This is a genomic window from Pseudomonas sp. Snoq117.2, assembly GCF_900110545.1.
GTDB classification, from domain to species: Bacteria; Pseudomonadota; Gammaproteobacteria; order Pseudomonadales; family Pseudomonadaceae; genus Chryseomonas; species Chryseomonas benzopyrenica.
On sequence record NZ_FOED01000005.1, the window covers coordinates 222586 to 335963 of the forward strand.

Genomic DNA, 113378 nt, shown 5'->3' on the forward strand with positions numbered 1-113378 from the left:
CAGGTAGGGGTTGATGACGGTGAATTCGCCCGAGAGGTTCGACTTCACATAGAGGTTCTGGTAGGTCGGCTCGATCGACTGGGACACGCCGGTGATGTTGGCGATGGTCGCGGTCGGGGCGATGGCCATGATGTTGGAGTTGCGGATGCCTTTCTTGGCACGCTCGCGCAGCGGGGCCCAGTCCAGGGTCTCGGACAGGTCGACCTCGATGTACTTGGCGCCGCGCTCTTCGATCAGGCGCTTCTCGGAATCGATCGGCAGGATGCCCTGGGACCACAGCGAACCCTGGAAGCTGGAGTAGCTGCCACGCTCTTCGGCCAGGTCACAGGAGGCCTGGATGGCGTAGTAGCTGATCACTTCCATGGAGGTGTCGGCGAACTGCACGGCGGCATCCGAGCCGTAGGCGATGTGCTGCAGGTACAGCGCATCCTGGAAGCCCATGATGCCCATGCCGACCGGACGGTGCTTGAGGTTGGAATTCTCCGCCTGGGGCACCGAGTAGTAGTTGATGTCGATGACGTTGTCGAGCATGCGCACGGCGGTCTTGACGGTGCGGGCGACCTTGGCCACGTCCAGCTTACCGTCGACGATGTGGTTCACCAGGTTCACCGAACCCAGGTTGCACACGGCGATCTCGTCCTTGTTGGTGTTCAGGGTGATCTCGGTGCAGAGGTTGGAGCTGTGCACCACACCTACGTGCTGCTGCGGGCTGCGCAGGTTGCACGGGTCCTTGAAGGTCAGCCACGGGTGGCCGGTCTCGAACAGCATGGACAGCATCTTGCGCCAGAGGTCCTTGGCCTTGATGGTCTTGTGCAGCTTGAGCTTGCCGTACTCGGTCAGGGCTTCGTAGTACTCGTAGCGCTCTTCGAAGGCCTTGCCGTAGAGGTCGTGCAGATCAGGCACGTCGGCGGGGGAGAACAGGGTCCAGTTGCCGTCCTCGAAGACGCGCTTCATGAACAGGTCGGGGATCCAGTTGGCGGTGTTCATGTCGTGGGTACGACGACGGTCGTCACCGGTGTTCTTGCGCAGTTCGAGGAATTCCTCGATGTCCAGGTGCCAGGTTTCCAGGTAGGCGCAGACCGCGCCCTTGCGCTTGCCGCCCTGGTTGACCGCCACGGCGGTGTCGTTGACCACCTTGAGGAAGGGCACGACGCCCTGGCTCTTGCCGTTGGTGCCCTTGATGTAGGAGCCCAGGGCACGTACTGGGGTCCAGTCGTTGCCCAGGCCACCGGCGAACTTCGACAGCATGGCGTTATCGTGGATGGCGCCATAGATGCCGGACAGGTCGTCGGGTACGGTGGTCAGGTAGCAGCTGGACAGCTGCGGACGCAGGGTGCCGGCGTTGAACAGGGTCGGGGTGGACGCCATGTAGTCGAAGCTGGCCAGCAGGTTGTAGAACTCGATGGCGCGGGCTTCCTTGTCCTTCTCCATGTGCGCCAGGCCCATGGCCACGCGCATGAAGAACAGCTGCGGCAGCTCGAAGCGGGTGCCGTGGCTGTGCAGGAAGTAGCGGTCGTACAGGGTCTGCAGACCCAGGTAGGTGAACTGCTGGTCGCGCTCGTGATCGATGGCGGCGCCCAGGCGTTCCAGATCGAAGCTGGCCAGTTTCGGGTCCAGCAGCTCCAGCTCCACGCCCTTGGCGACGTAGGCGGGCAGGGCCTTGGCGTAGAGGTCGGCCATCTCGTGGTGGGTGGCGGACTCGGCGACGCCGAGGAAGCTCAGGCCTTCGGCGCGCAGGCTGTCCAGCAGCAGGCGAGCGGTGACGTAGGAGTAGTTGGGCTCACGCTCGACCAGGGTACGGGAGGTCATCACCAGGGCGGTGTTGACGTCCTTCTCGGCCACGCCGTCGTACAGGTTCTTCAGGGTTTCCTTCTGGATCAGCTCGCCGTTCACCTCTTCGAGACCTTCGCAGGCTTCGCTGATGATGGTGTTCAGGCGACCCATGTCGAGCGGCTGGGTGGTGCCGTCGGCCTTGGTCACGCGGATGCTCGGGTGCGGCTCGGCGATGTCGCTGGCGGCGCCCTGCTTGCGCTCCTGGCTGCGGGCCTCACGGTAGATCACATAGCTGCGGGCGACCTTCTGCTCGCCGGCGCGCATCAGCGCCAGTTCGACCTGGTCCTGGATCTCTTCGATGTGGATGGTGCCACCGGAGGGCATACGGCGCTTGAAGGTGCTGCTGACCTGGTCGGTGAGCTGCTTGACGGTGGTGTGGATGCGCGAGGAGGCTGCAGCGGTACCGCCTTCCACGGCGAGGAAAGCCTTGCTGATGGCCACGGTGATCTTGTCGTCGGTATAGGGGACGACGGTACCGTTGCGCTTGATGACGCGCAGTTGACCGGGGGCAGTGGCGCCCAGGTCCTGGCTGTCATCTTGCGCCGGGCGGCCCTGCTGGGCTTGCTCGCGGGTCAGGTCGGTGTGCATGCGGAACTCCCTTGATCGGAAAGAGGGGATCGTCGGCGAGCCGGCGATCCGGAAGAGTGTTGGCCCTGGGCCTGCGCGACGACTGCCTGTCGCGCCATTAGCAATGAAGATTCCAACGAAAAGCCGTATCGGCACCGATTCCCGAGGGAGCCGGCGTTCGGGGTCAGGGACCCTGGAAATTCATGATTCGGGCGACAGGATAAGCCCTCCTCGCTAGGGAAGACAGTCTTGACAGAGGGGTGTTTCGCCGTCCCAGGCTATACCGACGAACTGCTATATATGGTGGTGCGGGGGTGCAAAGGCCACTAGATGTCGCGTTTGTCACGTTTTCAGCTGTGGATAAGACGTGGATAAGCTGTTCGGGACTGGGGGGTATCCTGGGGGTGGTACCCGGTCAGTGCGCGTGAAGGCTGGGATCAGAGCGAGGTGGTCAAATAACGTACAACGTGGCGGAACCGGCATGACAAAAGCGTCGAGGGATATACCGGTTCGCTATGAGCACTTTCTCCACCATAAGAAAACGTTCGATGGCCGCTGCGACGTTCTGCCCCGGCCAACCTCCGCGGACCTCATCGACCAGAGAACCCTTCCTCTATAGGCATCCCTCAGTGCCGAGGCGCGACCAGCGTCAGCAACCGCTGTTGCTCGTCCAGGCGGAAGTGACCGCGCAGGGATGTCCCGGCGGACCAGCGCGGCGAGAGATCGAGCAGCAGACGGATGTCGAAGGTACCGCCGGGATCGGTGCCAAGGATCTCGGCATCCTGGAAGAAGAACATCTGCTCGACCTGGGGGTGCAGCGCCTTGAACAGACTTTCCTTGGCGGAAAACGCCAGGGTGATGGCAAAGGCCTGCCGATCTTCGTCCAAAGCCTGCACGCTTTCCCGTTCGGCCGGAGTGAGGATCTGGTCGGCCAGACGTAGCGCCTTGGCCGGTTCGAGCAGAGTCTCCACATCCAGACCGAGACCCAGGTAGTCCCGGGCGCTGCCCACCACCGCGGCTGCCCAGCCATGGCTATGGGTGATGGCGCCGACCCAGCCGGTTGGCCAAGCGGGTCCGCGGTCCGTGGTGCGATGGCCGGGCACGACTGCAGTACCGCTCAGCTGGCGCAGCGCCTCGCGAGCGCAGAGGCGCCCGGCCAGGTATTCGGCCTGGCGCTTGGCCACGGCGCGGCGGATGTTGTCTGGGGGCAGGGCGCCCAGGCGCAGGGCGTCGCGCTCGAAGCTCATCTGGGCGGGATCGAAACGGCAGTGCAGCAGGCTCAGGGAGGCAAGTTCCGCCGCCAGGGGCGGTAGCGGCTCGGGCGCTGTGCAGCAGCCGGGCAGGTCGGCGGGGGGCAAGGCAGGCATCTCAGCCGACTACTCGTGGAGGGTAGCTACGGATCACGACAGGCTCCGAGGGAAGGGCGCGCAAAGGATAGCCGACTACCGGCTCTGGCTGGCGGAAAACCGCCTCGGACGGTGGGGGATTTCCGCCCCTTTTCGTCGGGTGGCGAGGTTCCGCCCGCCGCGGGCTACTAGACTTTTGGCTGAAAGGTGCATGAAAGCTGGCCTTTTGATTGCGCAGCCAAAAGTGGAACGACGATTGCTTAGGTTTAGCCAGATATTGGCGTCACCGTCGCGCGGCCGCCAGATCCACAACAAAAAGCTCTCAGGATGAGAGAGCCAACATCAGTCAGGTGCCCACTCAGACAGGACGTCAGGCAGTGGCCACAAGGGAAAGAGCCATGACAGCAACCGTCGACACAACAACTACTACAGCTCCCGCGCCCAAGCGACCCGTCAAGCAGCCGATCTACAAGAGCCTGTACTTCCAGGTAATCGTGGCGATCGTCCTGGGTATCCTGCTCGGCCACTTCTATCCCCAGACCGGCGCAGCCATGAAGCCGTTGGGCGACGGTTTCATCAAGCTGATCAAGATGGTCATCGCGCCCATCATCTTCTGCACCGTGGTGACCGGCATCGCCGGCATGCAGAACATGAAGGCCGTGGGCAAGACCGGCGGCATGGCGCTGCTGTACTTCGAGATCTTCTCCACCATCGCACTGCTGATCGGCCTGATCGTGGTCAACGTCGTCCAGCCGGGCGCCGGCATGAACGTCGACGTCAGCACCCTGGACACCAAGGGCGTCGCGGCCTACGCGGCAGCTGGCGAGAAGCAGAGCACCATCGACTTCCTGATGAACATCATCCCGTCGACGGTCGTCAACGCCTTCGCCACCGGTGAGATCCTACAGGTCCTGTTCTTCGCCGTGCTGTTCGGCTACGCCCTGCATCGCCTGGGCGAGACCGGTCAACTGGTGTTCAACTTCATCGACCGCATCTCCCACGTCTTCTTCAACATCATCAACGTCATCATGAAGCTCGCCCCCATCGGCGCCTTCGGTGCCATGGCGTTCACCATCGGCAAGTACGGCGTCGGCACCCTGGTGCAGCTGGGCTACCTGATGGCCTGCTTCTATATCACCTGCCTGCTGTTCGTGCTGGTGGTGCTGGGCGCCGTGGCGCGCATGCACGGCTTCAGCATCCTCAAGTTCATCAAGTACATCCGTGAAGAACTGCTGATCGTGCTGGGTACCTCGTCCTCCGAGTCCGCCCTGCCGCGCATGCTGACCAAGATGCAGAAGCTGGGCGCCGAGAAGTCGGTGGTTGGCCTGGTGATCCCCACCGGCTACTCCTTCAACCTCGACGGTACCTCCATCTACCTGACCATGGCTGCGGTGTTCATCGCCCAGGCCACCAACACCCAGATGGACATCACCCACCAGATCACCCTGCTGCTGGTGCTGCTGATCTCCTCCAAGGGCGCCGCAGGCGTCACCGGTAGCGGCTTCATCGTGCTGGCCGCCACCCTGTCCGCTGTCGGTCACGTACCGGTCGCTGGCCTGGCGCTGATCCTGGGTATCGACCGCTTCATGTCCGAAGCCCGCGCCCTGACCAACCTGGTCGGCAACGGCGTGGCCTCCATCGTGGTCGCCAAGTGGTGTGGCCAGCTGGACGAGCAGACCCTGAAGACCGAACTCGCTCGCGGCCCGAACGCCGTCGAAGTCGAGGAAGCTCGCCAGACTGCCTGAGCCTAGCGCGAGGACCGCTCCTGGAGCGGTCCCTCCGGCAAGTGCGAAACGCCCGTATCGAAAGATGCGGGCGTTTTCTTTTGCCTTGGATTTGCTGAGGGAGGGACGCAGACACTGTGCCCTGGCGGAAACGCCGAGCGATCAATTGGCTGGGGTTGCCTCAACCGCCGGCCAGGGTGCCTGAGCTGCGGCTCCATCACGCTCTTGGGTGGCAGCCAGGATGCAGTGGAAAGCAGGGGGGCGCTGTATGCGGGCCTTGCGAGCGTCGTCTTGCCGGAGGACGAGCAGGCGCAGGGAAGGTGACCAGGCTGCGTGGTCGCAGGCAGGTTGCCGAAGCAGAGGGGGAAGGGGCCGGGTAATAGCAGGAGGAGGGGTGAAGCGCTGGCAGACCGCCAGCGCTTCGGGGTGGATCAGCGACGCAGGCTGGGACGGTAGCCCATCACGCCGTAGAACAGGATGTAGAGGTAGCAGACCAGGGGGATAAGGAAGGAGGGCAGCAGGCCGATGGTATCAGCGAAGTAGCCCTGGATGGCCGGCACCAAGGCGCCGCCGACGATACCCATGCACAGCAGACCCGAACCCTTGGAGGTGAACTTGCCCAGGCCCTTGAGCGCCAGGGAGAAGATGGTCGGGAACATGATGGAGTTGAAGAAGCCGATGGCCAGGAGGGCCCACATGGCGACCTTGCCGCCTTGCAGCACGGCCACGGCCAGCAGCACGCCGATGGCGATGGCGTTGAAGCTCAGCACCAGGTTCGGCCGCACCTTGGTCATGATCACGCCGCCGATGAAGCGACCGACCATGGCGCCACCCCAGTACAGCGACAGGTACTTGGCGGCGGTAGCGGCGTTCAGGCCGGCCACGTCCGGGCTTTCCATCAGACTCACCAGGTAGCTGCCGATGGACACTTCGGCGCCCACGTACATGAAGATGCCGACCACGCCGAGCAGCAGGTGACGATAGGCCCAGACGCTGTTGGCGGCCAGGGCGTTCTCGTCGGTGGTGTTGTCCTGTTCGGTGTCCTTGATCTGCGGCAGGCGGAAGAGGCCGATGATCACCGCCAGGGCGACCAGCATGCCGGCCAGGATCAGGTAGGGCAGCTGCACCGAATGGGCGGCGGAGTCTTCACCGACCAGCGCCAGGATGGTCACCGCGCCCACCAGTGGGCCGACGGTGGTGCCCAGGGAGTTGAAGGCCTGGGTCAGGTTGAGGCGCGAGGCCGCGGTTTCCGGCTTGCCGAGGATGGTGACATAGGGATTCGCCGCTACCTGCAACACGGTGATGCCGGCCGCCAGTACGAACAGGGCGGTCAGGAAGAAGCCGTAGGAGTGGGCTCCGGCCGCCGGGTAGAAGAGCACGCAACCAACGCCGGCAGTGAGCAGGCCGACGATGATGCCCTTCTTGTAGCCCAGGCTTTCCACCAGGCGACCCGCCGGGAAGGAGACGATGAAGTAGGCGGTGAAGAAGCAGAACTGGATCAGCGAGGCCTGCAGGTAGCTGAGGGTGAAGACCGCCTTGAGGTGGGGGATGAGGATGTCGTTCAGCGAGGTGATCAGGCCCCACATGAAGAACAGCATGGTGAGGACGATCAAGGGTCCGCGGTAGCTCTGGTTTTGATTGTGCATTGGGGCTCCATGGGTACAACAGTTTCTTGTTTCTGCCCGCGATTCTCGGACAGCGCTGTCTAGGGCGGCTGCGCAGACACAGCGAAGCGGCGCGAGATTAAGCTATTCGCGCTGCTGAATCCATTCTTCCTGGAGGTTCGCAGGCGAAGTGCCGGCGCCTTCGACCGCGGGGCCAGTGACCGGTTCAGCGGGGCACGGCGCAGAAATGAAAAACGGCGCCAGAGGCGCCGTTTGGGTCACACAAGTGAGGGCTATCAGCCCTGCCAGCGCTTGAGTACCAGGGTGGCGTTGGTGCCGCCGAAGCCGAAGCTGTTGCTCATGACGAGGTCCAGCTTAGCGTCTTCCTTGGTCTCGCGCAGGATCGGCAGGTCAGCGACTTCCGGATCCAGTTCGTCGATGTTGGCCGAGCCGGCGATGAAGTTGCCTTCCATCATCAGCATGCAGTAGATGGCCTCATGGACACCGGCGGCGCCCAGGGAGTGGCCGGACAGGCTCTTGGTGGAGCTGATGGCCGGCGCCTTGTCACCGAACACGGCGCGTACGCCCTTGATCTCGGCCACGTCGCCCACCGGGGTGGAGGTGCCGTGGGTGTTCAGGTAGTCGATCTCGCCGTCGACGGTGGACAGCGCCTGCTGCATGCAGCGGATGGCGCCTTCGCCGCTCGGGGCGACCATGTCGTAGCCGTCGGAGGTCGCGCCGTAGCCGACGATCTCGGCATAGATCTTGGCGCCACGGGCCAGGGCGTGTTCGAGTTCTTCGACCACCACCATGCCGCCGCCGCCAGCGATGACGAAACCGTCACGCTTGCTGTCGTAGGCACGGGAAGCCTTTTCCGGCGTCTCGTTGTAGTCGCTGGAGAGCGCGCCCATGGCATCGAACAGCATGCTCTGGGTCCAGTGCTCTTCCTCGCCGCCGCCGGCGAAGACCACGTCCTGCTTGCCGAGCTGGATCTGCTCCATGGCCAGGCCGATGCAGTGAGCGCTGGTGGCGCAGGCCGAGGCTACGGAGTAGTTCAGGCCCTTGATCTTGAAGGGGGTGGCCAGGCAGGCGGAGACCGTGCTGCTCATGGTCCGGGTCACGCGGTAGGGACCGACGCGCTTGACGCCCTTCTCGCGCAGGATGTCCAGGGCTTCCATCTGGTTGAAGGTGGAAGCGCCACCCGAGCCGGCGATCAGGCCGGTGCGAGGGTTGGAGACCTGGTCTTCGGCCAGACCGGAGTCCTTGATCGCCTGCTCCATCGCCAGATAGGCGTAGGCAGCGGCATCGCCGACGAAGCGCTTGACCTTGCGGTCGATCAGTTCTTCGAGGTTCAGGTCGATGGAACCGGAAACCTGGCTGCGCAGACCCATTTCGGCATATTCCGGATTGTGACGGATGCCGGCACGGCCTGCGCGCAGGTTGGCGGAAACGGTGTCTTTATCATTGCCCAGGCACGAAACGATACCCAGACCGGTAATGACGACGCGACGCATGCGAAAAGCCCTTAGAAGCTATCGGTGGAAGTGAACAGGCCGACGCGCAGACCTTCGGCGGAGTAGATCTCGCGGCCGTCCACGCTAACGGTGCCATCGGCGATGGCCAGAATCAGCGACCTGTTGATGGTGCGTTTGATATGAATATTGTAGGTGACCTTCTTGGCAGTCGGCAGTACCTGGCCGAAGAACTTCACTTCGCCAGAGCCCAGGGCGCGACCGCGACCCGGATTGCCCTGCCAGCCAAGGTAGAAACCGACCAGCTGCCACATGGCATCCAGGCCCAGGCAGCCCGGCATCACCGGATCACCTTCGAAATGGCAACCGAAGAACCAGAGGTCGGGACGGATATCGAGTTCCGCCACCAGTTCGCCCTTGCCGTATTTCCCGCCTACCTCACTGATATGCGTGATCCGATCGATCATCAGCATGTTCGGTGCGGGCAATTGGGCATTGCCCGGACCGAAGAGCTCGCCACGGCTGCAGCGCAGCAAGTCTTCGTAGGTAAAGGCGTGTTGTTTGGTCATGCAAGCTCCTGTAGCTGGCCTAGGTCCAGGCTCTGGCGACTCCGAAGGTCGCTCTGGGTATGGCTTCGTGTAGCAGTAGACTGCCGGGGCATCGGGAAAGTCACAGGCCAGCGCCCCGCTCGTTAACGGACCATTGTGCACTTTCCGCAGTCAATTCTCCATCCTGGGCCGCGCGAGCGGCTACCGTATACTGGCGAGGAGGCCGCGCGATCGCGGTGATGACGAGAGTTTCGATGACAGTCCAATCCCCCATCGCCGTCCTGGGTGGCGGCAGTTTCGGTACCGCCCTGGCCAATCTGGTCGCCGAGAACGGGCTGCCGGTGCGTCTGTGGATGCGCGATCCGCAACAGGCCGAGACCATCCGCCGCGAGCGCGAGAACCCCCGCTACCTGAAGGGTATCAAAGTGCACGCCGCGGTCGAGGCCACCAGTGATCTGCCGGGCGCCATCCAAGGCTGCGAGCTGATCCTGGTCGCGTTGCCATCGAGCGCGCTGCGCCAGGCGCTGGCGCCCATCGCCCAGCAACTGGAGGGACGTTTCCTCGTCAGCACCACCAAGGGCATCGAGGCGCATTCCTTTATGCTGATGAGCGAGATCCTCGCGGAAATCGTGCCGCGCGCGCGCATCGGCATCATCTCCGGTCCTAATCTGGCCCGCGAGATCGCCGAGCATCAGCTCACCGCCACCGTGGTGGCCAGCGAGGACGAAGCCGTGTGCCGGCAGGTCCAGGCGGCACTGCACGGCCGTACCTTCCGCGTCTATGCTAGCGCCGATCGCCTCGGCGTCGAACTGGCCGGCGCCCTGAAGAACGTTTACGCCATCATCGCCGGCATGGCCGCGGCCCTGGCGATGGGCGAGAACACCCGCAGCATGCTGATCACCCGGGCCCTGGCCGAGATGACCCGCTTCGCCGTGCAGCGCGGCGCCAATCCCATCACCTACCTCGGCCTGGCCGGGGTCGGGGACCTGATCGTGACCTGCTCGTCGGAGAAGAGCCGCAACTACCGGGTGGGTCACGCCCTCGGGCGGGGACTGACCCTGGACGAGGCGGTGGCGCAGATCGGCGAGACCGCCGAAGGCGTCAACACCCTGCGCGTGCTCAAGGAAAAAGCGGATGAGCTGGGCGTCTACATGCCCCTGGTCAACGGCCTCTATGCGATCCTGTTCGAGGGTCGCAGTTTGGGGCAGGTGATCGAGGCCCTGATGGGCGGTGAGCCCAAGACCGATGTCGATGTGGCGGACGCCGCCCTCGTTTGAGCCGCTACACTGTCTGAAAAGAGGAATTCCCATGTCCCAACCCGAGCATTCCCGCGAGCTGCTAGGCCTGCGCCTGATCTGGATGCTGCTGTTCCTGTTCGTCTGGCTGGGTGCGCAGTACGTGCTGGCGGTGGTGGTGCTGGTTCAACTGGTGGTGCGCCTGATCAAGGGCGAGGCCAACCCCGGGCTGATCGCCTTTGGCGCGGCCCTGGGTGCCTATCTGGCGCAGATCGTCCGCTTCGGCACCTTCGCCAGCGAAGTGAAGCCCTGGCCCTTCGCCGACTGGCCGGCCACCGAGCCCGCCGACGATCGCTCCGCCACCGCGCCATGAAGCTCTGGCTGCTGCGGCATGGCGAAGCCGAGGCGCGGGCGTCCAGCGACGAGCTGCGCGAGCTGACCATGGCCGGGCGCGCCGAGGTGTTGCGCAGCGCCCTGCAACTGCAGGGTGCCCAACTGCAGCTCATCCTCGCCAGTCCCTACGTACGGGCGCAGCAGACGGCGGCTCTGGTTCAGCAGCAACTGGGCTGGCCAGGCAAGGTGCGCAGTGCCTCCTGGGCCACGCCCGACGGCGAGCCGGAACGCGCCCTGGACGAGCTGGAGCGCCTGGGCGTGGAGGAGCTGCTGCTGGTGACCCACAATCCCTTCGTCGCTGAACTGGCCGGCTGGTTGCTGCACGGGCATCGGCAGGCACCGGTAGCCATGGGCACCGCGTCCCTGCTGTGCCTGGAGGCGCCGCTGTCCCTGGCCGGCGGTTTCGAGCTGGTCAGTCACTTCCATGGCTGACGCCCTTGCAAGGAAAGTACATGAGCATCTGGCAGACCCTTCCGGATCCTGAGGACCTCGGGCGTGCGCTCGAAAATACCCTCGCAGAACACCTGGACATGCGCATCGAAGCCTGGGACGACAGCAGCCTGACCGCCAGCATGGTGGTCGACCGGCGTACTCACCAGCCCATGGGGTTGCTGCATGGCGGCGCCTCGGTGGCCCTGGCGGAAACCGTGGGCTCGATCGCCAGCATGCTCTGCGTGGATCGTTCGCGCTTCTATTGCGTGGGTCAGGAAATCAACGCCAACCACGTGCGCGGCGTGCGTTCCGGGCGGGTAACGGCGGTCGCGCGGCCCCTGCACCTGGGGCGCAGCAGCCATGTCTGGGACATCCGCCTGAGCGATGAGGAAGGACGCCTGACCTGCGTATCGCGGCTGACCGTGGCGGTGGTCCCGCTGCAACGGGACGCCTCCTAGACATGGCCAGCGTCTGGCTGGCAGGGGAGGCAAGCACATGACGGCCCAGGTGCAGGAGCTGCGCCTGGAGCTGCCTCATATCGAGCTGAGCGCCCGGGTGTTCGGCCCGGAAGACGGCTATCCGGTGCTGGCGCTGCATGGCTGGCTGGACAATGCCATGACTTTCGCCCAGCTCGCCCCACGGCTGCAGGGTCTGCGCATCGTCGCGCTGGACCTGCCCGGGCACGGGCTGTCGGCGCATCGTCCCGCTGGCGTCGGATATGCCATCCAGGACTATGGACTGGATGTGCTCGCTGCCGCGCGGCAACTGGGCTGGGACCGCTTCGGCCTGCTCGGGCACTCCATGGGCGCCATCGTCGGCGTCATCGCTGCCGCGGCCCTGCCGGAGCAGGTCGAGTGCCTGGCGTTGATCGATGGTCTGCTGCCCTACACCACGCCGGCGGAGGAGACGTCGGAGAAGCTCGGCAAGGCGCTGCTCGCCGAGCTGGAACTGCCCAATCGACGCAAGCCGGTCTATGCCACGGTGGAAGGCGCCGTGGCGGCGCGGCTGAAGGGGGCGCTGACGGTCAGTCGCGAAGCCGCCGAGTTGCTCGCCGAGCGCGGCTTGATGGCGGTGCCGGGTGGCTATACCTGGCGCTCCGATCCGCGCCTGCGGCTGCCCAGTCGGATGCGTTTCACGCCGGAGCAGGCGGCTGCCTGCCTGGACGCCGTGCGCTGCCCGACGGCGCTGGTGGTGGCCGCGGGCGGCCTCGTGGCGCCCCATGCCGAGGCCATGCGCCTGGCACGGCAGCAGCCACACTTCAGCCTCCATGAGCTGCCGGGCGGGCACCATCTGCACCTGGACGATGCCGCGGGCGCCCAGGCCGTCGCAGATTGTTTCAATGCCTTCTTTGCCGCCAGCACCGGGCGCAACGAATAATGCGGCATGCCTAGCCGTCCGTTCTGCCTCAGCACCACTCTCGTCCGCCGATCCCTACTGATCGGCCTGCTGTTTTCCACCTGTGGTGTGCAGGCAGCCGTGCTGCCCGAAATCGCGCCCATGGATCATGCCCAGCTCGTTCGCGAAACCGGACCGGCAACCGCCGAGCGCCTCTATCCGCTGGGGCCGGCCAGTCGCATCGGCGGTCGCCTGCGCCTGGAGGATTCCTTGCAGGTGGAAGGCGAACTCCAGACCCAGACGTTCGAGCTGGCCCCTGGGCATCCGCCACTGGCACGGCTGGACAGCGAACGCCAGCGCCTGCAGCAGCAGGGCGCGACGCTGCTCTATTGGTGCGAGGGGCGTGACTGCGGCGCCAGCAGCGTCATCGCCAACAGCCTGCTGGGCGAGGCCATGCTGTTCGGGCCCGACGACCAGCAGGGTCTGCTGGTATTGCAGCTGGCGGAGCCACAGACGGTGCTGACGCTCTATGGCATCACCCGGGGCAACCGCCGCGGCTACCTGCATGCCGAGCGGCTGCAGGCCGGCCAACCCCTGCCCGAGTTGTTGCCGAGCGCTGCCACCCTGCTCAAGGAATTGCAGCGCGACGGTCAGCTGCTGCTGCCCGCCCTGGAGCGGACGCCGGAGCAACCCTGGATCGCCCGCCTGGCGGCGGCCCTGGCGCTCAATGGCGATGTCGCCGTGACCCTGGGCGGCGACCAGGCCATGGCCTGGCAGAGCGTCCTGCGCGAGGCGGGAATCCGCGCGCCGCGACTGCAGACCGAGGCCAGCCGCGCTGCCGGGCTCTATCGCCGCTAGACGTCGTTGACGTAGCGGGTCCGCCCCGCGCCCAGACCAAAGAGCGTGGCCAGCACGGCGATCAGGGTGAAGAGCACGCCCATGGGTGCCCAGTCGTGGGTGGCGTCATGGAGGATGCCCACCAGCAGCGGGCCGAGCGAAGCCAGGCTGTAGCCCGCGCCCTGGGCCATGCCCGACAGCCGCCCGGCGGTTTCCGCATCCCGCGAGCGCAGCACCAGCAGGGCGAGCGCCAGGCTGAAGGTGCCGCCCTGGCCCAGGCCGAGCACGACGGCCCACAGCCAGAGACTACCCAGCGGCGCATAGAGGCAGCCCAGCAAGCCGGCGAGGGTCAGGCTCATGGCCACCACGATGGCCAGGCGCTGGTCTCGGCCGCGGGTCGCCAGCCAGGGGGCGGTGAGGGCGCTGACCAGCTGGGTCATCACCGAACCCGACAGCATCAGACCCGCCTGCACCATGCCCAGGCCGCGATCCATCAGCAGGGTCGGCAGCCAGCCAAAGACGATATAGGCCAGCGACGACTGCAAGCCCATGTACAGGGTGATCTGCCAGGCCAGTCGGTTGCGCCACAGCGAACCGCCGGCACCCCGGCGCGGTGCGATGGTGGGCGGCTGGCGCAATTGCGGCAGCCAGACCAGCAGGGCCACCACGGCGACCAGGGCCCAGGTGGCGAGAGCAGGTTGCCAGCGGCCGTCGAAGGCCGTGGCGAGGGGCGCGGTGGCGCCTGCGGCCACGGCGGCGCCAATGCACAGCATCATGGTGTAGAGCCCCATCAACTGGCCGGCCTGGGCGGGAAAGTCGCGCTTGACCAGGGCTGGCAGCAGCACGCCGAGGATGCCGATGCAGGCGCCGGCGATCAGGCTGCCAAGAAACAGCCCCAGGGGTGGCAGCAGACTGCGCAGGACGATGCCGCCGGCGAGCAGCGCCAGGATGGCGCCCAGGGTACGTTCGCTGCCCCAGCGGCGCGCCAGGCGCGGGGCCAAGGGCGCGAATAGCCCCAGGCAGAGTACCGGCAGGGTGGTGAGCAGGCCGATGGCGCTGCTGGAAAGGCCCGTGCTGGCTTCGATCTGCCGCAGCAGGGGTGCCAGGCTGGAGAGGGCCGGGCGCAGGTTGAGGGCGATGAGCATGAGGCTGGCGAGCAGCAGACCGCGTTGCCAGGGCGTGAGGTGGGACGTCGCTGAAGAAGACATGAGCACTGCTATGACCGGGGAAACCGGCAATGCTAGCGCACCCTGGCCATAACGCACGGCGCTTCCGTTCGCTACCCTTCAGCGGGAAAAAATAGTTGGCGGACCGGCTAAAAAATCGCCAGTTCGTCCATCGCCGCACCGCCGCTCGCTTGTCCGGGGTCGGCCGGAGGTTTTCCACGAGGTTATCCACAGCAACTGTGGATTACCGCCAGAAAACAGTCCTTTTGCTTTGGCTGGCGATCTGTTAGGCGCGGTCGTTCCCCGCCGGCTGACAGGCATTTGCTACTATTACGCCCCTTCGCGCTGGCTGTCGAACCAGCGCCACCGCTGAACCGGAGTAACGATGACCGATCCCATTCGCCTCACCCAATACAGCCACGGTGCCGGTTGTGGTTGCAAGATCGCCCCCAAGACCCTGGAGACCATCCTGGCCGGCAGCGGGGCCCAGCATCTGGATCCGCGGCTGTGGGTGGGCAATGCGTCGCGCGACGATGCGGCGGTCTATGGTCTGGATGACGAGCGTGGGGTGGTCTCCACCACCGACTTCTTCATGCCCATCGTCGATGACCCCTTCGATTTCGGTCGCATCGCCGCCACCAATGCCATCAGCGACATCTATGCCATGGGTGGTGACCCCTTGCTGGCCATCGCCATCCTCGGTTGGCCGGTCAATGTGCTGCCGCCGGAAGTGGCGCGCGAGGTCATCGCCGGCGGTCGGCGGGTCTGCGACGAGGCCGGCATTCCCCTGGCCGGCGGCCATTCCATCGACGCGCCCGAGCCGATCTTCGGCCTGGCCGTGACCGGGATCGTGGAGAAGCGCCACCTCAAGCGTAACGACACCGCGACCTTGGGCAGTCGTCTCTATCTGACCAAGCCGCTGGGCATCGGCATCCTCACCACCGCCGAGAAGCGCGCCCTGTTGCGGCCGGAGGATCGCCATCTGGCGCGTGACACCATGTGCCAGCTCAATCGTCCCGGCAGCCGTTTCGGCCGCCTGGCCGGGGTGACGGCGATGACCGACGTCACTGGCTTCGGGCTGCTCGGCCACCTGGTGGAGATGGCCGACGGCAGTGGCCTGACCGCCGAACTCGACTTCGCCGCCATTCCCCGTCTCGACGGGGTGGATTTCTATCTGCAGCAGGGCTGCGTGCCCGGCGGCACCGAGCGCAACTTCGACAGCTACGGCAGCCGCATCGCCCCGCTGGACGAGGCCCGCCGCCAGCTGCTGTGCGATCCCCAGACCAGTGGCGGCCTGTTGGTGGCCGTGGCCCCCGAGGGCGAGGCGGAATTCCTTGGCGTGGCCGCGGAGCTGGGTCTGGCCCTGCAACCCATAGGGCAACTGGTGGCTCGGCGCGCCCATGCGGTCGAGGTGGCTTGATGAACCAGCGTGAGGATGCCCGCGACCTGCGAGCGCTGTTCCTGAGCGATGTACCCCTGATCGATGTCCGCGCCCCGGTGGAGTTCGGCAAGGGTGCCTTTCCCCAGGCGACCAACCTGCCATTGATGAACGACCTGGAGCGCCAGCGCGTGGGCACCCGCTATAAGCAGCAGGGCCAGCAGGCGGCGTTGCAACTGGGTCATCAACTGGTGTCCGGTGCGGTCAAGGAGGCGCGCATCCAGGCCTGGGCCGATTTTGCCCGGGCCCATCCGGAGGGCTATCTCTATTGCTTCCGCGGCGGCTTGCGCTCGCAGATCAGCCAGGAATGGCTGCGCAGCGAGGCCGGCATCGCCTATCCGCGGGTGGTGGGTGGCTACAAGGCCATGCGCACCTTCCTTATCGACACGCTGCAGCAGGCCCTGGCCGAGTGCCGCTTCGTGGTGGTGGGCGGCATGACCGGTACCGGCAAGACCGAGGTGGTGGCCCAACTCGACAACGCCGTCGACCTCGAAGGGCATGCCAACCACCGCGGTTCCAGTTTCGGCAAGCGCGCCACGCCGCAGCCGGGCCAGATCGATTTCGAGAATCGCCTGGCCGTCGATCTGTTGCGCCGCCGCCAGGCGGGGCAGGGGCAGTTCGTGCTGGAAGACGAGTCACGGCTGGTCGGTCGCTGCTCCTTGCCGTTGGAATTGCACCAGGGCATGCAGCAGTACCCGCTGGTTTGGCTGGAAGACAGCCGGGAAAATCGCATTGAGCGCATCCTGCGCGACTACGTCATCGACCTGGCGGCGGAATTCCTTGCCCTGCACGGGCCGGAGCAGGGCTTCGCGTTGTTCGCCGAGCAGCTGCGCAAGAGTCTCTCCGGCATCGCCAAGCGCCTGGGTGGCGAACGCTTCCAGCGCCTATCGACCATTCTCGAAGACGCCCTGGCCGAGCAGGAGCGCTCAGGCGACGTTGCCGCGCATCGTGGCTGGATCGAGGGCCTGCTGGCCGAATACTACGATCCCATGTATGCCTATCAGCGCGAGAGCAAGGCGTCGCGGGTGATCTTCAGCGGCGACCAGGCTGCGGTGGTCGAGTTTCTGCGCAATCGAGGCTGAACAGCGGCCACGGTTAGCGGTCTACGCTGCGGTTATCCGGCCGTTCCGGCCGGTCACAGGTCGCAAGGAGAAAAAGAGATGAAAGCGAAACTGGTTCCCGTCCTGGTCGCTACGTTGGCTACCGTGGTGCTCGCGGGATGCTCGGGCAAGGTGGTCAATCGCGACAGCTGCGCCAGCCAGACCCGCTCCGCCTGGCAGGAACTCGACCTGGCCAAGGCCGAAGGCTTTTCCGGCACCGTGAGCTATTCCAAGGCGCTGGCGCTGCTGTCCACCGCCAAGACCCAGCAGCAGGTCGAGGCCTACACCGGTTGCGTGAAGAATGCGGAAAAGGCGCGCTTCTATATTCGCGAGTCTCGCGCCGGTCGTTGATCGTTCGTGCGACTGGCAAACGGCCGCCATCCAAAGCGACGTCGGCATAACCGAGTGCGACGGATAGCGGCTCGTTAGCCCCCCAGCCCCTCAAGAATCGGCTTCTGCGGACGACAGCGTTGGTAGAACTCATTCCGTTGGGGTGCCGTATGAAAGGGATTGCCCGCTATCGCCTGGCCAATTGGCGAACCGCGACCAAGCTGGCGGTGGGCTTTGCTCTGGTGCTGCTGCTGACACTGGTGGTGGCCCTCCAGGGCGGCCTTGCGCTCAAGGATGTCGAGCATCGTTTCGGTTCCCTGCGCGACATGGCGGCGATCAACCGGCAGGTGATGCAGGTGCGCGCCCTGGAGCAGGGCTTTCGCCTGAGTGGCGAGGCCGCCCAGGCCGAGCACCTGCGGCAGGCCCTGCCGGTGGTACTCGAGCGGTTGGGGCAGTTGCAGGCGGAGGTGGGCAATGCCAACGCTGCCGATATCGATGCCGCCCGCGAGGCCACCAAGGCCTATGGTGCCGCCTTCGCCGACTTCGAGCGCCTCAATACCTCGCGCCGTCTGGCCATGGAAGGGGCGGCCTTCCTGGTGGAGGGCGCGGCCAACAGCCTGGATATCCTCCAGTCCGGTCTGCTGGATGACGGCGCCTATGCGCTCAAGGATTCCGCTGGCAAGCAGGGCGCCGAACTCCTGACCCTGTCGCAGCAGGTCGGCGAACTCTATCGCCTGATGCTCAAGAGCCTCGACGAAGCTCAGGCACGGGCAGGCAAGAACACGGTGGACGACCAGCCCTTGCCCTCGGCCAGTGCCGCCCTCGAGCTACTGGCCAAGGTGGAGCCGCAGCTGAGCGATCCGGCCTATTCCTCGGTCATCCAGGACGTCTCCACCAATATCAAGGAATTCATCCGCCGCCTGGGCGACTATGCCGCCGCCCTGGCCCAGGAGCAGACCGCCGGTGCGCGGATGACCAGCCTGGCCGAGGCCGCCGTGGAGCGGGTCGATGCCCTTTATGGGCAACAGGAAGCCGAGTTGCAGGCGATGATGACCAAGCGCCTGCTGACCATCGGCGGCGTCGCGCTGCTGGCGCTGATCGTCGGTGCCCTGGCCGCGCTGATCATCACCCTGGCCATTGTCCGCCCGCTGCGCAAGGTGATCGCTGCCGCCGAACGCATCGCCCAGGGCCAGCTGGATGTCGAGTTGACCGTGGATCGCGGTGACGAGATCGGCCAGCTGCAACGTTCCAGCGCCAGCATGGTGGCGGCGCTGCGCGGCATGGTTCTGCAACTGCAGAATGGCATCGGCCGACTAGGCCAGTCTGCCGCGGCCCTGGCCGAGCAGGCCCGGGATGCGCAACTGGGCGTGACCCGCCAGCGCGAGGAAACCGATCAGGTGGCGGCGGCCATGGCTGAATTGGCCGCCACCGCCCAGGGCGTCGCCGCGGACGCCGAGGCCGCCGCCGGTGCCGGCGACCAAGCCGAGCGCCAGGTCAACGACGGCCAGGCGGTGATCGGCCGCAGTCTGGCCGGTATCGAGACCCTAGGGGTGGACGTCCGGGCAGCTGCCGAGCGCCTCGAAGGCGTGTCCCACGACAGCCAGGCGATCAGCAGTGTGCTGGACGTGATCAAGGCAGTGGCCGAGCAGACCAACCTGCTGGCGCTCAACGCGGCCATCGAAGCGGCCCGCGCCGGTGAGCAGGGGCGAGGGTTTGCTGTGGTCGCCGACGAAGTCCGCGCCCTGGCGCGCCGTACCCAGCAGTCGAGTGTCGAGATCGAGCAGCTCATCGTGGTGTTGCAGAAGGGCAGTGGCGAGGCGGTCGCGCGGATGCAGCAGAGCGAGACCCTGCTGGCCGGTACCCTGGGCAGTGCCAGCGATACCCGGCGGGCCTTCGCCGGTATCGCCACGGCGGTGGCCAGCATCCAGCAGAAGAATCAGCAGATCGCCGCGGCGGCCTTGCAGCAGCGGGGCGTGGCCGAAGAGGTGGCGGTCAATGTCACCCGGATTCGCGACGGCGCCGATCAGTCCAGCCAGGCGATGGCGGCGACGGCGTCAGCCAGTCGGGAGCTGGCCGAGCTGGGCGACGAGCTCTCGCGACTGGTGCAGCGCTTCCACGTCTGACCGAACCCGCTACTGGGCGTTGAGCGCCTGCCCGGTGGTGCCTCGACTGTCGGGGCCGAGCAAGTAGAGATAGACCGGCAGGATGGCCTCCGGCGCGGGCACCCGGGCAGGATCTTCCTCGGGATAGGCCGCCGCGCGCATGGCGGTGCGGGTGCCGCCCGGGTTGACGCTGTTGACCCGGATGCCGGCTTCTCCAAGCTCCTCGGCCCACACCTGCATCAGGCCTTCGGTGGCGAACTTGGACACCGAATAGGCGCCCCAGCTGGCCCGTCCCTTGCGACCGACGCTGCTGGAGGTGAAGATCACCGAGGCCGCATCGGCGGCCCTGAGCAGCGGCAACAACGCCTGGGTCAGGGCGAAGCCTGCCTGGACGTTCACCTGCAGCACCTGCGCCAGGGCCGTGGCGGAGGTTTCTTCCAACGGCATCCGCGGTCCCAGCAGGCCGGCGTTGTGCACCAGGCCGTCCAGGCGGCCATGACTTCGCTGCAGGCGCTCCGCCACGACGGCATAGGCCGCCGCGTCAGCCTGTTCCAGATCCAGTACCAAGGCCTCGACCTGGCCACCGCTGGCCTGGATATCCTGGCACGCCGCATCCAGCGCCGCGGCATCGCGACCCTGGAGGATGACCTTGGCACCCAGGGCCGCACAGCCCTTGGCCAGGGCGGCGCCGATGCCGCGGTTGGCGCCGGTGACGAGGATGACGCGGTCTTTCAATAGCTCGGCGGGAGCCTGGTAGTCGAACATCTGAACCTCTAGCAGCCGCACAGCGCGCGATCGAGCAGGGCGCGCAATTCCAGCGGGTGGTCGATGATGGCGTCGGCACCCCAGTGCTCGGGGTGGTCGTCCGGATGGATGTAGCCGTAGCGTGCCGCCACCGTCTTGCTGCCGGCGGCGCGGCCCGACTCGATGTCGCGCAGGTCGTCACCGATGAACAGGGCGGTCTGGGGATCGACATCCAGTTGCCGACAGGCCAGCACCACCATCTCCGGGTCCGGCTTGCTGTGCGTGACGTGATCCGGGCAGACCAGGCAGGCCGAGCGTTCGGCCAGGCCCAGGCGCTGCATGATCGGCTCGGCGAAGCGCACCGGCTTGTTGGTCACCACGCCCCAGCGCAGCCGGGCGGCGTCGAGATCGCGCAGGATCTCGTCCATGCCCTCGAACAGCCGGGTGTGGTCCGCACAATGCTCCTGGTAGCGTTCGAGAAACTCCAGGCGCAGGGGCTCGAGCTCGGCGCCCAGGGGGTCGACCTCGAAGCCGGCCAGGATCATGGCCTTGGCGCCACCGGAGATGACGCCACGCAGGCGGGGCTCTTCAGCGGGCGCAAGGCCTCTGTCCTGGCGCATGGCCTGGAGGATGGCGATGAAGTCCGGCGCCGTGTCCAGCAGGGTACCGTCCATGTCGAAGAGGACCGCTTGCAGACGCATGGCCTAGTCCTCGCGCTGGGTGCGCACCATATAGTTCACCGTCACATCGCCTTCCAGTTTGTATCTCTTGGTCAGCGGGTTGTAGGTGAGGCCGATGACGTCGCGCAGGTTGAGGCCGGCGGCGCGCGCCCAGGCACCCAGTTCCGAGGGGCGGATGAACTTGCGGAAATCGTGGGTACCGCGTGGCAGCAGGCGCAGCACGTACTCGGCGCCGACGATGGCGAAGAGATAGGCCTTGGGATTGCGGTTGATGGTGGAGAAGAACACCTGGCCACCCGGCTTGACCAGGTCGTGGCAGGCCTTGATCACCGAGGAGGGATCCGGCACGTGTTCGAGCATTTCCAGGCAGGTCACGATGTCATAGGTGCCAGCATGCTTGCGCGCGTGGTCCTCGGTGGTCTCTTGGATGTAATCGACCGGCACACCGGATTCCAGCTGGTGCAAACGCGCCACCGCCAGGGGCGCCTCGGCCATGTCGATGCCGGTCACCTGGGCGCCGCGCTGGGCCATGGCCTCGCTGAGGATGCCGCCACCGCAACCCACGTCCAGCACCTTCTTACCGGCCAGGCCGGCGTGTTGATCGATCCAGTTGACGCGCAGCGGGTTCATGTCGTGCAGCGGCTTGAATTCGCTTTCGCGATCCCACCAGCGGTAGGCGAGGGCCTCGAACTTGGCGATCTCGGCGTTATCGACGTTGGACATGGGGTTCTCCAGAGGCAAGGGAGCAGGGCGCGTCAGGCGCCCTGCTGGATACGGGTGGCCCACTGCTGCGCATTGGCTATGAGTTCGGCCTCGTCCAGGCGCACGAGTTCGCTCTGGCGCAGCAGCGGCACGCCGCCGACCCAGACGTCGCTGACGCGGTCCCGGCCGGTGGCATAGATGAGTTGCGAGACGGGGTCATAGAGCGGCTGCTGGGCGAGACCGCCGAGGTCGACGGCAGTCAGGTCGGCGGCCTTGCCGACTTCCAGCGAACCCAGGCAGCGCTCCAGGCCCAGGGCGCGGGCACCGTTCAGGGTCGCCATGCGCAGCGCGCGATGGGCGTCCAGGGCAGTGGCCGAGCCGGCGACGGCCTTGGCCAGCAGAGCGGCGGTGCGGGTTTCGCCGAGCAGGTCGAGATCGTTGTTGCTGGCCGCACCATCGGTGCCGATGGCCACGTTGACGCCGGCCTGCCAGAGGCGCTCCACCGGGCAGAAGCCGCTGGCCAGCTTGAGGTTGGACTCGGGGCTGTGGATGACGTGGCTGTTGGTTTCGACCAGGTTTTCCAGATCCTCGTCGTCCACCTGGGTCATGTGCACGGCCTGGAAACGCGGACCGAGCAGGCCCAGGCGCCGCAGCCGGCTGAGCGGCCGCTCGCCGGTCTGCTCCAGCGCCTGTTCCACCTCGAAGGCGGTCTCGTGCACGTGCATCTGGATCGGTGCCTGCAGCTGCTCGGCCAGCACCAGGATCTCTTCGAGCTTGGCGTCGGCCACGGTATAGGGCGCATGGGGACCGAAGGCCACGCTGATGCGCTCGTGCAGCTTCATGTCGTCGAACAGCTCCAGGCCACGACGGATCATGTCGTCCGCCGTGCGGGCGCCGGGAATCGGGAAGTCGAGGATCGGCAGGCAGACCTGGGCACGCACCCCGGTGCGATGGATCGCCTCGCAGGCCACCTGGGGATAGAAGTACATGTCCGAGAAGCAGGTGATGCCGCCACGGATCTGCTCGGCGATGGCGAGGGTGGTGCCGTCGCGGACGAAATCCTCGTCGACCCAGCGGCCTTCGGCCGGCCAGATGTGATCCTGCAGCCAGGTCTGCAGCGGCAGGTCGTCGGCCATGCCGCGAAACAGCGTCATGGCGGCGTGACCATGGGCATTGATCAGCCCGGGGATCAGCACCTTGCCCGGCAGCTCCAGGGTTTCCTTCGCCGGCTGGCGCAGGGCCTCGGCGCGCGGGGCGAGCAGGGCGATGCAGCCATCGCGCACCCCCAGGGCGTAATCGCGCAGGACCACCCCGGCAGGCTCCACCGGCACGATCCAGCTGGGGAGCAACAAGAGGTCCAGGGGCGCGGGGGTGGGCATCGGCGACGATTCCAAGAGGGGCGAGCCGGCAGTATAGCGGTCCTTGTGGCGCTACCGCTAAATCCGCGCGCCGATGCCGGTATACTGGCGGGCTACAGATTCAGGTCGAGGAGAGATCATGCGAGAGCGTCTGCTGGCGGCGGAAAAGATCAAGGCGATCGACTGGCGAGACGGTGCCCTGCACCTGCTCGACCAGCGCCTGTTGCCGCTGCGCGAACACTGGGTCGCCTGTCACAGCGCCGCCGAGGTGGCCCAGGCCATCCGCGACATGCTGGTGCGTGGTGCGCCCGCCATCGGCATCAGCGCCGCCTACGGCGTGGTGCTGGGCGCCCGGCAGCGCGCCGCGGCGGGTGAGGACTGGGAGGAGACCGTCAGCGCCGACTTCGAGCTGCTGGCGGCGTCGCGGCCCACCGCGGTCAACCTGTTCTGGGCGCTCAACCGGATGCGCGAGCGCCTGACGCGCGCGACCGGGGAAGGCGCCCTGGCGGCGCTGGAAGCCGAGGCGGTGGCCATCCACCTGAGCGATCGCGAAGCCAACCTGACCATGGCCCAGCTGGGCGTCGAACTGATCCGCAAGCACGACGCCAGCAAGCAGACCTTCCTCACCCATTGCAATACCGGCGCCCTGGCCACCGGCGGCTTCGGCACCGCCCTGGGCGTGCTGCGCGCGGCGCACCTGGACGGCCTGGTGGAATGCGTCCACGCCGACGAGACCCGTCCCTGGCTGCAGGGCTCGCGGCTCACCGCCTGGGAGCTGGCCGGGGAGGGCATTCCGGTCAGCCTCAACGCCGATGCCGCGGCGGCGCACCTGATGAAGACGCGCAACGTCGCCTGGGTGATCGTCGGCGCCGATCGCATCACCGCCAATGGCGACGTGGCCAACAAGATCGGCACCTACAACCTGGCGGTCATCGCCATGCACCACGGGGTGCGCTTCATGGTGGTGGCGCCCAGTTCGACCATCGACATGAATCTAGCGTCCGGTGACGACATCCCCATCGAGGAACGCGCCGGTCGCGAATTGCTCGAAGCCGGTGGCCAGCGCATCGCCGCGGATGTGGACGCCTTCAATCCGGTGTTCGACGTCACCCCGGCCGATCTCATCGACGCCATCGTCACCGAGCGCGGCGTGGTGGAGCGTCCGGCCGCCAAGAAGATGGCCGAGTTGATGAATCGCCGACGCCTGCATTGAGGTGATCGCCAGGGGCGGATACTTCCCTGAATGTGTTAGAATTTCGCTCTTTGCACAGGCTTTGTTCGAAAGCCCTCGGCAGGCGGTGATGCAGTGCTGAAAACCGGTCGGGGCGCCCTTTGCGCCGCCGGTGACGGGCGCCGCCAGACGGGCTTTCGCCTCTCCTATATCAGGCTCGGCCGACGTGCGGACGAGCCCTAGCGCTTTTCAGATCAGAAGGAACCAGGCTTCTCATGGGTGAACTGGCCAAAGAAATCCTCCCGGTCAATATCGAAGACGAGTTGCGGCAGTCGTATCTCGACTACGCGATGAGCGTCATCGTTGGCCGGGCCTTGCCGGATGTGCGTGACGGCCTTAAGCCGGTGCACCGGCGCGTGCTCTACGCCATGAGCGAGCTGGGCAACGACTGGAACAAGCCGTACAAGAAGTCCGCCCGTGTGGTGGGTGACGTCATCGGTAAGTACCACCCCCACGGCGACACCGCCGTCTACGACACCATCGTGCGGATGGCCCAGCCCTTCTCGCTGCGCTACATGCTGGTGGACGGCCAGGGCAACTTCGGTTCGGTGGACGGCGACAACGCCGCGGCCATGCGTTACACCGAAGTGCGGATGTCCAAGCTCGCCCACGAACTCTTGGCCGACCTGGACAAGGAAACCGTCGACTGGGTGCCCAACTACGACGGCACCGAGCAGATCCCGGCGGTGATGCCCACGCGCATCCCCAACCTGCTGGTCAACGGTTCCAGCGGCATCGCGGTCGGCATGGCCACCAACATTCCGCCGCACAACCTCGGCGAAGTGATCGATGGCTGCCTGGCGCTGATCGAGAACAGCGAGCTGACCGTCGACGACCTGATGCAGTACATCCCCGGTCCGGACTTCCCGACCGCGGGTATCATCAACGGTCGTGCCGGCATCATCGAGGCCTATCGCACCGGTCGTGGGCGCATCTATGTGCGGGCCCGCGCCGAGGTCGAGGACATCGACAAGAGCGCCAATCGCCAGCAGATCGTCATCACCGAGCTGCCCTACCAGCTCAACAAGGCACGGCTGATCGAGAAGATCGCCGAGCTGGTGAAAGAGAAGAAGATCGAAGGCATCACCGAGCTGCGCGACGAGTCCGACAAGGACGGCATGCGCGTGGTCATCGAACTGCGGCGCGGCGAAACCCCCGAGGTGGTGCTCAACAACCTCTACGCCCAGACTCAGCTGCAGACGGTGTTCGGCATCAACGTGGTGGCCCTGCTCGACGGCCAGCCGCGCACCCTGAACCTCAAGGAACTGCTGGAAGCCTTCATTCGCCACCGTCGCGAAGTCGTCACCCGGCGGACCGTCTACGAACTGCGCAAGGCGCGCGAGCGTGGCCACATCCTCGAAGGCCAGGCGGTCGCCCTGTCCAACATCGATCCGGTCATCGAGCTGATCAAGAGCTCGCCGACCCCGGCCGAAGCCAAGGAACGCCTGATCGCCACGCCCTGGGAATCCAGCGCGGTACGCGAGATGGTCGAGCGCGCCGGCGCCGATTCCTGCCGTCCGGACGAATTGCCCGAGCAGTATGGTCTGCACGAGGGCAAGTACCACCTTTCGCCGGAACAGGCCCAGGCCATCCTGGATCTGCGTTTGCACCGCCTGACCGGCCTGGAGCACGAGAAGCTCATCGCCGAGTACCAGGAGATCCTGCTGCAGATCGGCGAGCTGATCCGCATCCTGACCAACCCCGAGCGGCTGATGGAAGTCATCCGCGAGGAGCTGGAAAAGGTCAAGGCCGAGTTCGGCGACAAGCGTCGCACCGAGATCATCGCCTCCCAGGTGGACCTGACCATCGCCGACCTCATCACCGAGGAAGACCGCGTCGTCACCATCTCCCACGGCGGCTATGCCAAGTCCCAGCCGCTGCACGCCTACCAGGCCCAGCGCCGGGGCGGTCGCGGCCGTTCGGCCTCGGCGGTCAAGGAAGAGGACTACATCGAGCACCTGCTGGTCGCCAACAGCCATACCACCCTGTTGCTGTTCTCCAGCCTGGGCAAGGTCTACTGGAAGCGTACCTACGAGATCCCCGAGGCCTCCCGCGCCGCCCGCGGCCGGCCGCTGGTCAACCTACTGCCGCTGGCCGAAGGCGAGCGCATCACTGCCATGCTGCCGGTCGATCTGGAAGCCGTGCGCCAGCAGGCGCCCATCGGTGAAGAGGACCTGGGCGAGCAGGACGACAACCTGGACATCGAAGACGCCGTGCTGGTGGAAGACGAGGTCGAGGTCGAAGGCGAAGAGGGCGAGCTCCTCGACGCCGAGCAGGACGAGCCCACCGGTGCCTACATCTTCATGGCCACCCGCAACGGCACCGTGAAGAAGACCCCGCTGGTGCAGTTCAGCCGTCCGCGCAGCAACGGCCTGATCGCGCTGAAGCTGGAGGAGGGCGACAGCCTGATCGCCGCCGCCATCACCGACGGTGCCCGCGAAGTCATGCTGTTCTCCGACGGTGGCAAGGTCATCCGCTTCAAGGAGCGCCATGTGCGCACCATGGGCCGTACCGCCCGCGGCGTGCGCGGCATGCGTCTGGCCGAGAACCAGCGGTTGATTTCCATGCTGATCCCCGAGCCGGGCGCCGAGATCCTGACCGCCAGCCTCAATGGCTTCGGCAAGCGCACCGCCATGGCCGAATACCCGCAGCGTGGTCGCGGTGGCCAGGGCGTGATCGCCATGGTCATCAACGAACGCAACGGTCCCCTGATCGGTGCCATCCAGGTACTGGACGGCGAAGAGATCATGCTGATCTCCGACCAGGGCACCCTGGTGCGTACCCCGGTCGAGGGCATCTCCCGTACCGGCCGTAACACCCAGGGCGTGACCCTGATCAAGCTCGGCAAGGGCGAGAAACTGGTGGGCCTGGAGCGGGTGCAGGAGCCTTCGGTGGACGAAGAGCTGCTGGACCACGAAGCCGAGCTAGACGACGAACTGCTCGACAAGGAATTGCCGGTCGACAGCCACGAGCCGGACCAGGACGATGTGCTGCCCGGTGCCAGCGACGTGCCGAGCGATGACCTTCCCAACGAGGATGACGAGCGATGAGCAAGCGTGCTTACAACTTCTGCGCCGGCCCGGCGGCCCTGCCTGAAGCTGTGCTACGCCAGGCCCAGGCCGATCTGCTGGATTGGCAGGGCCGTGGCCTGTCGGTAATGGAGATGAGCCACCGCGGTGAAGACTTCACCGCCATTTCGAGCCAGGCCGAGGCCGACTTGCGCGAGTTGCTGGCCATCCCCAGCAACTACAGGGTGCTGTTCCTGCAGGGTGGCGCCAGCCTGCAGTTCGCCCAGCTGGCGATGAACCTGCTGCCCGAGGGCGGCACCGCCGACTACATCGACACCGGCATCTGGTCGCGCAAGGCCATCGAGCAGGCGCAGCACTATGGCACCGTCAATGTCGCTGCCAGCGCCAAGGGCTACGACTACTTCGCCATTCCGGCGCAGAGCGAATGGCAGCTGTCCAAGGACGCCGCCTACGTTCACTACACCCCCAACGAGACTATCGGCGGCCTGGAATTCGACTGGATTCCGGACGTGGGCGACGTGCCCTTGGTGGCGGATGCCTCTTCCGACATCCTCTCGCGGCCGCTGGACGTCTCACGCTTCGGGCTGATCTACGCCGGCGCCCAGAAGAACATCGGGCCGAGTGGTCTGGTGGTGGTGATCGTCCGCGAAGACCTGCTGGGTCGCGCCCGCGCCGGCTGCCCGACGCTGCTGGACTACAAGGTCGAGGCCGACAACGGTTCCATGTACAACACCCCGGCCACCTTCTCCTGGTACCTGTCGGGGCTGGTGTTCAAGTGGCTCAAGGAGCAGGGCGGCCTGCCCGCCATGGAGCGCCTGAATCGCCAGAAGAAGGAGCTGCTGTACGGCTTCATCGACGCCAGCGACTTCTACAGCAACCCCATCGCCAAGAATGACCGTTCCTGGATGAACGTGCCCTTCCGCCTGGCCGACGAGCGCCTGGACAAGGCCTTCCTGGCAGGCGCCGAGGAACGTGGCCTGCTGTATCTGCAGGGCCACCGTTCGGTGGGCGGTATGCGCGCCTCCATCTACAACGCCGTCACCCTGGAAGCCGTCCAGGCGCTGGTGACCTATCTGGCCGAATTCGAGAAGGAGCACGGCTGATCATGTCGGAACACGAGCTCAAGGCTCTGCGCCTGCGAATCGACAGTCTGGACGAACGCATCCAGGAGCTGATCAGCGAACGTGCCCGCTGCGCCCAGGACGTGGCACGGGTCAAGATGGGGACGCTGGCGGAGGGCGAAAAGCCCGTGTTCTACCGACCCGAGCGCGAAGCCCAGGTACTCAAGCGGGTGATGGAGCGCAATGGCGGTCCGGTCCGCGACGAAGACATGGCGCGGCTGTTCCGCGAGATCATGTCCTGCTGCCTGGCCCTGGAAGAGCCGCTGCACGTGGCCTACCTCGGCCCGGAAGGCACCTTCTCCCAGGCCGCGGCGCTCAAGCACTTCGGCAAGGCCGTGGTGACGCGGCCCATGGCGGCCATCGACGAGGTCTTTCGCGAGGTCGCCGCCGGCGCCTCAAACTTCGGCGTGGTGCCGGTGGAGAACTCCACCGAGGGTGCGGTCAACCACACCCTGGACAGCTTCCTCGAGCACAACCTGTCGATCTGCGGCGAGGTGGAGCTGCGCATCCACCACCACCTGTTGATCGGCGAGAACACCAAGGCCGACAGCATCACCCGCATCTATTCCCATGCCCAGTCGCTGGCCCAGTGCCGCAAGTGGCTGGACTCCTACTACCCGAGCGTCGAGCGGGTGGCGGTGGCCAGCAACGCCGAGGCGGCGCGGCGGGTGAAGGGGGAGTGGAACAGTGCGGCCATCGCCGGCGACATGGCGGCTTCGCTCTATGGTCTGACCCCGGTGCAGCAGAAGATCGAGGATCGCCCGGACAACTCCACGCGCTTCCTCATCATCGGCAATCAGGACGTGCCGCCCAGTGGCGACGACAAGACCTCCATCATCGTCTCCATGCAGAACAAGCCGGGTGCCCTGCACGAGCTGTTGCTGCCGTTCCATACCAACAATATCGACCTCAGCCGGATCGAGACGCGGCCATCGCGCAGCGGCAAGTGGACCTACGTCTTCTTCATAGATTTCCTCGGCCACCAGGCCGATCCGCTGATCCGCGACGTGCTGGAGCGCCTGTCCACCGGCGCCGTGGCGCTCAAGGTCCTTGGCTCCTATCCCCGCGCCGTGCTCTGACGGCGTCCTCGATCGGTTGCGTGCGTCAGCGTCGGCGCACGCAACCGTGCTCGTCAAAGGTCACCAGGCGCGAGCGTTCCTTGTGCTGGCGCCCGTCGTAGTGATAGCGGGTCAGGGTATCCAGCTGGGAAATCCGCCGCGGTTGTCCTAGGGCGTTCTCCACGTCCGCTCGGCTCATGCCGACCCTGACCTGTCCGCGGATGATCGCCTGCCGCCTCTCGCTGGCGCTGAGCCGATCACCGCACCCATCCGTCTTGGCGGCCACCACCGTTGGCGCACGCGAGACCTCCTTGCGGGGTGCGGCTTTGGGTTTCGCCATCAGGGTGGGCCTGGCGCCACCCGGACGTGGGTTGTCCGCGCGTTGCAGGCTGCTGTCGCTGTCCGAAGCGCAGCCGCTGGCGGAAAAGGTGAGGTGGCCGCTGGCATCTTCGCAGCGATAGACCGTGGCCGAGTGGGCCGGGTCGCAGCCCAGCAACAGGCCGAGCACGAGCAGCTTCTTCATGGGACGTCCTCCTTGACGTAGGCCTCCAGCTTAGCGAAGTAAAGGTCGCTGCACGAGAACCAAAATCGCCGTCTCGATACCCTGGCAAAGCCCTTGCAAATAGCTGTTTTGAAACCCTTTTGCCTTCGCACCGGCAACCGGTCCGGTGTATCATCCCCGCCGTCAGCCCCGCCGGGGCAGTGGTCATCCCCCCTTATGGACTTACCCAGTCAACACTCAATCGCCTTTTTCGTCCCGTTGTTGAGATAGGGTTCGTCGGTGCGCTCCGCCGGCGGGCCGGAGTGCGCTATGACCGTAGTGAAAGAAGCAGACATCAGAAAGCCCCACGAGACGCTGCAGGAGCGGCTCGCTCAGGTCGTCGAGTTGCTGGAGCGCTACGACCTCGCTGTCGAGGCGCGTGAAGACCAGGACCGCGCCCCCGTAGCCCCCGCCGATATTCCCGAAGAAGGCCTCGAAGAGCTGCGTGCCCGCCTGGACGAGCTGCACCCGGCCGACGTCGCCTTCATTCTCGAAGCCCTGCCGCAGGAAGATCGTCTGACCGTCTGGGGGCTGGTCAAGACCGAGCGTGATGGCGAGATCCTGCTGGAAGTCTCGGACGCCGTCCGCGAGACGTTGATCGCCGACATGGACGATCAGGAAATCCTCGCGGTGGCCGGCCAGCTCGACGCCGACGAACTCGCCGATCTGGCCGCGGACCTGCCGCGCGATGTCGTCCATGAGCTCATGGACGCCCTGGACGCCCAGCAGCGCGAGCGGGTGCGCTCCGCGCTGTCCTACGAAGAGGATCAGGTCGGTGCCCTGATGGACTTCGAGATGGTCACCATCCGCGACGACGTCGCTCTGGAAGTGGTGCTGCGCTACCTGCGCCGGCTCAAGGAGCTGCCCGACCACACCGACAAGCTGTTCGTCGTCGATAACGACAGCATCCTCAAGGGTGTGCTGCCGATCAAGCGATTGCTGGTCAACGATCCGGACAAGCTGGTGGTCGAGGTCATGGCCAAGGAAGCGGTGGCCTTCCATCCGGATGGCGACGCCTATGACGCGGCCCAGGCCTTCGAACGTTATGACCTGGTCTCGGCCCCGGTAGTGGACAAGAACGGCAAGCTGATCGGTCGTCTCACCATCGACGAGATGGTCGATCTGATCCGCGAGGAAAGCGAAAGCGAAGTCCTCAACATGGCCGGTCTGCGCGAAGACGAAGACGTCTTCGCCTCGGTGTGGAAGTCTGTGGGCAATCGCTGGACCTGGCTGGCCACCAACCTCATCACCGCCTTCATCGCTTCGCGCGTCATCGGGCTCTTCGAGGGTTCGATCGAGAAGCTGGTGGCTCTTGCCGCGCTCATGCCCATCGTGGCCGGCATCGGCGGCAACTCGGGCAACCAGGCCATCACCATGATCGTCCGCGCCATGGCGCTGGGGCAGATCAGCGTCACCAGCACCACGCGGCTGCTGCGCAAGGAAATGGGCGTCGCCCTGTGCAATGGGGTCATCTGGGGTGGGGTGATAGGGCTGGTGGCCTTCTATCTCTACAGCAGCTGGTCATTGGGCTTGGTGATGATGGGCGCCATGACCCTCAATCTGCTGCTGGCGGCCTTCATGGGGGTCCTGATTCCCATGACCCTGCAGCGCTTCGGTCGCGACCCGGCCATGGGCTCGAGCGTACTGATCACCGCCGTGACCGACAGCGGCGGCTTCTTCATCTTCTTGGGACTCGCCACCCTGTTCCTGATGTAGGGCAGGGTGGACCGCAACGGGCTGCCCAGGTGCGGGGCAGCCCGGACGCCGTCAGGAGGCGGCGTCGATGTCGTGGGCGATCAGCGAGATCAGGGCATTCTGCTGTCGACCCGAGAGTTGCCGAAAGCGCTGCAGCAGTTCCCGCTCACTGGCGGTGATCTCCGGACTGTCCAGGCGAAGCCCGGGTTCGTCGCCTAGGGCGCCCTCTTGCTGCAAGCTCTGCTCGAGGCGCGCGATGATCTCGGAGTTCATGCTGCGATGATGGTTGCGGGCCACATCCGCGATGCGCTCTCGCATGCCCTCGGGCAGACGCACGACGAATTTGTCAGCGGTACGGCTTGAGTAGGATCTAATGGCCTGGGTCATTGAGGTACTTCATCTGGAGTCAAAAATCAGTGAAGGCGTAAGCCCTCGTCTCGTTCCGCTAGCACTCACGGCACCTTGGACTCTGTAACGACCTGTCCCTAGGCGTCTGTTTTTATTGACGTCAATTTACCGACGTACTGGGCAAATTGCAAAGCTAACGAAGAACTTCCTTCCTCTGCCAGCCTTGCATGCCCGCCTGGTTCAACCGAGCTGGAACATGACAAACGGTTCGCTGCTCGTTAACATGAGTGCCCTTTCCTGTCCCAGTAGCTCAATTGGATAGAGCATCCCCCTCCTAAGGGGAAGGTTGGTGGTTCGACCCCACTCTGGGACACCAGATTCCTTTCCAGTACCTCTCCTCGCGGCCCGACGCCGTCAAGCGCCCTTGCCGAACCGTTACAGCAGTTCGGAGGATAGGGCAAAAACAGCGACCTTGTCCGACTTCCAGGCTCTTCCAGCAGCGATTTGTGGTTGTGATCACAGCGTAGAGCAGCAGAAGAAAACCTGTCGAATTTATCTGTACTCTCCGTTGGCTAACCGTCTGCATTGCATGAATCTGGAGCGCCTCTGGAGGTTCGCGTCATGGCCTTTTATCCCGTCCTACTTTCAGTCGTCTTCGTCGTTCGTAATCAGGCAACCGAGTTGCAAAACGTGCTTGAGCGCGCCGCAACTGTCATCGGTCCCTTGGTAAGTGACTACGAACTTATCATCGTCGACAACGCCTCCTCTGATGACAGCGTAGCTCGATTAAAGCAACTCACCAGTATCAATGGCCTGCCCAATCTGCAGGTATATGCCCTGACCAAGGAAGTGGATTCGGATACCGCCGCCTGGGTGGGGTTGGAAAATGCCCTGGGCGACTTCGCAGTCGTCATAGATCCGGAAACCGATGACATCGCCTTCCTGCCCGACATGTTGCAACAGGCAGCCGGTGGGGTAGACGTGGTCTTTGCCAACAATCAGCAGAAAGTTCGGCAGACTCTTTCTTACAGCCTTTGCTCCAATGGCTTCAACAGTCTCTACAAGAGATTCAATGGGGTGGATCTGGCCAAGGACGCGCCCCAATTCCGAATGCTCAGCAAGAAGGTCATCAACTACATCCTGCGCCATCCTGCGCCAGCGTTGACCTACCGGCATTTACCCGCCACCGCAGGGTTCTCGCGCATCAACCTCGAATACAGCATGCCGCCGCGCAGCACCAAGCCCAAGCGGCTGTCCGGCAGTTTCGATCGGGGTGCTCGACTGCTGGTGTCCTCCACCCGCAAGCCCATGCGCATGGTCAGTTTCCTGTCCATCGTGGGGGCCCTGTCCAATCTGCTCTATTCCATCTACGTCATCGCCATCGGTGTGTTCAAGGATGACGTGGCACCCGGTTGGGTGACGATTTCATTACAGCAGTCCGGCATGTTCTTTCTCATTTCGCTGGCCCTGCTGGTGCTTGGCGAATATGTCCTGCAGTTGACCCACAGAGTCAACGAAGGGCCGCTCTATCATGTCGCCCAGGAGTTCACCAGTGCGGTCATGACGCGGCGCGACAAGCTCAATGTCGAAGTGGTGCAGGGCGGTAATGCCGCAAGGCCGGCTACTCAATCCGGCATGGCCTGACGATCATGAGAGATGCGATCGTCATAGGTGGCGGATTCTACGGGGCCATGACGGCCCTATATCTCATGCGGGTGAGAGGCTTTGCGAAAGTCACGCTGATCGAAAGGGAAGAGGGGCTGTTGAAGCGCGCCTCTTATCATAATCAGGCACGGGTTCATAACGGCTATCACTATCCCCGCAGTTTCGTCACGGCCTTTCGCAGTCGGGTCAACTTGCCGCGCTTCCTGCGCGACTATCCCGATGTGGTGGTGCGGGACTTCACCAAGTTGTATGCCATCGCCCGCAACAACTCCAAGGTGACGGCCAAACAGTTCGAGCGTTTCTGCCAGGGTATCGAGGCGTCCTTACAGCCCGCACCCGAGGAATTAAGTCGACTGTTCGACGACCGATTGATCGAGTCGGTGTATCTCACCGAGGAATATGCCTTCAACTCCGCGGTGCTCGCCGCGGAAGTCGGTCGTGAACTCGATGCCGTTGGCGTGGAGTTGCGCTTCAAGAGTCGGGTAACGGCGATCCGTGGTGAAACCGGTGGTCTGGGCGTCGAGGTGGTCGACGAAGCGGGCGGGCAGGAGGAGATGCACTGCCGCTATCTCTTCAACTGCACCTACAGCGGTCTCAACCAGTACGGCGGTGATTTCCCCGGTACCACCACGCGTCTGCGTCACGAGATCACCGAGATGGCCCTGGTGGAGATGCCTCCGGAGCTGCGCAATCTCGGCGTGACGGTCATGGATGGTCCGTTCTTTTCCATGATGCCCTTCCCGGCGCGCGGTCTGCACACCCTGTCCCATGTGCGCTACACCCCGCACCTCAACTGGGAAGACGCCAATGGCACCGATCCCTATGCGCTGCTCGACGACTACGATCGTGCCTCGCGGGCGGACTGGATGGTGCGGGACGTGGCCCGCTACATGTCGGCGGCGGCACGGGTGGAATACCGGGATTCGCTGTTCGAGGTGAAGACCATCCTGATGAAGAACGAAGGGGACGACGGCCGTCCCATCCTCTTCGAACAACACCCCCAGTTGCCCGGCTGCTATTCGATGCTGGGCGGCAAGATCGACAACATTTTCGATGCCTTGGAGCGCCTCGATGCCGAACCCTTCCACTGAAGCGACACCCAGGGGGGTGTCCGGCGTCGCCGGTTTCATCAGCGTTCTGGCCTTTTCCATCATCAACTTCTTTCTGTTCGGCAAGGGCGTCATTCTCGACCCCTTCCACCAAGGGGAATACTTCGCCACGCTGCCGACGCTGCTGCACAGTCAGCCGGGCGCCCATGCCTTCACCATCCATGGTGGGCTGGATTTCATCCCGGTATGGCTGGCGCAGACCTGGTTCGGTGCCCAGCACACCTTCCTGGTGACCCAGATCCTCTATGGCCTGTGCAACACCGGCGCGGCCTTGCTGCTGTGGGGCACGGCGGTATTGCTATGCCCCGTGCCCAAGGGCCGCGCGCGCCTGATCCTACTGGTCGCCGTGGGTGCCCTGGCGACCCAGGTGGTGGGCTATCGCGATCTCTTCCTGCTGTTGTCGCTGTTCCTGTTCTGCCTGCATCGCAAGGTGGAGACCACGCCGCGACGCCTGGTGTGCGAGGTGTTGCTGGGGCTGGCGGCGGGCTTCAATCTGTTCTGGTCCTATGACCGCGGCATCGCCGGGGTGCTGGCCATCGGCTCGGCGGTAGTACTCGCCTTGTTGCTGCAACGGCGGCATCTGCTATCGATCCTGAGTTTCGCGGCGACCATTGCCTGGCTTGGCTTTGGTACCGATTTCTTCGCCCTGACCGACTACGTCAAGAACCTGACCTTCCTGCTGGAAACCTCTTCCCAGTGGGGCTATGGCCTGAGCGCCCGTCCTCTGGCGCTGAGCTTGCTCCTGGTAGTGCCCACGGCCCTGGCAGGTTTCGCCCTGATCCGCTGCCTGCCCTGGCCGTGGCGTTGGAGCGAAGACCTGCCGCTGATTGGCGCCCTGGCGGTGCTGCTCGCGATCTTCTTCAAGATCGGGGTCAATCGCGCGGACTTTCAGCATATCCAGATGGGTTTCTGGGTGCCCTTGCTGAGCCTGCTCTATGCCGCCCGCCGGCAGCGCCTCGCGCGCAATGGCGGCTGGGATCTCTCGGCCCATCCACGAGCGGCAGCAGTCGCCATTGTGGCTGCCGTGCTGCTCGGGCTGGTCGGGCTTAATCCCTCACCGTTCTTCGCGGTGTTGCTGGCGGGTGCCCTGCTGGCCTTCAGCCGGCGGCTGCTGGTGCCGGCATTGGCGGCGCTGCTGGTGCTGCTCGCTGCCTTCAATCTGTACAAGTCGCCGGTGGAGCGGGTGTGGGCCCAGGGGCTCGCCTGGGTGCCAGCGCTGACCGCCTTGCCGGATGACGCGGCGCTGGCGACACCAGGGGTGCAATGGGCTTCGCGCCGTCTGCAGGAAAGTGGCGCCCAGTGCGTGTTCGACCTGGCCAACAACGGGGTCATCAACGGGGTGACCGATCTGCCGGCCTGCACCAAGTACATCTATCCGGTCTATGCCACGCCACCCTACGAGGCCGACCTGCTCAGCGATCTGCAGCACGCCGATCCGCCAGCGGTGGTGTATTCGACGACCTTCTGGTCGTTCAACCTGAACAACATTTCCATGCACGACAAGTTTCCACGACTCAAGGCCTACCTGGACGCGCGATATCCCGTCGAGGAGTGCCAAGTGGACTATTGCCTGAGATTCAAGACCAAGGGGTGAGCAACATGAAGACCGACGCATTGATAGGGTACAGCGGCTTCGTAGGGTCGACGCTGCTCAAGCAGAAGGCCTTCGGCGCGCTGTTTCGCTCCACCAATATCGACCAGATCGGCGACCAGCCCTATGGCCAGGTCATCTGCGCCGGTGCCCCCGCGCAGAAATGGATCGCCAACCGCGATCCTGTGGCCGATCGCCAGAAGATCGATGGCCTGATCGGTCATCTGTCGCGGATCCAGTGCGATTCCTTCGTGCTGATCAGTACCGTGGATGTCTTCAAGCAGCCGCTCGGCGTGGATGAAACCACCGCGGTGGACGAAGAGGGGCTGCACGCCTATGGCGCCAATCGCTATCGACTGGAACAGTTCGTCCGTGAGCATTTCGCCAAGGCGCTGATCGTTCGCCTGCCAGGCCTGGTCGGGCCGGGGCTGCGCAAGAACGTGATCTACGACCTGCTCAACGACAACAACCTGCACGCGGTGGAAAGCCGCGGCGTCTTCCAGTTCTATCCGATGGTCAACCTGGGCTATGACATCCAGACCGCCCAGGCGGCCGGGCTGGAGCTGGTGCACCTGACGGCCGCGCCCATCAGCGTGGCGGACATCGCCCGTCAGGGCTTTGGACGCGAATTCGGCAACACCCTGGACGGTACGCCCGCGCGCTACGATTTCCGCAGCGTGCATGCCGAGGTCTTTGGCGGCCGTGACGGCTACCAGTACAGCGCGCGCGACACCCTGCTCGCGGTACGGGCTTACGCCCAGTCGGAACCCCCGGTCATCAAGGCGGAGGGTCAGTGATGCGCATCGCCATTTCCAATATCGCCTGGGACGTGGCCGACGACGCCATGGTCGCCGAGATCCTGCAACAGCATCGAGTGGATGCCATCGACATCGCCCCCGGCAAGTATTTCGCCGATCCCAAGACGGCCACCGCCCAGGAGATCCAGGCAGTGCGGCAGCAGTGGCAGGCCCGGGGTATCGAGATCACCGGCATGCAGGCGCTGCTGTTCGGCACCACCGGACTCAATGTCTTTGGCGCCGATGACATCCAGCGCGCGCTGCTGGCGCAGCTGGAGGGCGTCTGCCGGGTCGCCGAGGGACTGGGCGCGACGCGCCTGGTGTTCGGCTCGCCGCGCAATCGCGATCGCGCCGGGCTGAGCGACGAAGAAGCCCTGGTGCAGGCACGCGACTTCTTCCGCCGCCTGGGGGATGTGGCCGCGGCGCACCAGGTGCAGATCTGCCTGGAGCCGAATCCGCCGCGCTATGGCGCCAACTTCATGATCGACAGCGATTCCACCGCCGCTGTGGTGCGCGCCGTGGAGCATCCGGCGATCCGCATGCAACTCGACACCGGCGCCCTGACCATCAACGAGGAAGATGCCGCACGAGTGCTCGAAGAGCATGCCGAACTGATCGGCCATGTCCATGCCAGCGAGCCGGATCTGGTGACCCTGGGGGAGGGTGGTACCAACCACGACGGAATCGCCTTCGCCCTGACCCGGCGACTGCCGGAGCAGGTGGTCAGCATCGAGATGCTGCCGGCCAAGCAGGGCTCCAACCTGGCCGCGCTGGAGCGTGGCGTCCAGGTCGCGGTCAAGGCCTATCGTGAGCTGCCGGAGGCCGCGGCATGAAGTGGCTGATCCTGATCCTGGGCATCGCTTCCAACGCCTCGGCGAGCGTGCTGGTGAAGCTGGCCATGTTGCCGCCGCGCCGCTTTCCCAGTCTGAGCGATCCCATGGGCGCCCTGGCCAACTGGCCGTTCTGGCTGGGGTTGTTCATGTATGGCCTGGCCTTTCTGCTGTACGCCGCCGCCCTCGCCAAGCTGCCGCTGAACGTGGCGCATCCGGTGCTGACGGCCGGCGCCATCGCCAGCGTCGCCCTGCTGTCGGTGGTGATCTTTCGCGAAGCCTTTCCCTGGACCACGGCGGCGGGCATCGTCCTGATCATCGCCGGCGTCGCCCTCATCACGGCCCGTGTCGGTTGAACCTGGAGGACCTATGACTACTGCAATTCCCGCCACCGAGCGCGCCCTCTGGCAGGTGCCCAGCTATTCGACGACCTTCTGGAACGGTCGTAGCCGTCCGCACTGCGTGGTGATTCCGGTCATCAACGAAGGCGAGCGGATCCTCAACCTCCTGCGGCGCATGGCGGCGGTCAAGATCGCCGACATCGCCGATGTCATCATCGTCGACGGTGGCAGCACCGATGGCTCGCTGGAGCCGCAGCGGCTGCAGGAACTGGGCGTCCGCGGGCTGCTGGTCAAGACCGCACCGGGCAAGCTCAGCTCCCAGTTGCGCTGCGCCTATGCCTTCGTGCTCGACGAGGGTTATACCGGCATCGTGACCATCGATGGCAACGACAAGGACGATCCGGACGCCATCCCGCGCTTCATCGACGCCATCGAGCAGGGCTACGATTTCGTCCAGGCCTCGCGCTTTCTGGCCGGCGGTGTGGCGGAGAACACGCCCAAGTCCCGCGACTTCGCCATTCGCTTCATCCATGCGCCCATGCTGAGCCTGGCCTCGGGTTTCCACTGGACCGACACCACCCAGGGTTTCCGCGCCTACAGCCGGGCCATGCTGCTGGATCCGCGGGTGGCGCCGTTCCGCGACGAGTTCACCACCTATGAGTTGTTGGCCTATCTTTCCTATCGGGTACCGAAATTGGGCTATCGCTGCGTGGAACTCCCCACCGTGCGGCGCTATCCGAAGGGCGAGGTACCCACCAAGATCAGCAGCGTCAGAGGTAATCTGTCGGTGCTGCAGGTACTGATGAAGGCCTGTGCAGGCCACTACAACCCACGCCTGGGCGAGGACGCCCAGCTGGCGGCGCAACGACGAAGCTGATCCCGTCGCGCTTGCCGGGTGCGCAAGAGACGATGGAGTAGGCAATGGTGCGTGTGCTGTCGGCGTTTCGCGGGCTCTATTTCGCGACGCTGTTGATGTTGATCGGGACCGGTCTGCTGAGTACCTATCTGGGGCTGCGACTGGCCGCCGATCAGGTGCAGGGACTCTGGGTCGGTGCCCTGACCGCCGCCTATTACGCGGGACTGGTGATAGGCGGCAAGCTCGGGCATCGGCTGATCGCCAAGGTCGGCCATATCCGTGCCTATGTGACCTGCGCCGGCGTCGTCGGCGCCGCGGTGCTAGGCATCGGCTTGCTGCCCTGGCTACCGATGTGGCTGGCGCTCAGGGTGCTCATCGGCATGGGCATGATGTGTCAGTACATGGTGCTGGAAAGCTGGCTCAACGAGCAGGCCGGCCCTGGCGAGCGCGGCAAGGTCTTTTCCGGCTACATGACCGCCTCCTATCTCGGCCTGGCGCTGGGCCAGGTGGTGCTGGTGGTCTCGCCCGATCTGGGCGTCGACAAGCTGATGCTGGTCGCCATCTACTACGCCCTGTGCCTGGTGCCAGTAGCGGTCACCGGCAAGATCCACCCGGCGCCGCTCAAGCCTGCGCCACTGGAACCCACGTTCTTCATCCAGCGGATTCCGCAGTCGCTGACCACCACCCTGGTGGCGGGACTGGTGATCGGCTCCTTCTATGGTCTGGCGCCGCTCTATGCCAGCGCCCAGGGCCTGCCCACCGAACGCATCGGTCTGTTCATGGCCTGTTGCATCTTTGCCGGCCTGATCGCCCAGTGGCCGATTGGCTGGCTCTCGGACCGCCATGATCGCAGCTGGCTGATCCGGGTGGTGGCCATCGCCCTGACCCTGGCTGCGCTGCCGCTGGCCGTGCTGCCCCATGTGCCGCCGGTGGTGCTGCTCCCCCTCGGCCTTATCGCCAGCCTGCTGCAATTCGTGCTCTATCCGCTGGCGGTGGCGCTGTCCAATGACCATATCGAGGGGGAGCGGCGGGTATCCCTGAGTGCCATGCTGCTGGTGACCTTTGGCATCGGTGCCTGTATCGGTCCGCTGGTGGTGGGGGCTCTGATGAATCTGGTCGGGCCCAACATGCTCTATGCCTTCGTCGTGCTCTGCGGCGCGATCCTGATCTGGCGTATCCGTCCGGATGCGGTCACTGGCAAGCACCTGGTCGACGAAGCGCCGCTGAGCCATGTGCAGATGCCCGAAGGATCGACCAGTTCACCGCTGGCGGCGGCCCTGGATCCCCGCGTCGACAGCCAGGTGGTGCAGGAGCAGATGCACAGCGAGCCGGTGGTGGAGGAAGAACCTGCCGAGGAGGGGGCACCTCTGCAGGAGGAGATCGAGTTCCCGCAGAACCCAGCTGAGCCCAAGGCGACTTGAGAGGTGGAGGAGGGCGCCCAGTAGTCGTGGGCGTCCGGTCGGTCACTCGAAGCGACGATTTTCTCGCTGCAACTGATAGATGAAACGCTCGATCTGACGCTGCGCAGCGCCCGTCAGGCTGTTGAAGCAGACACCGACGTCGCTGAATTCCATACGCTCCGTGCAGGCCACGTGGCGAATGGTCACCGGGGTATTGATGGCCCCAATGGGCAGTTCGGCGGTAAAGCTCTGCACCTGCTGACCCGGCTGCAGCAGATGGGTGACATTGCCGGGAAAGCGCAGCTTGCAGCCCGTGGCTGACAGGTCGATCAACTGGCCACGCAACTGGATCTGGCTGCTGCCCTGACTCAGTTCTGCGGTGGCGGGCTGGGTTAATAGCAACTTGACCCGATAGGCATTGCGCCGCTGGTGATAGGTGAGCTCCGCGGGCAGGCCGATCCAGTAGCAGCGCGTGCCGTCCAGTTCGCTGAACTCGACCGGACGGTCGATCTGCCAGGTGACCTTGATGCCTTCGTGAAAGCTGTCCACCCGAAAGGACTGACCCTGCTCGAGCAGGCGTTCGGCCTCACGGGGAATGAATTCATCCAGCGCGATCAGGCCCTTGGCTTCGTCGATCTCGACGACGAAGCTCTGGAATTGCTGCCCTTGGCGATTGAAGGTGATCCGCAGCGGGATGTGCTGCTGTTGCGCCGGCCGCAGACACGCCAGGATCTCGCCCTTGGAGCGATAGACCTGGGGGGGTTGGGGAGCATTGTCGCTAGCGGAAGAGCCTTGCACCTGGAAACTCCTGTAAACAGCGGTCAGCAAGGATAATGGCTAACGGCCAGCTGTACAGCGAAAAACGCGCTGTGAGAAAAATCCACTGCTCACGCCGAGCTCAGCGGGCGCTGATAGCCACCGCCGGTCTGGTTACCGCGACGGTTGTACAGCGTGGGCGCCGAGGTACCCTGCAGCACATTCAGCAACTTGCCCACCACGAAACGATTGGCCTGAATGATCTGGCCATTGCGGACGTTGTGGGCTTTGCATTGCTCCATGAGCTGCGCGAGCTGGCTGGAGAGAGCCAGCAGTTCCTCACCATCGGGCTGTCGGGCGGCATAGGCCTGCAAGCCCGGCAGATCCGCCCGCAAACCCTGAGCCTGGAGCAGGACGGTGCGCTGCTGGGCATGCTGGTCGAGCTGCTTGAGCAGGATCTGCTTGGGGCCCAGCAGGGCTTCCAGTCGATCGAGCTGGCGCTCGCTCAAGGCCTGGAATTCCTGCTCGATCAGAGCCAGCAGTTGTTCGCTCAGGTCGATGTCGTGGCGAGTGATGTCGAGCAAGGTAGCATTGGGCATGGCGCGGTTTCCGTTCGAACCTTAGTTGCGATCGTCAGGAAGGCCATGCCGAGCCGGGCGTCAGGACTCGAACGCCATCAGCTTGTCGGCCACCTTCTGGCTGTCGACCTTGTAGGAGCCATCGGCGATGGCCTGTTTCAGGCGGCTGACCTTGTCGCTGTCGACCACCGGCAGATCCTTGAGCCCTGCGGTCAGGGAACTCAGTTGCTTGGCTTCGGCGCTCAAGCTCACCGACTCGCCGGAGGCGGTGCCTTGGGTGGCCTTGACGTCGCTGGTCTGAGCCGTGGATACGTCCTTGGTGGACGCAGCCTTGGTGTTGCCTATGCCCGCAGTGGAGGACGAATTCAGGCGATTGATATCTAGAGCCATGAGTGGAGATCCTCGTGTCGTCTCGTTCGCATGTCCGGCTTATCGGCGTGCTGAGCCGAAACTTTAGCCGTAGACCTGTGCGCCGTGTCACATCCTTCGACAGGATGGCACGCAGAGGTTCAGGATGCGGACGTTCAAGGTACTCCTTTTGCCGCTCTCGCTAAAGCGCTACCTCCACCTGCCCCTGATCGACCACCCGACCGCGGATCACCCGGTTCGAACTCAGGTTGCGTACGCGGATTTCCTCGTCCTTGGCGCCCGCGCTGAGGGCTTCGCCCTGCATGCGAATGCTGAAGGAGGCGCTACGGGCATTGATGACCACCTGTTCACCCTTGCGAATGAGTTCTGCTTGCTCGATAAAGGAAGGCGCCATGACCTGCCCGCTGACCACCTGGCGTTTCAGCTGGGTCCCCAGCACCTGTTCCAGGCTGGTCAGATAACCCTGGGTCAGGGTGCCGACGTCCCGCTCCACCAGGGCCACGTTCTGGTCATCCAGCACCGCACCGCGCAACAGGGGCTGCAGGGTAACCACCACGGGCCGATACAGCTTGACCTGGACCGGCACGAACACCGTCCAGGGACTGCTGCCTTCGCAGCGGACCTTGATGTTGATCCGGCCCACCGGCGTGGGGTTGCCTTGCTGTGAAAGCGTCAGGGGTTTGTCGCAGGCCGCCAGGCGTAACCGGGGATCCAACGAGTTGATCTGATTTTCGTGGCGTGCGTTGGAACTGGTCTCCAGCAAATATTCCTGCACGCGCTCCTCAAGAAAACTTTCGACAGCGCCGATAAGTTCGTCAGATGAGGTGTAGTCGCCTTCTGCATAGGCCTTTCCGCCCAGGCATGTCAGGATCAACACAAGATTCGCAGCCCAGCGGCAAGAGGTTTTCATAGGTCGGAAACACGTCGCTTCGATCTTCATGAGTCACATCTAAGCAAGCCCTGTGCCGAGTTTTTCAACCGGTCTGTGGCAACGAGAGGAGTCGCCAAATGGCTGGTGTATTGGACGCAGTCAACCAACGTACCCAACTGGTGGGCCAGAACCGTCTGGAACTGCTGCTGTTCCGCCTGGACGGCTCGCAGCTCTACGGCATCAACGTCTTCAAGGTGAAGGAGGTGCTGCAGTGCCCCAAGCTCACCGTGATGCCGAAATCGAGTCCGGTGGTACGGGGCGTGGCCAGCATTCGTGGCGGCACCTTTCCCATCATCGACCTGGCCATGGCCACCGGTCGCCGCGGGTTGCCGGACATCAACAACTGCTTCGTGATCATTACCGAGTACAACACCAAGGTGCAGGGCTTTCTGGTGCGTTCGGTGGAGCGCATCGTCAACATGAACTGGGAAGGCATCAATCCGCCGCCCAAGGGCACCGGGCGTGATCACTACCTTACCGCCGTCACCCGCGTCGACAACCAACTCGTCGAGATCATCGACGTGGAGAAGATCCTGTCCGAAGTGGCGCCGTCCGTCGAAACGGTGTCGGCCGGCGTCATCAGCGAAATGGTACAGGCCAAGGCCGTCACCAAGCGCGTCCTGATCGTCGATGACTCCTCGGTGGCGCGCAAGCAGGTGAGCCGCTGCCTGGAAACCGTCGGGGTAGAGGTCATTTCCCTCAACGACGGTCGTCAGGCGCTGAACTACCTCCAGGCCATGGTGGCTGAAGGCAAGCGCCCGGAAGAGGAATTGCTGATGATCATTTCCGACATCGAGATGCCGGAAATGGACGGCTACACCCTGACGGCGGAAATCCGTCATGATCCGCGGATGCAGAAAGTGCATATACTGCTGCATACCTCCTTGTCCGGCGTCTTCAACCAGGCGATGGTCAAGAAGGTCGGTGCGGACGACTTCCTGGCCAAGTTCCGTCCCGATGATCTTGCCTCCCGGGTAGCCGAGCGCATCAACGCGGTCGACAGTCACTAGGTGAAGGCGTCTCTATCCCGGTATCCAGAAGGCGGAGCGGCAGTGTCAGCAGTCAACGCGGATTTTGTGCTTTTTCGTGATTTCCTCGAGAAATCCAGCGGGATCCTGCTCGGTGACAACAAGCAGTACCTCGTCTCCAGTCGGCTCAACAAGCTGATGGAGACCGAGGGGATCAAGACGTTGTCGGAGTTGGTGCAGCGCATCCAGATGCAGCCCCGCGGCGGTTTGCGGGAAAAGGTCATCGATGCGATGACGACCAACGAAACCCTCTGGTTTCGCGACACCTATCCCTTCGAGGTGCTCAAGAACCGCCTCCTGCCGGAATTGACCAAGAACACCTTCGGCCAGCGCCTGCGGGTCTGGTCGGCGGCCTGCTCGTCGGGGCAGGAGCCTTATTCGCTGTCCATGACCATGGACGAATTCGAGCGCAGCGCGGCAGGGCAGGGGCGTGGCGGCATGCAGATCGTGGCGACCGATCTGTCCGGTGCCATTCTCACGGCGGCGAAATCCGGTGAATACGATTCTCTGGCCATCGGTCGCGGTCTGTCCCAGGAACGCCTGCAGCGCTACTTCGACGTGCTCCAGCCAAATCGCTGGGCGGTCAAGCCGGCGATTCGCAGTCGGATCGAATTCCGCGCCCTGAATCTATTGGACAGCTATGCCAGCCTCGGCAAGTTCGACATGGTGTTCTGCCGCAACGTGCTCATCTACTTCTCCGCTGACGTGAAGAAGGACATCCTCACCCGCATCCATGCCACTCTCAAGCCGGGCGGCTATCTGTTCCTGGGTGCGTCCGAAGCCCTCAACGGCTTGCCGGATCTCTATCAGATGGTGCAGTGCAATCCGGGCATCATCTACAAGGCCAAATAGGCCGGTCGATGGACACCCAAAGGGCAGACCCAGGTCTGCCCTTTCTTTTGCGCCAAAGTTTTGCCGCACCTGCCTCGGGGGCCGGCAAAGGTGGCGGAAAAACCTTGCCGCTTGCCGTCGTTCTGACTGCCGCGTCGCGCTAAGCCCTTGATTTAGATGGATGTTGGATACTGGCACGGGCCTTGCTAAATCGCTTGCAAGCCACGTCAAAGGTCTCTCGACATGAGCATCAGTTTCGACAAAGCACTCGGGTTGCACGAGCAGGCGCTCAACTTCCGTTCGCAGCGCGCCGAAGTATTGGGCAACAACATCGCCAATGCCGATACCCCGGGCTACAAGGCGCGGGATCTGGATTTCAGCGCCGTCATGGCAGAGCAGGCGGCCAAGAGCGCGCCAGGGGCTTCCGGCCACTATCAGCTGGAAACCACCAACAGCCGCCATATCGCTGCCGAAGGCTTCGACATGGGCATGGGCGACTCGGCCTTGAAGTATCGCATCCCCACGCAGCCCTCGGTGGACCAGAACACCGTGGATGCGCAGGTCGAGCAGGCCAACTACGCCGAGAACGCGATGAATTTCCAGGCCAGCTTCACCCTGCTCAATAGCAAGTTCAAGGGGCTGATGTCGGCCCTGCGCGGAGAATAGCCATGTCCCTGAGTTCGCTGTTCAACATCGCCGGTAGCGGCATGAGCGCCCAGAACGTGCGCCTCAATACCGTGGCCAGCAACATGGCCAACGCCGACTCCGTCTCCTCCAGCGTCGATCAGACCTACAAGGCGCGGCATCCGGTGTTCGCTGCCCAGTTCAACGCGGCCCAGGGCGGTGCTTCGCTGTTCGACGACCAGGGCCAGGCCGGGGTCGGGGTGGAGGTCAAGGGTATCGTCGAGGATCCGAGCGAGGTGCAGAAGCGCTACGAGCCCAATCATCCCATGGCGGACAAGGAAGGCTACGTCTATTACCCCAACGTGAACGTGGTGGAGGAGATGGCCGACATGATTTCGGCCAGTCGCGCCTTCCAGACCAATGCGGAAATGATGAATACCGCCAAACAGATGATGCAGAAGGTACTGACCCTCGGTCAGTAAGGAACCGGCGCCATGGCCATCAGCACGACCAACTCCACCGCTCAATCGGTACTCGACAAGTACTCCGTCAACAAGACCGGCACGTCCGCCGAAACCACCGCCAGCGATGGCAAGAAGGGTGGCAAGCTCGGCAAGGACGAGTTCCTCAAGCTGATGGTTGCTCAGATGAACAACCAGAATCCGCTGGAGCCGCAGGGCAACGGCGAATTCATCGCCCAGCTGGCGCAGTTCAGCACCGTCGAGGGCATCACCAACCTCAATACCAGCGTCGGCTCGATCCTCTCCGGCAGCCAGTCCTCCCAGGCGTTGCAGGCCTCGACCCTGGTCGGGCGCAAGGTGATCGTCGATACCGACAAGGTCAAGGTGGACACCAGCGCGGACTTCAAGGGGGCGCTCAACCTGACCGCTTCCAGTCCGAACGTCTGGGTCAACGTCTACAACGATGCGGGCAGTCAGGTGAATCGTCTGAACCTGGGGCAGCAGTCCAGTGGCCTGGTGAACTTCACTTGGGACGGCACCGATGCCAGCGGCAAGAAGCTGGCTGCCGGCACCTACCGCTTCGAGGCCCAGGCGAACGTGAACGACACCACCACGGCCATGAAGACCAGTCTGCCAGCCAACGTCGACAGTGTGACGCTCGGGCAGAACGGCGGCGAAATGACACTCAACCTTGCCGGCGTCGGCAGCATCGGCATCTCCAAAGTCCAGGCGGTCGGCCAGTAAGGCGCGGCACAAGAGAGGAATCCAGCATGTCTTTCAATATCGGTTTGAGCGGCATCAAGGCCGCGTCCAGTGACCTCAACATCACCGGCAACAACATCGCCAACGCCAGCACCGTCGGCTTCAAGCAGTCGCGGGCGGAGTTCCAGGACCTCTATGCCGCCTCGGTACTGGGCACTGGCAAGAATGCCCAGGGCAGCGGCGTGCTGCTGGGCAACGTCGGCCAGCTGTTCAACCAGGGCACCATCGATTCCACGCAGAACGCGCTGGACATGGGCATTAACGGTAACGGTTTTTTCGTCACCAGCAACAATGGCGCCATCCAGTACACCCGTGCCGGTTACTTCGGCACCGACAAGCAAGGCTTCATCGTCGACAACAACGGCTACAAGCTGCAGGGCTACACCACCAACGACCAGGGTCTGCTGCAGCCGGGCGTGCGCAGCGACCTGCGCATCGAGACGGCCAGCCAGGCCCCTAAGGCATCCAGCTCGATCAAGCAGACGGTCAACCTGAACTCGACCCAGACGACGCCGACCACCACCCCGTTCAATCCGTCCGATCCGACCAGCTACAACTCCTCGACCTCGGTGAACATCTACGACAGCCAGGGCAACGCCCACGTCCTGTCGCAGTATTTCGTCAAGGGCGCGAACAACTCCTGGACCATGAACGTGCTGATCGACGGCCGCAATCCGGGCGATCCCACCAAGGAAGACGCGACCACCAAGGTTGCTACGCCCTACACCGTGACCTTGCCGTTCACCAGCAGCGGCGCGCTCGATGGCGGCAAGGTGGCCTCGACCGATCTCAAGCAGGTCAATAACGCCACCACCAACACCTTCGAGGGTGTGCTCAAGCTGGACAACTGGGTCCCGGCCATCTCCAACGGCGGTACCCCGGCGACCTGGGCCTCCAATGGCGCTGTCGCCAACCCGGCCGGCATAACCTTGGACATGCGCGGCTCGACCCAATACAGCAGTGCCTTCGCCGTGACCAGCGTCAACCAGGACGGCTACACCACGGGCCAGCTGTCCGGTCTGGAAATCGACGATACCGGCCAGATCTTCGCACGTTACACCAATGGTCAGTCCAAGGTGCAGGGTCAGGTCGTGCTGGCCAACTTCGCCAACGTCCAGGGCCTGACCCCCATGGGCAAGACCTCCTGGACCGAGTCGTCGGAATCGGGTCAGCCAGTAGTCGGCACACCGCGCTCCGGCACCCTGGGTGCCCTGCAGTCCGGTGCTCTGGAGGCGTCCAACGTGGACATCTCCACCGAGCTGGTCGACATGATCGTGGCGCAGCGCAACTACCAGGCCAACGCCAAGACCATCGAGACCGAGAACGCCATTACCCAGACCATCATCAACCTGCGTTGATGTCGTTTCTCTGACGGCTTGCCGCTTCGGCGTCAGGAAAAGCCTCCCTCGGGAGGCTTTTCTATTTTCAGGCTACTGATTTTAAAGGGTTTTCATTTTCTGGAACGGCGCTTGCTAAAGAACCTCCGAACGCAAGCTTGGCGGCAGTCTGCCGCCGTCGGAGGATCAGATGGACAAGCTGCTGTACGTCGCCATGACCGGCGCCAGCCAGAACGAGATGGCCCAGCGCGCCCATGCCAACAACCTGGCCAACGTCTCGACCTCGGGATTCCGCAAGGATCTCGAACAGGCCCGCTCGATGCAGGTGTTCGGCGAGACCATGCCGTCGCGCGTCTACTCCATGAGCGAACGGCCGGCGACCGACTTCACCCCTGGCGCGCTGCAGGAGACGGGCCGTGACCTGGACGTGGCCATCCAGGGGCCGGGCTTCGTCGCGGTCCAGGATCCCTCCGGCAAGGAGGCCTATGTGCGCACCTCCAGTCTGCAGATCGACCCCCTTGGCATGCTGCGGACCGGCAGCGGTTTGCCGGTGCTCGGCAATGGCGGGCCCATCGCCGTGCCGCCTGCCTCCAAGGTGGAAATCGGTCAGGACGGCAGCATCACCGTGCGCGGCTCCGGCCAGGCGACCAATGCCCTGGCTCAGGTCGACCGCATCAAGCTGGTCAATCCCGACACCAAGCAGATGGAAAAGGGGCTCGACGGCCTGCTGCACATGAAGCAGGGCCAGGCAGCACCGCCCATGGACGCCAACGTGTCCCTGGTGTCCGGCTTCGTCGAGTCGAGCAACGTCAATGCGGCGGAAGAGATGACCTCGATCCTGTCGCTGTCCCGCCAGTTCGAACTGCAGGTGAAGATGATGCGCAGCGCCGAAGACAACGACGCGGCGCTGGCAAAGGTTTTGCAATTCTCCTGATCAAGGCTAGCGCCGACGTAAAACCGGCACTTCGAGGAATACCAGCATGATGTCGTCACTGTGGGTCGCCAAGACCGGTCTGTCCGCCCAGGACATGAACCTCACCACCATCTCCAACAACCTGGCCAACGTGTCCACCACGGGCTTCAAGCGCGACCGCGCCGAATTCCAGGACCTGCTGTACCAGATCCGCCGCCAGCCGGGTGCCCAGTCCACCCAGGACAATCAGCTCCCCTCCGGCCTGCAGCTGGGTACCGGTGTGCGCATCGTCGGCACCCAGAAGAACTTCACCGAGGGTTCGCTGCAGACCACCGACCAGCCGCTGGACATGGCCATCAACGGTGACGGCTTTTTCCAGGTGGCCATGCCTGACGGAACCGTCAACTACACCCGTGACGGTACCTTTCACCTCAATGCCGATGGCCAGATCGTCACTGCCAACGGCTTTGCCCTGCAGCCCGCCATTGTGCTGCCGGCCGATACCAAGACCTTTACTGTCGGCGAAGACGGCACTGTCTCCGTCACCACCGCCGGTCAGGCCGCGCCGCAGATCGTCGGCAATCTGCAGATCGCCCAGTTCGTCAACCCGGGCGGTCTCCAGGCCGTGGGCCAGAACCTGTTCAGCGAGACCGCGTCCAGCGGCGCGCCTCAGGTCGGTACCCCGGGCTTGAACGGCCTCGGCACCGTGCTGCAGAGCACCCTGGAAAACTCTAACGTGAGCACGGTCGAGGAACTGGTGAACATGATCACCACCCAGCGCGCCTACGAGATGAACTCCAAGGTCATTTCCACCGCCGATCAGATGCTCGGCTTCGTTACCCAGCAGCTCTAATCCCCTGTGAGGACGCGCTCCATGAAACCTCTATTCGCCGTCGCCCCGCTCCTGGGAGCGCTCGTACTCGCAGGATGCGTAGCCCCGGCCGCCAAGCCGGACGATCCCTACTACGCCCCGGTGCTGCCGCGTACCCCGGTGCCAGCCGCACAGAACAACGGCGCCATCTTCCAGTCGGGGTTCGAGCAGAATCTCTATACCGACCGCAAGGCTTTCCGCATCGGCGACATCATCACCATCACCCTGCAGGAGCGGACCCAGGCCAGCAAGAACGCCAGTTCTGATATCGCCAAGAACACCAAGGCGACTCTGGGGCTGACCTCGCTGTTCGGCGCCAAGCCCTCGATTCCCAATCCGCTGGCCGATGGCGACTTGAGTCTGGACGCCGGTTTCTCCGGTAACCGCTCCAACACCGGCAAGTCCACCGCGGCCCAGGGCAACAGCCTGTCCGGCTCGCTGACCGTGACCATCGCCGAAGTGCTGCCCAATGGCATCCTGGTAGTGCGTGGCGAGAAGTGGTTGACCCTCAACACCGGCAACGAACTCATGCGCATCCAGGGCATGGTCCGCGCGGACGACATCGCCACCGACAACACCGTGTCCTCCACCCGCGTAGCCGATGCACGTATCACCTATTCGGGCACTGGCGCCTTCGCCGATGCCAGTCAGCCGGGCTGGCTGAGCCAGCTCTTCGGCAGCCCCTTGATGCCCTTCTGAGGATGAGCGCCATGTTCAAGAGCCTCATCGTCGCTGCCGCCCTGGCCCTGGTCATGCCCCTGGCCCAGGCGGATCGTCTGAAGGACATCGCCAGCATCCAGGGCGTGCGGACCAACCAGCTGATCGGCTACGGCCTGGTGGTGGGTCTGCCCGGTACCGGCGACCAGACCACCCAGACGCCCTTCACCGTGCAGACCTTCAACAACATGCTGGCGCAGTTCGGTATCAAGGTGCCGCCAGGCACCACGGCCCAGCTGAAGAACGTCGCGGCGGTATCCATCCATGCCGATCTGCCGGCCTTCGCCAAGCCCGGCCAGACCATCGATATCACGGTGTCTTCCATCGGCAACTCCAAGAGCCTGAGAGGCGGCAGCCTGCTGCTCTCGCCGCTCAAGGGTATCGACGGCCAGATCTACGCCATCGCCCAGGGCAACCTGGTGGTCGGGGGTTTTGACGCCGAAGGCCGCGACGGTTCGAAGATCACCGTCAACGTTCCGTCGTCCGGGCGCATTCCCAATGGCGCCACCGTCGAGCGACCGGTGCCGAGTGGCTTCGACCAGGGCAACAGCATCACGCTGGACCTGAATCGCAGCGACTTCACCACCGCCAAACGCATCGTCGACAAGATCAACGAGACACTTGGCGCGGGTGTTGCATCAGCTGTCGATGCCGGATCGATTCGCGTCACGGCGCCGGTGGATCCCAGCCAGCGCGTCGACTACATCTCGATCCTGGAGAACATGGAGGTGGATCCGGGGCAGGCGGTGGCCAAGGTCATCGTCAACTCCCGCACCGGGACCATCGTCATCGGCCAGAACGTCAAGGTCTCGCCGGCGGCGGTGACCCAGGGCAGCCTCACCGTGACCATCAGCGAAGATCCGCAGGTGAGTCAGCCCAATCCCTTGTCGGGTGGGCAGACGGTGGTGACTCCGCAGTCGACCGTCAAGGCCAAGCAGGAGGCCAAGCCGATGTTCAAGTTCGGTCCGGGCACCACGTTGGACGAAATCGTGAGAGCGGTGAATCAGGTGGGCGCGGCGCCCAGCGACCTGGTGGCCATTCTCGAAGCGTTGAAACAGGCCGGCGCCTTGCAGGCCGATCTGATCGTAATTTAAGGAGAACGGGCGATGGAATCTCGTCTGGGTGGCAACTACGGCAACGTCAAGGATTCGGGGGCCTTTACCGACCTGAATCGGTTGGCCCAGATGAAGGGTAAGGATCGCGACAGCGCGGAAAACGTCAAGAAGGTCGCGGGCGAATTCGAGTCGTTGTTCCTGAACCAGATGCTCAAGTCCATGCGCAGCGCCAACCAGGCGCTGGCGGACAAGGACAGCCCCTTTTCCAGCGAGACCACCAAGCAGTACCAGGACATGTACGACCAGCAGTTGGCCGTCTCCCTGTCCCGGGATGGCGGCGGTATCGGCCTGGCCAACGTGCTCGAGCGTCAACTGAGCAAGACCGCCCAGCCGGCGGCACGGCCAAATCCCTTTGCCCAGGTCGGCCAGGCTGCGCCCACCGAAGGTCAGCTGGCTGCCGGCCGCAATGCCAAACTCAACGAGGCAGGTAGTAACAGCCTCAAACCGGCAGGTGCCGCGGTCTCCGGGCGTGACGATTCCAGCGTGCTCAACTCCCGCCGGCTGGCCCTGCCCGGGCGCCTGTCCGAGCGTACCGCGGCCAACATTTCCGGCGCGGCCGAGCAGGGCGCCGCCCTCAAGCAGAGCTTCCAGGAAGTGGCCGCCGCCCAGAGCGCCTGGCGCCAGCAGGCCACGCAATCCGGCAGCAAGCCGGCCGCCGCGACCGAGGCCGTCGCCAGCGTGGACGGCGCCGCTGCCACCGGCAAGACTCGTTTTCGTACCCGTCAGGAATTCGTCGACACCATGATGCCCATGGCCGAAGCCGCGGCGAAGCGCCTGGGCGTCGACCCCAAGTACCTGGTCGCCCAGGCGGCGCTGGAAACCGGCTGGGGCAAGCATATGGTCAAGCAGGCCGATGGCAGCAACAGCAACAACCTGTTCGGCATCAAATCCCACGGCTGGGATGGCGGCAGCGCACCGGCGGTGACCCAGGAATTCGTCAACGGCAAGGCCGTGACCGAGACCGCCAAGTTCCGCACCTACGATTCCTTCGCCGACAGCTTCCACGACTACGTGAACTTCCTGCAGAGCAATGATCGCTACGACAAGGCGCTGTCCACCAGCGGTAACTCCGAGCGCTTCATGCAGGGGCTGCAGCAGGCGGGCTACGCCACCGATCCGCAATACGCACGCAAGGTGATCCAGATCGCCCGCAACATGAACACCTATCAGACGGTTGCCTCCCTGGGCACCAGTCCGTCCCGCGGTTGAGGTGAGCCATGGCTGATCTACTTTCCATTGGTCTGTCGGGCCTGAGATCCACGCAAAACGCTCTGACCACCACCGGCCACAACATCGCCAACGTCAACACGCCTGGCTATTCGCGGCAGGAGACCATCCAGCAGACCAACATCGCCCAGTACAACGGCTCGGGTTATGTCGGTTCCGGCTCCCAGACGGTGGATGTGCGTCGCCTCGCCAGTGATTTCCTCACCAGCCAGGTACGCTCGGCCAACAGCCAGAACAGCGAGTTGCAGACCTTCAAGAGCCAGATCTCCCAGCTCGATGGCCTGCTGTCCGACAGCACGACCGGTATCACCCCGGCCATGCAAAAGTTCTTTGCCACCCTGCAGACCGCTGCCCAGGATCCCTCGTCGATTCCGGCGCGGGAGGCCGTGCTGGCCCAGGCTCAGGGCATGGCCAAGTCGTTCAATACCCTGTACGACCAGATCGACAAGCAGAACGGCCAGATCAACGATCAGCTGTCGGCCCTGACCAATCAGGTCAATGCCCTGGCCAAGAGCGTCGGCAGTCTCAACGACGCCATCGCCCGTTCCAAGGCTGCCGGCGGCGCGCCTAACGATCTCATCGACTCCCGTGAGCAGGCGATCAAGCAGCTGTCCGGCATGGTCGGGCTGCAGGTGGTGGAGCAGGACGACGGCGCGCTGAACCTGTTCGTCGGCACCGGCCAGCCGCTGGTGGTGGGCAATACCGTATCCAGCATGACGGCCAAGCCGGGTACCGACGATCCCTCACGCTTCCAGATCGTCCTGACCTCGGGCTCGACCGAGCAGAACGTCACCAGCCAGCTGAGCGGCGGCGAGATGGGCGGCCTGCTGTCCTATCGCGACACGGCGCTGGACCATGCCTACAACAGCCTAGGCCAGTTGTCCCTGACCCTGGCGGATACCGTCAACAAGCAGCTGGGACAGGGCCTGGACCTGTCCGGCAATGCCGGCTCGGCACTGTTCGGCGACATCAACGATACTCAGAGCATCGGCCTGCGGGTCATGGGGCGGGCCACCAACACTGGTTCGGCCAATGCGACCCTGAGCATCACCGATACCAGCAAGCTCTCACCGAGCGACTACCGCCTCGATTACAACGGCACCGGCTTCACGGCGCGTCGCGCGAGTGACAACGCGGCGCTCACGGTCACAGTAACTCCTGGTGTGGTCGATCTGGTGACGGGTAAAACGGGCCCGACCACCTTGACCTTTGCGGATGCCAATGGCGTTGATCAAGGCTTCAAGGTGCAATTCGGTGCCGATGAGCTCGCCAAGGCGAAGGCTGGCGATGTATTCAGCCTGCAGCCGACGCGCCGCGGCGCGTCCCAGATCAAAGTGGACCTTGGCCAGGCTGATCAGCTGGGCTTCGCCGGTACGGCCAAGGCGACGACCACGACCAATAACCGCGGAACGGGCGCCATCACTCAACCGGCCCTGACCACCATGGTATCGCCGGTCAATACCGCTGATTTCGGCCGCCTGTTTGGTGATTCGGGCCGGAAGCTGACCATCAATGCTGCCGGAACCGGCTTTGATGTGAGTGAGCTACCCGCCGGAGCGACCTTGACGATCAAATCGCCGTCGACCAGCAACGTTCTCACGCCAGGTCAGACCAATGTCGTAAGTCTGGAATACGTCGATCCAGCAACCAAGAACAGCTACACCTACGAGTTCAACATCAGCGGCGTCCCCAAAGCCGGTGACAGCTTCACGCTGGGGACCAACAAGGGTGGCATATCGGACAACCGCAATGCCCTGAACTTGGTGGCTTTGCAGACCAAACCCACCATGGGCGGCTATGGCAATACCGGCACCACCTACAACAACGCCTACGGCGGTCTGGTGGAGAGGGTCGGTACGCTCACCGCCCAGGTGCGGGTGGATTCAGCTGCCAGCGAAACGGTGCTCAAGCAGACCCAGGACAATCGTGACTCCCTGTCGGCCGTCAACCTCGACGAGGAAGCTGCCAAACTCGTTCAGTTCCAGCAGTACTACGGTGCCTCGGCGCAGGTCATCAAGATCGCCCAGTCGCTGTTCGATACCCTGCTCGGCGCCTTCAGATAAGGAAACCGGCCATGCGCATTTCTACCGTCCAGGCATTCAACAACGGCGTCAGCGGCCTGCAGAACAACTACGGCAACGTTACCCGTACCCAGGAAGAGATCAGCACGGGCAAGAAGATCCTGACGCCGGCGGACGACCCGGTGGCCTCTGTCAAACTGTTGCAGATCAGCCAGGAAGAGGCGCTCAACGATCAGTACAAGACCGGGATGACGGCGGCCAAGAACACCCTGAGTTCGAGCGACGTCATTCTGTCCTCTATTACTGGCAGCGTCTTGCAACGCATCAAGGAAATCACTGTTCAAGCCGGTAATGGTGCCTACAACGCCGATGACCGCAAATCGCTGGCAACTGAACTAAAGCAACGTGAAGACGAGTTGCTGAACCTGCTCAATAGCAAGGATGCCAGCGGCAAATACCTATTTTCCGGTTCCATGGGTGACACCCAGCCGTTCGTGCGTACGGCGGATGGCAGCTATAACTACCAGGGAGATGATGGACAACGCAGCGTGCAGATCGCGAGCAGCACCTTTGTGCCTGTCAGCGATAGCGGTAGGGCGATATTCGAGGATGTAACCAACGCCAATCGGGTGACGACTACCCAGAGTTCAATGACAGGCAGCACCCTACGGGTATCCACGGGCCTGGTGGTCGACAAGACTGCCTATGACAAAGCCTTTCCGGAGGCGGCGGATACCAAGTTGCAAGTGGTGTTCACCAGCGATCAGGCCTATGAGATCCGTAACCCTGACGGTAGCGTGCGGGCTAGTGGCAAGGTAGATGCTGATAGCAAGACTACAGATCTGCTCTCCTATGGCGGCCTCGAGGTGCGGCTGGACGGCACGGCGAGGGCTGGCGATACCTTTGAGATCTCGACGCAACGCAATACGGAAAAGAAGGGTCTGCTCAACGTAGTCGGAGACCTGCGTAAGGCACTGGAATCAATCCCCGATAGCCCTGAGGGCTCGCTGCAGGTTCGGGATCAGACGGCCATCGCTTTGACGAACCTTGAAAGCGTCACCGCCAATGTTCTCAGCGTACAGGGCAAGATTGGCGCTCGCCTGAACACCGTGGATACCACTGAGACCTTTATCGACGATGTGAGCCTGGTGAACAAGTCAGTCGCCTCGGATCTACAGGATCTGGACTATACCGAAGCCCTGTCGCGCATGGCCATGCAATCGACGGTCATGCAGGCGGCGCAACAAAGCTTTGTGAAAATCTCTGGGCTTAGCCTTTTCAACTACTTGGGCTGACCTAGGCTCCCGCCTGAAGCACCCTCAAGAAATTCCTAAGCCGTCCGATAACCTTTTGTCGCTGGAGCACTACCGCTGATGAGCGGTAGTGCTTTTTTAGCTTGCTTTTCATCGTTCTAGATGCATCGCAAGAAATTTTAGATTTTCCCCTAAAGCTTTCTGTCAAGGGGCCGATAAATAACTTGAACGCGAACTTCATGGGTGCCTGGGCACTGCCCCTCCCGGAGTCGCACGCTCAGGCAGATACCACCGTCCCTGGAGGACACCATCATGGCACTTACCGTCAATACCAACACCGCGTCGCTGAACACCCAGCGTAACCTCAATACCTCCGCTAGTTCTTTGAGCACTTCGCTTCAACGTTTGTCCACTGGTAGCCGTATTAACAGCGCCAAAGACGATGCCGCTGGTCTGCAGATCTCTAACCGTCTGAGTAGCCAGATCAGCGGATTGAACGTTGCTGTGCGAAACGCCAATGATGGTATTTCTTTAGCACAAACTGCTGAAGGTGCTTTGCAACAGTCGACCAACATTTTGCAACGTATGCGTGACTTGTCTCTCCAGGCCGCTAACGGTAGTAACGATGCAAAAGACCGCGCTTCTATCCAAAAAGAAGTCGGTCAGCTAAAAAATGAGATCGACCGTATTAGCCAGAAAACAACATTTGGTGGGCAAAAATTGCTAGACGGCAGTTTTGGCTCAAAAGATTTCCAAGTTGGATCTAATGCCAATGAAACCATTTCGTTGACAATTGGGAAAATGGACACTACCTCTTTGGGTGGCTCTGTTGAATCTCTTGCTAAGGCATCGCTGACTGGTACGCCTACAGTGACATCAAGCACCATAACTTCTGCTACTGCGGGAGATGTAAAGTTTAAGGTTGGTGATAACGAGAAAACTGTTAGTATTGTTGAGGGTGATACCGCAGATACTATCGTTAGTAAAATTAATAGTGCCGGTGTTCAAGGTCTTACAGCTCAGGTGGATCAGGGCAAAGTCAAGCTAACCACCTCTGCCCCGACTGGTAGCTCGCCTGGTGCTGCTAATCTAACTATTACTGATAATGCTGCTGAAACTGCTAAGGCTGTCTTTGGTACAACGTTGACTGCAACGGAAACTGCTGCTAAAACTACGAATAAAATGGTCTCGGATATTGATGTGAGTACTGTTGATGGTGCTCAGGAGGCCGTGCAGATTATTGATGGGGCTATCAAGTCTATTGACTCCCAGCGCGCTGATTTAGGTGCTGTGCAGAATCGTTTTGATAATACCATTTCGAACCTGCAAAGTATTTCGGAAAACGCCTCTGCTGCTAAGGGTCGTATCACCGACACCGACTTTGCTGCGGAAACCGCAAATATGAGTAAGAATCAAGTATTGCAACAGGCAGGTACCGCTATTCTAGCCCAGGCGAACCAGCTGCCTCAGGCCGTACTCAGCTTGCTGCGGTAAGTACTGGGTTCGTTGATTCTCGGGGGGAAGCGTTCGCGCTTCGCCCCGTTTTGCGTGGGAGGGATTTAGCATGGACATTAGAAATTTGACCGGCAGCAATCCGGCAAATGTTGTGCAACTGAGTGAAACTTCCAGCAACATGCAGGCAATGCCGATGGCTGGAGTGCAGATGAAGGCCTCGGAGGAAGACGATCAGGCTGCGAAGGCCTCTCGTCAGGCTGTAGAGCAGGCGGCTTCTTCGCTTGAGCAATCGCCCCAGAATATAAGGCGAGATCTGAAGTTCTCGGTCGATGACGAGACCGGGCAGATGGTGGTGAAGGTCACCGATGCCGGTACCGGAGAGGTGATTAGGCAGATGCCGTCGGAAGAAGCGCTCAAGTTGGCGCAGCGACTGGACGAGGCGAGGAGCCTGCTGTTCAAAGCAGAGGCATAGTCGGCACGTTTCTTGGATAACCATTCGGTAAATGGCATCTCTGCCAAAAAGACGACGAGGCCATGCCATGGCGAGCACAACTATCTCTGGGGTCAACACCGGTCTCAACATCACCAATATTGTCGAGACCATGGTTCAGGCGGAAAAGGCGCCCAAGGCTGATCAGCTGTCCAAGTTACAGACCAAGACGACTGCGCAGATATCAGGATTGGGCTCGTTGAAGTCGGGCATCGCCAGTCTGCAAACGGTGCTTAAAGACTTGAACAGCACGGCGCTTTTCCAAAAGCGTACGGCTGTCTCGTCGGATTCCACCTTGGTAGCTGCGTCGGCTACTACGACTGCAGCTTCCGGTACCTACAAGATCTCTGTTGGCCAGCTTGCCACGGCCAGCACGGTGGCGACCTCTGCCGTCGCCAAGGACCAGACCTTTGGCACTGGTAATTCTTTGACGCTGAGCGTGGGAAACACCGCGCTGCCTACGGTGAAGCTGCCTGCTGATAAAGCAGCAACGCTGAGTGATGTAAGGGACGCGATCAATAGTCAACTGAAGGACTCAGGCGTCAGTGCAACCATAGTGACCAATCCGTCGGATGGGCAATCGAGGCTGATGCTGACCTCGACCAAGACGGGCTCAGGTAATGACATCACACTGGACACTGGTGGTAACTCAGATCTCGAAAAGCTAGCGATTCCCACAAAAGGGAACGGCAGTGCTTCGGACGTCAAATACATCGCTATGGCGAGTAATGCCAAATTCAGCGTCAATGGTCTGGATCTGGAGAGCGCTACCAATTCAGTCGAAAATGCCATTGATGGCGTAACGTTGACCTTGACAGCGCCTACCTCGGTATCGGCTACGGCCAACGGTGTTACCAGCAGTGTAGACAAGCCCATCACCCTTACGGTTGATCAGGATAAGGCGGGTGTCAAAGGCACCATCAAGAAATTTGTCGATGCCTATAATGCGCTGGTGGATACCACCAGTAATCTGACCCAAGTCACCAAGGTGGGGGATGATAAGCAGCCTATAGCGGCCGCATTGGTAGGCGACGCCGGCGTTCGCCAGATCCTGTCTACCATGAGATCCGAACTGGGACGTGCTGCCGACGGTGATGGTCCGGTACGTATTCTTGCCGACATAGGCATTACGACAGACAAGAATGGCAAGCTGGCTATAGATGACACTAAGCTGACCAAGGCGTTGGATACCAACTATGCCGCCGTCGGTAACCTTTTTACCGGCGATGCCGGCTTGATGAGTCGGCTGAATACAAAACTGGACACCTATACCCAGACGGGCGGGGTGCTGGAAAGCCGTTTAAATGGATTGAACAACACCATCAAGTCCATTGATAAGCAAAACGAGAGTTTGACGCTACGTACCGACCAACTACGTACCCGTCTCCTCGCGCAGTTCAATGCGATGGATTCCTTGGTCGGTCAGCTGAATTCCACTGCGAGCAGCCTGGCTTCGTCGCTCGCCAATCTGCCAGGTGTGGTCAAATCCTGATTGCGCTGGAAACCGCTCAAGTTTTCTTGCGGAGTGTCGTTAACCTTACATCGACAGCAACTGCCAGCGAGCTTGATTCATGAACGCCTTAAAGGCCATGCGCCAATATCAAACCGTAGACACCGATGCCCAAGCGCTGGGTGCTACACCGCACCGCTTGATTCAGATGTTGATGGAAGGCGGCCTTACGCGGATCGCCCAGGCTCGTGGTGCCATCGAGCGCGGCTGGACCGCAGAAAAAGGCGAATTGATCGGTAAGGCGGTAGGGATCGTAGGTGGATTACGCAATGGTCTTGATTTCGAGAAAGGTGGTGAGCTTGCTCTGAACCTGGATCGCCTCTATGACTATATGATTGCTAAGCTTACCGAGGCCAATGTCCATAACGATTTGACTCGGCTGGATGAAGTCGCGACTCTCCTGCGCGAGATCAAATCCGGCTGGGATGCCATTGCCCCCTGATCTGGAGTCGACCGATGAACGTCGCCATGCAAAAGACCCCGGTGGAACGCGTCGAGCTCGTCTATGAGCAGATGGCCGCTGCGCTCAAGGCCGGAGACTGGACGCGGATCGCCGAGCTGGATCTGGATTGCCGTTTGTTCGTCGACGAAGCCATGTTTGCCACGGGCGACGAGGCCGTAGCCCTGCGTGCCAGCCTCGAGCGCCTGCTGGCGCTCTATGCTTCCCTGCTGCAGAGCTGCAAGGCAGAGCGGGATGCGACTGCCCAGGAGCTGACCAAGCTCAACAAGTCGAACCAGGCCGCCAAGGTCTATCAATTGTTCGGTTGATTGTCATCCGTTGGACGGCAATTCAAAGTTTGGATATTTCGCCGCCATAAAATTGACCCCGCATCACAATTTGTCTTAACTTGCGCAAGATGCCGACCAGTTGGCACTTGGATGCAGGCGACACCTGCGCGTAGCGAACCGACAAGCCGAATTGGGGCAGGGACATGTGGCGTGAAACCAAGATCCTTCTGATCGACGATGAAGCCGAGCGGCGCAAGGCTGTATCGGTCATTCTCGATTTTCTCGGCGAGGCTCATCTCGCCTGCACCAGTTCCGATTGGCAGTCCTCCCTCGAAGCGCTCGACAGCAGTCGGCAAGTCAGCTGCGTGCTGGTTGGGCGTGTCGACAGTAGCGGCAACAGCGTCGAGCTGCTCAAGCAGATCGTCGCCTGGGACGAGATGGTCCCATTGCTGCTGCTCGGTGAATCGGCGCAACCGGAGTGGCCGGACGACGTTCGCCGTCGTGTGCTGGTCTCCCTTGAATATCCGCTGGCCTACAATAAGCTGCTGGATTCCCTGCACCGCGCCCAGGTCTATCGCGAGATGTATGACCAGGCCCGGGATCGCGGGCGTCAGCGCGAGCCCGAACTGTTCCGCAGCCTGGTAGGCACCAGCCGCGCCATCCAGGGTGTGCGCAAGATGATGCAGCAGGTGGCCGATACCGAGGCCACGGTGCTTATCCTCGGCGAGTCCGGCACCGGCAAGGAGGTGGTGGCGCGCAACCTGCACTTCCACTCCAAGCGCCGCGAGGCGCCCTTCGTGCCGGTCAACTGCGGTGCCATTCCGGCCGAGTTGCTGGAAAGCGAGCTGTTCGGCCACGAGAAGGGCGCCTTCACCGGCGCCATCACCAGCCGCGCCGGCCGCTTCGAGCTGGCCAACACCGGCACCCTGTTTCTCGATGAGATCGGCGACATGCCGCTGCCCATGCAGGTGAAGCTCTTGCGCGTGTTGCAGGAACGGACCTACGAGCGGGTAGGCAGCAACAAGACCCAGAGCGTGGACGTGCGCATCATCGCCGCGACCCACAAGAATCTGGAGCAGATGATCGCTGCGGGCACCTTCCGCGAAGACCTCTACTATCGCCTCAATGTCTTCCCCATCGACATGGCGCCCCTGCGCGAGCGGGGTGAAGACATTCCGTTGCTGATCAACGAATTGATCGCTCGGATGGAGCACGAGAAGCGTGGCTCCATCCGCTTCAACTCGGCCGCCATCATGTCGCTGTGTCGCCATGAGTGGCCGGGCAACGTCCGCGAACTGGCCAACCTGGTGGAGCGCATGGCGATCATGCATCCCTATGGCGTCATCGGCGTGGCCGAATTGCCACTCAAGTTCCGCTACGTGGAAGACGAAGCCGATCCCATGGTGGAGTCCCTGCGCGAGGAGTTGCAGGAGCGCGAGGCCATGGCCGGGATTGGCACCGTCGAGGTGTCGTCCTCCGCGTTGCTGCCCAGCGAAGGCCTGGATCTCAAGGACTACCTGGCCAATCTGGAAAAGAGCTTTATCCAACAGGCGTTGGACGATGCCGGTGGCGTCGTGGCCCGTGCTGCCGAGCGGCTGCGCATCCGCCGGACCACCCTGGTCGAGAAGATGCGCAAGTACGGCATGGGCCGTCGCGACGACGAGTTCGACGAAGAGATCTAGCGGGCTCTTTGTAGGTTGGGCTGAGCGCAGCGAAGCCCAACGGTGCTCAACTCGGCCATGCGGTTGGGCTTCGACAATGAAGCCGCCTCCACCCAACCTACGGCTCGTTTCTCTCCCAACAAGCGTCACTACTAAGCGGCATGGGTCTTGCTCCAGCCTGGACAATGTCAATTGTTCGTCGCGAGCCTAGCCTATGCCTGCGCAAGCCCTTTCTGCCGCTGTCCCCAACGATGCTGCCGTGGAGGCCTCCGCTTCGGCGCAGGCCCGTGAAGCCCTGGGGCAGATGTCGCGTCAGCTGAGCGAATCTTTCCAGTTGCTCGAAGCCCGGATGAATTCGCTGCAGGGTGAACTGGAGTGGGTGTCCGCCCAGCGCTTGCAGGAGTTGGCGGAAAAGGAACGCCTAGCCAGCCGGCTGCAGAATCTGCTCGACGTCCTGCCTGCCGGCATCGTGGTGCTGGACGGTGCCGGGCGCGTGCGTGATGCCAACCCCGTAGCGGAGGCCCTGCTCGGCGAGCCGCTGGCAGGCGAGTTGTGGCGCTCGGTCATCGCACGGGCCTTCGCTCCGCGTCATGACGACGGCCATGAAGTCTCCCTGCGTGATGGGCGCCGCCTGTCCATCGCCATTCGCTCCCTGGACGGTGAGCCGGGTCAACTGGTGCTGCTCAACGACCTCACCGAAACCCGCCATCTGCAAGGCGAACTGGCGCGGCATGAACGGCTCTCGGCACTGGGGCGGACCATGGCTTCGCTGGCCCACCAGATCCGTACCCCGCTGACTGCGGCGCTGCTCTATGCCAGCCACCTGGAGGAGGGCGGTCTGGCGCTGGCGCAGCAGCAGCGCTTCGCCGGTCGGCTTAAGGAGCGACTGCACGAACTGGAGAACCAGGTCCGCGACATGCTGGTGTTCGCCCGCGGCGAATTGCCCCTGGCGGATCGACTGACGACCAACGCGCTGTTCAATGCCCTGCGCGAGGCCGCCATCCCTCACCTGGGCGACTGCCCCGTGCGTTGGCAACTCGACACCCAGGGTGGGCTGCTCGCCTGCAATCGCGACATGCTGGTAGGTGCTGCCTTGAACCTCATCCATAACGCCCTGCAGGCCATGGCCGGCGGCGGTCGCCCGGCGCGCCTCAAGATACATCTTCATCGCCGTGGCGGAGAATTGCGCCTGGCGATCAGCGACAGCGGCCCTGGCATCCCGCAGGCGGTCCAGCAACGGCTGGGCGAACCCTTTCTCAGCACCAAGACCACCGGCACCGGTCTCGGCCTGCCCGTCGCCCTCGCAATGGCCAAGGCCCATGGCGGCCGTCTGACCGTGCGCTCGCGTTTGGGGCGCGGCACGCTGGTGACCTTCATCCTGCCGCTGCTGGCGGGCGAGGAGACCTCGGCATGACCCTGCCCATCCTGCTGGTGGAAGACGACCGCGCCCTGCGCGAAGCCCTGGCCGATACCCTGGAGCTCGGCGGCTACCCTTATCGCGCCGTGGACAGCGGCGAGGCGGCCTTGCTGGCGCTGGCCGAGGAACCCTTCGGCCTGGTGATCAGCGACGTCAACATGCCGGGCATCGATGGGCATCAGTTGCTGGCCAGTATCCGGCTGCGCGATCCGGCGCTGCCGGTACTGCTGATGACCGCCTTCGGCAGCATCGAACGCGCCGTCGAGGCCATGCGTGGCGGGGCGGCGGACTACCTGGTCAAGCCCTTCGAGCCGCGGCTGCTGCTGGATACCCTGGCGCGCTGCTGCCCCCAAGGACGGCGCGTGCCCGGTGCTCGCCAGCCGGTGGCGGCCGATCCCCAGAGTCGACAACTGCTGGAGTTGGCCAGCCGGGTGGCCCAGAGCGAGGCCACGGTGCTGATCACCGGCGAATCCGGTACCGGCAAGGAAGTGTTGGCGCGCTTCATCCACGATCAATCGGCACGGGCGGATGGTCCCTTCGTGGCGGTCAATTGCGCGGCCATTCCCGATCACCTGCTCGAAGCCATCCTCTTTGGTCACGAGAAGGGCGCCTTCACCGGGGCGATCGCCACCCAGCCCGGCAAGTTCGAACTGGCCCAGGGCGGCACCCTGTTGCTGGACGAGATTTCCGAAATGCCCTTGGGCCTGCAAGCCAAGTTGCTGCGCGTCCTGCAGGAGCGCGAGGTGGAGCGGGTCGGGGCGCGCAAGCCGCTGGCCCTGGACATCCGCGTGGTGGCCACCAGCAACCGCAAGCTGGCGGAGGAGGTGGCTGCCGGGCGCTTTCGCGAAGACCTCTTCTATCGGCTGTCGGTCTTTCCGCTGGCCTGGCTACCGCTGCGCGAGCGGCCGGCCGACATCGTACCCCTGGCCGAACGGCTGCTGGCGGTCCAGGCCGCGCGGATGAATCGGCCGGTACCGACCCTGAGCGCTGGTGCGCGCCAGGCCCTGGCCGAGCACCCCTGGCCGGGCAATGTGCGCGAACTGGACAACGCCGTGCAGCGGGCGCTGATCCTGCAACCGGGCCAGCAGATCCAGGCCGAGGATTTCGGGCTGCATTGGCTGGCCACGGGTGTATCCCTGGCGCCTCGGGCGGCGCCCGTACCCGAGGCACACCCTGACGAGGCCTTGCGCCCGCTGGACGCCGATCTGCGCGACCGGGAATTCCAGGTGATTCTCGATACCCTCAGGACCGAGCGCGGTCGGCGCAAGGAGACCGCTGAACGCCTGGGCATCAGTGCCCGCACCTTGAGGTACAAGCTGGCGCAGATGCGTGACGCCGGCCTGGACGTCGAGCAGTCGCTTGCCGCCGGACACTGAGCGCGCAAGTCGATAGCCGGCTATCTACCGCCATGGAACCAACCCTCCGGCGTGCTGTTCTAGAGAAAGGATCGCGACTGCGGCGTGGGGTCGCAGAGGATGCCTGCCCCCGCCGTCCCGGACCTCGTCCGGCCGCTTTGCTTTTTCTCTTAGGCGCTGCCTTTGTTGAAAACGGTTTCAGGGACCGTAAAGACCGTTTTCGCCGCGGGTGGCGTGTCTGCCAGCACGAGGACGCTTGCCATGGGTTCCACCGCACCTTCCAGCTCCAACGCCGACCAACTGACCATCAATACCATCCGTACCCTGTCCATGGACGCGGTACAGAAGGCCAACTCCGGCCACCCCGGTACGCCGATGGCCCTGGCCCCGGTCGGCCACACGCTGTGGAGCCGCTTCCTCCGCTATCACCCCGAGCATCCGGACTGGCCCAACCGAGACCGCTTCGTGCTGTCGGTCGGCCATGCCTCCATGCTGCTCTATTCGCTGCTGCACCTGGCCGGGGTCAAGGAAATCGACGAGCACGGCACCGCCACCGGCAAGGAGGCGGTCAGCCTCGACGACATCAAGCAATTCCGCCAGCTGGATTCCAAGACGCCAGGCCATCCCGAGTACCGCATGACTACCGGGATCGAGACCACCACCGGGCCCCTGGGTCAGGGCTGTGGCAACAGCGTCGGCATGGCGCTGGCGCAGAAGTGGCTGGCCGCGCGGTTCAACCAGCCGGGCGTGACCCTGTTCGACTATGACGTCTACGTCCTCTGCGGCGACGGCGACATGATGGAAGGAGTCACCGGCGAGGCGGCCTCTATGGCCGGCCACCTGGGCCTGGATAACCTCTGCTGGATCTACGACAACAACACCATCAGTATCGAAGGCCACACCGAACTGGCCTTCAGCGAAGACGTGGCCGAACGCTTCCGCGGCTATGGCTGGCACACCCTGCACGTCAAGGATGCCAACGACGCTGAAGCCCTGGCCGCCGCCCTGCATCGCTTCAAGGGCAATACCGGCAAGCCGACCCTGATCGTGGTCGACAGCCTCATCGGCTACGGCGCGCCCAACAAGCAGAACACCGCGGCGGCCCACGGCGAGCCCCTGGGCGCGGACGAGATCAAGCTGGCCAAGAAGGCCTATGGCTGGCCGGAGGACGCCGACTTCCTGGTGCCCGACGAAGCCCGTCACCACCTGCGCGACGCCCTGCTGGAGCGTGCCAGCGGCCTTTACGAAGACTGGAACCGTGCCTTCGATCGCCTGCGTCAGGACGATCCGACTCGTGCCGATGAACTCCAGCGCATGCGCGCCGGCGAGATGCCTGACGGCTGGGACGCCAAGCTGCCCAGCTTCGACACCGACGCCAAGGGCGTGGCCTCCCGCGAGTCCGGTGGCAAGGCGCTCAATGCCTTTGCCCAGAACATTCCCTGGCTGGTCGGCGGGGCAGCGGATCTGGCGCCGTCCACCAAGACCAATCTCAAGTTCGACGGCGCGGGCAGCTTCTCCGCTCGTGAGCCGTCCGGGCGCAATATGCACTTCGGCATCCGCGAGCACGCCATGGGCTCCATCGCCAATGGCATGGCGCTCTGCTACCTGCGCAGCTTCACCGCCACCTTCCTGGTGTTCAGCGACTACATGAAGCCGCCGATCCGCCTGGCCTCCATCATGGAGCTGCCGGTGGTGTTCGTCTTCACCCACGACTCCATCGGCGTCGGCGAAGATGGCCCGACCCACCAGCCCATCGAGCACCTGGCGCAGCTGCGTGCCACGCCCGGTCTGCTGACCTTGCGTCCGGGCGATGCCAACGAAGCGGTGCAGGCCTGGAAGATCGCCCTGCAGCAAACCAATAGACCGTCCTGCATGGTGCTGTCGCGCCAGCCGCTGCCGACCTTGGATCGCAGCAAATACGCCAGCGCCGAAGGCGTAGCCCAGGGGGCCTACGTGGTAGCCGATGCCGAGGGCGGTACGCCCCAGGTGATCCTCATGGCCACTGGCAGCGAGCTGGGTCTGGCCATGCAGGCCTACGAGCAGCTCAAGGGCGAGGGCGTGAAGGCGCGGGTCGTCTCCATGCCCTGCTGGGAGCTGTTCGAAGAGCAGGACGAGGCCTACAAGCAGTCCGTGTTGCCCGATGAGGTCCTGGGCCGCGTCGCCATCGAACAGGCCGGTCCCCTGGGTTGGGAGCGCTATGTTGGGCGCAAAGGCGCCTCGGTCACCATGAGCACCTTCGGTGCCTCCGCGCCCATCGGCAAGCTGCAGGCGAAATATGGCTACACCGTGGAAAACGTGGTCAAGCTGGCCAAGGAACAGGCGCAACGTAAAGGGAGCGCCACATGAGCAATCCACTCAAACAGCTGACGGAGCATGGCCAGGCGGTCTGGCTCGACTTCGTCAGCCGCGAGTTCCTCGCCAAGGGTGAGCTGCAAAAGCTGATCGAGCGTGACGGCCTGACGGGCGTCACCTCCAACCCCTCGATCTTCGAGAAGGCCATGGGCCACGGCAGTGACTACGACGCCAGCCTCGAGGCCTTTCTGGAACAGGCCGATGCCGAGCCGGTTTACGTCTACGAGCATCTGGCCATCGAGGACATTCAGCAGGCCGCCGACATCCTGCGGCCGGTCTATGACCGGCTCGAAGGGCGCGATGGCTATGTGAGCCTGGAAGTCTCCCCCTACCTGGCGCTGGATACCCGTGCCACCCTGGAGGAGGCCCGGCGCCTCTGGCAGGCCGTAGCTCGGCCCAACCTCATGGTCAAGGTGCCCGGTACGCCCGAAGGGGCGGTGGCCATCCGCAAACTGATCGAGGAGGGGATCAACGTCAACGTGACCCTGCTGTTCGATCGCAATGCCTACATGGCAGTGGCGGAGGCCTATATCGCGGGCCTGGAAGCACGGCTGCACCAGGGCAAGGACATCAGTCGGCTCGCCAGCGTCGCCAGCTTCTTCATCAGTCGGGTCGACGGCGTGCTGGACAAGCTGATCGACGAGCGCAAGGGCGAGGAGGCCGAGCTGGGCGAGCTGCGCGGCAAGGTCGCCATCGCCAATGCCAAGCTGGCCTATCAGGACTACCAGCGGCTGATCCAGTCGCCACGCTGGAAGGTGCTGGCAGCCAAGGGCGCCCATCCGCAGCGATTGCTGTGGGCTTCCACCGGCTCCAAGGATCCGGCCTATCCCGATACCCTCTATGTTGACCAACTGATCGGTCCGGATACCGTCAACACCATGCCGCCCAAGACTATGGACGCCTTCCGCGACCATGGCACGGCAGCTCCCATGCTGAGCACCGATATCGAAGCCGCGCAGCGGGTGGTGGATGCCACTGCCCGTTTCGGGCTGGATCTCGATGGCGTGGCCAAGCGGTTGGTCAAGGACGGCGCCCGGCAATTCGAGGACGCCGCCGATGCCCTGTTGGGCGCGGTCGGCCAGAAGCGCCTCGATTTTCTCGGCGGGCGCCTGAATGCGGCGGACTATCGTCTGCCACAAGAGCTGAATGAAGCGGTCAAGGCCCGCCTCGACGAGGCACGACGTGAAGGCTGGTCGCGCCGGCTATGGCAGGGCGATGCCTCACTCTGGACCGGTCGCGACGAAGACCAGTGGGTCGGCTGGCTAGCCGCTGCCCAGGGGCGTCAAGCCGATCCCGTAGCCCTGGAGGCCTTGGTCGATGCCGTGCGCAAGGAAGGCCTGGATACCGTGGTGCTACTGGGCATGGGTGGTTCGAGCCTGGGCCCGGAAGTCCTGTCCAACACCCTAGGTACCGCTAAAGGCGGACTCACCCTCAAGGTGCTGGATTCCACCGACCCGGCGCAGATCACCGCGCTGGAAGAGCAGTTGGACCTGCGCAAGACGCTGTTCCTGGTATCGAGCAAATCCGGCTCGACCCTGGAGCCGGAAATCCTGCGCGCCTATTTTCACCAAGCTGTCGAGCGGACCCTGGGTTCGGGCGAGGTGCAACGCCGCTTTGTCGCCATTACCGATCCCGGCTCCAAACTCGAAGCCAGCGCTACGGCCGAAGGCTACCGGACTATTTTCCAGGGCGATCCCCACATCGGTGGGCGCTATTCGGTGTTGTCGGTGTTCGGCATGGTGCCTCTGGCGCTGCTGGGGCACTCGGTGGCCGATTTCTTCCAGGTGACCCAGCCCATGGTGCTGGCCTGCGGTCCCAGTGCGCCGCCTGCCATCAACCCCGGTATCCGTCTCGGCGTGGTGTTGGGCGAAGCGGTACGCGCCGGTCGTGACAAGGTCACTCTGATCGCCTCGCCGGGTGTCGCCAGTCTGGGTGCCTGGCTGGAGCAGTTGCTGGCCGAAAGCACCGGCAAACAGGGCAAGGGCATCATCCCGGTGGATCTGGAGCCGCTGGGCAGTCCGGACGTCTATGGTGCGGATCGGGTGTTCGTCAGCCTGGTGCTGGCCGGCGAGGAAGACGCCGAGCGCGACAGTCGCCTGCAGGCCCTGGCCGCCGCGGGGCATCCGGTGGTGGACATCCGTCTCGCCCGTGCCGAGCTGATCGGTCAGGAATTCTTCCGCTGGGAGGTGGCGACCGAAGTGGCCGGTGCCGTCATCGGCATTAATCCCTTCGATCAGCCCGACGTGGAAGCCAGCAAGATCAAGACCCGTGCGCTCACTGATGGCTATGAGCGCGACGGTCGCCTGGCCGGTGACGAACCCCTGCTGGAGGAGGGCACCCTGACCCTGTTTGGCGATGCCGACCTGCAGGGGCAGGACACCGCCCGCGCAGCGATCAAGGCGCACCTGGCGCGTCTGCAGCCCGGCGACTACCTGGCGGTACTGGCCTATCTGGAGCGCAATGCCGTGCACGAGGAGGCCTTGAGCGCCATGCGTGATAGCATTCGCGACAGCAAGCGCGTAGCGACCGTCGGCGGCTTCGGCCCCCGCTTTCTGCACTCCACGGGACAGGCCTACAAGGGCGGTCCCAACTCGGGTGTGTTCATCCAGATTACCGCCGATGCCCAGAACGACCTGGAGATTCCAGGGCGGAGTCTGAGCTTTGGTGTCGTCGAGGCCGCCCAGGCCAAGGGCGACCTCGAGGTGCTGGCCGAACGGGGACGGCGCTACCTGCGCGTGCATATCAAGGGCGGCGACATCGACGCCGGCCTGCAACAAATCGTCGAACTGGTCGAGGCGGCGGTCGCCTGACCTCAAGGAGTCATCAGCATGCAATTGGGAATCATCGGACTGGGCCGCATGGGCGGCAACATCGCACGGCGTTTGATGAAGCATGGGCATGAAGTCGCGGTCTATGACCGCAGTGCCGAAACCGTGGCCGGCCTCGGCCAGGAAGGCGCCATCACCGCCGATAGCCTGGATGGCGTCATCGCCGCCCTGGCACAGCCGCGGGCCATCTGGGTCATGCTGCCGGCCGGCGAGCCGACCGAGCAGACCATCGCCGAGCTGGCCGACCGCCTGGCTCCCGGTGACGTCATCATCGATGGTGGCAACACCTACTACAAGGACGATATCCGTCGCGCCAAGACCCTGGCCGAGAAGGGCATCGACTATGTCGACGTCGGCACCTCCGGTGGCGTCTGGGGCCTGGAGCGTGGCTATTGCATGATGATCGGTGGCAAGTCCGAAGCCGTCGAGCGCCTGGAGCCCATCTTCGAAGCCCTGGCCCCCGGCTATGGCAGCATCGAGCGTACCCGTGGCCGCAACGCCCCGGACGAGCGGGCCGAGCGCGGCTTCATCTTTACCGGTCCGGCCGGTTCCGGTCACTTCGTCAAGATGGTGCACAACGGCATCGAATACGGCCTGATGCAGGCCTATGCCGAGGGCTTCGACATCCTCAAGATGAAGAACAGCAGCAAGCTGCCGGAAGACGAGCGCTTCGACCTGGACCTGGCCGACATCGCCGAGGTCTGGCGTCGTGGCAGCGTGGTGTCCTCCTGGCTGCTGGACCTGACCGCCCAGGCCCTGGCCGGCGACGTCGAACTGGAGAAGTTCTCCGGCTCGGTGGCCGACAGCGGCGAAGGTCGCTGGACCATCGAAGCGGCCATCGAGGAAGCGGTACCGGTCAACGTCCTGTCCGCTGCCCTCTATGCGCGCTTCCGTTCCCGCCAGCAGGCCACCTACGCCGACAAGCTCTTGTCGGCCATGAGATTCGGCTTTGGCGGCCACGTCGAAATCCCGCAGTAAAACCCTGGCCGTTCCCCTGTGGAGCGGCCACGGGCCGCGTCCCGGGGAACGGCACCAGCCGCCCTCGTGGATAAGGCCCTGTCATGACCGATTCTCCTGCTGTGACCCCCAGCACCGCCGCCCAGGCGCGGCGCTCCTGCACCAAAGCGCCCACCGCGCCGCCAGCCACGCTCTTCCTGTTCGGTGCCAATGGCGACCTGGTCAAGCGACTGCTGATTCCCTCACTATACAACCTCCTGCGTGACGGTCTGCTCGACGACCGCACCCAGATCATCGGCGTCGACCACAATCCCAACACCGACGAAGGTTTTGCCGACCGGCTGGAGGCCTTCATCCGTGACCAGGCCGAAGCCAAGGGCAAGTCCCGTGACGAGGCGCTGGATGCCGATCTCTGGGGCCAGCTGCGCGGACGTATCCGCTATCTGCAGGGCGACTTTCTCGAAGACGCCACCTATCAGGCAGTGGGTGAGCGCATCGCCCAGGCCGATACCGCTAACGCCGTCTTCTACCTGGCCACCGCCGCGCGCTTCTTTGGCGATGTGGCCGAGCGCCTGGGCAAGGCCGGGCTGCTGGAAGAGCGCGAAGACGCCTACCGCCGACTGGTGGTGGAAAAGCCCTTTGGCGCCGACTTGGCCAGCGCCCAGGCGCTCAACCAGCGCCTGCTGGCGAACATGGAAGAAAAGCAGATCTATCGGATCGACCACTACCTGGGCAAGGAGACGGTGCAGAACATCCTGGTCAGCCGTTTCTCCAACGCCCTGTTCGAATCGTTCTGGAACAACCACTACATCGACCATGTGCAGATCACCGCGGCGGAAACCGTGGGCGTGGAGTCGCGTGGCGATTTCTACGAGAAGACCGGCACCCTGAGGGACATGGTGCCCAATCATCTGTTCCAGCTGCTGGCCATGGTCGCCATGGAGCCGCCGGCGTCCTTCAACGCCACCTCGGTGCGCGATGAGAAGGCCAAGGTGGTGGGTGCCATCCGGCCCCAGACCACCGAAGAGGCCCTGGTCAATTCGGTGCGCGGTCAGTACGCCGCCGGGACCATGAATGACAAGCCGGTGAAAGGCTATCGCGAAGAAGAGCGGGTCGATCCGCAAAGCCAGACCGAGACCTATGTGGCGCTCAAGCTGTTCGTCGATAACTGGCGTTGGGCCGGGGTGCCCTTCTACCTACGTACCGGCAAACGCCTGACCGCGCGCGACACCGAAATCGCCATCTGCTTCAAGCACGCGCCCTATGCGCAATTCCGCGATACCAAAATTGATCGGATGAAGCCCAACTACCTGATCATCCAGATCCAGCCCGACGAAGGCATGTGGTTCGATTTCCATGCCAAGCGCCCGGGGCCCCAGGTGGAGCTGGAAAACATCCGCATGGGCTTCGCCTATACCGACTTCTTCGAGATGCAGCCGTCCACCGGCTACGAAACCCTGATCTACGATTCCCTGATCGGTGACCAGACGCTGTTCCAGCGCGCCGACAACATCGAGAACGGTTGGCGCGCCGTGCAGCCGTTCCTCGACGCCTGGCAGCAGGGCGGTGAGGTGGAAAGCTATGCCGCGGGCAGCGCCGGTCCCGCCGGTGCCGACGAACTTCTGCAAAAGGACGGCCGCTCATGGCATCCCCTGACCTGATCCCCATCGACCTGCTGGTGTCGGATATCGATGGCACCCTGGTGCGTGACGACAAAAGCCTGAGCGAGGCGGTGATCGCCGCGGTCAAGCGCCTGCAGGCGGCCGGCAAGGCCATTACCCTGGTCAGCAGCCGCCCACCACGGGCGCTGCTGCCACTGGTGCGGCAACTGGGCATTCACCAGGCAGTGGCCGGTTTCAACGGCGGCAATCTGGTGGAAGCGGATGGCACCCTGATCCGCGCCCATCGGTTGGCGGAGCAGGTCACCCGCGAGGTGCTGGAGCGCCTTGAGCGCGAGGCCTTCGAAGTCTGGCTGTTCGCCGACGACCTCTGGCTGACCCGCGACGGGGAGGGGCCCTACGTCCCCCGCGAGACCCGGGCACTGGGCTATGGCCCCACCGTCGTGGACTCCTTCGAACCCTACTTGGATCGCGTCGACAAGATCGTCGCGGCCGGTAGCGATCACGCCGGCCTGGAAGCCCTGGAGGGCGAACTGGGTGAGCGGCTGGGGGAGGGCGCCACGGTATTGCGCTCCCAGCTCTATTACCTCGACATCACCCACCCCAAGGCCAACAAGGGCGATGCCCTCATCGAGCTGGCCCAGGCCGCGGGCGTGCCCGTGGCGCGCACTGCGGCCATTGGCGATGGCAGCAACGACGTGCCCATGTTCCGCCAGGCGGGCCTGGCCATCGCCATGGGCCAGGCCGGCGCAGGAGTGCGGGAAGCGGCCGACCGGGTCACCGCCAGCAATCAGGAAGACGGCCTGGCCCAGGCCATCGATCGGTGGATCCTGGGGAGCTGATGGCTGGTTGGTGATGTTGGGCTTCGCGGCGCTCAACCCAACCTACGTGTCGGTAGTCCTGTAGGTTGGGTTGAGCGCAGCGAAGCCCAACAAGGCTCACCCTCGACCATGTGGAAAAGGCTGCGCCATTTACCTCCTTGCTACAGGGCCCGCCTGTGCGCCTCCTCTCTCCTTGGGAAAGGGCCGGGGTGAGCGCCACCCAAACCCCGCGCTACCCCCCGTTCTCCGCCCGATACCCCCGCACATGCTCCACCAGCGCCCGCAGCTTGGGCGCCAGGTTGTGGCGATTCGGATAGTAGAGATAGAAGCCGGGAAAGGGCGGCAGGTAATCTTCCAGCACCCGCTCCAGTTCGCCACGGTCCAGATAGGGCCTGAAGGTGTCCTCCATGCCAAAGGTGATGCCGCCGCCGGCCAGGGCGGTGCGTACCATCAGCAGCATGTCGTTGGTGGTGATCCGGGGTGCAACCGCCACATCGAAGGCGCGACCGTTCTCGCTGAATTCCCAGCGCCAGGGCGCCACCTCCGGTGCCGGGCGCCAGCCGATGCAGCGGTGGTCCGCCAGGTCACGCGGATGCCGAGGTCGGCCATGACGGGCGAAATAGCCTGGGGTCGCCACCGCCACTTCGCGCTGCGGTCCGGTCACCGGGATGGCGATCATGTCCTGCTCGATCACCTCGCCCAGCCGTACTCCGGCATCGAAACCACGGGCGACGATATCGAATTCCTCGTCGGTAACGGTGATGTCCAGGGTCACCTCCGGATAGGCCTCGACGAAGCCGGCCAGCAGTGGGCCATCGAGAAAGCGCTCGGCGATGGAGGTGACCGCGACCCGCAACAGGCCCCGCGGTGGTCCGGCGTGGCTAGCGTCTTCCAGGGCGCCCAGCAGACCGGCCAGGGGGCCTGCGACCTGCCGTTGCAAGCGTTCACCGGCCTCGGTCAGGCGCACGCTGCGGGTGGTGCGCTGCACCAGCGAACTGCCCAGTTCGTCTTCCAGACGGCGGATGGCCTGGCTGACCGCGGAGCGACTGACGCCCAGGCGATCAGCTGCCACCCGGAAATTCTCGGCCGTGGCCACCACGACGAAGACCTTGAGCAGATTCAGATCGGTGTGCATTGGTGAGTCTGGCTAACCATGGCAGTCAGGAGCGGGGGAATTATCACGACAATGAGCCTTCGCTAAGGTGGTGGCAAGCCTGGAAGGGCGCAGTGCTGGAAGGGCACGCAGCTGACCAGCAGGTCGTCCAGGCAATCCACCCCAATTCGAAAGGAACACCTCATGACTATCGACAAGGTCGTACTCATCACCGGCGCCTCCAGTGGCATAGGCGCGGGCATCGCGCGTGAACTGGGCGCGGCCGGCTGCAAGCTGCTGCTTGGCGCTCGCCGTATCGACAGGTTGGAGGCCCTGGCAGCCGAGATCAACGCCGCGGGTGGCGAAGCCACCTGCCGCCGGCTGGATGTCACCGACAGCGCCGACGTGGCCGCCTTCGCCGAGGCGGCTCGCGAGCGCTGGGGTCGGGTGGACGTCATCGTCAACAACGCCGGCATCATGCCGCTGTCGCCCCTGGCCTCGCTCAAGACCGAAGAGTGGATGCAGATGGTCGACGTCAACATCAAGGGCGTGCTCAACGGCATCGCCGCGGTGCTGCCGGAATTCACCGCGCGCGGCGCTGGCCACGTCATCAACCTGGGCTCCATCGGTGCCCTGTCGGTGGTGCCCACGGCAGCGGTCTACTGCGCCACCAAGCATGCGGTACGGGCGATCTCCGAAGGACTGCGGCAGGAGCGTGACGATCTGCGGGTCACCTGCATCCATCCGGGCGTGGTGGAAAGCGAGCTGGCCTCGACCATCACCGATCCGGCGGCGCGAGCGATGATGGATGGCTACCGCGCCATCGCTCTGCAACCCGACGCCATCGGCCGGGCTGTGCGCTACGCCATCGAGCAGCCGGACGACGTGGACGTCAACGAGATCGTCGTCCGCCCGACCTGCAGCGCCAACTAGACCGTTTCGGCCAGGGCTTCGAGAAAGCGCTCCAGCACCAGATTCGGCCGCCGACCCTTGCGGGTGACGGCGGCAAGGGTGGTGTCGAAGTGGAAGCGTTCGGGATCGAGGGCGCGCAACTGGCCCTGGGCCACCCAGGGCTGGGCGACGTGGTCGGGCAGGTAGCCGATGTAGCAGCCGGTGAGGATGAGAAAGGCCACGCCTTCGCGATCCGAGGCCCGCGCCGTGCAATTCAGCGCGGCATGGCGCTCGTGGCCGTCCTGGTTGAGCAGATGGTTGGGGCCTACCGCATCCTGGGTGGCCAGGGTGCTCTCGTCCAGCGCCGCGTCGGCCACCGCGAACAGCGGATGACTGCGGCTGCAATAGAGCAGCGCGCGCTCTTCGTAGAGCGGCAGGTAGTCGAGACCGGCCAGGGCATTGATCAGCGGCAGCACGCCCAGGTGCAGGTGGCCGTCGAGCACGCCGGTCTCGATCTCGCCGGGCAGGGTCATGCCGATGTTGACCACCACCCCCGGCGCAGCACGCTTGAGCGCCGCCAGGGCATGGGTGATGCGCATGTGCGGCTGGGTCACCAGGTTGTTGATGATGCCCAGGTTCAGCTCGCCACGCAGGTGCTGGTGCAGCTGGTTGACCTCGCTGCGAAAGCCTTCCAGGGCGGCGAACAGCGACTGGCTGGCCTTGAGCACCTCGCGGCCTTCGTCGGTCAGCGAGAAGCCGGCGCGACCGCGCTGGCAGAGGCGCATGCCCAGGCGCTTTTCCAGGTCGTTCATGTGCAGGCTGATGGCCGAGCGGGTGATGCCCAGGCGACCTTCGGCGGCGGTGAAGCTGCCGCATTCCACCACCGTCTTGAACAGCCGCAGCAGTCGGATCTCGAAATCGCCGACTTGGGCGAGCAGGGCCTTGCGCGTCGTCTTCATGGCTGCCACCGCAAATGCGGGACAGCATAAGGCGCCGCTTGGTACGGCGCCAGCGACTGGCTTCAGGCGCCGATCAACACCCGGCTGCGCTGCTGGCTGACCTGCTTGACCAGCCAGACCGCGGCGATGCAGCAGAGCAAGGTGATCAGCGTCAGGCACAGGCGAGTGCCCAGATACTGGGCGAAGTTCTGCTCACCCAGCAGGCGGCCGAGCACCCGATAGGCGCCGGCGAGATAGCCGTGCAGAAAATAGATGGCGAAGCTGTAGGCACCGAGCAGGGCCATACCCTTGGCCAGGCGGCCGTCCGTACGTCCCGTGGTCTTGACCTGCTGGCTGAAAACGGCGAAGAGCAACAGGCACAGCGCCAGTTTCTGCAGGCCATAGAAGGCACTGTCGAGTACCGCTGCACCGCTCAGCAGCACCAGGGCCGCCAGCAGCCAGTAGCGCGCCTGAGGGCGCTGCAGGCGTTCGCGCTGTTCGCAGGCCAGCATGCCGCAGAGGTAGATCGGCAGGAAATGCAGGGCGGCCAGCAGCGGATCGGCATCATTGGCCGGGCGGTCGGACACCAGGAAATAGAGCAGGCCGACCATGGTCGCCGCCGGCAACAGGCCACGCTGGACGATCCACTCCAGGACCGGCGCGAGCAGGAAGATCAGCGTCAGTGCCGGGATGAACCACAGCGGGCCCAGGTGGGCGCCAGTGGCCAGCAGCAGGGCGGTCTGGGCGAAGGGCGGCCAGTCATGGAAGGCGTTCATGTCGATCCACTCGTGCTCCTGCTTGAGCCCGGAAACATAGAGCAGCACGGCAGGAATCGAGATCAGCAGGTAGGGCAGGATGACGTTCTGCAGCTTCTTGCCCAGATAGACCTGGTAGCTGTATTTGCCGAGGTTGTAGCGAAAGAAGAAACCGGAGAGGGCGACGAAGATGCAGGTGGTTTCCAGCGATAGCAGATTCAATGCGATCTGCTGGTGCTCGGTGGTCTGGTAGCTGCCCACGGTCATATGGTGGAAAACGATGAGGACGGCCGCCAGGCCGCGGATCCAGTTGAGCTGAATCAGCATGGAGAGGTTTCCTTGAGGAATAGGTAAACCACGCGCTCTGCCTCAGAGGAGGGGCACGGGTTAGCGAAAGCGGACAGTGGGGTACGCGGCAGAGACGGCGGACAGGCTACCGCGCCCGGCAGGACTACGCGCCGGGAAAAGAGGTGAGGCGAGGAGGCCTCGGCGCCACGGGACTACGGTGGCAGGCGGCCAGCTTAAATTGTTTCAGGCAAGTCACTGATTACTAATCAATTTTCTTGGTTTCAAGATGTTTCGGCGGTGTAGAGTTGGCACGGATGATCGCCTCTGGAAAGGGGGTTTCATCCATTCCAGTATCCGATCAATGAGAGACGTTTTCCCCTGCAAGCAAGTCTCGATTGGTTGAGCACTCTCGCCAATAAGGTGAGTTTCAAGATATCCAAGCGTGAGAAAAAAACCCTTTAACTCACGCAAAACCGGGCGCACTCTGCAGACTTGACTTCACCGCCCGAGACCCCGTCATGAACCAGCCGCTGACCGTTTCCCCTCCTGTCGCCGCCCAGCTCAATCTGCGCGCCCACTGGATGCCCTTCACCGCCAATCGCGCCTTCCAGAAGGATCCGCGCATCGTGGTGGCCGCCGAGGGCAGTTGGCTGACGGACGACCAAGGCCGACGCATCTATGACAGTCTCTCGGGGCTCTGGACCTGTGGCGCCGGTCACTCGCGCAAGGAGATCCAGGAGGCCGTGGCACGGCAGCTGGGCACCCTCGACTATTCGCCGGGCTTCCAGTACGGCCACCCGCTGTCCTTCCAGCTGGCGGAAAAGATGACCGAGCTGACCCCGGCCGGTCTGGATCATGTCTTCTTTACCGGCTCGGGTTCCGAGAGCGCCGACACCTCGGTCAAGCTGGCGCGGGCCTACTGGCGCATCAAGGGCCAGCCGGCCAAGACCAAGCTGATCGGCCGGGCCCGCGGCTATCACGGCGTCAACATCGCCGGCACCAGCCTGGGTGGCATCGGCGGCAACCGGAAGCTGTATGGCTCCTTCATGGACGTCGACCACCTGCCGCACACCCTGCAGCCCGGCATGGCCTTCACCAGGGGCATGGCCGAGACCGGCGGCGTCGAGCTGGCCAACGAACTGCTCAAGCTGATCGAGCTGCACGATGCCTCCAACATCGCCGCCGTCATCGTCGAGCCCATGTCCGGTTCGGCCGGGGTGATCGTGCCGCCGGTGGGCTATCTGCAGCGCCTGCGCGAGATCTGCACCCAGCACGACATCCTGCTGATCTTCGACGAGGTCATCACCGCCTTTGGTCGCATGGGCCGCCACACCGGCGCCGAATTCTTCGGCGTGACGCCGGACCTCATGAACGTGGCCAAGCAGGTCACCAACGGCGCCGTGCCCCTGGGCGCTGTGATCGCCAGCAGCGCCATCTACGATACCTTCATGAACCAGGCCACGCCGGAGCACATGGTGGAATTCCCCCATGGCTACACCTACTCGGCCCATCCGGTGGCCTGCGCCGCCGGCCTGGCCGCGCTGGAGCTGATGGAGCGGGAGAACCTGGTGCAACAGGCGGCCGAGCTGGCGCCCAAGTTCGAAGCCTCCCTACATGGCCTCAAGGGCGCCAAGCACGTGGTGGACATTCGCAGCTGCGGCCTGGCTGGTGCCCTGCAACTCGCCCCGCGCGACGGCGATGCGGTGATCCGCCCGTTCGAGGCCGGCATCGCCCTGTGGAAGGCCGGCTTCTATGTCCGCTTCGGTGGCGACACCCTGCAATTCGGACCCACCTTCAACGCCAAGATCGAGGACCTGGACCGCGTCTTCGCCGCCGTCGGTGATGTCCTGAACCGCATCGACTGATCCCCTTCCCGGCGCTTCCCACAGGAGGCGCCCACCTCTTGTACAAGGAGTCCCTCATGAGCCTCAAGCATCTCATCGGCGGCCAACTGGTCGACGGCGGCAGCCGCCGCGCACCGGTCTACAACCCCTCCACCGGCGCGGTGATCCGCGAAGTGCCCCTGGCCGATGCCGCTACCCTGCAACAGGCCATCGATGCCGCCCAGGCCGCCTTTCCGGCCTGGCGCAACACCCCGCCGGCCAAGCGTGCCCAAGTGCTGTTCCGCTTCAAGCAACTGCTGGAAAGCAACGAAGAGCGCCTGGTGCAGCTGATCAGCGAAGAGCACGGCAAGACCCTGGAGGACGCCGCCGGCGAATTGCGCCGTGGCATCGAGAACGTCGAATACGCCACCGCCGCACCCGAATTGCTAAAGGGCGAATACAACCGCAATGCCGGTCCGAGCATCGACACCTGGTCCGACTTCCAGCCGCTAGGCGTGGTGGCCGGCATCACCCCCTTCAACTTCCCGGCCATGGTGCCGCTGTGGATGTATCCGCTGGCCATCGCCTGCGGCAACACCTTCATCCTGAAGCCCAGCGAGCGCGATCCCAGCTCCACCCTGGCCATCGCCCAGCTGTTCGAGGAAGCCGGTCTGCCCAAGGGCGTGCTCAATGTGGTGCATGGCGACAAGGAAGCCGTGGACGGTCTGATCGACGCCCCCGAGGTCAAGGCGCTGAGCTTTGTCGGTTCCACCCCCATCGCCGAATACATCTATGCCCGCGGCACCGCCAAGGGCAAGCGCGTCCAGGCGCTGGGCGGCGCCAAGAACCACGCGGTGGTGATGCCGGACGCCGACCTCGGCAACACCGTCAATGCGCTGATGGGCGCCGCCTACGGCTCCTGCGGCGAACGCTGCATGGCCATCTCGGTGGCGGTCTGCGTCGGTGACCAGGTCGCCGATGCCCTGATCGCCCGGCTGGTGCCGGAGATCGAAAAGCTCAAGGTCGGCCCGGGCACCCAGTGCGGCCTGGACATGGGTCCGCTGGTCACCGGCGCGCACCTGGACAAGGTCACCGGCTACGTCGTCGACGGCGTCGCCGCAGGCGCCAAGCTGGTGGTGGACGGCCGCAGCCTCAAGGTCGCCGACCATGAGGAAGGCTTCTTCCTCGGCGGCTGCCTGTTCGATCAGGTCACCCCGGAGATGCGCATCTACAGGGAAGAGATCTTTGGCCCGGTGCTCTGCGTGGTGCGGGTCAAGAGCCTTGAGGAGGGCATCGCCCTGATCAACGCCCATGAATACGGCAACGGCACCTGCATCTTCACCCGCGACGGCGAAGCGGCACGGCTGTTCGCCGATCAGATCGAAGTGGGCATGGTCGGCATCAACGTGCCCCTGCCGGTGCCGGTGGCCTACCACAGCTTTGGCGGCTGGAAACGCTCGCTGTTCGGCGACCTCCATGCCTACGGCCCCGACGGCGTGCGCTTCTACACCCGGCGCAAGACCATCACCCAGCGCTGGCCGCAGCGCGAGGCCCAGGAGGCTTCGCAATTTGCCTTCCCCAGCAACGGCTGAGCCTGTTCAAAGGCTGCTACGCGTCGGCCAAACGGCGTTGAAAATGGCCTGGGTCGCCAGCCCCGCCTGGGCGGCCCCGTCGTAATGCTCATTTACTACTTGTAAACCCGAGCGCGGGTCCGATCCGCTTCCTCAGCCATTTTCGCGGGGCCGCCTAGGCCTTGTTTGTCGCTAGCTCGCGAGCCGTTGAATAGGCTCGAAAAGGTCCATTCCTTGGCCTGCCGCACAGCAGGCCGGCCAAGGAAGGCTTTACCCTTCGGCTGCCCCCAGCCGCCGAAGTCCCCATGTCTGCCACCCCCTTCACAGCCGTCGCCCGTCTCGGGTGTGTGATTGGCCTCCTGCTCGCCAGCCTGACCGGCTGCACCAGCCAGTCCGCCCAGGACATTGCCCGGCAATTCGGCAAGACCCGCCCCAGCGAATTCCTGCAGACCAGCTCCGACCGCATGGCTACCCTCGCCATGCAGGCCAATCTGCAGAGTCTCTACCGGCTGATGAACAAGCTCTACCTGCGCAATCCGGCCGAATGGAAGAAGACCGGCCTGCCCGATGCCGCCAGCGCCGAGCGGGAGATCCGCACGGCCATCGAGCAGCGACGCAGCCTGCCGGCACTGGGCGGACGCAAGGACGTGGCGGCCCTGAGCTACGTGCTGGGTGACGATTACCAGGGTGACCGCGTCGGTGCTTACATCTATGCCATCGGCAGCATGATCATCGCTGCCCACGGCAATCGCACCGAGTTCTACATCACCGATGTGGTGAATGCGCGCTTCGTCAACAATGCCGCCCGTAACATCGAGAAGGCCACCTGGCTGCTCGGCCAGCGCAAGAACGCCGAGGGCGAACCGCTGCTGTTCGCCAACGAGATCTCGGAGGAGGGCAGCAACCTCAGCTTCGCCACCGAGTTCGGCAAGATCGTCGCCCGGCTGGACCTGCTTGCCCAGTTGCTGGACGAGCGCTATCGGCGCATCGGCGTCAACTACGCCCAGAGTCTGCTGTTCATCAATTTCCTGCCGGTGCAGTAGCGCCTTCGACCGGGCGTCCCTTAGAGTCGAGCGACCTCGACAACCATAACAAGGGGTTCTCTTATGGTCGCTGTCTTGCGCATCGCCCTCATCGGCGCCGGCAACATGGGCCGCCAGCACCTGCATCATCTTCAATCCGTGCCGAGCGCCCGGCTGTGCGCCCTGGCCGATCCCGATCCGAGGGCGGCCGAACTCGCCGCGCAGTGGGCCGTGCCGCATTTCCGCGATCATCGGCAGCTGCTGGAAAGCGTGCGCCCGGAAGCGGTGATCGTTGCCAATCCCAATGCCCTGCATGTGGCCACCGCCCTGGATTGTCTGAATCTGGGCATCCCGCTGCTGCTGGAGAAGCCCGTGGGGACCACGTCAGCAGAGGTGGCTCAGCTGCTGCACGCCCAGCGCGACCAGCGCGTGCCACTGCTGGTCGGGCATCATCGTCGCCACAATCCGCTGATCGCCAGGGCTCATGAACTGTTGCGCCAGGGCGCGCTTGGCCGCCTGGTCACCGTCACCGCGCTGTGGCAACTGCAGAAGCCTGAGAGCTATTTCGAGAGCGCCTGGCGCCGCGAAGCGGGGGCCGGGATGCTGCTTACCAATCTGATCCACGACCTCGACCTGCTGCGTCATCTCTGCGGTGAGGTGCGCCAGGTCCAGGCCTTCGCCGACAACGCCCTGCGCGGCTACGCCAATGCCGACAGCGCCGTGATCAATCTGCAATTCGAGAGCGGCGCCCTGGGCTGTCTCATCGCCAGTGACGGCGCCGTCGCGCCCTGGAGCTGGGAGCTCACCAGTGGCGAGAATCCGGTCTATCCCCACCAGCCTGACCAGTCCTGCTACCTCTTCGCCGGCACCGAAGGCGCCCTGAGCGTGCCGCAGCTGCGCCTCTGGCGCTATGCCGAGCCGGGCGCCGGCTGGTACCAGCCGCTTGCGACAGAGGTGCGGGCAACGGTCCCGGACGAGGCCTTGCGGCTGCAGCTGGAGCACTTCGTGCGGGTCGCGCGGGGAGAGGAGGCTCCCCTGGTCAGCGCCGAGGATGCCGCCCGTACTCTGGCGCTGGTGGCCGCCGTGGAGCGTGCCGCCGCCAGCGGCACGGCACAGCACCCGGCAGCGCCCTTGCCAGACTAGCGGTCATTACAGCGGCTTGGTCAGTTCCTTGGCGCGGTCATAGGCCTTGGAGAAGCCCTTGAGCGACAGGCTTTCGCTGGCGGTCTCGCCGTTGGCGACCGGGGTGGTCACGGTCAGGCGCCCACCGCGCTGCAGCTGCTTGAAGACGTCACCGACGAATTCCACCGGCACCACGCAGCCCTGGGGGATGCAGGTATGGAAGGGCCGATTCTCCAGGCTGCGCTTGTCGATCTGCAGCGAGATCGGCTTGGTCACCGCCACGCCGAAGGGCAGCACCAGGATGCCGTCCACGCCTTCGCGATTGGGGCGCAGCTCGGTGACCAGCATGCGCTGGCCCTTGGCGCTGTCCTTCTGCTGGGTGATGGCGCACAGCTGCACGGAACGGTCCGCATTACGGGCGATGCGGCAGATCACCTGCCAGTCGCCATACTTCTCCGTGACCGACGGCTGGGGTTCCTGGGCGTTGGCAGGCGCCGACTGGGCGAAGGCCTGGCCGGCGAGCAGCAGGGGCGCGAGGAACAGGGCCGGGCGGAGAAAGCGATAAGACATGGAGAGTCCTTGGCAGAAGGAAAAGAGCTTCAAGGGTAGGCCATCGCTCCGCCAGGGAACACCCCGGCACGACGATCAGACCTTTTTGACGAACTCGGATTTGAGCTTCATCGCACCTATGCCCTCGATCTTGCAGTCGATGTCGTGATCGCCATCGACCAGGCGGATGTTCTTGACCTTGGTGCCGACCTTGACCACCAGGGACGAGCCCTTGACCTTGAGATCCTTGATCACGCTGACGGTGTCGCCGTCCTGCAGGGTATTGCCGACCGCATCGCGGATCACCTTGGCTTCATCCGTGGCGCCGGTGTCACCGGGCGTCCATTCGTGGGCGCACTCCGGACAGATCAGCTGAGCGCCGTCGGCGTAGGTGTATTCGGAAGCACAGAGGGGGCAGGGCGGCAGAGCGGTCATGGCGAAGGACACCTGGCTGGAAAAGCCGCGCATTGTATAGGGTTTTAGCCGCACCCGGGTGTCTGAGGCCGTTGCACTAGGCGGCCAGCTGCACCTCGACCACGGTGCCATTGTCGTTGCGATAGCGGGCTTCGCCGCCGAGCTGTTCGGCCAGGCTGTTGATGATCTTGAAGCCCAGGCGTTGGCTGGTGCGCGGATTGAACTGCTGTGGCATGCCCCGACCGTTGTCGGCGATGCGCAACAGCAGTCGCTGATCGTCGTCGCGTTGCAGGCTGATGCTGATCAGTCCGCGCTGGCTGGCGTCGAAGGCGTGCTTGAGGGAGTTGGTCACCACCTCGGCCACCAGCATCGACAGGGTGGTCAGGCGGGGAAGGTCGAAATTCAGCGGCTCGGCAGTGATGGCGCAGGAGACGTTGGCCTGTCCCGCGGCGGCCAGCAGGTCATTGGTCAGCAGCTGCAGGTGATGGGCCACTGGCTGCGCGGCGTCAGCCGGATCGTGCAGTCGCCGGTGGATACGCGAAATGCTCTCCAGTCGCGAACGCGCCTCTTCCAGGGCCTGGGACGCCTGGCTGTCGCCGGGCAACTTGAGTTGCTGCAGCATGAGCAACGAGGCGATGAACTGGATGTTGTTGGCGACCCGGTGCTGCAACTCCTGGAACATCGTCGTCTGGACGTCGTAGAGGTCGTGGATCACCTGCTGCTCGGCGCGCAGTCGGGCGCTTGCTCTATGCATGTAGTGGATCAGGGCGATGTCCACACCGACGATGACCACGTAGAAGGCCAGGGCCAGAAAGCCCTGGGCGCCGACATCGAAGGTCCAGCCCGGAGGAATGAAGAAGTACCAGGCGGCCAACCCGGACAGCACGGCGCACAGGGTGCCGGCGCGGCTGCCGCAGAAGAAGGTGGTCAGGATGACGGCGGGAAAGAAGGTGAGGTAGGGAAAGCCCTGCAGCAGGACGTCCACCAGGGCGAAGCGTGCCGCCAGGGCCAGGGCGAACGCCAGCAGCGCGAGGCCGTAGGCCAGTACCGGGCGAGCGCGGATCCTGCTGCTGAGATCGCTGATCCAATGACGACGAGACGACGGATCCAAGGCTCTAACCTGTGGGGTAGACAACGGCGGCGCAAGCTTAACGCATAGCGGTCTCGCTTAGGGGGATGAGCGCACCAAAGGTGGCTTTGCCCGGTCCGACGGCGGCAGCCTGTACAAGAGTTGGACCGCCTCGGCCGTTTCCCCCGCTCGTTAATCGGTCAGGTATGTTTCTTGTACAACAGTGCCCTTGGTCGTACAGCTCAGGACGCTAGTGGATTGCTATGGTCAAACGATTGCAACCTTTCAATCACAGGATCCGCTCATGAATCGCCAGCGTGTGCTAGTCGCCGAGGATGAGCCTGTTCTGCGCGAGCTGTTGCAGGAACTCTTCGAAGGCTGGGGTTATCAGGTGTATGCCTTTGGCAGCGCGGATGCCGCCTGTGCCTTCTTGCAGGAAGCGCAGCCCAAGTTGGATCTGCTCTTTACCGATGTGCGGATGCCAGGCCTTCTAAGTGGTGTGGATCTGGCACTCCAGGCGCGTGGCCGTCAGGCCCACCTGCCCATCGTCATCACCTCGGGCTATTGCGACGACAACCCTGCTCGCGCGGCGCGGGCGACCTTTCTGCCCAAACCCTGGGATCTGGAGGCGTTGCACCGCAGTTGCCCAGCGCCCGGTGCTCAAATGAATCCTGTCTAAGCACTCGACAGCTGTGGCGCTGACCAAATCGCGCCCATGAAAAAGCCCGTAGCGGTCGCCCGCTACGGGCTTTTTCAGATTTTGGCTCCGCGACCTGGACTCGAACCAGGGACCCAATGATTAACAGTCATTTGCTCTACCGACTGAGCTATCGCGGAACAACGGGGCGTATCTTACTGATAGATAACGGGAAGTCAAGCCTCGGTGGCACCAGAAAAACGGGCCGCCGAACGCTCGTCGTCAGCCCTGCAATACCGCGGCGATGGCCTGGATGGTGGGCGGCAGATTGCGCTCGTTCAACGCGGCCACACAGATGCGTCCGGTACTGACCGCATAGATGCCGAATTCGCTCTTCAGCCGCTCGACCTGCTCGGCGGTGAGGCCGGAGTAGGAGAACATGCCGCGCTGGGCGTTGACGAAGGCGAAGTCGCGGGTAGCGCCAGCCGCGGCCAAGCCTTCCACCAGGGCGTTGCGCATGGTGCGAATGCGCTGGCGCATTTCCCCCAGCTCGGCTTCCCACAGGGCGCGCAGCTCGGGATTGCTCAGCACGCTGGCGACGATGGTGGCGCCATGGGTCGGCGGGTTGGAGTAGTTGGTGCGAATGACCCGTTTGATCTGGGACAGCACCCGGGCGCTTTCCTCGCGGCTTTCGCTGACCAGGGTCAAGGCGCCGACCCGCTCGCCGTACAGGGAGAAGGACTTGGAGAAGGAGCTGGAGACCAGGAAGGTCAGACCGGAATCGGCGAACAGGCGTACGGCCTGGGCGTCTTCCTCGATGCCGTCGCCAAAGCCCTGGTAGGCGATGTCGAGGAAGGGCACCAGGTTGCGAGCCTTGACCACGTCCAGCACCGCTTGCCAATCGGCCGGTTGCAGATCCACGCCGGTGGGGTTGTGGCAGCAGGCGTGCAGCACTACCACTGAGCGCTCCGGCAATGCCTGGAGGTCGGCCAGGAAACCGGCGCGGTTCAGGCCATTGCTGGCGGCGTCGTAGTAGCGATAGTTCTGCACGGGAAAACCGGCGCCCTCGAACAGCGCGCGGTGGTTTTCCCAGCTCGGGTCACTGATGGCGACCACGGCATCCGGCAGCAGCCGCTTGAGGAAGTCGGCACCGATCTTCAAGGCGCCGGTGCCGCCGACGGCCTGGACGGTGATGGCGCGACCTTCGCGCACCAGGCTCGACTCGGCGCCGAACAGCAGGTGCTGCACGGCCTGGTCGTAGGCGGCGATGCCCTCGATGGGCAGGTAGCCACGCGGCGCCTGAGCGGCCACGCGCTGGCGCTCGGCCTCGGCCACGGCGCGCAGCAGCGGAATGCGGCCCTGCTCGTCGTAGTAGACCCCCACGCCCAGATTGACCTTGTGCGGACGGGCGTCGGCGTTATAGGCCTCGTTCAGGCCAAGGATGGGGTCGCGGGGTGCCATTTCGACGGCGGAGAACAAACTCATGGGGCAGGGGCTCGAATGAGGGGTGAAGGGAAGGGCGGAACGCTTAGGAACCAGGAGTATAGCCCCCTGCAGGCACCATCGCGACCCGACCTCGGTAGGAGATTTCCTGACGTGCGGCGCTGCGGGCGGATTGCAAAGGGGCGCATGCGACCTCATCTAGGGGCTTCCAGCTTTTTCCTCGCCCACACCGCCCTGGCCTTGCGTCAGCGCGGTGGTGTCCGTGCATTTCCGCGCTACTGAGGCAGCCATGTCCGCATTCCAGCTCTCCACCCGCTACACCCCGGCCGGCGACCAGCCCGAAGCCATTCGCCAGATGGTGGAAGGCCTGGAGGCGGGCCTGTCGCATCAGACCCTGCTCGGCGTGACCGGCTCGGGCAAGACCTTCAGCATCGCCAACGTCATCGCCCAGGTGCAGCGCCCGACCATGGTGCTGGCGCCGAACAAGACCCTGGCCGCCCAGCTCTATGGCGAATTCAAGGCCTTCTTCCCGAACAACTCGGTGGAGTACTTCGTCTCCTACTACGACTACTACCAGCCGGAAGCCTATGTGCCCTCGTCGGACACCTTCATCGAGAAGGACTCGTCCATCAACGATCACATCGAGCAGATGCGCCTGTCCGCCACCAAGGCCTTGCTGGAGCGCAAGGACGCCATCATCGTCGCCTCGGTATCCTCCATCTACGGCCTGGGCAGTCCCGAGGCCTACCTGAAGATGGTCTTGCACCTGGATCGCGGCGACCGCATCGACCAGCGCACCATCCTGCGCCGGCTGGCCGAGTTGCAGTACAGCCGCAACGACATGGAATTCGCCCGCGCCACCTTCCGGGTACGCGGCGACGTCATCGACATCTTCCCCGCGGAATCCGATCTGGAAGCGGTGCGCATCGAGCTGTTCGACGACGAGGTGGAGAGTCTGTCGGCCTTCGATCCGCTGACCGGCGAAGTGATCCGCAAGTTGCCGCGCTTCACCTTCTATCCCAAGACCCACTACGCCACGCCGCGCGAAACCCTGCTGGGCGCCATCGAGAACATCAAGCTGGAGCTCGCCGACCGCCTCGAATGGCTGCGCAGCCAGAATCGTCTGCTCGAAGCCCAGCGGCTGGAGCAGCGCACTCGCTTCGACCTGGAGATGATCCTCGAACTGGGCTATTGCAACGGCATCGAGAACTACAGCCGCTACCTGTCTGGGCGTGGTCCGGGCGAGCCGCCCCCCACCCTCTATGACTATCTGCCGAGCAATGCCCTGCTGGTAATCGACGAATCCCACGTCACCGTTCCGCAGATCGGCGCCATGTTCAAGGGCGACCGCTCGCGCAAGGAAACCCTGGTGGAATACGGCTTCCGCCTGCCCTCGGCGCTGGACAACCGGCCGCTCAAGTTCGAGGAGTGGGAAGCCGGTGCGCCCCAGACCATCTTCGTCTCGGCGACCCCGGGTCCCTATGAGGAAGAACACGCCGGCCGCGTGGTCGAGCAGGTGGTGCGACCTACCGGCCTGGTCGACCCCATCATCGAGATCCGCCCGGCCACCACCCAGGTGGACGATCTGCTCTCCGAGATCCGCCTGCGCGTGGCCCAGGAGGAGCGGGTGCTTTGTACCACCCTGACCAAGCGCATGGCCGAGGACCTCACCGACTACCTGGCCGACCACGACGTACGGGTGCGCTACCTGCACTCGGACATCGACACCGTGGAGCGGGTGGAGATCATCCGCGACCTGCGCCTGGGCACCTTCGACGTCCTGGTGGGCATCAACCTCTTGCGCGAAGGCCTGGACATGCCCGAGGTCTCCCTGGTGGCGGTGCTCGACGCCGACAAGGAAGGCTTCCTGCGTTCCGAGCGCTCGCTGATCCAGACCATTGGCCGGGCGGCACGTAACCTCAACGGCAAGGCCATCCTCTATGCTGACAACATGACCGGCTCCATGCAGCGGGCCATCGACGAGACCGAACGCCGGCGCAACAAGCAGCTAGCCTTCAACGAAGAGCACGGCATCGTGCCCCAGGGCATCAAGAAGGACATTCGCGACATCATGGAAGGCGCCGCGGCCCCGGGTGCCAAGGGCAAGCGGCGCGTGGCCAAGGCCGCCGAGGATCAGGGTGAGTACGCCGCCGAACTGCGCTCGCCGAGCGAGATCGGCAAGCGCATCCGTCAGCTCGAAGAAAAGATGCTGCAACTGGCGCGCGACCTGCAGTTCGAGTCCGCTGCCCAGCTGCGTGACGAGATCCAGGCGCTGCGCGAGCGCCTGGTCCAGGTGTAAGCCTGCTCCAACTGGCAGCGCCGACCCCGGCGCTGCTACCATTCTGCCTTTGTCCCTTCGCGTTTTTCGAGAAAGCCGATGACTACCGTTCGCACGCGCATCGCGCCGTCGCCCACCGGCGACCCGCATGTCGGTACCGCCTATATCGCCCTGTTCAACCTCTGCTTCGCCCGTCAGCACGGGGGGCAGTTCATTCTGCGCATCGAGGATACCGACCAGGTCCGTTCGACCCGCGAATCCGAACAGCAGATCTACGACGCCTTGCGCTGGCTGGGCATCGAGTGGGACGAGGGCCCGGACGTCGGTGGCCCCCATGGCCCCTATCGGCAGAGCGAACGCGGCGAGATCTACTGGAAGTACGCCCATGAACTGGTGGAGAAGGGCCATGCCTTCTACTGCTTCGCCACGCCCGAAGAACTCGACCAGATGCGTGCCGAGCAGCAGGCGCGCGGCGAGACCCCGCGCTACGACGGTCGCGGCCTGCGCCTGAGCCAGGACGAGGTGCAACAGCGCCTGGATGCCGGCCAGCCCTATGTGATCCGCATGAAGGTGCCGGAGGAGGGCGTCTGCGTCGTCCCCGACCTGCTGCGCGGTGATGTCGAGATCCCCTGGGATCGCATGGACATGCAGGTGCTGATGAAGGCCGACGGCCTGCCCACCTATTTCCTGGCCAACGTGGTCGACGACCACCTGATGGGCATCACCCACGTCCTGCGCGGCGAGGAGTGGCTGCCCTCGGCGCCCAAGCTGATCAAGCTCTACGAGTACTTCGGCTGGGAACAGCCCCAACTCTGCTACATGCCGCTGCTGCGCAATCCGGACAAGAGCAAGCTTTCCAAGCGCAAGAATCCCACTTCTGTGACCTTCTACCAGCGCATGGGCTACCTGCCCGAGGCCATGCTCAACTACCTCGGCCGCATGGGCTGGTCCATGCCCGACGAGCGCGAGAAATTCACCCTGGACGAGATGGTCGAGCATTTCGACCTCCAGCGCGTGTCCCTGGGCGGTCCGATCTTTGACGTCGAGAAGCTCTCCTGGCTCAACGGCCAGTGGCTGCGCGAGCTGAGCCCCGAGCGCTTCGCCGCCGAGGTGCAGCAATGGGCGCTCAATCCCGAGTACCTGCTCAAGATCGCCCCCCTGGTGCAGCAGCGCGTCGAGACCTTCAGCCAGATCGCCCCACTGGCCGGCTTCTTCTTCAGTGGCGCCCTAAAACTGGATCCGGCGCTGTTCCAGCACAAGAAGCTGTCCGCCGACCAGGTCCGCCTGGTCATGCAGCTGCTGCTGTGGAAGCTCGAAGCCCTGCGCCAGTGGGACAAGGAGCGCATCACCGCGGTGATCCAGGCCGTCGCCGAGCACCAGCAGCTCAAGCTGCGCGACGTCATGCCGCTGCTGTTCGCCGCCATCACCGGCCAGGCCAGTTCGGTCTCGGTGCTGGATGCCATGGAAATCCTCGGGCCGGACCTCACCCGCTTCCGCCTGCGCCAGGCGGTCGAGTTGCTGGGTGCGCCTTCCAAGAAGGAAACCAAGGAGTGGGAGAAGCTGCTGGCCGAACTCGGCTAACCGGCTTCCGGCCGACCCGCCCTGGGGTCGGCCTCTCGCTTGCGCCAGGACGGACCCATGACCTCCCAGCGGCACACTGTGCCGGAACACGTGCTGGCCTTGCTCAACGCGACGCGGATGATCGCCCTGGCGGTCAATCTCCATCGCCAGGCCGGATTGCCGACCGGCGCGCGATCCTCGATCTGACCCTGACGATCAACCCGTGACCGGGTCGTTACAGCGCCATCAGCGAGGGGCTTTCCGTCGCGCAGGCGCAACTTCGATTGGTCCGCGACCCGCCTTGGCTTTAAGATGGCGCCCATTTTCGGCGGCCCGACCGTCGTCATCGCAAGTTGAAGAGGTCTCCATGAGCTGCGATTTCCTGGCACAAGCCCTTCCCGGCGTACAGAAACTTTCGCCCTACGTGCCCGGCAAGCCCGTCGATGAACTGGCCCGCGAGCTGGGTATGGCGCCGGCCAGCATCGTCAAGCTCGCCAGCAACGAGAACCCCCTCGGGCCCAGCGCCAAGGCCCTCGACGCCATCCGCGCCGAACTGGCCGAGCTGACCCGCTATCCCGATGGCAACGCCTTCGACCTCAAGCAGGCCCTGAGCGAGCGTTTCGGCGTGGCCGCCACTGGCATCACCCTGGGCAACGGCTCCAACGACATCCTCGAACTGGTCGCCCGGGCCTACCTGGCACCCGGCTACAACGCCGTGTTCAGCGAGCATGCCTTCGCCGTCTATCCCCTGGTGACCCTGGCCATCGGTGCGGAAGGCCGTAGCGTCCTGGCCAAGGACTACGGGCATGACCTCGAGGCCATGCTCGCCGCCGTCGATGCCGACACCCGGGTGGTCTTCGTCGCCAACCCCAACAATCCCACCGGCACCTGGTTCGACAGCGAGGCCCTGGCGCGCTTCCTCGCCCGCGTACCCGAGCACGTCCTGGTGGTACTGGACGAGGCCTACATCGAATACGCCGAAGGTGATGAACTGCCGGACGGCCTGGCGTTCCTGGCCCAGTATCCCAACCTCATCGTCTCGCGGACCTTTTCCAAGGCCTATGGCCTGGCTGCCCTGCGCGTCGGCTATGCCTTCTCCTCGCCGACCGTGGCCGATGTCCTCAACCGGGTGCGCCAGCCGTTCAACGTCAACAGCCTGGCCCAGGCGGCGGCCTGTGCGGCTTTGGCCGATAGCGATTACCTGGCCCGCAGCCGCGCCCTCAACGATGCCGGCATGGCCCAGCTGGAAGCCGGTTTCCGCGATCTCGACCTCAAGTGGATCCCCTCCCGTGGCAATTTCATTGCCGTGGACCTGGGGCGCGAGGCCGCGCCGATCAACCAGGGGCTGCTGCAGGAGGGCGTCATCGTGCGGCCCGTCGCCGGCTATGGCATGCCCACCTTCCTGCGCGTCTCCATCGGCACCGAAGCGGAAAATGCTCGTTTCCTGGCGGCGCTGAGCAAGGTCCTGGGTCGTGGCTGAAGTGGCCACCCCCCTGATCGAACGTCTCGTCGTTGTCGGCCTGGGCCTGATCGGCGGCTCCTTCGCCAAGGGCGCCCGCGCCAGCGGCCTCTGCCGTGAGGTGGTCGGGGTCGACCGGGATCCGGAGACTCGCCGGCTGGCGGTCGAACTGGGCGTCGTCGACCGCTGCGTCGCCGAGCTGGCCGAGGCCTGCCCGGGTGCCGACGTCATCCAGCTCGCCGTACCGATTCTCGCCATGGAGCGGGTGCTGGCCGATCTTGCGGCCCTGCCACTGCAGGGCGCCATCCTCACCGACGTCGGCAGTGCCAAGGGCAATGTGGTACGCGCTGCGCGGCGGGCCTTCGCCGGCCAGTCGCTGCGCTTCGTGCCGGGTCATCCCATCGCCGGCTCCGAGCGCAGTGGCGTCACGGCGGCCAATGCGGCACTGTTCAATCGCCACAAGGTCATCCTGACGCCGCTGGAAGAAACCCTGCCGACCGATCTGGACAAGGTCGATCGGCTCTGGCGCGCCATAGGGGCCGATGTCGAGCACATGACCGTCGAGCACCACGACCAGGTTCTCGCCGCCACCAGCCATCTGCCCCATCTACTTGCCTTCAATCTGGTGGACTCCCTGGCCAAGCGCAGCGAGAACCGCGAAATCTTCCACTACGCTGCTGGTGGCTTTCGCGATTTCACCCGCATCGCCGGCAGCGATCCGACCATGTGGCACGACATCTTCATCGCCAACCGCGAAGCCGTGCTGCAGGCGCTGGACACCTATCGCACCGATCTCGACGAACTGCGCGGCGCCATCCAGGCCGGCGATGGTCAGTTCCTCATGGAGGTGCTGACCCATGCGCGCGGCGCGCGCGAATACTTCGGGCGCATCCTCGCCAGTCGTACCCAGGCTGGCGCCCAGGTCGCCGCCCATCATTCTCTTACGGAGGGGCACTCATGAGCAGTACCGCACCCGTCATCACCCTCGATGGTCCCGGCGGTTCGGGGAAAGGCACCCTCGCGGCGCTGGTCGCCCGGCAGCTCGGCTGGAATCTGCTGGATTCCGGCGCGCTCTATCGCCTGCTGGCCTTCGCTGCGCGCAACCATGGCGTGGACTACACCAACGAGGAGTCGCTCAAACTGCTGGCGGCCCATCTGGACGTCCAGTTCCTCGCCGGCCATGAACACGGCCAGCGCATCATTCTCGAAGGCGAGGACGTCACCGACGTCATCCGGACCGAGGAAGTCGGCGCCGGTGCCTCCCAGGTCGCCACCCTGCCGGCCGTGCGCGATGCCCTGCTGCAGCGCCAGCAGGCGTTCCGCGAAGCGCCCGGTCTGGTCGCCGACGGTCGCGACATGGGCACCGTGGTGTTCCCGGACGCCGAGCTGAAGATCTTTCTGACCGCCGGTGCCGAGGAACGGGCACAGAGGCGTTATCTTCAGTTGAAGCAGAAGGGCGAAAATGTTAGCTTGCCTGCCCTCCTGGAAGAGATCCGTGAGCGGGACGCCCGCGATAGTCAGCGTAGCGTTGCTCCGCTCAAGCCGGCCGACGATGCCGTCGAGCTGGATTCCACGCATCTCTCCATACAACAGGTATTGGAACGCATCCTGACCCTGGCCGCCGAACGCGACCTGGCGGGATGAAGGCCGAGACTCATCCGAGTCGTCGGTGAAAGCTGCCGGGAACCAGTCGCATCCCGGCAGCCGGATGGTAACCACTCACCCCGCATGGGCTGGTCATGCGGTAGCCGGATACATCGGGTATCCATACAACAGGTATGAACATGAGCGAAAGCTTCGCAGAACTCTTTGAAGAAAGTCTGAAATCCCTCGACATGCAGCCGGGCGCCATCATCGTCGGCACCGTGGTGTCGATCGATGGCGACTGGGTTGTGGTCGATACCGGCCTGAAATCCGAAGGCCTGGTTCCGCTCGAGCAGTTCTACAACGAACAAGGCGAGCTGACCATCAACGTGGGTGACGAAGTCCACGTAGCCCTGGATGCCGTCGAAGACGGTTTCGGCGAAACCAAAGTGTCTCGCGAAAAGGCCAAGCGCGCCGAGTCCTGGCTGGTCCTGGAAGCCGCGTTCAGCGCCGACGAAGTGGTCAAGGGTGTCATCAACGGCAAGGTCAAGGGCGGTTTCACCGTCGACGTCAGCGGCATCCGCGCGTTCCTGCCGGGCTCCCTGGTCGATGTCCGTCCGGTGCGTGACACCACTCACCTGGAAGGCAAGGAACTCGAGTTCAAGGTCATCAAGCTGGACCAGAAGCGCAACAACGTTGTCGTTTCCCGTCGTAGCGTCCTGGAAGCCGAGAACAGCGCCGAGCGTGAAGCTCTGCTGGAATCCCTGCAGGAAGGCCAGCAAGTCAAGGGTATCGTCAAGAACCTCACCGACTACGGTGCGTTCGTCGACCTGGGCGGCGTAGACGGCCTGCTGCACATCACCGACATGGCCTGGAAGCGTATCAAGCATCCGTCGGAAATCGTCAATGTCGGCGACGAGATCGACGTCAAGGTGCTGAAGTTCGACCGCGAGCGCAACCGCGTCTCCCTGGGTCTGAAGCAGCTGGGCGAAGATCCGTGGGTCGCCATCAAGGCCCGTTACCCGGAAGGCACCCGCGTTCAGGCGCGCGTCACCAACCTCACCGACTACGGCTGCTTCGCCGAGCTGGAAGAGGGCGTGGAAGGCCTGGTGCACGTGTCCGAAATGGATTGGACCAACAAGAACATCCACCCGTCCAAGGTCGTTCAGGTCGGCGACGAAGTGGAAGTCATGGTTCTGGATATCGACGAAGAGCGTCGTCGTATCTCCCTGGGCATCAAGCAGTGCCGCGCTAACCCGTGGGAAGAGTTCTCGGGTCAGTTCAACAAGGGCGACCGCATCTCCGGCACCATCAAGTCGATCACCGATTTCGGTATCTTCATTGGTCTGGAAGGCGGCATCGATGGCCTGGTACACCTGTCCGACATCTCCTGGAACGAAACCGGCGAAGAAGCCGTGCGTCGCTTCAAGAAGGGTGACGAGCTGGACACTGTGATCCTGTCCGTTGATCCGGAGCGCGAGCGCATCTCCCTGGGCATCAAGCAGCTGGAAGACGATCCGTTCTCCAACTACGCCTCCCTGAACGAGAAAGGCACCATCGTGCGCGGTACCGTCAAGGAAGTCGATGCCAAGGGCGCTGTCATCACCCTGGGCAACGAGATCGAAGGCGTCTTGAAGGCGTCCGAAATCAGCCGTGATCGCGTTGAAGACGCCCGTAACGTGCTGAAGGAAGGCGACGAAGTCGAAGCCAAGATCATCAGCATCGATCGCAAGAGCCGCGTGATCAGCCTCTCCGTCAAGTCCAAGGACGTCGACGACGAGAAGGAAGCCATGAGCTCCCTGCGTAGCAAGCAAGAGCCTGCTGCTGGCCCCACCACCATCGGCGACCTGATCAAGGCGCAGATGGAAAGCCAGAACTAAGTTCGAGCTTGAATAAAAGGCGGCCCTTCGGGGTCGCTTTTTTTTGTCTGGAAGAAAGCGGGCAGGGTGGTCACGACCCGTAAAAAGTTGTGGAGGCCAAAGCCGCCAGCTTGACTTTTCAAAAATCGGCCAGCGTGCTAAAAGTCCTTGAAGGTGATCTAGCCGCTTGATAACGAAGGAAAAATCCATGACCAAGTCGGAGTTGATCGAGCGCATCGTTTCCTATCAGGGGCAGCTGTCGTCCAGGGACGTCGAGCTGGCGATCAAGACCATGCTGGAGCAGATGGCCCAGGCGCTTTCCACCGGGGACCGTATCGAGATCCGAGGTTTCGGCAGCTTCTCTCTGCACTATCGGGCTCCGCGTACCGGGCGCAATCCCAAGACTGGCGAGTCGGTCTTGCTGGACGGCAAGTTCGTTCCGCACTTCAAGCCGGGTAAGGAGTTGAGGGACAGGGTCAACGAGCTGGAGCCATAAAGCCGTCGCTGGTTTCCCGCCTTTTCTTCGTCTCTCGCCAAAGTTTTGATTTTCCTGTCTTTTTTGCTTTCCTCAAAGCTGTCAAAAAAGCGTTATCGATAAGATCTTTATCGTTATTTTGACGTTTACAAAAAAAGTCAAGACGTTTTGATATTTTTGTAGACGGGTTCCGATTTTTGTATGAGACTTCCTTCACATAAGGTCTTGGGTGACCTCGTAGTCTACGCCGAGTGAGGAAGTTGTCATGCGCCACTATCTTTTCATCTGGATCGGTATCGCCGCCTGCTTCACCAGCATGCACTTCGGCCACCCTTTCCTGGCAGTAGCCGCTCTGGCCGGTAGCTGGATGGTTGCGCTGTTCCTGCAGCCCGCTCAGCGTGTCGAGAGCTTCTCGCGTCACTATGTCGCCCAGCCGGCCGCGCGCTTCCAGGCCGTTGAAGTCCAGACTTCCGCCAAGACCTTCTAAGGTTCTTAAGTTTTTTCGGCCCGCCGCGCTCAGGTTCGGCGGGCTTTTTTATGCCTGCGTTTTGCGTCGCTAGGCCCCTGCGGGGCAATGTCTTACCATAAGCGCCCTTTCCTGGCTGACTGCACGGCGCAACACCTTGATGGAACGCAAGATTCTGGTGACAGGGGCGGGGGGCTTCGTTGGCGCGGCCCTGGTCCGGCAACTACAGGCCAAGGGCTATTCGGTGGTCGCGGCGCAACGTCAGGTGGCAGCTGCCTCCGACGACGGCAAGGTCACTCCGGTGATTCGCGAGTTGTCCGCCGCTACCGATTGGTCCGCGCCTCTGACAGGGGTGGATACCGTCATCCACCTCGCCGCCCGCGTCCACCAATTGGGCGAGCAGCCCGGCGCAGCCAGCGAGGCGCGCTACGACGAGGTGAATCGGGCGGCAACTCTCAAGTTGGCCCGGGATGCCCAGGCTGCCGGCGTCCGTCGCTTCATCTTCGTCAGCAGCATCAAGGTCAATGGTGACTGGACCCTTCCCGGCAAGCCCTTTCGCGCTGACGATCTTCCCGCACCCACCGATGCCTACGCGCGTTCCAAGGCCGCTGCCGAACAGCAGCTGTTGGCGCTGATGGCCGAGACCGGGCTGGAAGTGGTCATCGTGCGTCCACCGCTGATCTACGGGCTTGGGGTAAAGGCCAATGTGGCCCGCCTGCTGGACACCCTGGCGCGGGGAGTGCCGCTTCCTTTGGGAGGCATTCGGCACAACAGGCGTAGCCTGCTCGCATTGGAAAATCTGCTCGACCTGTTGATCCTGTGCATCGCGGAGCCCAAGGCAGCAGGTGCCATCCTGCTGGTCAGCGACGATGACGATCTTTCCACCGCCGAGTTGCTCGAAGCCCTCGGTGAAGGCCTGGGCCGGAAACCCCGGCTGATCGCCGTTCCGTCTGCCTGGCTCGAATGGGGCGCCAGATTGCTGGGGCGGAGTGCGGTGGCGCAGCGTCTCTGTGGGTCGCTGCAGGTCGACATCCAGCCCACCAAGGCCTTGCTGGGCTGGCAGCCCCCGCTGTCGGCACGCGCCGCCTTGCGTGCGCTGGGCGCGCAACGGGTCGGTGCGGAGGGCCGGAAATGATGCTGCTCCTATTGCTCCTATTGCTCCTGGCCGGCGGCTGCAGCTGGCTAGGCACGGCGGCGCTCCGCCGCTATGCCCTGTCCGGTGGCCTGCTGGATGAACCCAATGCCCGCAGTTCGCACCAGGTTCCGACCCCGCGCGGTGGCGGTCTGGCAATCGTCGTGGTGTTCGTGCTCGGCTGTATCGTCCTGCAGTTGCTGGGACAGCTCGATGCGGCTTCTTCCGGGGTACTGATCGGTGCGGGATTGCTGGTGGCGGTGCTCGGCTTCGTCGACGATCATCGGCACGTGGGCGCCGGCTGGCGTCTGCTGGGTCACTTCCTGGCGGCGGTCGCTGTCCTGCTGTGGCTGGGCGGCTATGGCGCGCTTCCTGCGCAGCTGTCTGCTGTTCTGGGGCTGCCCGGCTGGCTGGTGATGACCCTTGGCGTCCTCTATCTGGTCTGGATGCTGAATCTCTACAACTTCATGGACGGCATCGATGGTATCGCCGGCGTCGAGGCGCTCGTCGTCTGTCTGGGCATGGCGCTGATCTATGCCGTGACCGGCCATGGCGCCTTGCTGGGCGCACCGCTGCTGCTGGCGGCGGCCGTGGGTGGCTTCCTATGCTGGAATTTTCCGCCCGCGCGCATCTTCATGGGCGATGTCGGCAGTGGTTTTCTCGGTCTGATCCTCGGCATGCTGTCGTTGCAGGCGGCACTGGCCGACCTGGCGCTATTCTGGGCCTGGCTGATCCTGCTCGGCGTCTTCGTGGTGGATGCGACCTGGACCCTGTTGCGGCGGCTGAGCCGGGGCAAGAAGCCCTACGAAGCCCACCGCACCCACGCCTACCAGTGGGCGTCGCGCCGGCACGGGGCCCATCGCCCGGTGACCCTGGCGGTGCTCGCCATCAACCTGTTCTGGTTGCTGCCTATCGCTTTGCTGGTGGGGCTGGGGCTTTTAAGTGCCATACTGGGGCTCTTGCTTGCCTATGGGCCTTTGCTTTGCCTGGCCCTTCGATACCATGCTGGGACCGATGAGGTAGCCATGGCTGCGCAGTCCACCGGATTCAGGGATTAGGGACACTGACATGTTGCGTGACCATCTGGTCAAGCTGAATCGGCGTACAAAACGAGTCATTCAGGTCGCGGTCGACCTGTTGCTGATCTGGCTCTCGCTCTGGTTGGCCTTCTATCTGCGCCTGGGTTCCGTGCAGATGATCGAGCCCTTCAGCGGGCATGCCTGGCTGTTCATCACTGCGCCGGCCATCGCCATTCCCCTGTTCATCCGCTTCGGCATGTACCGCGCGGTCATGCGCTACCTAGGCAACGACGCTCTGATCGCCATCGCCAAGGCGGTGACGTTGTCGACGCTGCTGCTATCGGTAGTCATTTACTGGTATCGCGATCTACCCGAGATCGTCCCGCGTTCGATGATCTTCAACTACTGGATCGTCAGCCTGATCCTAATCGGCGGCCTGCGTCTCGCGCTGCGCCAGTATTTCCTGGGCGACTGGTATCGCGCTATCACCGTGCCCTTCATCAAGCAGCCGGACGAGTTGCCCCGTGTCGCCATCTACGGCGCCGGCTCGGCGGGCAACCAACTGGTCGCGGCGCTGCGCATGGGCCGGGCCATGCGTCCGGTAGCTTTCATCGACGATGACAAGAGCATCGCCAATCGCATCATCGCCGGGCTCAAGGTCTACACTCCCAAACACATCCAGCAGATGATCGACGAGACGGGCGCCGAGGAGATCCTCTTGGCGATACCCTCCGCTACGCGTGCACGCCGGCGCGAAGTGCTTGGGCTGCTGGAACCCTATCCGCTGCACGTCAGAACCGTGCCGCGGATCAGCGACCTGGCCTGCGGCAAGGTGCAGGTAGACGATCTCCAGGAGGTCGACATCGCCGATTTGCTGGGTCGGGATCCCGTTACCCCCCGGCCCGAACTCTTCGCGCGCTGCATCACCGGTCAGGTGGTCATGGTGACCGGGGCAGGGGGCTCCATCGGCTCCGAGCTGTGCCGGCAGATCATCGGCCAGAAGCCGCGCACCCTGATCCTGCTCGACCATGCCGAATTCAATCTCTACAGCATCCACCGCGAGCTGGAGGCCTATATCCAGCGCGAAGCCCTGCCGGTCACCCTGGTGCCGGTGCTGGGTTCCATCCGCAACGCGCCGCTGCTCCTGCAGGTGATGCGACACTGGAAGGTCGCCACGCTTTACCACGCGGCCGCCTACAAGCACGTGCCCATGGTCGAGCACAACATCGCCGAGGGTTTCGGCAACAACGTGCTGGGTACCCTCAATGCCGCCCAGGCGGCCATCCAGGCCGGCGTGACCAGCTTCGTGCTGATCTCCACCGACAAGGCGGTACGGCCTACCAACATCATGGGCAGTACCAAGCGCCTGGCCGAGATGATCCTGCAGGCGCTCAGCCGTGAAGCGGCGCCTGTGCTGCATGGTCAGGCCGACGGCATCCACCAGGTCAATCGCACCCGCTTCACCATGGTGAGATTCGGCAACGTGCTGGGTTCGTCCGGTTCGGTCATCCCGCTGTTCCGGACACAGATCCGCAAGGGCGGGCCGGTCACCGTCACCCATCCCAAGATCACGCGCTTCTTCATGACCATCACCGAGGCCGCCCAACTGGTCATCCAGGCGGGCGCCATGGGCGAGGGGGGAGATGTCTTCGTGCTCGACATGGGCGAGCCGGTACGCATCGTCGAGCTGGCCGAGCAGATGATCAAGCTGTCGGGCCTGAGCGTACGCTCGCCCACCAATCCCCATGGCGATGTCGCCATCGAGTTCACCGGGCTGCGGCCCGGTGAAAAGCTCTATGAAGAGTTGCTCATCGGTGACGATGTCAGTCCGACCTCCCATCCGAAGATCATGCGCGCCAGTGAAGATTTCCTGGCCTGGGATGCCTTCCGCACTGCCCTCGTCGAGCTCAATCGCGCGATCGAGGCGGGTGATTACCTTCGCGTCCGGCAGCTGCTGCGCGACACCGTCGCCGGCTATTCGCCAGAGGGCGACATCGTCGACTGGCTGCACGGCAAGAGATCCATCGAGTGATCCCGTCCACGCTTTCCCTCGGCCTGGATTTGAAACCGAGCACAGAAGCGGCAGCCTCCCACCGCTAGGCTGAACTTTCTTTTCCTGCCACTGTTTAACTCAGGTCTTTGGGTGCATGGCTGTGGCTGTGACCCGAGCCAGGGATGGCTGCGCCGTCCTCCGATGTCTCGTCCGCAGCGCCGGGCGCGATGATGTACAAATCGATATAGGCAGGATTCAGGATGAAGGTACTGGTAACAGGTGGCGCGGGTTTCATTGGTTCCGCCGTGGTACGTTTTCTTATCAACGAAACCCAATGCAAGGTTGCCAACGTCGACAAGCTGACGTACGCCGGTAACGTGGACTCCCTGGCCGAAGTCGCCGACTCCGACCGCTACGAGTTCCACCAGGTGGACATCTGCGACTTCGCCGCCCTGCAGCAGGTCTTCGCGTCCTTCCAGCCCGATGTCGTCATGCACCTGGCTGCCGAGTCCCACGTGGACCGCTCCATCGAGGGCCCTGCCGCCTTCATCCAGACCAATGTGGTCGGCACCGGTGTCATTCTGGAAGTGACCCGCGCCTACTGGAACGAGTTGGCGCCGGAAGCCAAGGCCGCCTTCCGTTTCCACCACATCTCCACCGACGAGGTCTACGGCGACCTGCACGGTACCGATGACCTCTTCACCGAGACCACCCCCTATGCGCCGAGTTCGCCCTATTCGGCCAGCAAGGCCGGCAGCGACCACCTGGTGCGTGCCTGGGGCCGGACCTACGGTCTGCCGGTGCTGGTGACCAACTGCTCGAACAACTACGGCCCCTATCACTTCCCCGAGAAGCTGATTCCCCACGTCATTCTCAATGCCATCCACGGCAAGCCGCTGCCGGTCTATGGCGACGGCTCCCAGGTGCGTGACTGGCTGTTCGTCGAAGACCATGCTCGCGCCCTTTACACCGTGGTGACTCAGGGCGAGATCGGTGAGACCTACAACATTGGCGGTCACAACGAGAAGCGCAACCTGCAGGTCGTCGAGACCATCTGCGACCTGCTCGAAGAGCTGGCTCCGCAGAAGCCCGAAGGCGTCGAGCGCTATCGTGACCTGATCACCTTCGTCAAGGACCGTCCCGGTCACGACATGAGATACGCCATCGACGCCAGCAAGATCGGTCGCGAATTGGGCTGGACGCCGGAAGAGACCTTCGAGACCGGCATGCGCAAGACCGTAACCTGGTACCTGAACAATCGTGAGTGGTGGCAGCGGGTACTGTCCGGCGCCTATCGCCTCGAACGTCTCGGCGACGCCGTTTAACGATCCTATCGCGGGCACGCCTGCAGGCGTGTCCGACCGACAGCAACAGTCAATTTTCAGAGGACGATTGCCATGAGCAAATACAAGGGAATTCTGCTGGCCGGTGGCTCCGGTACCCGTTTGCACCCCATTACCCTGGGCGTGTCCAAGCAGTCGCTGCCGATCTACGACAAGCCCATGATCTACTATCCGCTGTCCGTGCTGATGCTGGCCGGTATTCAGGAAGTCCTGATCATCTCGACGCCGGCCGACCTGCCCGGCTTCCAGCGCATGCTCGGTGACGGCAGCCACTTTGGCATGCAGCTGAGCTATGCCGAGCAGCCCAGTCCGGACGGCCTGGCTCAGGCCTTCATCATCGGTCGCGAATTCGTCGGCGATGACAACGTCTGCCTGGTCCTGGGCGACAACATCTTCTACGGCCAGCGTTTCAGCGAGACGCTGCTCAAGGCGGCGAGCGTGGAGAAGGGCGCCACCGTCTTTGGCTACTACGTGGCCGACCCCGAGCGCTTCGGTGTGGTCGAGTTCGACGAGCAGGGCAAGGCCCTGAGCATCGAAGAGAAGCCCAAGAAGCCGAAATCCAACTACGCCGTCACCGGTCTGTATTTCTACGACAACGACGTGCTGGACATCGCTGCCAACATCAAGCCGTCGCCCCGCGGCGAGCTGGAAATCACCGACGTCAACAACGAGTACCTGCGCCGTGGCTCGCTGAACGTTTCCCTGCTGGGTCGTGGTTTCGCCTGGCTGGATACCGGTACCCACGATGCCCTGCTGGAAGCCGGCCATTTCGTCCAGACCATCGAGAAGCGCCAGGGCCTGAAGGTCGCCTGCCTCGAAGAGATCGCCTTCCAGAAAGGCTGGATCACCTGCGACCAGATGGCATTGCAGGCCGAAGCCCTGAGCAAGACCGGCTACGGCCAGTACCTGGCCCGTTTGTGCAAGGAGCAGGACTGATGCAGGTCTTCGACACCGCAATCCCGGACGTCAAGCTGATCGAACCCAAGGTCTTCGGTGACGACCGCGGCTTCTTCCTGGAGTCCTTCCAGGCGGAGCGCTATGCCCAGCAGGCGGGGATCACCCTGGCCTTCGTCCAGGACAACCATTCGCGTTCCGCCCGCAATGTGCTGCGCGGTCTGCATTTCCAGCGCAGCAAGCCGCAAGGCAAGCTGGTGCGCGTCGTGCGCGGCGAGGTGCTGGACGTGGCCGTCGACATCCGTCGCGGTTCGCCTACCTTCGGCAACGTGGTCGCCGAGATCCTCTCGGAAGACAACAAGCGCCAGCTCTGGATACCGCCGGGCCTCGCCCACGGCTTCGTGGTGCTGTCGGAAACCGCTGATTTTGAATACAAGTGCACAGATTATTACGATCCCTCTGATGAAGGGTCTTTGATCTGGAATGATCCGGATCTGAATATCGACTGGCGGGTAACGGATCCCATCCTGTCCGCCAAAGATGCACAAGGTCTTCGATTGGCGGAGCTGTATAGATGAAGATACTGGTTACCGGCGCGAACGGTCAGGTCGGACGTTGTCTGACCGACCGGCTTCAGCGTTCAGAACTGGCATGGGAGGCCCATGGACGTGCCACTCTGGATATCGCTGACGAAGGCTCGGTAACCAGCCATCTCGAGCGATTCGCGCCGGACGTCGTGATCAATGCGGCCGCCTACACGGCGGTCGACAAGGCCGAGCAGGAGCCGGAGATCGCCGCCCGTGGCAATATCGAAGGTCCCGCAGTTCTGGCCCAGGCCTGCGGCGCTGCCGGTATCGCGCTGCTGCATCTGTCCACCGACTATGTCTTCGACGGTACGGCGACCGAGCCCTACCAGGTCGAGGATCCAGTCAGCCCCTCCGGGGTCTACGGCATGACCAAGCTGGAAGGGGAGAATCGGGTGTTCTCCGCTTGCCCGCGCTCGGTGGTGCTGAGAACAGCCTGGGTATTCAGCGAACACTGCAACAACTTTCTCAAGACCATGCTTCGACTTGCCGCCGATCGCGACGAGTTGCGCGTGGTCAGCGATCAGGTGGGTTGCCCGACCTATGCTGGCCATATCGCCGACGCCCTGTTGCAGATCGCCGTCCAGGCTAAGGCTCAGCCCGAGCAGGTGGCCTACGGGCTCTATCACTTCGGTGGCGACAGCGGCCTGAGCTGGTGCGACTTCGCGCGCTACATCATTGATGCCGGCCAGGAGCTGGGCATGCTGGAGCGCGCGCCGCTGATCACTGGCATCGCCACCTCCGAGTTTCCCACCCTGGCCAAGCGCCCAGCCTATTCCATGCTGGATTCCAGCGCCCTGGAGCAGCATTTCGCTATCCCGCCCAGCGACTGGCGCCAGGGTGTGCGCCAGACCCTACTGGCGCTCAGGACCGAGCGCGCCCAGGCAGGGTCGCTGGTGAGTTGACCGCCTGATCCTTTGCGTTAAGCTCCTCGAATCAAACAGCGGAACAAGGAGGTTCCTCTATGAGATTCATCTGGATAGTGACGTTGCTGGCCCTGCTCAGTCCCTGGGCGGGTGCTTGCGAGCCCAGCGCGATTGCCGCGACCAAACCTGCCGACCCGGCGCCGCTGAACATCAATGTCGCCGACGCCACCGCGCTGCAACGGCTGCGGGGTATCGGGGCGGTCAAGGCACAGGCCATCGTCGACCATCGCCAAGCCCATGGCGCCTTTGCCTCGGTGGACGAGCTGCTCGAGGTCAAGGGCATCGGCAAGGCCCTGCTGCAGCGTAACCGCGAACTGCTCAGCGTCGACTGATTTTCGGCAAACTTTAACCGGTTCTCGGCACCTTTTTACCAAGCCATTGTTTTAGCTGGATTTTTAGGATCTGGCACAGGCATTGCTCTATCTCTGACACGAGTGGGTACGGCGTCAATTTCCCGTGCCAGAGGAGCAGAGCAAAATGGTTCAAGGTGTCGAGTTCAATCGGTTGATGCTGGAAATGCGCTCCATGCAGACCGAAGCCATGGCCCGGTCGAAAGCCGTCGCAGCGCCTGCTGCCGGCGCGGAACAGGTCCAGGGTCCGAGCTTCGCCGACATGCTCAGCAAGGCCGTGGGCTCCGTCAACGAGACCCAGCAGACCGCCGGCGAGATGGCCAAGGCCTTCGAGCTGGGTCAGGGTGGCGTCGACCTCACTCAAGTCATGATCGCTTCGCAGAAGGCCAGCGTTTCCGTGCAGGCCTTGACCCAGGTACGCAACAAGTTCGTGCAGGCGTACCAAGACATCATGCAAATGTCGATTTGAGGACGGTCTAGAAAATGGCTGACGCTCTTACCAACGCCCCCGTCCCCACGACCAAGCCCGAGGCTGAAGACAAGCCCAAGAAGTCGCTGCTGGGTCTCAGCTTTCTCGACAACCTGGCCGACATGCCGCTGCTGCGGCAGATGGGGCTGCTGATCGGCCTCGCCGCCAGCGTCGCCCTGGGTTTCGCCGTGGTGCTCTGGACCCAGCAGCCGGACTATCGGCCGCTGTACACCAGCATGAATGGTCTCGACGCTAATCAGGTGCTGCAGGCCCTGGGCGCGGCCGACATCGGCTACAAGGTCGATCCGAATTCCGGCGCCCTGCTGGTCAAGTCCGATGACATTGGCCGCGCGCGTATGAAGATGGCCGCCGCTGGCATCACCGCCAATGATGGCAACGTCGGCTTCGAACTGCTGGACAAGGAGCAGCCGCTGGGCACCAGCCAGTTCATGGAGGCGGCCAACTATCGTCGCAGTCTGGAAGGCGAACTGGCCCGGACCATCTCCAGCCTCAACGGCATCAAGGGCGCCCGGGTACACCTGGCGATCCCGAAGAGTTCGGTGTTCGTTCGCGACGAGCGCAAGCCGAGCGCTTCTGTGCTGGTCGAGATGTATCCCGGCCGTACCCTGGATGCCGGTCAGGTCATGGCCATCATCAATCTGGTCGCCACCAGCGTGCCGGAATTGGACAAGTCCCAGGTCACCATCGTCGACCAGAAGGGGCAATTGCTGTCCGATCAGCAGAATCTTTCCGAGCTGTCGATCGCCGGCAAGCAGCTGGACTACACCCGCAAGATGGAAGGCTCCCTGACTCAGCGCGTGCAGAACATCATGCAGCCGGTGGTGGGCAACGGTCGCTTCAAGGCCGAAGTGGCTGCCGATGTGGACTTCAATGCCGTAGAGTCGACCTCCGAGCAGTTCAACCCGGATCAGCCGGCGCTGCGCAGCGAGCAGCAGAACAGCGAGCAGCGTCAGACTTCCGGCGGCGGCGCCCAGGGCGTGCCCGGTGCCCTGTCCAACCAGCCACCCGGTCCGTCCTCGACCCCGGAAAAGGCCGGTGCCCAGGGTGGCGGCGCTAACTACATCGCGCCGGGTCAGCCGTTGCGCGACGCCAATGACCAGTACATCTACGACAGCAAGACCAGCCTGCCGGCGACCCTGCCGTACCCGACCGACAAGCGTGAGCAGAACACCCGTAACTACGAGCTGGACCGCAGCATCAGCTATACCCGTCAGCAGCAGGGTCGTCTGCGTCGGCTTTCCGTCGCGGTGGTGCTGGACGATCAGGTCAAGGTCGATGCCGCTGGCAAGGTCAGCCATCAGCCCTGGACCCCCGAAGACCTGGCTCGCTTCACCCGCCTGGTGCAGGATGCCGTGGGCTTCGACGCCAGCCGTGGCGACAGCGTGAGCGTGATCAACGCACCCTTCGCACCGGTGCAGCAGGAAGAGATCGAGAGCATTCCCTTCTACCAGCAGCCCTGGTTCTGGGGAGTGATCAAGCAGGCCCTCGGCGTCCTCTTCATCCTGGTGCTAGTCTTTGGGGTGCTGCGTCCGGTGCTGAAGAATCTGTCCGGCGGCAATACCAAGGACGCCGCCGCCCTGGCCGCTGCCGGTGGTGCCGGGGCCCTGGGTGCCGGTAGTCTGGATGGCCTGTCGGACGATCTGGCCGACGACAAGGTGAGCCTGGCCGGTCCGGCACCGCTGTTGCTGCCGAGCCCGAGCGAGGGCTATGACGCTCAACTGACCGCCATCAAGCAGCTGGTCAACGATGATCCGGGCCGTGTCGCCCAGGTAGTGAAGGATTGGATCAATGGCGACGAATGAAGCGCAACTTTCCAAGGTAGAGAAGGCCGCCATCTTCCTCCTGTCGCTGGGCGAAGCCGATGCCGCGCAGATCCTGCGCCACATGGGGCCCAAGGAGGTGCAGAAGGTCGGTACCGCCATGGCCCAGATGCGCAACGTCAACCGCGAGCAGGTCGAGCGGGTGCTGGGCGACTTCATCGAGGTGGTGGGCGATCAGACCAGTCTGGGCGTGGGCGCCGATGGCTACATCCGCAAGATGCTCACCCAGGCGCTGGGCGAAGACAAGGCCAGCGGCTTGATCGACCGCATCCTGCTGGGCGGCAACACCAGCGGCCTGGACAGCCTGAAGTGGATGGAGCCGCGCGCCGTGGCCGACGTTATTCGCTATGAGCACCCGCAGATCCAGGCCATCGTGGTGGCCTACCTGGATCCCGACCAGGCCGCCGAGGTGCTCGGGCACTTCGATCACAAGGTGCGCCTGGACATCGTCCTGCGCGTCTCCTCGCTGAACACCGTGCAACCGGCGGCGCTCAAGGAACTCAACCTGATCCTGGAGAAGCAGTTCTCCGGCAGCGCCAGCACCACCCGTACCGCGCTGGGCGGCGTGAAACGCGCCGCCGACATCATGAACTACCTGGACAGCTCGGTCGAAGGCCCGCTGATGGAGGCGATCCGCGACGCGGACCAGGATCTGTCGGGGCAGATCGAGGACCTGATGTTCGTCTTCGACAATCTGGCCGACGTCGACGATCGTGGCATCCAGGCGCTCTTGCGGGAGGTGTCTTCCGATGTGCTGGTGCTGGCGCTCAAGGGCGCCGACGACGGCATCAAGGAGAAGTTCTTCCGCAACATGTCCAAGCGCGCGGCGGAACTGCTGCGCGACGATCTGGAGGCCAAGGGCCCGGTGCGGCTCTCCGAGGTGGAGGGGGCGCAGAAGGAGGTGCTCGCCGTGGCCCGCCGCATGGCCGACGCCGGCGAGATCGTCCTCGGTGGCAAGGGTGGCGAGGAAATGGTCTGACGGCTTGCAAGGATTGGCCTGTGCTTTGCTAAGGTCTGGTCAGTAGCGGTTTTCTGACGGACAGGTAATGAGCAAAGAAGCGGCAAGCGAACTGATCAGAGCGCGGGACCTGGAAGCCTTCGATGTCTGGCGCCTGCCAGCCTTCGACAGCTTCGACGAGCCCGAGGTGATCCCAGCGCCCACCGCTGCCGAGCCCGAGGCCCAGCCGGAACCCCAGATCGAAGAGGTACCGGCCGAAGAGGTCCAGCCGATCACCCTCGAAGAGCTGGAGGCGATCCGTCAGGAGGCCTACAACGAGGGCTTCGCCACCGGCGAGCGTGACGGCTACCACGCGGGCCAGCTCAGGGCGCGCCAGGAAGCCGAGGCCGCGCTGGCTGCCCGGCTGGCCAGCCTGGAAACCCTGATGAGTCATCTGCTCGATCCCATCGGCGAGCAGGACCAGGCCCTGGAAGCCGGCATGGTGCAGCTGGTCCGGCACATCACCCGCGAGGTCATCCAGCGCGAACTCACGCTAGACTCCAGTCAATTGGTTCAGGTGGTGCGCACGGCGCTGAAGCTGCTGCCCATGGGGGCCGAGAACATCCGTATCCAGGTCAGCCCCCAGGACTTTGAATTGATGAAGGCCCTGCGCGATCGCCACGAGGAAAAATGGCGCATCCTCGAAGACGAGACCCTGATGCCCGGCGGCTGCCGGATCGAGACCGAGAGCAGCGTCATCGATGCCAGCATCGAGACCCGTCTGACCCAGGCCCTGACCCAGCTGGCCGAACAGCAGCGCCATCAGGCGACCCAGCCCCAGGAAGCCGATCTGCACATCGACATCGAGGATGCCTCCCATGCGTCTTGAGCGTCTGAGTTTCGAACGCCGCCTCAGCGGTTACGATGAAGCCATCCGGGTCGAGCAGCAGCCGGTGATCGAAGGCCGCCTGTTGCGCATGGTCGGTCTCACCCTGGAGGCCGAAGGCCTGCGCGCCGCCGTTGGCAGCCGCTGCCGACTGATCAATGGCGGTGGCTACCAGCCGGTGGAAGTCGAGGCCGAAGTGATGGGCTTCAACGGCAACAAGACCTTTCTCATGCCGGTGGGCAGCCTGGCCGGCATCGCCCCCGGCGCCCGGGTGGTGCCCGTGCCGGATACCGGCCGCCTGCCCATGGGGATGTCCATGCTCGGCCGCGTACTGGATGGCCTGGGCAATGCCCTGGACGGCAAGGGCCGCATGCGTGCCGAAGACTGGGTGCCCATGGACGGTCCCACCATCAACCCGCTCAAGCGCGAACCCATCAGCGAGCCCCTGGACGTTGGCATCCGCAGCATCAACGGTTTGTTGACGGTAGGTCGCGGCCAGCGTCTCGGACTGTTCGCCGGTACCGGCGTGGGCAAGAGCGTGCTGCTCGGCATGATGACCCGGCTGACCAAGGCCGAGATCATCGTGGTCGGGCTGATCGGCGAGCGGGGCCGCGAGGTGAAGGAATTCATCGAGCACATCCTTGGCGAGGAGGGCATCAAGCGGGCCGTGGTCGTGGCTTCGCCGGCGGACGATGCGCCGCTGCTGCGCCTGCGCGCGGCCATGTATTGCACCCGCATCGCCGAATACTTCCGCGACAAGGGCAAGAACGTGCTCCTGCTGATGGATTCCCTGACCCGCTATGCCCAGGCGCAGCGGGAGATCGCCCTGGCCATCGGCGAGCCGCCGGCGACCAAGGGCTACCCTCCGTCGGTGTTCGCCAAGCTGCCGCGCCTGGTGGAACGGGCCGGCAACGCAGAAAAAGGTGGGGGTTCGATCACGGCGTTTTATACTGTGCTCTCGGAAGGCGACGATCAGCAGGATCCCATCGCCGACTCGGCGCGTGGCGTGCTGGATGGTCACTTCGTGCTGTCGCGGCGGCTGGCCGAGGAAGGGCACTATCCGGCGATCGACATCGAGGCGTCCATCAGCCGGGTCATGCCCCAGGTGGTGAGTCCGGAGCACCTGCGCAACGCGCAGCGCGTCAAGCAGCTCTGGTCGCTCTATCAACAGGCCAAGGACCTGCTCAGCGTCGGTGCCTATGTGCCCGGCGGAAATGCCGAAACCGATCTGGCGATCGCCCGCTACGCCCCGATGCAGCAGTTCCTGCGCCAGGGCCTGCGCGAGAGCGAATCGCTGGAGCAGAGCGCCGCCAATCTCCAAGCCGTATTGGGAGGCTGATAGATCATGAAAGGCAGAGCCGAACGTCTGGGGCCGGTGGTGGAGATGAGCGAGCGCGACGAGCGCGACGCCGCCCAGCGCCTGGGGCAGTGCCAGCAGCAGCTGGCCCAGGCCGAGTTCAAGCTGGGGGAATTGCAGCGCTATCGCGAGGATTACCAGCAACGGCTGGTGGTCAACGGCAGCCGTGGTGTCACCGGACAATGGCTGATCGGCTATCAGCGCTTTCTCAGCCAGCTGGAAGAGGCGATTGGCCAACAGGAGCGTAACGCCCAATGGCACCGCGACGTGGTGGCCAAGGCGCGCACCCAGTGGCAGGAGCGTTATGCTCGTCTCGAAGGCCTGCGCAAGCTGGTCGAGCGCTATCGCCAGGAGCAGCGCCTGGTCGAGGACAAGCGCGAGCAGAAACAGATGGACGAGTACGCCCAGCGGGCCCGTTCGACCTATATCTAGCCCCGACCTCGACGCTCGTTCCTTGTCTCCCCGTCAGTGAGAATGCCGATGTTTTCCTCCCACCTCGATCCGGAAACGCTCGCCACCCTGCGCGACTGCATGGAGGAGGAATACGTCGACCTCATCGAAACCTTTCTGCTCGACTGCGAAGAGCGTATCGCCGAGCTCAAGCGTAGCGTGATCGGTGCTGATGCCGAGCAGGTTCGTCAGCTGGCGCACAGCTTCAAAGGCAGTGCCGGCAACATGGGCGCAGCGCCTCTGGCGCAGCTGTGTCGGGAGGTGGAGGAGGGCGCTCGGCGGCGGGCCTCCACCGCCGAGCTGGCCATGGGCATCTCCGCCATGGAGCGCGAATTCGCCATTGTCCGCATCCTGTTCAAGGTCGAGCGGCAACGCTACGCCGGCTGACTCGTCAAAGCGCTGGCGTTTGCGGCTGGCGCGTAACTTGCTAGGTATCCGAAAACCCGTCGTTCGGAGCTTTCCATGGCAGTCGTGCCCGATTTCCTTCTGAATACCGCCACCTCTCCAGCTGCTACCGGCAGAGCTGCGGCCAAGACCCCTTCCCAGGATCGCCCGGCGGCGCAGGAGCGGTTCGCCGACGTCTTTGCCCAGGAGCAGCCGCGGGAGCCGGCGCGCAGCGAAAAGCCGCGCGATACCAGCGATAGCAAGGCGCCCAGCCAGGCGCGCAAGAACGAATCCGGGCGTGCCCGGGATGCCGATGACCGGACGCCACGCGCTGCTGATGACGACCGCACGGCGGACGCCAAGCCCCAGGCCGACAGCACCGCCAAGAGCGGCGAGCAATCGGCAGCCGCCACCGACGACAGCGGCAAGGCCTTGCCGGTGGCCAAGGACGAAGACGCCAAGGCGCCGATCGATGCGGTACTGGATCCGCTGTTCATGTTCGGTATGACCGGTCAGCTCCCGCAGCCGGTAGCCGTGCCGGTGGCGACCGCCCAGGCCCCGACCGGGACGACTGCCGAAGCGACCACCACCGCCACCGCTACCGAGACCCCTGATCCGACAGCGGTGCTGGGCGGCGCCTTGGCCTCTGCCATTCCGGGAACCGCCACGGGAGTGGCGGCTGGCGCAACGGCCACCGCGACCAAGACCGGCGAGCAGCAGGCGCCGGACGCCGGCTTGGCGCAACTGCTGGGTCAGCTGCCTCAGGCTCAGAGTGATGCCAACAAGGCCGCCACCAACGCCAACAACCTGGCAGTAACGCAGCTGCAGGGGCTGTTGCCAGGGGATGGTACGCCCGCCCCCGCAGCGGATCAGGCGGCCAGCGCTGCGCTGGTCGCGGTCTTGGATCAGGGGGATGGCCAGGACGCGGCGGTACCGAGCAAGGCCGAGGCCTTTGCCGATAAACTCACCTCCCTGTCGCAAGCGCTCAGTACGCCCGCGGCGACGGCTCGCCCGGTCACCGCCACGGTGCCTGGCCAGCCGCTCAGTCCGCAGGCCGGCAACTTCAGCGAGGCGGTGGTCGACAAGGTCATGTGGATGTCCAGCCAGAATCTCAAGACCGCCGACATCCAGATGGAACCGGCGCAACTGGGCAAGCTGGAGGTGCGCATCGACATGACCCAGGACCAGACCCAGGTCACCTTCGCCAGCCCCCACGCCGACGTGCGCGAGGCCCTGGACAATGGCAGCCAGCGGCTGCGCGAACTCTTCGCTCAGCAAGGCATGAACCTGGCTAACGTCAACGTCTCCGACCAGTCGTCCGGTCAGGCCTGGCAGCAGTCGCAGCAGGGTGGCCAGGACGACGGCTCGCGTCGGGGTCGAGGCGGTGTGGCAGGTGGTGGCGAGGAAGAAGCGGTGGCGAACGTCGCCGAAACGCGCGGCTCGGCCACGCTCGCGGCGCGCAGTCTGGTCGACTACTACGCGTGACAGGCCGCCGGCTGCCAGGTGACAGCCTCGGCCGCACCTGCTATATCCCCTTCGTATCAATAGGTTAGCTGCGTCACTCGGCAAGGGTGACGGGCAGCACAGAATTCGGTCGAGTACTTATGGCGAAGAAGCAGGCCCCTGCGGCAGAGGGTGCAGCCGCAGAAGGCAAGGGCAAGGGCAAGCTCAAACTCATCATCATCATCGTCGTGGCCCTGCTGCTGGTCATCGGGGCCTCGGTGGGCGCGACCTGGTTCCTGCTCGGCAAGAAGAGCGCCGAACCCGAGCACGCGGCGCCGGCCGCGCCGGCGGCACCGGTGCATCTCGCCGCGGTCTACCAGGCGCTGGTGCCAGCCTTCGTGGTCAACTACAACGCTGAGGGTCGTCAGCGCTACATGCAGGTCACGGTCACCCTGATGGGACGCGACCAGGGGCAGATGGATGCGCTCAAGGCGCAATTGCCGCAGGTCCGCAACCAGCTGGTGATGC

104 protein-coding genes, 2 tRNA genes and 2 pseudogenes (2 of these 108 only partly in view) are annotated in these 113378 nt (G+C 63.9%); 84 read left to right on the forward strand and 24 right to left on the reverse strand.

Features of this window, described 5'->3' with window-relative positions; translation table 11 throughout:
• Positions 1–2421: the 5' portion of a ribonucleoside-diphosphate reductase subunit alpha gene (locus BMZ43_RS14990; RefSeq protein ID WP_093254703.1), read on the reverse strand. 495 nt of this gene lie to the left of the window's left edge; only the first 2421 of its 2916 coding nucleotides appear in the window; its start codon is at positions 2419–2421; the stop codon falls past the left edge of the window.
• A 605-nt stretch (positions 2422–3026) separates the two neighbouring features.
• Positions 3027–3767: a 4'-phosphopantetheinyl transferase family protein gene (locus tag BMZ43_RS14995; RefSeq protein ID WP_093254706.1), complete on the reverse strand. Its 741-nt coding sequence runs from the start codon at positions 3765–3767 to the stop codon at positions 3027–3029.
• Between the two features lie 377 nt (positions 3768–4144).
• Here BMZ43_RS14995 and BMZ43_RS15000 point away from each other — a divergent pair, with 377 nt between their 5' ends.
• On the forward strand, positions 4145–5491 hold the full coding sequence (locus BMZ43_RS15000) for a dicarboxylate/amino acid:cation symporter (protein ID WP_093254709.1): 1347 nt from the start codon (positions 4145–4147) through the stop codon (positions 5489–5491).
• Between the two features lie 410 nt (positions 5492–5901).
• Here the strand turns inward: BMZ43_RS15000 and BMZ43_RS15005 are convergent, their stop codons facing one another.
• The 3 genes from BMZ43_RS15005 to fabA form a co-directional block, all read right to left on the reverse strand.
• The gene (locus BMZ43_RS15005) at positions 5902–7116 is read right to left on the reverse strand and encodes a sugar MFS transporter (RefSeq protein WP_093254711.1); all 1215 of its coding nucleotides are present in this window, start codon (positions 7114–7116) and stop codon (positions 5902–5904) included.
• Positions 7117–7370: 254 nt separating this feature from the next.
• Positions 7371–8588 carry a beta-ketoacyl-ACP synthase I gene (gene fabB, locus BMZ43_RS15010; RefSeq protein WP_017641974.1) on the reverse strand — a complete coding sequence of 406 codons (1218 nt, stop codon included), beginning with the start codon at positions 8586–8588 and terminating at the stop codon, positions 7371–7373.
• Positions 8589–8599: 11 nt separating this feature from the next.
• Positions 8600–9115 carry a 3-hydroxyacyl-[acyl-carrier-protein] dehydratase FabA gene (gene fabA / locus BMZ43_RS15015; RefSeq protein WP_007160484.1) on the reverse strand — a complete coding sequence of 172 codons (516 nt, stop codon included), beginning with the start codon at positions 9113–9115 and terminating at the stop codon, positions 8600–8602.
• Between the two features lie 233 nt (positions 9116–9348).
• Here fabA and BMZ43_RS15020 point away from each other — a divergent pair, with 233 nt between their 5' ends.
• Genes BMZ43_RS15020 through BMZ43_RS15045 form a run of 6 tightly spaced genes read left to right on the forward strand, consistent with a single transcriptional unit; the run spans position 9349 to position 13347 of the window.
• On the forward strand, positions 9349–10371 hold the full coding sequence (locus BMZ43_RS15020; RefSeq protein ID WP_093254713.1) for an NAD(P)H-dependent glycerol-3-phosphate dehydrogenase: 1023 nt from the start codon (positions 9349–9351) through the stop codon (positions 10369–10371).
• 31 nt (positions 10372–10402) lie between these two features.
• Positions 10403–10702 (forward strand): DUF4389 domain-containing protein, encoded by a 300-nt coding sequence (locus tag BMZ43_RS15025; RefSeq protein ID WP_093254715.1) that lies wholly within the window; start codon positions 10403–10405, stop codon positions 10700–10702.
• Complete coding sequence (gene sixA / locus BMZ43_RS15030) at positions 10699–11154, forward strand: phosphohistidine phosphatase SixA (RefSeq protein WP_093254717.1); 456 nt, start codon at positions 10699–10701, stop codon at positions 11152–11154. The genes BMZ43_RS15025 and sixA overlap by 4 nt, the downstream gene beginning before the upstream one ends.
• A gap of 20 nt (positions 11155–11174) precedes the next feature.
• Positions 11175–11612 carry a hotdog fold thioesterase gene (locus tag BMZ43_RS15035; protein ID WP_064308386.1) on the forward strand — a complete coding sequence of 146 codons (438 nt, stop codon included), beginning with the start codon at positions 11175–11177 and terminating at the stop codon, positions 11610–11612.
• A gap of 37 nt (positions 11613–11649) precedes the next feature.
• Positions 11650–12531: an alpha/beta fold hydrolase gene (locus BMZ43_RS15040; RefSeq protein ID WP_093254720.1), complete on the forward strand. Its 882-nt coding sequence runs from the start codon at positions 11650–11652 to the stop codon at positions 12529–12531.
• 6 nt (positions 12532–12537) lie between these two features.
• Positions 12538–13347, forward strand: a complete 810-nt coding sequence (locus tag BMZ43_RS15045; RefSeq protein WP_093254722.1) for a DUF4892 domain-containing protein — start codon at positions 12538–12540, stop codon at positions 13345–13347.
• On the opposite strand, the gene BMZ43_RS15050 is transcribed toward BMZ43_RS15045, so the two are convergent.
• Complete coding sequence (locus BMZ43_RS15050) at positions 13344–14534, reverse strand: CynX/NimT family MFS transporter (RefSeq protein ID WP_256204551.1); 1191 nt, start codon at positions 14532–14534, stop codon at positions 13344–13346. The two genes, BMZ43_RS15045 and BMZ43_RS15050, sit on opposite strands and share 4 nt — an antisense overlap.
• 343 nt (positions 14535–14877) lie before the next feature.
• Here BMZ43_RS15050 and selD point away from each other — a divergent pair, with 343 nt between their 5' ends.
• The 5 genes and pseudogenes from selD (at position 14878) to BMZ43_RS27430 (ending at position 19483) form a co-directional block, all read left to right on the forward strand.
• The gene (gene selD, locus BMZ43_RS15055; RefSeq protein WP_017641981.1) at positions 14878–15912 is read left to right on the forward strand and encodes a selenide, water dikinase SelD; all 1035 of its coding nucleotides are present in this window, start codon (positions 14878–14880) and stop codon (positions 15910–15912) included.
• A complete protein-coding gene (gene mnmH / locus BMZ43_RS15060; RefSeq protein WP_017641982.1) occupies positions 15912–17012 on the forward strand; it encodes a tRNA 2-selenouridine(34) synthase MnmH in 1101 nt (366 codons plus the stop codon). The genes selD and mnmH overlap by 1 nt, the downstream gene beginning before the upstream one ends.
• Positions 17013–17090: 78 nt before the next feature.
• The gene (locus tag BMZ43_RS15065) at positions 17091–17381 is read left to right on the forward strand and encodes a hypothetical protein (protein ID WP_017641983.1); all 291 of its coding nucleotides are present in this window, start codon (positions 17091–17093) and stop codon (positions 17379–17381) included.
• Between the two features lie 1028 nt (positions 17382–18409).
• Positions 18410–18598, forward strand: a pseudogene (locus BMZ43_RS27425) (HAMP domain-containing protein); the annotation flags it as partial.
• A 42-nt stretch (positions 18599–18640) separates the two neighbouring features.
• Positions 18641–19483: a methyl-accepting chemotaxis protein gene (locus BMZ43_RS27430; RefSeq protein WP_371913884.1), complete on the forward strand. Its 843-nt coding sequence runs from the start codon at positions 18641–18643 to the stop codon at positions 19481–19483.
• Between the two features lie 9 nt (positions 19484–19492).
• Here BMZ43_RS27430 and BMZ43_RS15075 read toward each other — a convergent pair whose 3' ends face one another.
• The 4 genes from BMZ43_RS15075 to BMZ43_RS15090 are packed head-to-tail and all read right to left on the reverse strand — an operon-like array spanning position 19493 to position 22967.
• Positions 19493–20227: a YciK family oxidoreductase gene (locus BMZ43_RS15075; RefSeq protein WP_064308380.1), complete on the reverse strand. Its 735-nt coding sequence runs from the start codon at positions 20225–20227 to the stop codon at positions 19493–19495.
• A gap of 8 nt (positions 20228–20235) precedes the next feature.
• Positions 20236–20907, reverse strand: coding sequence for an N-acetylmuramic acid 6-phosphate phosphatase MupP (gene mupP, locus BMZ43_RS15080; protein ID WP_093254729.1), 672 nt, complete (start codon positions 20905–20907; stop codon positions 20236–20238).
• Between the two features lie 3 nt (positions 20908–20910).
• Positions 20911–21609 carry a bifunctional 2-polyprenyl-6-hydroxyphenol methylase/3-demethylubiquinol 3-O-methyltransferase UbiG gene (gene ubiG / locus BMZ43_RS15085; protein WP_093254733.1) on the reverse strand — a complete coding sequence of 233 codons (699 nt, stop codon included), beginning with the start codon at positions 21607–21609 and terminating at the stop codon, positions 20911–20913.
• Positions 21610–21641: 32 nt separating this feature from the next.
• The gene (locus BMZ43_RS15090; protein ID WP_093254736.1) at positions 21642–22967 is read right to left on the reverse strand and encodes a TRZ/ATZ family hydrolase; all 1326 of its coding nucleotides are present in this window, start codon (positions 22965–22967) and stop codon (positions 21642–21644) included.
• A gap of 118 nt (positions 22968–23085) precedes the next feature.
• Between BMZ43_RS15090 and mtnA the strand changes: the two genes are divergently transcribed.
• From mtnA to pheA, 4 genes are all read left to right on the forward strand, one after another.
• Positions 23086–24159, forward strand: coding sequence for an S-methyl-5-thioribose-1-phosphate isomerase (gene mtnA / locus BMZ43_RS15095; protein WP_093254738.1), 1074 nt, complete (start codon positions 23086–23088; stop codon positions 24157–24159).
• Between the two features lie 233 nt (positions 24160–24392).
• Positions 24393–27227 carry a DNA gyrase subunit A gene (gene gyrA, locus BMZ43_RS15100; protein WP_017641990.1) on the forward strand — a complete coding sequence of 945 codons (2835 nt, stop codon included), beginning with the start codon at positions 24393–24395 and terminating at the stop codon, positions 27225–27227.
• Complete coding sequence (gene serC, locus BMZ43_RS15105) at positions 27224–28309, forward strand: 3-phosphoserine/phosphohydroxythreonine transaminase (protein ID WP_017641991.1); 1086 nt, start codon at positions 27224–27226, stop codon at positions 28307–28309. Before gyrA ends, serC begins: the two co-directional genes overlap by 4 nt.
• A 2-nt stretch (positions 28310–28311) precedes the next feature.
• Positions 28312–29406 carry a prephenate dehydratase gene (pheA, locus tag BMZ43_RS15110; RefSeq protein ID WP_017641992.1) on the forward strand — a complete coding sequence of 365 codons (1095 nt, stop codon included), beginning with the start codon at positions 28312–28314 and terminating at the stop codon, positions 29404–29406.
• 25 nt (positions 29407–29431) lie between these two features.
• Here pheA and BMZ43_RS15115 read toward each other — a convergent pair whose 3' ends face one another.
• Positions 29432–29908, reverse strand: a complete 477-nt coding sequence (locus BMZ43_RS15115) for a DUF4124 domain-containing protein (RefSeq protein ID WP_017641993.1) — start codon at positions 29906–29908, stop codon at positions 29432–29434.
• A gap of 288 nt (positions 29909–30196) precedes the next feature.
• On the opposite strand from BMZ43_RS15115, the gene mgtE reads away from it, so the two are divergent.
• Complete coding sequence (gene mgtE, locus BMZ43_RS15120) at positions 30197–31642, forward strand: magnesium transporter (RefSeq protein ID WP_017641994.1); 1446 nt, start codon at positions 30197–30199, stop codon at positions 31640–31642.
• A gap of 51 nt (positions 31643–31693) precedes the next feature.
• On the opposite strand, the gene BMZ43_RS15125 is transcribed toward mgtE, so the two are convergent.
• Entirely contained in the window at positions 31694–32008 is a 315-nt protein-coding gene (locus tag BMZ43_RS15125) for an Arc family DNA-binding protein (protein ID WP_007160462.1), read from the reverse strand.
• A gap of 260 nt (positions 32009–32268) precedes the next feature.
• Here BMZ43_RS15125 and BMZ43_RS15130 point away from each other — a divergent pair.
• The 9 genes from BMZ43_RS15130 (at position 32269) to BMZ43_RS15170 (ending at position 40579) form a co-directional block, all read left to right on the forward strand.
• Positions 32269–32345 (forward strand) — tRNA-Arg (locus tag BMZ43_RS15130).
• A 245-nt stretch (positions 32346–32590) separates the two neighbouring features.
• Entirely contained in the window at positions 32591–33613 is a 1023-nt protein-coding gene (locus BMZ43_RS15135; RefSeq protein ID WP_064308375.1) for a glycosyltransferase, read from the forward strand.
• Positions 33614–33660: 47 nt separating this feature from the next.
• Positions 33661–34725 carry an FAD-dependent oxidoreductase gene (locus tag BMZ43_RS15140; RefSeq protein WP_017641996.1) on the forward strand — a complete coding sequence of 355 codons (1065 nt, stop codon included), beginning with the start codon at positions 33661–33663 and terminating at the stop codon, positions 34723–34725.
• A complete protein-coding gene (locus BMZ43_RS15145; RefSeq protein ID WP_231893067.1) occupies positions 34706–36337 on the forward strand; it encodes a hypothetical protein in 1632 nt (543 codons plus the stop codon). The genes BMZ43_RS15140 and BMZ43_RS15145 overlap by 20 nt, the downstream gene beginning before the upstream one ends.
• Positions 36338–36342: 5 nt before the next feature.
• Complete coding sequence (locus BMZ43_RS15150) at positions 36343–37131, forward strand: NAD-dependent epimerase/dehydratase family protein (RefSeq protein ID WP_064308402.1); 789 nt, start codon at positions 36343–36345, stop codon at positions 37129–37131.
• Positions 37131–37964, forward strand: a complete 834-nt coding sequence (locus BMZ43_RS15155; RefSeq protein WP_093254741.1) for a sugar phosphate isomerase/epimerase family protein — start codon at positions 37131–37133, stop codon at positions 37962–37964. Before BMZ43_RS15150 ends, BMZ43_RS15155 begins: the two co-directional genes overlap by 1 nt.
• Positions 37961–38317 carry an SMR family transporter gene (locus BMZ43_RS15160; RefSeq protein ID WP_007160456.1) on the forward strand — a complete coding sequence of 119 codons (357 nt, stop codon included), beginning with the start codon at positions 37961–37963 and terminating at the stop codon, positions 38315–38317. Before BMZ43_RS15155 ends, BMZ43_RS15160 begins: the two co-directional genes overlap by 4 nt.
• A gap of 13 nt (positions 38318–38330) precedes the next feature.
• Positions 38331–39179, forward strand: coding sequence for a glycosyltransferase family 2 protein (locus BMZ43_RS15165; RefSeq protein WP_017642000.1), 849 nt, complete (start codon positions 38331–38333; stop codon positions 39177–39179).
• A gap of 44 nt (positions 39180–39223) precedes the next feature.
• Positions 39224–40579, forward strand: a complete 1356-nt coding sequence (locus tag BMZ43_RS15170) for an MFS transporter (RefSeq protein WP_093254743.1) — start codon at positions 39224–39226, stop codon at positions 40577–40579.
• A 42-nt stretch (positions 40580–40621) separates the two neighbouring features.
• Here the strand turns inward: BMZ43_RS15170 and BMZ43_RS15175 are convergent, their stop codons facing one another.
• The 4 genes from BMZ43_RS15175 to flgA form a co-directional block, all read right to left on the reverse strand.
• Positions 40622–41356, reverse strand: coding sequence for a flagellar brake protein (locus tag BMZ43_RS15175; RefSeq protein WP_017642002.1), 735 nt, complete (start codon positions 41354–41356; stop codon positions 40622–40624).
• An 89-nt stretch (positions 41357–41445) separates the two neighbouring features.
• Complete coding sequence (locus BMZ43_RS15180) at positions 41446–41913, reverse strand: flagella synthesis protein FlgN (protein WP_093254746.1); 468 nt, start codon at positions 41911–41913, stop codon at positions 41446–41448.
• A gap of 60 nt (positions 41914–41973) precedes the next feature.
• Entirely contained in the window at positions 41974–42282 is a 309-nt protein-coding gene (gene flgM, locus BMZ43_RS15185) for a flagellar biosynthesis anti-sigma factor FlgM (protein WP_017642004.1), read from the reverse strand.
• Positions 42283–42442: 160 nt separating this feature from the next.
• A complete protein-coding gene (gene flgA, locus BMZ43_RS15190; RefSeq protein WP_082900444.1) occupies positions 42443–43171 on the reverse strand; it encodes a flagellar basal body P-ring formation chaperone FlgA in 729 nt (242 codons plus the stop codon).
• Between the two features lie 98 nt (positions 43172–43269).
• Here flgA and BMZ43_RS15195 point away from each other — a divergent pair, with 98 nt between their 5' ends.
• The 26 genes from BMZ43_RS15195 to BMZ43_RS15320 all read left to right on the forward strand — a co-directional run bounded on the left by BMZ43_RS15195 (position 43270) and on the right by BMZ43_RS15320 (position 73567).
• Positions 43270–44202, forward strand: a complete 933-nt coding sequence (locus BMZ43_RS15195; RefSeq protein ID WP_017642006.1) for a chemotaxis protein CheV — start codon at positions 43270–43272, stop codon at positions 44200–44202.
• A 42-nt stretch (positions 44203–44244) separates the two neighbouring features.
• Positions 44245–45072 (forward strand): protein-glutamate O-methyltransferase CheR, encoded by an 828-nt coding sequence (gene cheR / locus BMZ43_RS15200; RefSeq protein ID WP_026083954.1) that lies wholly within the window; start codon positions 44245–44247, stop codon positions 45070–45072.
• A 222-nt stretch (positions 45073–45294) separates the two neighbouring features.
• Positions 45295–45717, forward strand: coding sequence for a flagellar basal body rod protein FlgB (gene flgB / locus BMZ43_RS15205; RefSeq protein ID WP_017642008.1), 423 nt, complete (start codon positions 45295–45297; stop codon positions 45715–45717).
• A gap of 2 nt (positions 45718–45719) precedes the next feature.
• Positions 45720–46157, forward strand: coding sequence for a flagellar basal body rod protein FlgC (gene flgC / locus BMZ43_RS15210; RefSeq protein WP_017642009.1), 438 nt, complete (start codon positions 45720–45722; stop codon positions 46155–46157).
• Positions 46158–46169: 12 nt separating this feature from the next.
• Entirely contained in the window at positions 46170–46880 is a 711-nt protein-coding gene (locus BMZ43_RS15215) for a flagellar hook assembly protein FlgD (protein WP_017642010.1), read from the forward strand.
• 26 nt (positions 46881–46906) lie between these two features.
• Positions 46907–48256: a flagellar hook protein FlgE gene (gene flgE, locus BMZ43_RS15220; RefSeq protein ID WP_017642011.1), complete on the forward strand. Its 1350-nt coding sequence runs from the start codon at positions 46907–46909 to the stop codon at positions 48254–48256.
• 169 nt (positions 48257–48425) lie between these two features.
• Positions 48426–49169, forward strand: coding sequence for a flagellar basal body rod protein FlgF (locus BMZ43_RS15225; protein ID WP_093254750.1), 744 nt, complete (start codon positions 48426–48428; stop codon positions 49167–49169).
• Positions 49170–49215: 46 nt separating this feature from the next.
• Positions 49216–50001 (forward strand): flagellar basal-body rod protein FlgG, encoded by a 786-nt coding sequence (gene flgG / locus BMZ43_RS15230; protein ID WP_093254752.1) that lies wholly within the window; start codon positions 49216–49218, stop codon positions 49999–50001.
• Between the two features lie 21 nt (positions 50002–50022).
• Positions 50023–50718, forward strand: a complete 696-nt coding sequence (flgH, locus tag BMZ43_RS15235; protein WP_017642014.1) for a flagellar basal body L-ring protein FlgH — start codon at positions 50023–50025, stop codon at positions 50716–50718.
• Positions 50719–50729: 11 nt separating this feature from the next.
• Positions 50730–51830, forward strand: coding sequence for a flagellar basal body P-ring protein FlgI (locus BMZ43_RS15240; RefSeq protein ID WP_093254755.1), 1101 nt, complete (start codon positions 50730–50732; stop codon positions 51828–51830).
• 12 nt (positions 51831–51842) lie between these two features.
• On the forward strand, positions 51843–53060 hold the full coding sequence (flgJ, locus tag BMZ43_RS15245) for a flagellar assembly peptidoglycan hydrolase FlgJ (protein ID WP_093254757.1): 1218 nt from the start codon (positions 51843–51845) through the stop codon (positions 53058–53060).
• A gap of 8 nt (positions 53061–53068) precedes the next feature.
• Complete coding sequence (gene flgK / locus BMZ43_RS15250; protein ID WP_093254760.1) at positions 53069–55141, forward strand: flagellar hook-associated protein FlgK; 2073 nt, start codon at positions 53069–53071, stop codon at positions 55139–55141.
• Positions 55142–55152: 11 nt separating this feature from the next.
• A complete protein-coding gene (gene flgL, locus BMZ43_RS15255) occupies positions 55153–56394 on the forward strand; it encodes a flagellar hook-associated protein FlgL (RefSeq protein WP_093254763.1) in 1242 nt (413 codons plus the stop codon).
• A 270-nt stretch (positions 56395–56664) separates the two neighbouring features.
• Entirely contained in the window at positions 56665–57846 is a 1182-nt protein-coding gene (locus BMZ43_RS15260) for a flagellin (RefSeq protein ID WP_093254766.1), read from the forward strand.
• A 148-nt stretch (positions 57847–57994) separates the two neighbouring features.
• Complete coding sequence (locus BMZ43_RS15265; protein ID WP_371913885.1) at positions 57995–58279, forward strand: flagellar protein FlaG; 285 nt, start codon at positions 57995–57997, stop codon at positions 58277–58279.
• A gap of 67 nt (positions 58280–58346) precedes the next feature.
• On the forward strand, positions 58347–59789 hold the full coding sequence (gene fliD / locus BMZ43_RS15270; protein ID WP_093254770.1) for a flagellar filament capping protein FliD: 1443 nt from the start codon (positions 58347–58349) through the stop codon (positions 59787–59789).
• A gap of 79 nt (positions 59790–59868) precedes the next feature.
• Positions 59869–60249: a flagellar export chaperone FliS gene (gene fliS / locus BMZ43_RS15275; RefSeq protein ID WP_093254772.1), complete on the forward strand. Its 381-nt coding sequence runs from the start codon at positions 59869–59871 to the stop codon at positions 60247–60249.
• Between the two features lie 14 nt (positions 60250–60263).
• A complete protein-coding gene (locus BMZ43_RS15280) occupies positions 60264–60575 on the forward strand; it encodes a flagellar protein FliT (RefSeq protein ID WP_093254775.1) in 312 nt (103 codons plus the stop codon).
• Between the two features lie 164 nt (positions 60576–60739).
• On the forward strand, positions 60740–62218 hold the full coding sequence (locus tag BMZ43_RS15285) for a sigma-54 dependent transcriptional regulator (RefSeq protein ID WP_093254778.1): 1479 nt from the start codon (positions 60740–60742) through the stop codon (positions 62216–62218).
• Between the two features lie 193 nt (positions 62219–62411).
• Positions 62412–63611 (forward strand): sensor histidine kinase, encoded by a 1200-nt coding sequence (locus BMZ43_RS15290; RefSeq protein ID WP_093254783.1) that lies wholly within the window; start codon positions 62412–62414, stop codon positions 63609–63611.
• Positions 63608–64990: a sigma-54-dependent transcriptional regulator gene (locus BMZ43_RS15295; RefSeq protein WP_093254787.1), complete on the forward strand. Its 1383-nt coding sequence runs from the start codon at positions 63608–63610 to the stop codon at positions 64988–64990. The genes BMZ43_RS15290 and BMZ43_RS15295 overlap by 4 nt, the downstream gene beginning before the upstream one ends.
• 240 nt (positions 64991–65230) lie before the next feature.
• Positions 65231–67315 (forward strand): transketolase, encoded by a 2085-nt coding sequence (tkt, locus tag BMZ43_RS15300; RefSeq protein WP_093254789.1) that lies wholly within the window; start codon positions 65231–65233, stop codon positions 67313–67315.
• A complete protein-coding gene (locus BMZ43_RS15305; RefSeq protein WP_093254792.1) occupies positions 67312–70131 on the forward strand; it encodes a bifunctional transaldolase/phosoglucose isomerase in 2820 nt (939 codons plus the stop codon). Before tkt ends, BMZ43_RS15305 begins: the two co-directional genes overlap by 4 nt.
• 18 nt (positions 70132–70149) lie before the next feature.
• The gene (gnd, locus tag BMZ43_RS15310; RefSeq protein ID WP_017642029.1) at positions 70150–71127 is read left to right on the forward strand and encodes a phosphogluconate dehydrogenase (NAD(+)-dependent, decarboxylating); all 978 of its coding nucleotides are present in this window, start codon (positions 70150–70152) and stop codon (positions 71125–71127) included.
• A gap of 83 nt (positions 71128–71210) precedes the next feature.
• Positions 71211–72767, forward strand: a complete 1557-nt coding sequence (zwf, locus tag BMZ43_RS15315) for a glucose-6-phosphate dehydrogenase (protein WP_093254795.1) — start codon at positions 71211–71213, stop codon at positions 72765–72767.
• Complete coding sequence (locus BMZ43_RS15320; RefSeq protein ID WP_093254891.1) at positions 72749–73567, forward strand: HAD family hydrolase; 819 nt, start codon at positions 72749–72751, stop codon at positions 73565–73567. The genes zwf and BMZ43_RS15320 overlap by 19 nt, the downstream gene beginning before the upstream one ends.
• A 211-nt stretch (positions 73568–73778) precedes the next feature.
• Here BMZ43_RS15320 and BMZ43_RS15325 read toward each other — a convergent pair whose 3' ends face one another.
• A complete protein-coding gene (locus tag BMZ43_RS15325; protein ID WP_093254797.1) occupies positions 73779–74681 on the reverse strand; it encodes a LysR family transcriptional regulator in 903 nt (300 codons plus the stop codon).
• Between the two features lie 162 nt (positions 74682–74843).
• Between BMZ43_RS15325 and BMZ43_RS15330 the strand changes: the two genes are divergently transcribed.
• Entirely contained in the window at positions 74844–75572 is a 729-nt protein-coding gene (locus BMZ43_RS15330) for an SDR family oxidoreductase (protein ID WP_064308349.1), read from the forward strand.
• On the opposite strand, the gene BMZ43_RS15335 is transcribed toward BMZ43_RS15330, so the two are convergent.
• Both BMZ43_RS15335 and BMZ43_RS15340 read right to left on the reverse strand, forming a co-directional pair.
• Positions 75569–76489, reverse strand: a complete 921-nt coding sequence (locus BMZ43_RS15335; RefSeq protein ID WP_064308348.1) for a LysR family transcriptional regulator — start codon at positions 76487–76489, stop codon at positions 75569–75571. The genes BMZ43_RS15330 and BMZ43_RS15335 overlap by 4 nt on opposite strands.
• 62 nt (positions 76490–76551) lie before the next feature.
• On the reverse strand, positions 76552–77550 hold the full coding sequence (locus tag BMZ43_RS15340) for an acyltransferase family protein (RefSeq protein WP_017642036.1): 999 nt from the start codon (positions 77548–77550) through the stop codon (positions 76552–76554).
• A 479-nt stretch (positions 77551–78029) separates the two neighbouring features.
• Here BMZ43_RS15340 and BMZ43_RS15345 point away from each other — a divergent pair, with 479 nt between their 5' ends.
• From BMZ43_RS15345 to BMZ43_RS15360, 4 genes are all read left to right on the forward strand, one after another.
• A complete protein-coding gene (locus BMZ43_RS15345; RefSeq protein WP_093254800.1) occupies positions 78030–79376 on the forward strand; it encodes an omega-aminotransferase AptA in 1347 nt (448 codons plus the stop codon).
• A gap of 56 nt (positions 79377–79432) precedes the next feature.
• A complete protein-coding gene (locus BMZ43_RS15350) occupies positions 79433–80926 on the forward strand; it encodes a CoA-acylating methylmalonate-semialdehyde dehydrogenase (RefSeq protein ID WP_093254802.1) in 1494 nt (497 codons plus the stop codon).
• A 284-nt stretch (positions 80927–81210) separates the two neighbouring features.
• Positions 81211–81948: a hypothetical protein gene (locus BMZ43_RS15355; RefSeq protein ID WP_093254806.1), complete on the forward strand. Its 738-nt coding sequence runs from the start codon at positions 81211–81213 to the stop codon at positions 81946–81948.
• A 63-nt stretch (positions 81949–82011) separates the two neighbouring features.
• Positions 82012–83070, forward strand: coding sequence for a Gfo/Idh/MocA family protein (locus BMZ43_RS15360; protein WP_093254808.1), 1059 nt, complete (start codon positions 82012–82014; stop codon positions 83068–83070).
• Positions 83071–83076: 6 nt separating this feature from the next.
• On the opposite strand, the gene BMZ43_RS15365 is transcribed toward BMZ43_RS15360, so the two are convergent.
• The 3 genes from BMZ43_RS15365 to BMZ43_RS15375 all read right to left on the reverse strand — a co-directional run bounded on the left by BMZ43_RS15365 (position 83077) and on the right by BMZ43_RS15375 (position 85123).
• Complete coding sequence (locus BMZ43_RS15365; protein ID WP_017642049.1) at positions 83077–83619, reverse strand: invasion associated locus B family protein; 543 nt, start codon at positions 83617–83619, stop codon at positions 83077–83079.
• Positions 83620–83694: 75 nt separating this feature from the next.
• A complete protein-coding gene (locus tag BMZ43_RS15370) occupies positions 83695–84033 on the reverse strand; it encodes a zinc ribbon domain-containing protein YjdM (protein WP_026083960.1) in 339 nt (112 codons plus the stop codon).
• 76 nt (positions 84034–84109) lie between these two features.
• On the reverse strand, positions 84110–85123 hold the full coding sequence (locus tag BMZ43_RS15375; RefSeq protein WP_064308339.1) for a sensor histidine kinase: 1014 nt from the start codon (positions 85121–85123) through the stop codon (positions 84110–84112).
• Positions 85124–85385: 262 nt separating this feature from the next.
• Between BMZ43_RS15375 and BMZ43_RS15380 the strand changes: the two genes are divergently transcribed.
• Positions 85386–85760 (forward strand): response regulator, encoded by a 375-nt coding sequence (locus BMZ43_RS15380; RefSeq protein WP_017642052.1) that lies wholly within the window; start codon positions 85386–85388, stop codon positions 85758–85760.
• An 82-nt stretch (positions 85761–85842) separates the two neighbouring features.
• Here the strand turns inward: BMZ43_RS15380 and BMZ43_RS15385 are convergent.
• Both BMZ43_RS15385 and BMZ43_RS15390 read right to left on the reverse strand, forming a co-directional pair.
• A tRNA-Asn gene (locus BMZ43_RS15385) sits at positions 85843–85918 on the reverse strand.
• Positions 85919–86000: 82 nt separating this feature from the next.
• The gene (locus BMZ43_RS15390) at positions 86001–87203 is read right to left on the reverse strand and encodes an amino acid aminotransferase (RefSeq protein WP_017642053.1); all 1203 of its coding nucleotides are present in this window, start codon (positions 87201–87203) and stop codon (positions 86001–86003) included.
• Positions 87204–87450: 247 nt separating this feature from the next.
• Between BMZ43_RS15390 and uvrB the strand changes: the two genes are divergently transcribed.
• From uvrB to fliL, 26 genes and pseudogenes are all read left to right on the forward strand, one after another.
• Positions 87451–89460 carry an excinuclease ABC subunit UvrB gene (gene uvrB, locus BMZ43_RS15395; protein WP_093254813.1) on the forward strand — a complete coding sequence of 670 codons (2010 nt, stop codon included), beginning with the start codon at positions 87451–87453 and terminating at the stop codon, positions 89458–89460.
• A 78-nt stretch (positions 89461–89538) separates the two neighbouring features.
• Complete coding sequence (gene gltX, locus BMZ43_RS15400) at positions 89539–91020, forward strand: glutamate--tRNA ligase (RefSeq protein ID WP_093254817.1); 1482 nt, start codon at positions 89539–89541, stop codon at positions 91018–91020.
• 57 nt (positions 91021–91077) lie between these two features.
• Complete coding sequence (locus BMZ43_RS26915; RefSeq protein ID WP_017642056.1) at positions 91078–91206, forward strand: hypothetical protein; 129 nt, start codon at positions 91078–91080, stop codon at positions 91204–91206.
• Between the two features lie 160 nt (positions 91207–91366).
• On the forward strand, positions 91367–92479 hold the full coding sequence (gene hisC / locus BMZ43_RS15405) for a histidinol-phosphate transaminase (RefSeq protein ID WP_017642057.1): 1113 nt from the start codon (positions 91367–91369) through the stop codon (positions 92477–92479).
• A pseudogene (locus BMZ43_RS15410) lies at positions 92472–93395 on the forward strand (prephenate dehydrogenase/arogenate dehydrogenase family protein); the annotation flags it as partial. The gene hisC and the pseudogene BMZ43_RS15410, both read left to right, overlap by 8 nt.
• A gap of 20 nt (positions 93396–93415) precedes the next feature.
• Positions 93416–94102, forward strand: coding sequence for a (d)CMP kinase (gene cmk / locus BMZ43_RS15415; RefSeq protein WP_007160398.1), 687 nt, complete (start codon positions 93416–93418; stop codon positions 94100–94102).
• Between the two features lie 140 nt (positions 94103–94242).
• Complete coding sequence (gene rpsA / locus BMZ43_RS15420) at positions 94243–95922, forward strand: 30S ribosomal protein S1 (protein WP_059315566.1); 1680 nt, start codon at positions 94243–94245, stop codon at positions 95920–95922.
• Positions 95923–96109: 187 nt separating this feature from the next.
• Positions 96110–96397 (forward strand): integration host factor subunit beta, encoded by a 288-nt coding sequence (ihfB, locus tag BMZ43_RS15425; protein ID WP_007160396.1) that lies wholly within the window; start codon positions 96110–96112, stop codon positions 96395–96397.
• A 244-nt stretch (positions 96398–96641) separates the two neighbouring features.
• Positions 96642–96863, forward strand: coding sequence for a hypothetical protein (locus BMZ43_RS15430; protein WP_017642060.1), 222 nt, complete (start codon positions 96642–96644; stop codon positions 96861–96863).
• 139 nt (positions 96864–97002) lie between these two features.
• On the forward strand, positions 97003–97977 hold the full coding sequence (locus BMZ43_RS15435; protein WP_017642061.1) for an NAD-dependent epimerase/dehydratase family protein: 975 nt from the start codon (positions 97003–97005) through the stop codon (positions 97975–97977).
• Positions 97974–99032, forward strand: coding sequence for an MraY family glycosyltransferase (locus BMZ43_RS15440; protein WP_082900443.1), 1059 nt, complete (start codon positions 97974–97976; stop codon positions 99030–99032). Before BMZ43_RS15435 ends, BMZ43_RS15440 begins: the two co-directional genes overlap by 4 nt.
• A gap of 10 nt (positions 99033–99042) precedes the next feature.
• Positions 99043–101025, forward strand: coding sequence for a polysaccharide biosynthesis protein (locus BMZ43_RS15445; RefSeq protein ID WP_017642063.1), 1983 nt, complete (start codon positions 99043–99045; stop codon positions 101023–101025).
• 221 nt (positions 101026–101246) lie between these two features.
• The gene (gene rfbB / locus BMZ43_RS15450; RefSeq protein WP_064308332.1) at positions 101247–102311 is read left to right on the forward strand and encodes a dTDP-glucose 4,6-dehydratase; all 1065 of its coding nucleotides are present in this window, start codon (positions 101247–101249) and stop codon (positions 102309–102311) included.
• Between the two features lie 72 nt (positions 102312–102383).
• Positions 102384–103265, forward strand: coding sequence for a glucose-1-phosphate thymidylyltransferase RfbA (gene rfbA, locus BMZ43_RS15455; RefSeq protein ID WP_093254823.1), 882 nt, complete (start codon positions 102384–102386; stop codon positions 103263–103265).
• Positions 103265–103801 carry a dTDP-4-dehydrorhamnose 3,5-epimerase gene (gene rfbC / locus BMZ43_RS15460; protein ID WP_017642065.1) on the forward strand — a complete coding sequence of 179 codons (537 nt, stop codon included), beginning with the start codon at positions 103265–103267 and terminating at the stop codon, positions 103799–103801. The genes rfbA and rfbC overlap by 1 nt, the downstream gene beginning before the upstream one ends.
• Positions 103798–104712 (forward strand): dTDP-4-dehydrorhamnose reductase, encoded by a 915-nt coding sequence (rfbD, locus tag BMZ43_RS15465; protein ID WP_017642066.1) that lies wholly within the window; start codon positions 103798–103800, stop codon positions 104710–104712. The genes rfbC and rfbD overlap by 4 nt, the downstream gene beginning before the upstream one ends.
• Positions 104713–104771: 59 nt before the next feature.
• A complete protein-coding gene (locus BMZ43_RS15470) occupies positions 104772–105065 on the forward strand; it encodes a ComEA family DNA-binding protein (protein WP_064308330.1) in 294 nt (97 codons plus the stop codon).
• A 145-nt stretch (positions 105066–105210) separates the two neighbouring features.
• The gene (gene fliE / locus BMZ43_RS15475; RefSeq protein ID WP_017642068.1) at positions 105211–105552 is read left to right on the forward strand and encodes a flagellar hook-basal body complex protein FliE; all 342 of its coding nucleotides are present in this window, start codon (positions 105211–105213) and stop codon (positions 105550–105552) included.
• Between the two features lie 14 nt (positions 105553–105566).
• Positions 105567–107375, forward strand: coding sequence for a flagellar basal-body MS-ring/collar protein FliF (fliF, locus tag BMZ43_RS15480; protein ID WP_093254827.1), 1809 nt, complete (start codon positions 105567–105569; stop codon positions 107373–107375).
• The gene (fliG, locus tag BMZ43_RS15485) at positions 107362–108372 is read left to right on the forward strand and encodes a flagellar motor switch protein FliG (protein ID WP_017642070.1); all 1011 of its coding nucleotides are present in this window, start codon (positions 107362–107364) and stop codon (positions 108370–108372) included. The genes fliF and fliG overlap by 14 nt, the downstream gene beginning before the upstream one ends.
• A 67-nt stretch (positions 108373–108439) precedes the next feature.
• Complete coding sequence (gene fliH, locus BMZ43_RS15490) at positions 108440–109219, forward strand: flagellar assembly protein FliH (protein WP_017642071.1); 780 nt, start codon at positions 108440–108442, stop codon at positions 109217–109219.
• Positions 109209–110555, forward strand: coding sequence for a flagellar protein export ATPase FliI (gene fliI, locus BMZ43_RS15495; RefSeq protein ID WP_093254830.1), 1347 nt, complete (start codon positions 109209–109211; stop codon positions 110553–110555). The genes fliH and fliI overlap by 11 nt, the downstream gene beginning before the upstream one ends.
• Positions 110556–110561: 6 nt before the next feature.
• Entirely contained in the window at positions 110562–111005 is a 444-nt protein-coding gene (gene fliJ / locus BMZ43_RS15500) for a flagellar export protein FliJ (RefSeq protein ID WP_017642073.1), read from the forward strand.
• A gap of 48 nt (positions 111006–111053) precedes the next feature.
• The gene (locus BMZ43_RS15505) at positions 111054–111410 is read left to right on the forward strand and encodes an Hpt domain-containing protein (RefSeq protein ID WP_093254832.1); all 357 of its coding nucleotides are present in this window, start codon (positions 111054–111056) and stop codon (positions 111408–111410) included.
• Positions 111411–111485: 75 nt separating this feature from the next.
• Complete coding sequence (locus BMZ43_RS15510) at positions 111486–112892, forward strand: flagellar hook-length control protein FliK (RefSeq protein WP_093254836.1); 1407 nt, start codon at positions 111486–111488, stop codon at positions 112890–112892.
• A 119-nt stretch (positions 112893–113011) separates the two neighbouring features.
• Positions 113012–113378: the 5' portion of a flagellar basal body-associated protein FliL gene (gene fliL / locus BMZ43_RS15515; RefSeq protein WP_017642076.1), read on the forward strand. It continues 155 nt past the right edge of the window; the window shows 367 of its 522 coding nt (coding positions 1–367); the start codon lies at positions 113012–113014; its stop codon lies beyond the right edge, outside the window.

Bases quoted from the DNA above. Each gene is read 5' to 3' on its own strand.
- BMZ43_RS15510 (WP_093254836.1), top strand. From the start codon at position 111,486: ATGGCAGTCGTGCCCGATTTCCTTCTGAATACCGCCACCTCTCCAGCT.
- fliH (WP_017642071.1), top strand. From the start codon at position 108,440: ATGAGCAAAGAAGCGGCAAGCGAACTGATCAGAGCGCGGGACCTGGAA.
- pheA (WP_017641992.1), top strand. From the start codon at position 28,312: ATGTCGGAACACGAGCTCAAGGCTCTGCGCCTGCGAATCGACAGTCTG.
- BMZ43_RS15390 (WP_017642053.1), bottom strand. From the start codon at position 87,203: ATGAGTTTGTTCTCCGCCGTCGAAATGGCACCCCGCGACCCCATCCTT.
- BMZ43_RS15025 (WP_093254715.1), top strand. From the start codon at position 10,403: ATGTCCCAACCCGAGCATTCCCGCGAGCTGCTAGGCCTGCGCCTGATC.
- BMZ43_RS15265 (WP_371913885.1), top strand. From the start codon at position 57,995: ATGCCGATGGCTGGAGTGCAGATGAAGGCCTCGGAGGAAGACGATCAG.
- BMZ43_RS15440 (WP_082900443.1), top strand. From the start codon at position 97,974: ATGATGCTGCTCCTATTGCTCCTATTGCTCCTGGCCGGCGGCTGCAGC.
- BMZ43_RS15005 (WP_093254711.1), bottom strand. From the start codon at position 7,116: ATGCACAATCAAAACCAGAGCTACCGCGGACCCTTGATCGTCCTCACC.
- fliD (WP_093254770.1), top strand. From the start codon at position 58,347: ATGGCGAGCACAACTATCTCTGGGGTCAACACCGGTCTCAACATCACC.
- ubiG (WP_093254733.1), bottom strand. From the start codon at position 21,609: ATGTCCAACGTCGATAACGCCGAGATCGCCAAGTTCGAGGCCCTCGCC.
- BMZ43_RS15370 (WP_026083960.1), bottom strand. From the start codon at position 84,033: ATGACCGCTCTGCCGCCCTGCCCCCTCTGTGCTTCCGAATACACCTAC.
- gyrA (WP_017641990.1), top strand. From the start codon at position 24,393: ATGGGTGAACTGGCCAAAGAAATCCTCCCGGTCAATATCGAAGACGAG.
- BMZ43_RS15155 (WP_093254741.1), top strand. From the start codon at position 37,131: ATGCGCATCGCCATTTCCAATATCGCCTGGGACGTGGCCGACGACGCC.
- rfbA (WP_093254823.1), top strand. From the start codon at position 102,384: ATGAGCAAATACAAGGGAATTCTGCTGGCCGGTGGCTCCGGTACCCGT.
- BMZ43_RS27430 (WP_371913884.1), top strand. From the start codon at position 18,641: ATGGTTCTGCAACTGCAGAATGGCATCGGCCGACTAGGCCAGTCTGCC.
- BMZ43_RS15335 (WP_064308348.1), bottom strand. From the start codon at position 76,489: ATGAAGACGACGCGCAAGGCCCTGCTCGCCCAAGTCGGCGATTTCGAG.
- hisC (WP_017642057.1), top strand. From the start codon at position 91,367: ATGAGCTGCGATTTCCTGGCACAAGCCCTTCCCGGCGTACAGAAACTT.
- flgG (WP_093254752.1), top strand. From the start codon at position 49,216: ATGATGTCGTCACTGTGGGTCGCCAAGACCGGTCTGTCCGCCCAGGAC.
- flgA (WP_082900444.1), bottom strand. From the start codon at position 43,171: ATGAAAACCTCTTGCCGCTGGGCTGCGAATCTTGTGTTGATCCTGACA.
- mnmH (WP_017641982.1), top strand. From the start codon at position 15,912: ATGAACCAGCGTGAGGATGCCCGCGACCTGCGAGCGCTGTTCCTGAGC.
- flgK (WP_093254760.1), top strand. From the start codon at position 53,069: ATGGCTGATCTACTTTCCATTGGTCTGTCGGGCCTGAGATCCACGCAA.
- BMZ43_RS15505 (WP_093254832.1), top strand. From the start codon at position 111,054: ATGTTTTCCTCCCACCTCGATCCGGAAACGCTCGCCACCCTGCGCGAC.
- BMZ43_RS15325 (WP_093254797.1), bottom strand. From the start codon at position 74,681: ATGCACACCGATCTGAATCTGCTCAAGGTCTTCGTCGTGGTGGCCACG.
- BMZ43_RS15340 (WP_017642036.1), bottom strand. From the start codon at position 77,550: ATGCTGATTCAGCTCAACTGGATCCGCGGCCTGGCGGCCGTCCTCATC.
- BMZ43_RS15040 (WP_093254720.1), top strand. From the start codon at position 11,650: ATGACGGCCCAGGTGCAGGAGCTGCGCCTGGAGCTGCCTCATATCGAG.
- mgtE (WP_017641994.1), top strand. From the start codon at position 30,197: ATGACCGTAGTGAAAGAAGCAGACATCAGAAAGCCCCACGAGACGCTG.
- rfbB (WP_064308332.1), top strand. From the start codon at position 101,247: ATGAAGGTACTGGTAACAGGTGGCGCGGGTTTCATTGGTTCCGCCGTG.
- fliS (WP_093254772.1), top strand. From the start codon at position 59,869: ATGAACGCCTTAAAGGCCATGCGCCAATATCAAACCGTAGACACCGAT.
- BMZ43_RS15285 (WP_093254778.1), top strand. From the start codon at position 60,740: ATGTGGCGTGAAACCAAGATCCTTCTGATCGACGATGAAGCCGAGCGG.
- flgC (WP_017642009.1), top strand. From the start codon at position 45,720: ATGTCCCTGAGTTCGCTGTTCAACATCGCCGGTAGCGGCATGAGCGCC.
- mupP (WP_093254729.1), bottom strand. From the start codon at position 20,907: ATGCGTCTGCAAGCGGTCCTCTTCGACATGGACGGTACCCTGCTGGAC.
- BMZ43_RS15065 (WP_017641983.1), top strand. From the start codon at position 17,091: ATGAAAGCGAAACTGGTTCCCGTCCTGGTCGCTACGTTGGCTACCGTG.
- ihfB (WP_007160396.1), top strand. From the start codon at position 96,110: ATGACCAAGTCGGAGTTGATCGAGCGCATCGTTTCCTATCAGGGGCAG.
- BMZ43_RS15295 (WP_093254787.1), top strand. From the start codon at position 63,608: ATGACCCTGCCCATCCTGCTGGTGGAAGACGACCGCGCCCTGCGCGAA.
- BMZ43_RS15345 (WP_093254800.1), top strand. From the start codon at position 78,030: ATGAACCAGCCGCTGACCGTTTCCCCTCCTGTCGCCGCCCAGCTCAAT.
- BMZ43_RS15430 (WP_017642060.1), top strand. From the start codon at position 96,642: ATGCGCCACTATCTTTTCATCTGGATCGGTATCGCCGCCTGCTTCACC.
- flgJ (WP_093254757.1), top strand. From the start codon at position 51,843: ATGGAATCTCGTCTGGGTGGCAACTACGGCAACGTCAAGGATTCGGGG.
- BMZ43_RS15050 (WP_256204551.1), bottom strand. From the start codon at position 14,534: ATGTCTTCTTCAGCGACGTCCCACCTCACGCCCTGGCAACGCGGTCTG.
- BMZ43_RS15290 (WP_093254783.1), top strand. From the start codon at position 62,412: ATGCCTGCGCAAGCCCTTTCTGCCGCTGTCCCCAACGATGCTGCCGTG.
- fliJ (WP_017642073.1), top strand. From the start codon at position 110,562: ATGAAAGGCAGAGCCGAACGTCTGGGGCCGGTGGTGGAGATGAGCGAG.
- BMZ43_RS15380 (WP_017642052.1), top strand. From the start codon at position 85,386: ATGAATCGCCAGCGTGTGCTAGTCGCCGAGGATGAGCCTGTTCTGCGC.
- BMZ43_RS15305 (WP_093254792.1), top strand. From the start codon at position 67,312: ATGAGCAATCCACTCAAACAGCTGACGGAGCATGGCCAGGCGGTCTGG.
- BMZ43_RS15035 (WP_064308386.1), top strand. From the start codon at position 11,175: ATGAGCATCTGGCAGACCCTTCCGGATCCTGAGGACCTCGGGCGTGCG.
- rpsA (WP_059315566.1), top strand. From the start codon at position 94,243: ATGAGCGAAAGCTTCGCAGAACTCTTTGAAGAAAGTCTGAAATCCCTC.
- cmk (WP_007160398.1), top strand. From the start codon at position 93,416: ATGAGCAGTACCGCACCCGTCATCACCCTCGATGGTCCCGGCGGTTCG.
- BMZ43_RS15195 (WP_017642006.1), top strand. From the start codon at position 43,270: ATGGCTGGTGTATTGGACGCAGTCAACCAACGTACCCAACTGGTGGGC.
- fliF (WP_093254827.1), top strand. From the start codon at position 105,567: ATGGCTGACGCTCTTACCAACGCCCCCGTCCCCACGACCAAGCCCGAG.
- flgE (WP_017642011.1), top strand. From the start codon at position 46,907: ATGTCTTTCAATATCGGTTTGAGCGGCATCAAGGCCGCGTCCAGTGAC.
- uvrB (WP_093254813.1), top strand. From the start codon at position 87,451: ATGTCCGCATTCCAGCTCTCCACCCGCTACACCCCGGCCGGCGACCAG.
- BMZ43_RS15330 (WP_064308349.1), top strand. From the start codon at position 74,844: ATGACTATCGACAAGGTCGTACTCATCACCGGCGCCTCCAGTGGCATA.
- fliE (WP_017642068.1), top strand. From the start codon at position 105,211: ATGGTTCAAGGTGTCGAGTTCAATCGGTTGATGCTGGAAATGCGCTCC.
- BMZ43_RS15150 (WP_064308402.1), top strand. From the start codon at position 36,343: ATGAAGACCGACGCATTGATAGGGTACAGCGGCTTCGTAGGGTCGACG.
- rfbD (WP_017642066.1), top strand. From the start codon at position 103,798: ATGAAGATACTGGTTACCGGCGCGAACGGTCAGGTCGGACGTTGTCTG.
- BMZ43_RS26915 (WP_017642056.1), top strand. From the start codon at position 91,078: ATGACCTCCCAGCGGCACACTGTGCCGGAACACGTGCTGGCCTTGCTC.
- mtnA (WP_093254738.1), top strand. From the start codon at position 23,086: ATGCGAGAGCGTCTGCTGGCGGCGGAAAAGATCAAGGCGATCGACTGG.
- BMZ43_RS15140 (WP_017641996.1), top strand. From the start codon at position 33,661: ATGACGGCCCTATATCTCATGCGGGTGAGAGGCTTTGCGAAAGTCACG.
- BMZ43_RS15470 (WP_064308330.1), top strand. From the start codon at position 104,772: ATGAGATTCATCTGGATAGTGACGTTGCTGGCCCTGCTCAGTCCCTGG.
- fabA (WP_007160484.1), bottom strand. From the start codon at position 9,115: ATGACCAAACAACACGCCTTTACCTACGAAGACTTGCTGCGCTGCAGC.
- BMZ43_RS15320 (WP_093254891.1), top strand. From the start codon at position 72,749: ATGGCATCCCCTGACCTGATCCCCATCGACCTGCTGGTGTCGGATATC.
- BMZ43_RS15355 (WP_093254806.1), top strand. From the start codon at position 81,211: ATGTCTGCCACCCCCTTCACAGCCGTCGCCCGTCTCGGGTGTGTGATT.
- BMZ43_RS15000 (WP_093254709.1), top strand. From the start codon at position 4,145: ATGACAGCAACCGTCGACACAACAACTACTACAGCTCCCGCGCCCAAG.
- selD (WP_017641981.1), top strand. From the start codon at position 14,878: ATGACCGATCCCATTCGCCTCACCCAATACAGCCACGGTGCCGGTTGT.
- BMZ43_RS15075 (WP_064308380.1), bottom strand. From the start codon at position 20,227: ATGTTCGACTACCAGGCTCCCGCCGAGCTATTGAAAGACCGCGTCATC.
- zwf (WP_093254795.1), top strand. From the start codon at position 71,211: ATGACCGATTCTCCTGCTGTGACCCCCAGCACCGCCGCCCAGGCGCGG.
- BMZ43_RS14995 (WP_093254706.1), bottom strand. From the start codon at position 3,767: ATGCCTGCCTTGCCCCCCGCCGACCTGCCCGGCTGCTGCACAGCGCCC.
- sixA (WP_093254717.1), top strand. From the start codon at position 10,699: ATGAAGCTCTGGCTGCTGCGGCATGGCGAAGCCGAGGCGCGGGCGTCC.
- BMZ43_RS15445 (WP_017642063.1), top strand. From the start codon at position 99,043: ATGTTGCGTGACCATCTGGTCAAGCTGAATCGGCGTACAAAACGAGTC.
- BMZ43_RS15115 (WP_017641993.1), bottom strand. From the start codon at position 29,908: ATGAAGAAGCTGCTCGTGCTCGGCCTGTTGCTGGGCTGCGACCCGGCC.
- BMZ43_RS15360 (WP_093254808.1), top strand. From the start codon at position 82,012: ATGGTCGCTGTCTTGCGCATCGCCCTCATCGGCGCCGGCAACATGGGC.
- flgH (WP_017642014.1), top strand. From the start codon at position 50,023: ATGAAACCTCTATTCGCCGTCGCCCCGCTCCTGGGAGCGCTCGTACTC.
- flgB (WP_017642008.1), top strand. From the start codon at position 45,295: ATGAGCATCAGTTTCGACAAAGCACTCGGGTTGCACGAGCAGGCGCTC.
- BMZ43_RS15045 (WP_093254722.1), top strand. From the start codon at position 12,538: ATGCCTAGCCGTCCGTTCTGCCTCAGCACCACTCTCGTCCGCCGATCC.
- BMZ43_RS15135 (WP_064308375.1), top strand. From the start codon at position 32,591: ATGGCCTTTTATCCCGTCCTACTTTCAGTCGTCTTCGTCGTTCGTAAT.
- tkt (WP_093254789.1), top strand. From the start codon at position 65,231: ATGGGTTCCACCGCACCTTCCAGCTCCAACGCCGACCAACTGACCATC.
- BMZ43_RS15125 (WP_007160462.1), bottom strand. From the start codon at position 32,008: ATGACCCAGGCCATTAGATCCTACTCAAGCCGTACCGCTGACAAATTC.
- BMZ43_RS15170 (WP_093254743.1), top strand. From the start codon at position 39,224: ATGGTGCGTGTGCTGTCGGCGTTTCGCGGGCTCTATTTCGCGACGCTG.
- BMZ43_RS15090 (WP_093254736.1), bottom strand. From the start codon at position 22,967: ATGCCCACCCCCGCGCCCCTGGACCTCTTGTTGCTCCCCAGCTGGATC.
- BMZ43_RS15225 (WP_093254750.1), top strand. From the start codon at position 48,426: ATGGACAAGCTGCTGTACGTCGCCATGACCGGCGCCAGCCAGAACGAG.
- rfbC (WP_017642065.1), top strand. From the start codon at position 103,265: ATGCAGGTCTTCGACACCGCAATCCCGGACGTCAAGCTGATCGAACCC.
- gnd (WP_017642029.1), top strand. From the start codon at position 70,150: ATGCAATTGGGAATCATCGGACTGGGCCGCATGGGCGGCAACATCGCA.
- BMZ43_RS15350 (WP_093254802.1), top strand. From the start codon at position 79,433: ATGAGCCTCAAGCATCTCATCGGCGGCCAACTGGTCGACGGCGGCAGC.
- serC (WP_017641991.1), top strand. From the start codon at position 27,224: ATGAGCAAGCGTGCTTACAACTTCTGCGCCGGCCCGGCGGCCCTGCCT.
- BMZ43_RS15215 (WP_017642010.1), top strand. From the start codon at position 46,170: ATGGCCATCAGCACGACCAACTCCACCGCTCAATCGGTACTCGACAAG.
- BMZ43_RS15365 (WP_017642049.1), bottom strand. From the start codon at position 83,619: ATGTCTTATCGCTTTCTCCGCCCGGCCCTGTTCCTCGCGCCCCTGCTG.
- fliG (WP_017642070.1), top strand. From the start codon at position 107,362: ATGGCGACGAATGAAGCGCAACTTTCCAAGGTAGAGAAGGCCGCCATC.
- BMZ43_RS15165 (WP_017642000.1), top strand. From the start codon at position 38,331: ATGACTACTGCAATTCCCGCCACCGAGCGCGCCCTCTGGCAGGTGCCC.
- BMZ43_RS15260 (WP_093254766.1), top strand. From the start codon at position 56,665: ATGGCACTTACCGTCAATACCAACACCGCGTCGCTGAACACCCAGCGT.
- flgL (WP_093254763.1), top strand. From the start codon at position 55,153: ATGCGCATTTCTACCGTCCAGGCATTCAACAACGGCGTCAGCGGCCTG.
- flgM (WP_017642004.1), bottom strand. From the start codon at position 42,282: ATGGCTCTAGATATCAATCGCCTGAATTCGTCCTCCACTGCGGGCATA.
- BMZ43_RS15160 (WP_007160456.1), top strand. From the start codon at position 37,961: ATGAAGTGGCTGATCCTGATCCTGGGCATCGCTTCCAACGCCTCGGCG.
- gltX (WP_093254817.1), top strand. From the start codon at position 89,539: ATGACTACCGTTCGCACGCGCATCGCGCCGTCGCCCACCGGCGACCCG.
- fabB (WP_017641974.1), bottom strand. From the start codon at position 8,588: ATGCGTCGCGTCGTCATTACCGGTCTGGGTATCGTTTCGTGCCTGGGC.
- BMZ43_RS15020 (WP_093254713.1), top strand. From the start codon at position 9,349: ATGACAGTCCAATCCCCCATCGCCGTCCTGGGTGGCGGCAGTTTCGGT.
- BMZ43_RS15240 (WP_093254755.1), top strand. From the start codon at position 50,730: ATGTTCAAGAGCCTCATCGTCGCTGCCGCCCTGGCCCTGGTCATGCCC.
- BMZ43_RS15180 (WP_093254746.1), bottom strand. From the start codon at position 41,913: ATGCCCAATGCTACCTTGCTCGACATCACTCGCCACGACATCGACCTG.
- BMZ43_RS15280 (WP_093254775.1), top strand. From the start codon at position 60,264: ATGAACGTCGCCATGCAAAAGACCCCGGTGGAACGCGTCGAGCTCGTC.
- BMZ43_RS15145 (WP_231893067.1), top strand. From the start codon at position 34,706: ATGCCGAACCCTTCCACTGAAGCGACACCCAGGGGGGTGTCCGGCGTC.
- BMZ43_RS15435 (WP_017642061.1), top strand. From the start codon at position 97,003: ATGGAACGCAAGATTCTGGTGACAGGGGCGGGGGGCTTCGTTGGCGCG.
- fliI (WP_093254830.1), top strand. From the start codon at position 109,209: ATGCGTCTTGAGCGTCTGAGTTTCGAACGCCGCCTCAGCGGTTACGAT.